This is a genomic window from Avibacterium sp. 20-132 (assembly GCF_023611925.1).
Classification (GTDB): Bacteria; Pseudomonadota; Gammaproteobacteria; order Enterobacterales; family Pasteurellaceae; genus Avibacterium.
This window is the reverse complement of the sequence record NZ_CP091456.1, coordinates 2,049,043-2,164,385: the sequence shown is the minus strand read 5'-3', so window position 1 is coordinate 2,164,385 and position 115,343 is coordinate 2,049,043. Positions and strand designations below refer to the sequence as shown.

The window sequence follows — 115,343 nt, the reverse complement described above, 5'->3', positions numbered from 1 at the left end:
TGATTTTGAACTTTAATTTATAAAAAAGTAAAGCTTATTGGCTTTACTTTTTTTTTCATCTCAAAAACCTGATCCCATACAATATTATGATTATGCGAGAAAATAAAATTCTGCTAACTGATTGCCCTGATGATAAAGGGCTTATTTCAAAAATAACCAATATTTGTTATAAACATCAACTCAACATTATTCATAACAATGAGTTTGTGGATTTTGAAACAAAACATTTCTTTATGCGTACCGAATTGGAAGGTATTTTCAATGATGAAACCTTGCTTGCCGATTTAACCTTTAATCTGCCAGCGGGAACAAATTGTCAATTAATAAGTAAAAAAAGAAAACGTATTGTTATTTTAGTGACCAAAGAAGCCCATTGTCTTGGCGATCTTTTAATGAAAAATTACTACGGTGGTTTAGATGTTGAAATTGCTGCTGTAATTGGCAATCACGATAACTTAAAATGTTTAGTAGAACGTTTTGATATTCCTTTCCATTGTATTAGCCACGAAGGATTAACACGCGTTGAACACGATAAATTATTAGCGGAAAAAATCGATCAATATTCGCCAGATTATATTGTGTTAGCGAAATATATGCGGGTATTAAACCCTGAATTTGTTGCCCGTTATCCAAACCGAGTGATTAATATCCACCACTCTTTCTTGCCAGCATTTATTGGCGCAAGACCTTATCATCAAGCTTATGCGCGTGGCGTAAAAATCATTGGTGCAACCGCGCATTTCATCAATAATGAATTAGATGAAGGTCCAATTATTATGCAAAATGTCATTAACGTGGATCATACATACAGCGCCGAAGCAATGATGCACGCAGGACGTGATGTAGAAAAAACTGTCCTCACCAAAGCCTTAGAGCTTGCCTTACAAGATCGGATTTTTGTTTATAAAAATAAAACAATTATTCTCTAAACATAATGCGGTGAGCCACCAGCACCGCATTGATTTGATTAATTAAAAGGTATAAGTCAAACGTAAATTAAAAGAACGCGGATTACCGGGCATTGCATCGGAACGCCAATAAGCTTTATTAAATAAATTCGACACAGCCAAGGTAATATTGACAGGATTCAAATTATACCCCACCATCGCATCAACACGAGTAAAACTTGGTAGAATAGTTTGTTTATTGTTATTGAAATAATAGCGTTTTCCTAAGTGCGTTATCCCTGTTTCTAAATAGAATTTTTCTGTTGGCACATAACGCACAAATAGGTTACTTGTGAAATTGCCGGTATTATTCAAAGTGCGGTTGTTATTTTGCGGATGTTGTTTATCTTCCTTAATTTTTGCTACCATCCAGCCTACTGAAGAACGGATATACCATTTCGGTGCAAGCTGCCCTAATAGGCTTAATTCCACACCTTTAGATTGATCTTTTCCACGCACAGCCCAAACATCAAGAACATCTTTATTAGGACGATAACGAATATTACGGCGTTCTAATTGATAAGCAGATAAGGTTGTACTTAAGGTTTTATCAAACCAATCGCTCTTAATGCCCACCTCATATTGTTGATTATATTCTGGTGAGGCATTAAATACGTCTTTTTGATCCGTGCTAATCCCTAAATAACCACGCCCTCCATAAGGTGAGAAACTGCGATTAAACGATGCGTAAAGCGTATGTTCTGGTGTAACCTCCCATACAACGCCTACATTCGGGCTGAAAGAATGCCCTTTTGTATCACGGCGTTCTTGCTTAATATTTATAGAGTTAAAACGATAAAAATCGTAACGCCCGCCTAGTAGCACTTTTAAGTTATCGGTTAATAAAATTAAATCCTGTACAAAAATACCTGTACTATACGCTTTATGGCGATTATCTACCGTAGCGTTTGGGTGCTGACGAGCCGGCCATTGATGTCGGCTGAGAAAAGGATCAATTTCTTGATTGCGCAAAACAGCCAAAATAGGGTGGCGTTCTTCCTGACTATAATCTAGCCCAATTGTTAGTTTATGTTTAAGACTAGCCATATCAAATTCACCATTAAAGGTAACATTATTGGTGAATGTTTTATTCCGTGTTTTTTGCCATGCATAGCTTTGCTTTAATTTTTTATCTGTTGCCGAATAAGTTCCTGCAAAATAATGATCAAAATCCTGATCTGCTTGACGATAAGCAAGCTGCCAATTTACTAGCCACTGATCATTAATAAAATATTTGAGATCCGAACGCCAAACTTGCAATTTATCATCGACATAATCCCCATCACGGAAAAAGCTATTTCGATAGCCTATTCCCATTTCATCATAAACAGATTTAGCCGGATTGCGATCTGGAATACGCCATTGATAATCGTAGGTATATTGCCCAACCCATTGCAGACGCCCATCATCACTTTGTAGGCTAATGCTTGGGGAAAACATTCTCCCTTTATTTCTTACCTCATAGCGATAAGCCTCTGCGGCAGACAGCTCACTAGTTAAACGCACTGCAACATTTTCGTTAATTTTTTGGTTCACATCTAAATTTAAACTACGACTATTCCAAGAACCATAGGTTACACCAATATTTCTGCGGGTTGTAAAATTAGCAAATTTACTGACCATATTGATCACGCCACCACCATTACTACGTCCATATAAAATTGACGATGGGCCTTTTAAAATCTCAACCCGTTCAATATTAGCAGTACTACGGCGAACTTGCCCGCTCTCACGAATCCCGTCACGATAAATATCACTCGCATCAGCCTGAAAACCACGCAAGTAAATATTTTCACCACGCATATCATAGGTGGCATCAATCCCTGCATTTCCCTCCAAAATAGAACTCAAATCATTAGTTCCATAATTTTTGTTTTTCTGAATGTTAATCACATCAACGGTCTGTGGCATTTCTTTGATCGTAAGAAGATTGCGTGTTGCCTGTGCTTCTTCATACCCCACATATCCCTTTGTGTTGGCAGTTTCCTGTGTGGTAACAACATCAATCGTTGGTAACACGGCCATATACTCTGTCGATGAAAAGATTTGCTCCGCATATAACACCTTGCTAGAACAAACACTTATAACTAAAAGTGCGGTGGTTTTTAAAGGAAAACTTAGAGGGCAAGCTGATTTCATAAATTAGAGCTCCTTATCTATTGAACAACAGCCACCTATTTTATTGATAATAATTATTAATTCAATAAATAATAATTATTTTCATTTACATAGTGAAGAAAATTTCTATATAATCACCGCATCTTTAACTTCCAGCCAACATACAAATGAGTAAAACAACAGCAAAATGGATGCGGATTTTGCACCGCTATTTTGGATTTTTATTATTAGTGATAATGTCGATTTATGCGTTTACTGGTATCGTTTTAATCTATCGAGATACCAACATTTTCAAACGTTCAGTCTATATAGAAAAAACCATTTCCCCTCAACTCAATGCGCAACAGCTTGGGCAGAAATTACGCATAAAAAATTTATCAATAACTGAAAAAAAAGGTGATGTGTTCTATTTTCAGCAAGGGGAATATCACCTCGAAACGGGTGAGGTAAAATATCACTCAATGGAATATCCAAGCTGGCTTGCTGAGCTTAACCGTCTACACTTAAGCAATTCACAATATCCCTATTCTTGGCTCACTACCCTCTTTGGCATTTCCCTACTTTTTTTCTGTGTGAGTTCTCTGTGGCTTATTCCGGGCTCAAGGAAAATGCTAAAACGTAGCTTATGGTTTATTCTGAGCGGGGCAATAATGGCGCTGGTTGTGATTTTGACTGATTAAAAAAGCAGGAAAACAACGTACGGTGCAAAATAAGGCAATGCTTCGCCTTATTTTTGTTTTGCTTGGATTTCTTGAGAAAATGCTTGTAAGCCTTGCGCGTTGCCTGATTTCACCATTGCTTGCATTGCTTGAGTTGGTGTGTGAATGAGTTTATTCGTGAGTTTATAGCTTAATTCTTGCAAAATTTGCTCCGCACTTTCTCCTTGCTGTAACGCACTCAACGCTTTTTCTAGCATTTCTTGGCGAGTTTGCTCCGCTTCTTCACGGTAGCGACGGATTAAATTAGAAAATTGATGCACCTTGAGCCATTCAAAAAAAGCGTGGTTTTCTTCATCAATAATTTGCTCAGCCTCGGCAGAAGCTTGTTCACGCTGGCTGAGATTGCGCTGAATGATATTTTGCAGATCATCCACCGTATAATGATAAACGCTTTCCACTTCCGCTGCGCTTTCCTCTACATCACGTGGCACGGCAATATCCACAATCAACATTGGATTATAACAACGCTTTTTCTGCGCTTGTTGTACCATTGTTTGGCTGATTAAGATCGTTGGGCTACCCGTTGAGCTAATCACAATATCGGCTTGATCTAATCCTACTTGAAGTTCATCTAACGCTAACACACGGATTTTCTGCGCGGACTCAAGTTTTTCCACCAGTTTTTCGGCACGAGCAAGAGTACGGTTGGCAATGGTTAGGCTTTTCACACCGTGGCGTAATAGATGACGGGCGACCAATTCAATGGTTTCCCCTGCCCCCACAAGCAAAATGTTGAGCTGACGTAGGCTATCAAAAATTTGACGGGCTAACGTACAAGCAGTGTATGCCACAGACACGGCATTTTCACCGATACGCGTTTCCGTACGTACACGCTTTGCCGTGGAAAAGGTTTTTTGGAATAAGCGAGAAAGCTGGCCAGAAATCGCCCCTTGATGTTGCTGATAATAATCCTCACTCAGCTGATAGGCTTGCTTCACTTGCCCTAAAATTTGCGGCTCACCCAATACAAGGGAATCCAATCCGCACGCCACACGCATTAAATGTTGCGTAGCAAACTGGTTTTGTTTGACATAAAGGCTGTGGTTGAGTTCTTCTTTGTCGATCTGATGAATTTCGCTCAGCCAGTCAATACATTGGCGCTGCCATTGGGCATCATCTTGTGGAGAAATGGCTTTATTATGAAAATACACTTCCGTGCGGTTGCAGGTGGACAAAATCACAGCGCTGTCTGCCAAAGCAGCTTGCTCGATTTGTTGCAATGCCTGCTGACGTTTCTCATCAGAAAACGCCACCTTTTCACGCAATGCCACAGAAGCGGTTTTATGGTTAATGCCTAAAACAAGAATTGTCATAAATTAATTGAAATTTGACCGCACTTTCGGTCAAGCCCCCACAAAATAAAAAGAAAGAAAATAAAAACTTGCTCATTCTAAGCAATTATTTGCCATTGAGCAAATAGGATTGCCCTTTCGTAGCGAAAAGCAAAATTTTTGTTCAATTTACTGCTGATCTTTTAATTTTCGCCATTGGGTAAATTGCGCCAAATTTTCTGCTTGTAAGAAAGGATTAATCTGTTTTTCTAGCCCCAAGGTGGTGGGTAAGCTTGGTTGGTGCTGTTGGCGTAAAACGGCAATTTTCGCCACATAATCTGTCAAAAATGCCGATTTTGGCAACACTTTCTCAGCAAATTTTAAATTGCTTAAGGTATATTCGTGCGCAGGGCAAACAATGGTGCTATCAGGCAAGGCTTTGAGCCGTTGGAGCGAATCAAACATTTGTGCGTAATTCCCTGTAAACACGCGTCCGCAACCGCCTGAAAATAAGGTATCACCACAGAATAAATGGCCGTCCACCACAAAACTCACGTGATTTTCCGTGTGGCCGCCCGAGGGCAGCACTTGGATTTGATAATGCGTGGTGCGAATTTCCCCTTCATTAATGATTTGCGTTGCACCCAAGTCTGCAGTTTCTTGTGGGCCAAACACAGGGACATTAGGATAATGCTGTTTAAATTCTGCCAAGCCGCCAACGTGATCTTGATGCTTATGGGTAAGTAGCACCGCTTCCACTTCAAGCTGATGTTGCTGTAAATAAGCAAGCAAAGGCGCGCTTTCTGCGATGTCGATCACAATTACAGGTAAATTTTCTCGTGCATACAGCCAAATATAGTTATCATCAAGGGCAGGAATGGGTACTAACATATTGATCCTTATTAAAAATGAAGTGGAATATTCTAAACAATGCGCAAATAGAAACACCGCTAAGCTGGCAACAGGTGCCACAAGGTGCGCGCTATTGTAGCCTAATTCAGCAATATTTAACAAAGCACTTTGCACAAATTTCGGGAGATTATTGTCTCAAATTGGGTGCGTTAAGTGGCGAAGTGGCGTATTATCCTTGCGATCAACAAATTATTGTGAGCGAAAAAATTCCGCAAAATTTGACCGCACTTTCACAATGCCCACACATCGATTTAGTGCAAGCTCAAGCCACGGCGCTACCTTTTATTGATGAATGTTTCTCTGCCTGCTTGCTTGCGCACGGCTTGCATTTCACCGCTGATCCGCACCAAGTGTTACGCGAAATTACGCGCACGCTCAACCAAGAAGGGATCTTATTTCTTTCCTTATTTAATCCGCTCAGTCTGTTTTCCCTTAAACAACATTTGCCTTTTGGCACAAATAAATTGCCGTTTCACCCTTATTTTGCCACTAGGATTGTGGATTGGCTAAGCCTGCTCAATTTCGATCTGCTTGATCAGCAATGCTTATCCTTGCAAGGGAAACCCCATTATTTTGGCGAAATAATGATCATTGTGGCACAAAAGCGCACGTTTCCAATGACCTTAAATCCCCAAACATCGCCCTTTTCCCCTGTTCTCAACCCTGCCAATGCGTTTCGCCAAGCTGCCAAAGCGGAAAGGCTTATCAAAAACAACTCATTGAAATAACAAGCTGGTTTTGCTTTTTAACAGGATTTCCCCTTGCTGAATAGGTGAAACTTGCCTATTATGCACGGCTCAATATGATTAGCCCCTTAGATAATACAAAATAACGGATAATACGAAATAACGGAGAACACGAAATGACCGAACAAACCTTTATTCCCGGCAAAGACGCCGCACTTGAAGATAGCATTGCAAAATTTCAGCAAAAATTGACCGCACTTGGTTTCGATATTGAAGAAGCCTCGTGGCTCAATCCCGTGCCGAATGTTTGGTCTGTGCATATTCGTGATAAAGATTGTCCGCAATGCTTCACTAACGGTAAAGGGGCGAGCAAAAAAGCGGCGCTGGCTTCTGCCTTAGGGGAATATTTTGAACGTCTTTCCACCAACTATTTCTTTGCCGATTATTACCTTGGGCAAGATCTCGCCAATGCGCCTTTTGTGCATTATCCCAATGAAAAATGGTTTGAAATTGAAGATGAAACCGAACTGCCTGAGGGCATTTTAGATGAGCATTTATTGGCTTATTATGATCCCAATGGCGAATTGACGCCAGATTTATTGATCGATCTCCAATCGGGCAATGCAGAACGTGGCATTGTGGCAATGCCTTATGTACGTCAATCAGATAACCAGACGGTGTATATTCCACAAAGCATTATCGCCAACCTTTATGTTTCCAATGGAATGTCCGCAGGCAACAGCTTGTTTGAAGCGCGTGTGCAAGGGCTTTCAGAAGTGTTTGAGCGTTATGTCAAAAATAAAATCATTGCAGAGGCCATTAGCTTGCCGCTTATTCCACAAGATGTAATGCAGCGCTACCCTGCGGTGCAAGAAGCCATTGCAACCCTTGAGCAAGAAGGCTTTCCAATTCTCGCTTATGATGCGTCCTTAGGGGGGAAATATCCTGTAATCTGTGTGGTGTTGCTCAATCCACAAAATGGCACTTGCTTTGCCTCTTTCGGCGCACACCCTAATTTTGGCGTGGCATTGGAGCGCACGGTAACTGAATTATTACAAGGCCGCAGCTTGAAAGATCTTGATGTATTCACGCCGCCTTCTTTCAATAATGATGATGTGGCAGAACACGCCAATTTGGAAACGCATTTTATTGATTCAAGCGGTTTAATTTCTTGGGATTTATTTAAACAGGAGAGCGATTATCCTTTTGTGGACTGGGATTTTTCTGGCACAACGGAGCAAGAATATCAAAATCTGATGGCAATTTTCCAAGCGCTCAATCAGGAAGTCTATATTATGGATTATCAGCATCTCGGCGTTTACGCTTGCCGCATTATTGTGCCGGGAATGTCGGATATTTATCCAGCGGACGATTTAATCTACGCCAATAACAATATGGGAATGGATTGGCGCGAAATCTTGCTTGATCTGCCCCATTTCCATCACGATCAAGATACTTATCAAGAATTACTTGATGAGCTTGATGAACAAGGCATTGACGATGCTACCCGCGTGCGTGAGTTTATTGGCATCGTGCCACCGCCAAAATCAGGCTGGACAACCCTGCGTATTGGTGAACTCAAAGCAATGCTCTATCTTGCTACACAAGATTTAGAAAATGCCTTAGATTGGGCAAACTGGACGCTGAATATGAATCAATCGGTATTCACACCAGAACGCGTGAATTATTACCGCTGTTTAGTCAATAGCCTAGAATTATTCCTTGATGAAAACCGCGATCCCGCTCAATATCGTGCCGTATTTGAGAAAATGTATGGCAAAAGTGCGGTGGAATTAGCTTGGAATGCCATTCAAGGCGACAATCCGTTCTATGATTTATTGGCTGATGATGAGCATTTACAACAATTCCACGCGCATCAAAAATTACTCAACGCCTATCATAAATTGCAAAAAGCCAAAACAGACTACTGGCAAAGTGCGGTTTAAGATAAAATAGAAAATAAGGCGTGCAACCGCCGCCTTATTTATCCAATGTATTTTTTTGTGATCTGTGCCAAAGAAATAAATTGAAATTAAGGTTATGATACAAAAGGTTCTTTTCTTACCATAAGGAGTTTTTTATGCAAAATTGGACACCCGAAATGTGGCAACCTGCCCTAATTGGTTTAGTAGTAGGTTTTGTCCTCGCTTATTTATTATTACGCTTTACTAAGGATTCAGTGAAAAAACAAGTGAAAACGGAAGCTGAATTACAAAAAGTAAAATCCGAATTGGATCAACAAAAACAACATTTGGAAAAACATTTTTCTGAAAGTGCAGATTTATTGAAAACCCTCGCACAGGATTATCAAAAACTGTATCAACATTTAGCAACCTCTTCTGTTCAGCTATTGCCTCAATTAGAAAATAAATCATTATTTGAAAACCAACTCGAACAGAAAAAGCCAGAAGAAATCACCACAGAAACCGAAAACAGCTCTGAAGAAAATGCCCCAAGAGATTATTCTGAAGGATCTTCAGGTATCTTAAAAGCCGAAAAATAGCCCTTAATGATTTCCTAACCCTTTGAAAAACGGTGAGTTTTAAAACAACTCGCCGTTTTTATTGTTCGCTAATTTCAAGAATATATAAAACCCATTAAACGAATCAGATTTTTAGTGTAAAATACGAGCCATTCTCAATTAAAAAGATGTAAGGATAATTCTATGGCATACACCACTTTCTCACAAACCAAAAACGATCAGCTCAAAGAACCAATGTTCTTCGGACAAAATGTCAACGTTGCACGTTATGATCAACAAAAATACGAAACCTTTGAAAAACTGATTGAAAAACAACTTTCTTTCTTCTGGCGTCCAGAAGAAGTGGACGTGTCTCAAGATCGCATTGACTATGCTGCACTGCCTGAACACGAAAAACATATTTTTATCAGTAACTTAAAATATCAAACCCTGCTTGATTCTATTCAAGGTCGTAGCCCAAATGTGGCGTTATTACCATTGGTGTCTATTCCTGAACTCGAAACCTGGATCGAAACTTGGACATTCTCTGAAACCATTCACAGCCGCTCATATACGCATATTATTCGTAATATCGTCAATGATCCGTCCATCGTTTTTGATGATATTGTAACTAACGAAGAAATCATCAAACGCGCAAAAGATATTTCTGCCTATTACGATGATTTAATCCGCGATAGCCAGCTTTACGGCCTTTATGGTGAAGGTACTTACACAGTAGATGGCAAAGAATGCGTGGTTAGCTTGCGTAATTTGAAAAAACAACTTTACCTTTGCCTAATGAGCGTAAATGCCTTAGAAGCGATCCGTTTCTATGTCTCTTTCGCCTGTTCTTTCGCCTTTGCGGAACGCAAACTGATGGAAGGAAATGCCAAAATCATTAAATTTATCGCACGTGATGAGGCCTTACATTTAACAGGCACACAGCACATTCTAAATATTATGGCAGCAGGACAAGATGATCCCGAAATGGCTGAAATCGCTGAGGAATGTAAACAAGAGGCTTATGAATTATTCCTCGCCGCCGCCGAACAAGAAAAAGAATGGGCTGATTATTTATTTAAAGACGGCTCAATGATCGGCTTAAATAAAGATATTCTAGTACAATATGTGGAATATATTACCAATATTCGTATGCAAGCCGTTGGCTTACCCTTACCTTTTGAGGCGCGTTCCAATCCAATCCCTTGGATCAATGCGTGGTTGGTGTCTGACAATGTACAAGTTGCTCCACAAGAAGTGGAAGTAAGCTCTTATCTCGTGGGTCAAATTGATGCTAAGGTTGATACCAGCGATTTTGGTGATTTTGATTTATAAGGATTTTGCAAAAATCTAGGGCTAATCTAGGGTATGTCGCTATTTGCATAATCTGGCTAAACATAGACAGAATCCCCACAAAACAAGACAAATTATACAGAGAATAGCTGGAATATTCTCAAACCAATTAAAAAAGTTTTGTAAGATTTGGGGATTTTGGCTTATTAAACCGTTAGCAACACACCCTAATATAGCCTTTTCTTATGATCTCATTTTAGTGAGTAAATCTTTAGAAATCGGCACTAATCCCAATTCAAATCCAAAAGGTTTGAATACTTGATTAATGGTTTCAACGCTGTAATTTCCTTTATCATTTTCTATGTTAGAAAGGGTTTGTCGTGAAACCTTCACCATCTTCATATATTGTTGTTGATTCACCCCAAGCATTTCTATGCGTAATTTACGCAACGCTTGCCCTTGTGTCATTTCATCTAATAACAATGCCTTGATAATTTCATTTTTAACATTAAGTCTTTTGGCAAATAAATAAGCAAAAAAAACACCGCACTTTATAACTCTAGCTCTAAATCGCTTTCTACTTGGCAGCAGCAAAGTAATACTTCATCTTCATTCACAAAAGCAAGTGGTGGCTCATTATAATGGACGTTACCCTTTTTTATTTTTGTACGACAAGCCCCGCAATAACCAGAACGGCATTGATATTCAGGATAAATGCCATTGATTTCTAGCTTTTGTAAGAGTGGCATTTCATTATGATGTTCAAGAATGATTTTTTGTTTTAATAGGGTAATTTTCATTTCTTATCAAAGAAGAATATTAGAATCATATTTCAAAATCAGCGTGGGCTTTACTGGACGGTATTTTTAACCATTTTTATCGCCATTTAGATAATGACATCAGGATAAAATAAAGTGCGGTATCTTTTTCAAAAATTTGGAAAATTCTCACCGCACTTTTAAATCAACGAGGATCAAAGTTCATTCAGACTTAACACATCTGTCATATCAAACAAGCCCTGTTCTTTACCAGCAAGCCATTTTGCGGCGCGCACTGCCCCATTAGCAAAAGTCATTCGGCTTGAGGCTTTGTGAGAAATTTCTACACGTTCACCAATATCTGCAAACCACACACTATGTTCACCGACAACATCACTGGCACGAATTGTAGAAAAGCCGATTTCATCACGTTTACGCTCACCTGTAATCCCTTCACGGCAAAATACGCCGTGAGTTTTGAGATCACGCCCCAAGGTTTTCGCAATATGTTCCCCCATTGATAACGCTGTGCCTGATGGTGCGTCCACTTTATGGCGGTGATGGGCTTCAATAATTTCAATATCACAATAATCGCCCATCACTTTGGCGGCTTTTTCAAGTAATTTAAAGACTAAATTAACCCCGACACTATAATTAGAGGCAAAGACAATCGCAATTTGCTCCGCGGCTTTGTTAATAGCCTGTTTCCCTGCATCGTCAAATCCTGTCGTTCCAATCACCATTTTTTTCTGATGAGTAAGGCAAAACGCAAGATGCTCTAAGGTTCCTTCTGGGCGTGTAAAGTCAATCATCACATCAAAATGATCTTTTTCTGCATTTAAATCATCAGATACTTTCACGCCAAGTTGTCCAATTCCCGCCAATTCACCCGCATCTGTTCCGACCAATGATGAACCTTTGCGTTCAAACGCTGCACCTAATTCTACACCTTCTGCGTTATGTACGGCCTGAATTAATTGGCGTCCCATACGGCCACCAGCTCCTACCACGGCAATTTTTAATGTCATTTTCTACTCCTGTTACGAGGTGAGTTCAATAATGGTGGTTAAGCCCGAATAAATCAGTTCACCACCGAAAAAGAGGAAAACAATTCCCGCAAAATTATCAATATAACGATTGTAGCGATTATAAAAATCACGAACGATTTTACGCGAAAAGAAAAATGCAATTAAGATAAAATAAAGCACACTTTCCAAGGCTAATAGGAGAATGATCAACATAATTTCTGTATTATTTGATATGCTTGCCATAAAGCCTGACATCACACTACTAAAAAAAACGATCACTTTAGCATTGCTCAGATTGATCAATAATCCTTTCATAATTTCACGTGAAATAGGGTGATGTATTTCTTGATGTGGTTTTAGCGTAGCTAGCTGTGCATTTTTCGTTACTTGCAACATCTTGATACCACAATAAGCTAAATAACCTCCCCCTAAACACATAATAATATACTGTACGAGGTAATTGGTTCGATTAATTATAGCTAGCCCAAAAATAACTAAAGTCGCCCAAAATAAAATACCGAATCCAATACCTATTGCGCCTGCAATCGCATTACGCTGACTTTCACTGGCCGCTTTGCGACTTACATAAAAGAAATCTGGCCCTGGGCTAAGTAAACCAACAAGATTAACGAATAATACGGTCCACATTAAATAAGACTCCCCATAACAACAGATAAACAAAGATGTATTGCGATAATGCTATAAATTGCTGCCAGTACATCATCAATCATAATGCCAAATCCGCTTTGCAACTTACGATCAAAATAGCGGATAGGATAAGGTTTTAAAATATCGAAAACACGAAATACGGCAAAACCTATTGTACACCATAGCACATTGATTTCTGGTAACACAGCAAGCACCATAAAAATACCAACAAATTCGTCCCATACTATCGCACCGTGATCGTGTACGCCCATATCATCAGCAGTTTTCTGGCAAATAACGCAACCTGCAATAAAACACAGTGCGGTGAAAAAAAGAAAGATTTTTAACGGCATTACCTGCAAAAGTGCCGCACCGATTAATGTGGCGGCTAAACTTCCCCAAGTTCCGGGGGCGGGACGAAGCAAACCTGAACCAAACCCAACGGCAAGCAAGTGAATTGGGTTCGTTAATCGCAGAGAATGACGCGGATCTTGTTGAATTTTTTGCATAATCTTTTATTTAAAATGATCGAAACCTAAGCTCTGTGGCATTGCCACTTCTACGCCATGGCGTAGAAGTTGAATGGATTTTTTGTTAGCCGGACGCAAAGCACGTAATTGTCCAATGCAAGTGTAATTCACGCCAATATGACTTAAGTGTTGATCTAATTTTGCACGCAAATCATCTGGCACAGTAAAACAGAGTTCATAATCTTCCCCCCCAGTTAAGGCAAATTGCTCCGCTTTAGTTAAACCAAACGTATTAATTAATGCTTTGGATAAAGGAAGTTTATCTACATTGATCACCGCGCTACATTGACTACGCGCTAAAATATGCCCAAGATCAGCGATCAAACCGTCGGAAATATCAATGGCTGAACTCGCAAGCGATGATACCGCCAATTCTAATCCAAGTAACACTCTTGGTGTGGGACGAAGATGACGCTTAATTAAATAATCCTGTTCAGAATTAGACAAATTTTGCACCGCACTTTGATTTCTCACCGCATTAGGCGAATTGAGTAATAATGATAACCCACCAGCACTATCACCAAGTGTACCTGATACATAAATCCAATCACCCACATTGGCACTATGGCGACATAATGCTTTCCCTTTGGGAATAATCCCTTGTGCGGTAATGCTAATCACGTGTAAAGCACCTTTGGTGGTATCACCACCGATCAGATCAACATTATAATGATCAAGGATTTCAAAGAAACTTTGGCTAAATGCCTGTAACCACGAATGATTAATATGAGGGAGTGTTAATGCAAGAGAAAACCAAGCTGGTTCAGCGCCCATTGCCGCCAAATCACTCAAATTTGTTGCGACAGCTTTATAAGCAAGATCAGCGGGAGAGATAGAAGGCAGAAAATGGGTATTTTCTACCATCGTATCCGTTGTAATGGCAATACGTTGATTTTGCCGATGTTCAGTAATGGCACAATCATCGCCAATAGCCAGAATGACATCTTTACGAGAAGGGCGCTTAGAGGCTGTAAAATAACGCTTAATTAAGTCAAATTCACCTTCACTCATTACAACCCTTCCATGAAATAATTATTTACGTGATAACGCTGGGGCGACTTTATCCAATACCCCATTCACATAGCGGTGGCTATCATCCGCACCAAAAACTTTTGCTACTTCAATTGCCTCATTAATCACCACTTTATAAGGCACATCTCGTTCAAATTTCAGCTCATACACGGCTAAACGCAAAATAGCACGCTCAATGGGATCTAATTCCTCAAGGCTACGATCCAAATAAGCCGTCATTGCGGCTTCCACCGTATCAATATTTTCGGCTGTTTGACGTAATAATTTGCGGAAATAAGGCATATCCACGCCTTGCATATCCTGTTCGGTAACAAAAGCTAATTCCACTTCATCAATAGGATTTTGTGAAATATCCCAAGAATATAATGCTTGTACGGCACATTCTCTTGCGCGACGACGTTGGCTTGGTTTCTTTACTTTATCATTCATCACAAATTCAGCCATTATGCGTTATCAATTTGAGCCAATAGATTCACCATCTCTAAAGCAACTAAAGCCGCTTCTGCACCTTTATTACCCGCTTTAGTGCCTGCGCGTTCAATGGCTTGTTCAATATTTTCCGTTGTTAAAACACCAAACGCCACAGGGATCTCTGCCTGCATAGCTACTTGTCCTAGCCCACTGCTCGCTTCACCTGCAACATATTCAAAATGTGCTGTACCACCACGAATCACAGTACCTAATGCAACAATCGCATCATATTTTTTGCTTTCTGCTAAGCGACGAGCAACTAAAGGTAATTCATAAGCACCGGGGGCGCGCACTAAAGTGATATTGTCATCTTTGACTTGACCAATACGTTTTAACGCATCTAATGCGCCTTCTAATAAACTTTCGTTAATAAAACTGTTAAAACGTGCAATTACCACCGCAACTTTCGCATTTGGTGCGGCAATCGTGCCTTCTAATACTTTCATAATCTATCCTATTGTTTAATGTTATGGGAAATAGGCGCGGATTTTATCATAAAAAATGGGATGCGGGGGTTTTGTTATGCGATATTTTGAGTTTTTAACTTCTTTAAGCATACAAACTTTATACCCAAGTTTATATTCTTTTATACATAACTAAAAAGATTTCTTATCAATTCCGTTATATGTTTTAACTATTACTTTGCATAAGTTTTACCCCACTAATTGTCTCTTAATTCATTAAAAAATAAGGAAAACAATTAATTCTAAAGCGCTCTATTTAGTAACCTAGTATAGCTTCATTCTCCTCAAATCCCCACATAGCTACTTGTATAAATGCCTTACATTAATCACTAAGTTATCTTCATTTTTATAGCCTAACACAATGATTAATCTAATACAGACCCGAAATATCAATGCGAAAGAAACAACGCTGCCGCACCTCGTACGCCACCTGAATCGCCGTATTTGGCTTTTTTAATAGTAGGAATTTTGGCACTACGCAGTAGGTGTTTAGGTAGGGCTTTAGGTAGCGCTTCGTAGAGATAATCAAAGTTGGATAAACCACCGCCGAGTACGATTAAATGCGGGTCAAGAGCAGTGATGATATTGCCGATAGAAATGGCAGCAAGTTCCACGAACATTTCTACAAATGCTACCGCTCGTTGATCCTTCACGTAAAAACGTTGGATAATTTCTTTGGCGGATAGGCTTTCTCCTTTTAGATCACGGTAGAGCATCTCAAAGCCTCGCCCTGAAAGATAGGTATCTAAGCAAGCGCGGTTGCCACAGCCACACTCATAAATCGGGGCGTTATCCCAGCCAAGCAATTTTAAGGCGTGATAATTGAGTTGCATATGACCAAGTTCACCCGCCATACCAATTTGCCCTGAGTAAATTTTGCCATCAACGACTAATCCACCGCCAAAGCCCGTGCCTAAGATTAACCCTAACACACTTGGGTAATGCTGATTTTCTTCCGCCCACGCTTCTGACAAGGCAAAACAATTGGCATCATTTTCTGCCCGTACTTCACGCTCTAAACGCTGGCTCAAATCACGTAAAATGGGCTTATTATCTGCCACGCGAATGTTGGTGATTTCCGCTAAACCTGTTTCGTGATTTACAAAACCCGGTAAGCCTAGCCCAACCGTGCCTTTTTCACCAAATTTTTCATCGGCTTTTTTCACTAAATTAACAAGGGTATCAAGCCATTGCTCATAACTTTCTTTTGGCGTATCTACCCGTTCGGAGTAGTGTTTTTGCAATTTTTCATCGAATACGGCAAGTTCAATTTTTGTGCCACCAATATCAAATCCGTATAACATTTTTTACCTCAACAAAACAATTAAAAATCTGACCGCACTTTATTATTGCAAAGTGCGGTTGAAAATCGGTTTATTTTTGATCCAATCAAATAATCCGCAATGAAATACCCACGCGAGCAACACGGAAGCCAATAAATCAATGGGATAATGCATTCCTAAACGTAAACGGCTTATCAGCATTAATACTGCCCAAACGGTGATGCCAGCAGTGAGCCATTTCATTCCTTTATTATTCCGCCCTAGCAACTGCCCGAAGCCAACAGCAAGCATTAGCCAAGTGGCAGCAAAAATGCTATGCCCTGATGGGAAGGAGTACCCCGTTTCTTTACTGCGATGATGAACAAGATGGGGATTAATTTGAGGTTTATCTGCGTAATAATCCAATACGATTTGCGCTCGTACATTACGTGGCTGATCATAAAAATATTCTGGGCTGACGCTTGATTTTTCGGCTAATTGCACAATAAAAGGACGAGGCTCAGCAAAAACCGTTTTTAACGCAGATTTCACCCCTTGCGTAACTGCAACAGAAAGTGCCATTACGCTAATTACCGCAAGGGCTTGCTTTTTGTCTTTGATACAGAAAAAATATGCCAACGCAAACAAGGCACAGGTAATGATTGCGTAAGGTATGCTACCTGTTTCGGTTAAAAAATAGAGAAATGTATCAAAAGCGGTGTTATGTTCATCCCCTTGCCAGTGCCAGTTTGTTAGCCACGCAAAAAAAGGCACAAGGCAAAGCAATAAGGTATATAATGAAAGACGTTTTAACATTTTAATGACTCATAATAATAAAAACGTCATTTTAACATTATTCAATAAAAAAAGAATGAAGGATTTTGCTATGACAAAAATTCAACGGGTTACTGAAGCGAATTTACCCACCGAGTTTGGTTTATTCCGCATTGTGGGCTTTGAGTTTCCTGATACAAAAAAAGAACACGTTGCCTTAGTGATGGGCGATATTAGCAATCAAGATGAGCCTGTTTTGGCTCGTATTCACTCTGAATGTTTAACGGGCGATGCCCTACACAGCCTGAAATGTGATTGTGGCTTTCAGCTTGCCACTGCATTGCGTCAAATTAGTGAAGCAGGGCGTGGCGTGCTTATTTATCACCGTGAAGAAGGGCGAGGCATTGGCTTAATTAATAAGATTCGTGCTTATTCTTTACAAGATCAAGGAATGGATACCATTGAAGCGAATCTTGCCTTAGGATTTGCCGCAGACGAGCGTAACTTTGAAGTTTGTGCGGATATTTTTGATCTGCTTGGCGTAAAACAAGTCCGCCTACTCACCAATAATCCAAATAAAATTGATACGATGAAAAAAGCGGGAATCAACGTGGTAGAACGCGTACCGCTTAATGTGGGGGAAAATCGTTACAATACAGAATATCTTGACACTAAAGCCAAAAAAATGGGGCATTTTATTATTCACAACCACGAAAAACACTTAATGACCTGCCCACATTGTCAGGAAGAGGTACCACGTAAGGAATAAAATAATGCATCATCTACAAGAACAACAGATTAAACAGCAAGCCTTACAATTTGCGATTGATAATAATCGGCTTGAAGGGCTATACCTTCCCCCAGAAATACTCCATTATTTTCAAAAATGGGTAATTGGTGAAATCACTATTGCAGAATTAAAAGTGAAAACGAATGAAGTATCGTAGCACTGATCCTATGCTAAATAAAAATGGCGTACTCATTAATAAGCTAAAAATCGAAACGCAAGAGGAACTAGATAAAAAAGAAGCTCAAATTACAGCGATTCAAACTGCGATATTATTGATTACACCTATGCAAGGGCAATTTGATATTACTCACCTAAAAGCCATTCATAAACATTTGTTTAATGAAATCTATTCTTGGGCAGGTGAAATTAGAAATATTGATATTTGCAAAGGTGATACAATGTTTGCAACAAGTTCAAGAATTGTTCCAGAGTTAGAAAAATTGTTTGATCAGCTAAAAAATGAACAATTTTTAAAAAGTACAGCTTCTGAAAAAATCCCAGCAAGATTGGCTTATTATTTAGGGGAAATAAATGCGATACACCCTTTCCGTGAGGGCAATGGTCGAACACAACGATTATTCATTCATCAATTAGCTAAAACCCTAGGCTTTTACTTAAATTTTGAACAAGTAAGTGAAGATGAAATGATTCAAGCGTCTATTTTATCGCATAAATGCGATTACAGTGTTTTAGAAAAAATTATTAAGCAGGGATTAACCCCCATTCCCAAATAATAAAAAAAGATTTTAGCAAGTCGTCTAACCAGCTAACTGCAAAAAACACTACTTTTTTTGCAAAAAACGCATAAAATATTGGGTATATTTGCACGCTAAGTAAAATATTGCTAAAGTGCTTACTAATTTTGCCGAAAAACTAGGAATAACAAATGAGCCAAGAATACTTAGATTTTGAACTCCCGATTGCTGAACTTGAAGCGAAAATTGAATCGTTACGCGCAGTCGCGGGACAAGACAGTGAAATCAATCTTGATGATGAAATTGCTCGCTTACAGAAAAAAAGCGAAGAATTAACCAAAAAAACATTTGCGAATTTAGATGCGTGGCAAGTTTCCCGTATGGCTCGCCACCCGAATCGTCCTTATACATTAGACTATATTGAGCATATTTTCACTGAATTTGAAGAATTAGCAGGCGATCGCGCCTTTGCTGATGATAAAGCAATTGTAGGTGGTTTAGCTCGTCTAGACGGTAAACCGGTTATGGTGATAGGTCATCAGAAAGGTCGTAGCGTAAAAGATAAAGTAAAACGTAATTTTGGTATGCCTGCCCCTGAAGGTTATCGCAAAGCCTTACGTTTAATGGAAATGGCAGAGCGTTTTAAACTCCCTATTATCACGTTTATTGATACACCCGGTGCATACCCCGGCGTAGGTGCAGAAGAACGTGGGCAATCGGAAGCGATTGCTCGCAACTTGCGTGAAATGTCTATGCTAAAAGTGCCGATTATTTGTACTGTCATTGGTGAAGGCGGTTCAGGCGGTGCATTAGCCATTGGTGTGGGGGATAAAGTAAATATGTTGCAGTACAGTACTTATTCTGTGATCTCCCCTGAAGGCTGTGCTTCTATCCTATGGAAAAGTGCCGAAAAAGCCTCTACTGCTGCAGAAGTAATGGGCTTAACCGCGGATCGTCTACAAAAATTATCACTGATTGATAATATTATCCCTGAACCATTGGGCGGTGCGCATCGCAATTATGAGCAAATGGCACAAAATCTGAAACAACGTTTACTTGATGATTTAGCCGACTTAGAAATTCTTGATTCCGACACCTTGCTAGATCGCCGTTACCAACGCTTAATGAGTTACGGTTATTGCTAAAATAAAAAATGTGCGGTTTTTTAACCGCACTTTTACTTTCTCGCATTTTTAGAATTTAGAAAGCACAATAAGGATAGCAAAATGAAACACCTTCTTTCTATTCAATCTCACGTTGTTTATGGCTATGCTGGCAATAAATCTGCCACCTTCCCGATGCAGTTACTCGGTATTGATGTTTGGGCGTTAAACACCGTTCAATTTTCTAATCATACACAATATGGTCAATGGACTGGAATGGTAATGCCACAAGAACAAATTGGTGAAATCGTGCAAGGCATTGATAATATTGGTGAATTACATAAATGTGATGCGGTGATTTCAGGGTATATCGGTGCGGCTGAGCAAGTGGAAGAAATCATTAATGCCGTACAAAAAGTGAAAGCACGCAATCCAAATGCGATTTATTTATGCGATCCCGTGATGGGACATCCTGACAAAGGATGTATCGTGGCAGATGGGGTGAAAGAAAATCTTATCAATCTGGCTATGGCACAAGCGGATATTATCACCCCAAATTTGGTTGAATTGCGTGAGTTGAGTGGTTTACCTGTAGAAAATTTTACCCAAGCCATTAATGCAGTAAACCTGATTTTAACGAAAGGGCCGAAAAAAGTCTTGGTAAAACATTTAAGTAAGGTAGGACAAGATCCAAGCCAATTTGAAATGTTATTCGCGAATGAACAAGGCATTTGGCATATTAGTCGCCCACTTCACCAATTCAAAAAAGAGCCTGTTGGCGTTGGTGATTTAACTGCGGGGCTATTTATGGCGAATTTACTCAACGGCAAAAGCGATGTGGAAGCCTTTGAGCATACGGCGAATGCCGTCAATGATGTAATGACCGTTACGCAACAGCAGGATAATTATGAGCTGCAAATTGTGGCGGCACGTGAACAGATTGTTCACCCAGTAAGCCAATTTAAAGCGGTTAAACTGGCGTAATACGCCTCTCTGCTATGACGCTAATTGAGCAAGTTCAACAGCAATTACAACGCCAGCCTAACACGCATTTTCTTATTGCGTTAAGCGGTGGGCTGGATTCCACCGTCTTGCTTGCTCTGTTAGCAAAATTACGCGAAAACCAACCGCACTTAGCGTTGCGCGCGATCCATATTCATCACGGATTAAGCCCTAATGCCGATGATTGGGTTCGCCACTGCCAGCAGCTTTGCCAACAATTTTCCATTCCACTAATCATAGAAAAAGTGCAACTTGTTCAAGGAATGGGCATTGAAGCGGCTGCCCGCCAAGCACGCTATCAGGCTATTGCGCGTCATATTAAAACACAAGAAATGTTACTCACCGCACATCATCAACAAGATCAAACGGAAACCTTTTTTCTTGCCTTAAAACGTGGCAGTGGCGTAAGTGGTTTATCTGCAATGAAAGCACAAAGTGCGGTATTTAATCTGCGTATTTTTCGCCCTCTACTCGGCTTTTCTCGCCAACAACTTTGGCAATATGCCATAGAAAATCAGTTATCTTGGATCGAAGATGAAAGCAATCAAGATAACCAGTACGAACGCAATTTCTTACGCAATGAAATCTTACCGAAATTGCGTGAACGCTGGGCAAATTTCGATCAAGCGGTGCAACGCAGTGCCACTCATTGTGCGCAGCAGCAACAACTTTTAACAGAATTATTACAGCCTGAACTAGAAAAATATGCCAATAAAACGCACCGCACTTTTGATTTGACGGATTTCTCCCAATGGTCTGTATTGAAACAAAACGCCCTGCTCCGCTTATGGTTGGAAACCTTACAACAGCCTATGCCTTCTACCAAGCAGTTAGAACAACTGATTCAAGATGTGATTCTGGCTCAATCGGATCGTAATCCACAATTTCAACTGGGAAATAAAATGCTCCGCCGTTATCAACAGCGTCTGTATTTAACGGAAATCTTTGCCGATCTGCGCCAAATTCACATTCCAGTGATCTTAAATCAGCCCCTTGCACTGCCCGATCAGTTGGGAACAATTTGTTTTAGCCAAACGGAATCAGCCATTCAAGTTCAGTGGCAAGATCAAATTTATTCCCTCCCACTGACAAATTTACCGATCTCCATTCGTTTTGCTTATTCGGGCAAAGTTCGCAATGCACAAGGCATTCATCAGGACATTAAAAAATTGTGGCAAGCGCATAATGTACCTGTTTGGCAACGCCAACGTACCCCACTCATTTTCTATGGGGAAAATTTCCAAAGTGCGGTAGGATTTTTTCAAAATTTTGTGCCTGCAAGCACATAAAACTTGTACAAGTTTACCCGACACATTTTCCCGCATAAAGATAAGGTTTGACACAACCCCACCTTATTTCTATTATGCCTGTTATATTTATTAAACGCTAAGCTGTAACAAAATGAAACAACATCCTTCTTTTTCTCTTATTTCACAAGCCCTTAAAGATCGCATTCTTATTTTAGATGGTGCGATGGGAACAATGATTCAACAATATAAACTCACCGAAGCAGATTTTCGTGGTGAACGTTTTAAAGATAGCCCGATCGATTTACGCGGAAATAATGATTTACTTACCCTTACCCAACCTTTGGTGATTCAAGCTATTCACGAAAAATATCTTGCCGCTGGTGCAGATATTATTGAAACCAACACCTTTTCCGCCACCACCATTGCACAAGCGGATTATGCCCTTGAAAGTATCGCTTATGAGCTAAATTTTGCCGGCGCGAAATTGGCTCGTTTAGCGGCGGATAAATATAGCACGCCAGAAAAGCCCCGTTTTGTCGCTGGCGTGCTTGGGCCAACTAACCGCACGGCGTCTATTTCACCGAATGTCAATGATCCGGCTTACCGCAATATCACCTTTATGCAATTAGTGGATGCCTATGCAGAAGCAACCAAAGGCTTAATTGAAGGGGGCGCGGATTTGATTATGATCGAAACGATTTTCGACACCCTCAATGCCAAAGCCGCCGCCTTTGCGATTGATCAAGTGTTTGAAGAACTTGAGATCAAATTACCTATTATGATTTCTGGCACGATTACCGATGCCTCAGGACGTACGCTCTCAGGGCAAACCACCGAAGCATTTTATAACTCGCTTCGCCACGTAAAACCGCTTTCTTTCGGCTTAAACTGTGCATTAGGCCCAAAAGAATTGCGTCAATATGTGGAAGTGATGTCTAAAATCTGTGAAACCTATGTGTCTGTTCACCCTAATGCAGGGTTGCCAAATGCCTTTGGGGGTTACGACTTAGGTGCAGAGGAAATGGCTAGCTACATTCAAGAATGGGCAGAAAATGGTTGGCTTAATATTGTCGGAGGCTGTTGTGGAACAACGCCAGAACATATCCTCGCCATTGCCAATGTCGTCAAAAATGTGCCACCAAGAGCCTTGCCTGATTTACCGGTGGCAATGCGTTTATCTGGCTTAGAGCCGCTAAACATTGATGAAAACAGCCTCTTTGTAAACGTAGGCGAACGCAATAATGTGACGGGTTCTGCAAAATTTAAAAAATTAATTAAAGAAGAACGCTATGCTGAAGCCATTGAGATTGCCATTGACCAAGTGGAAAATGGCGCTCAAGTGATCGATGTCAATATGGATGAAGCATTACTCGACAGTGAAAAATGTATGGTGCAATTCCTTAATATTATGGCGACTGAACCCGATGCAGCCAAAGTGCCAGTGATGATCGATTCGTCCAAATGGGAAGTCATTGAAGCCGGTTTGCAATCTATTCAAGGCAAGGGGATTGTCAATTCCATTTCCCTTAAAGAAGGTAAAGAGAAATTTGTCGCACAAGCCAAACTGATTCGTCGTTATGGCGCTGCTGCGGTGGTGATGGCGTTTGATGAAGTCGGACAAGCAGACACAGAAGAACGTAAAGTGGAAATCTGTACCCGTGCTTACCATATTTTGGTTGATGAAGTGGGCTTTCCTCCTGAAGATATTATTTTTGACCCAAATATCTTTGCAATCGGCACAGGGATTGAGGAACACAACAACTATGGCGTCGATTTTATTAACGCCACAGGGCGAATTAAACGCGCACTTCCCCACGCAAAAATTTCTGGGGGCGTATCCAATGTTTCCTTCTCGTTCCGCGGTAACAATCCAATGCGTGAAGCCATTCACGCGGTTTTCCTTTACCACGCGATCAAACAAGGTATGGATATGGGGATCGTCAATGCGGGTCAATTAGCAATTTATGATGATCTTGATCCCGAATTGCGTGAAATTGTGGAAGATGCCGTACTCAATCGCCGAGCTGATGCCACCGATCGCCTACTAGATATTGCCGACAAATACAAAGGGGTCGCCAGTGAAAATAACGATAATGGTGTGGCTGAATGGCGTACTTGGCCTGTGGAAGAACGCCTAAAACACGCCTTAGTAAAAGGGATCACCAGCCATATTATTGAAGACACGGAAGAAGCGCGTTTGCAATTTAGCTCCCCATTGGAAGTGATCGAAGGCCCATTAATGGCAGGAATGGATGTGGTGGGGGATCTATTCGGGGACGGCAAAATGTTCCTACCACAAGTGGTAAAATCCGCACGCGTGATGAAACAATCCGTCGCTTATTTAGAACCTTTTATTAACGCGACCAAACAGCAAGGTGTCTCAAGCGGAAAAGTCGTCATCGCTACGGTAAAAGGGGACGTCCACGACATCGGCAAAAACATTGTGAGTGTCGTATTGCAATGTAATAATTTTGAAGTGATCGATCTCGGCGTAATGGTGCCGGCGGATAAAATCATTGAAACAGCAATCAACGAAAACGCCGATATTATTGGATTGAGTGGGTTAATCACACCGTCTTTAGATGAAATGGAATACTTCTTAGGCGAAATGAACCGCCTAGGTTTCAGCTTACCGGTGATTATCGGTGGTGCAACCACCTCCAAAGAGCATACCGCGATCAAACTCTATCCAAAATACAAGCACGAAGTGATCTACACCACCAACGCGTCCCGCGCAGTAACGGTTTGTGCTGCCTTGATGAACCCAGAAAGCAAAGCGGAACTTTGGCAACGTACCAAACAAGAATACGAAAAAATTCAGCACAGTTTTGCCAACCGCAAACCATTACGCCAACAGCTCCCAATTGAACAGGCACGCGCTAACGCGTTCCCCGCGTTTTCTGGCGAATGGGCGGATTATCAAATACCACAACCAAAACAAACTGGCATTATCGAATACAAAAATGTGCCAATTTCAACCTTACGTCAATTTATTGACTGGTCGCCATTTTTCCGTTTATGGGGATTAATGGGCGGCTATCCTGATGCCTTTGATTATCCTGAAGGCGGCGAGGAAGCACGCAAAGTCTATAATGATGCCCAACAAATGCTCGATGAATTTGAACAAAATGGCAAGCTCAAGCCAAGTGGTATTATGGGGATTTTCCCTGCTTATCGTAAAGGCGATGATATTGAAATTTATCAACATTCTGACCGCACTTCTGTTGCAGGTATTGCGCACCATTTACGACAACAAAGTGAACGCGGAAAAAATAGCAAAAGCCCCTATAATTTTGCTTTAAGTGATTTTATCGCCGATCGCGAAAGTGGACAGCAAGATTGGCTCGGAATGTTCGCCGTCTGTGCTGGCATTGAAGAACACGACTTAGTGGATAGCTTCAAAGCCGCAGGTGATGATTACAATGCGATTTTACTACAAGCAATAGGTGATCGTTTAGCTGAAGCAATGGCAGAATACTTACACTTTGAGCTTCGCACTAAGGTATGGGGCTATTCCAATGAAACCTTCAATAATGAAAATCTCATTGCAGAAAATTATGTCGGCATTCGCCCCGCCCCGGGTTATCCAAGTTGCCCAGAACATACAGAAAAGCAATTGATTTGGGATCTCCTTGAAGTGGAACAACGCATTGGAATGAAGCTCACTGAAAGCTACGCAATGTGGCCTGCTGCCAGTGTCTGTGGTTGGTACTTCACCCACCCAGCCAGCAACTATTTCACCCTAGGTCGCATTGATGAAGATCAAGCGCTAGACTACGCCAAACGCAAAGGTTGGAATGCAAAAGAAATGCACAAATGGCTCGGTGTTTCGATGAAGTAATAAAGGTTTTATTTTTCACATAGCCTTTGACAGCATAGAATAATAAGCTATAATTTATATTATAATTTATAGCTTATGAAAGGTAGGTAAATGACTAAACCACAGCACTGGAACGTTATATTAACGGATAATTTTGTTGCTTGGTTGAAACAGCAAAACAATGCTATTCAAGAAGATGTTACCGCTGCACTTTTACTTTTAAAAACGGTTGGCCCCGAACTTTCTCGTCCTTATGCCGATACGCTGAAAGGTTCGCAATACCCAAATATGAAAGAGCTACGCATTCAACATCAAGGCAAGCCCTTAAGAGCACTTTTTGCTTTTGATCCCTTGCGTCAAGCTATTATTTTATGTGCAGGTGATAAAAGCAACGATAAACAGTTCTATAAGAGAATGATCAAACAAGCTGACGCTGAATTTAGCGCTTATTTAAGAACACTGGAGAAGTGAAATGAAAACTTTAGAACAACTTTTAGATGAGTTTTCTCCTGAAGCTCGCCAAAGAATTGAGCAAAAAGCAGAAGAATTACTGCTTGAGTCAGGATTATCTAGCATTCGTCAAGAAATGGAAATCTCTCAAAAACAGCTGGCCGATGCCCTTGGTATTTCACAACCTGCTGTTGCACAAATCGAACAGCGAGGCAATGAATTACGCCTTTCTACGCTTAAACGCTATGTAGAGACAATGGGCGGAAAACTCAGCCTTGCTATTGATATGCCTATGGGAGAAACTCGGATTTTTAAAATTTAATTTTTTATAACAAAAATGCGGTGAAAAATCACCGCACTTTTTCTATTTATTAACAAACGTTTCTAATTCTTCTAAATGCTTATTAGCTATCTTGATAAAGGGTTCTAATAACTCAAAAATTTGTTTTGCTAGATGACCAGTGATAACGTCTTTCCAAGTTTTTCCATCCCAATTTCTTAAGTTTCCATTGCAATATTGCCATTGTATCCACCATTTAGCTTGTTCAAATCCTTCTAATTTAAACATTTCTTCTAATCTTTGGTAATTTTCCTGTGAGATATTATCTTTATTAGCCCAAAATCCATAATATACATTATGATACTTTTTATTGTCATTTGCGATACCTATACTCCAAGAATACTTTTTATCTTCTTTATCAAGGAAAATACCTTCTTTATGTACATTATAAAAATGCCAGTTATATTTAATCATTCTCGGATATTCTTCTTTAAGCTTATTCTGAAGTTGCTGAACCAAGCTATCTTCTAATTTTTTATAAATATTATCTGATAAATCCAATAACGTTGTTGCTGCTTCAATCCAATCAGGATTTTCCACTAGCTTATCTAATAGTTGGTTATTTTCTTTTGTTTCATTCATAATATCTTCCTTTAAAAATTGTATAAAACTCTGACAAAAAGCCCGAATATTTGGAGCGATTATTGCCGTTTGCTCCAGCCACTTAATCAGATCTTCTACACCAATAACTTTTGCTTGATTATCTTGAATTAATTTATTCCATCTATCTGTATCAATAGATTGTTCACTAGGCGGTTTCTTAAACGGGGATAAATAGATCAAACAACAAAAATTAGGGTTATAACTAGTAATATTTTCCCAATAATCTTCTAATTGGTTATTTTGATCGGCTGCATATCTTAACTTATTTTCAATAGAAATAATCCATTGGCGTTTATTATCTAAAAAACCTTCAATAAAAATATCATGTCGCCCTCGTTCTGAAGTTACTTTTTCACAAGTTACCGATACATTGTTATAAGACAAATATTCTGGCAGGTTTAAATATTTTAATAAACTATTTAAAAATAAGTCTTGTTGTCCGTGATTTTGGCTAGGATCAAGTAAGAACGCAATGATTTCAGATAAACCATTTTCATTAGTTCTTATAAATTGAAAAGGGCTAAAATGGCTCGCATCATATAATTTTTTTTTTAGCATTTTCACGCTGAAAAAAAGCAAGTGTTTCATAAATTTCATCTAAGGATTTAAGTGGTTCACTTGTCATTTTCTTTTCTCATTTTTGATTAAATATAAATAATTAATCATAATTTATGAATAGTTCCAAACATTCTTTTTTCCACATCAATCTCCGCCTTAACGCCAAACGCAATGGCTAAATTTTCTGCGGTTAGGGCATCTTGCGTATTGCCGTGGGCGAGTAAGTTGCCTTGGTGTAGCAAGATAATCTCATCGCAGAAACGGTAAGCCAAATCAAGGTGGTGAATGGCGACAACGCAGGTAGTGCTTGGGGTGAGTGATTTTAATTGTTCTAAAATATCAATTTGATAATAAGGATCAAGGGGGGCAATGGGTTCGTCTGCCAATAAGATTGGTGCGTTTTTTATGCAACAACGGGCAAGCTGAACACGGGCTTTTTCGCCCCCTGAAAGATGTTGGAAAGGTTGTTCTAACAGATGTTGAACCGAAAATTGGCAAGCGATTTGCTGGATCTTTTGCTGCTGCCATTGTTGATGCGATGAATGCAACCAATGAGAAAAAAATTTGCTTTTTTTTGACCGCACTTTTTCACTAAGATTATCCATCGTTTCAGGTAAACCAAGTGCGATGACATCATAGACAGATAAATCCCAATAAATCGCTGTGTTTTGAGCGAAATACGCCAATATTTGGCTTTTTTGAGCTAAACTCATTTCATTGAGCGGTTGTTCATTAAATAAAATCGTGCCTGTTTCAAGGGGTGAAATGCCAGCAATGGCTTTCAACAAGGTAGATTTCCCTGCACCATTACCCCCCATTATGCCCACCAATTTACCTTGCGGAATGTGGCAAGTGATATTCTGAATGCCGTAGGAAAGGCTAACATTATGCAATTTAATCACGGGCTAATCTCCGTTGTTGGGTGAGCAAGATCCAAATTAAGCAAGGTGCGCCAATAATGGCGGTAAGTGTGCCAATATAAATATGCGAGAAAAACGGAATATATTGAATAGCAAGATCAGCAACTAACAACAGTAATGCGCCCATTAAGCCACTTGTCAAATAAAGTTGTGATGGTTGTTTTTTGATCCAAATGCGGGCAAAGTGCGGCGCAATTAAGCCAATAAATCCGATTGTCCCTGTTTGTGGAATGGTTGCGCCCACCAGCAACGCCACGCCAAGAGTGGTGATAAAAAAGCTACGTTTGGGGTCAATGCCCATCGTGCTAGCGGTTTCTTCCCCGAAGGTGAGTAAATCGAGGTAACGGCGTTGGCAATATAAACAAATTGCACCGCCCACCACAATAGGCAATGAAAGCAAGAGCGGTGTTATTTTCGCCCAGATTAATGAACCCTGTAACCAGCGGTATAATTCCGCTAATGCCCAAAGACTTTGCGCATTGGAAAGTAATAATGCAATAGCTGAACCGAGTAACATATTCACTGCAACCCCTGCTAAAATCATCATTGTTGTACCTTTATTTTTAGCGATGAAATAAACCAACAAAAAACTGCCTAACGCTCCTAAAATGCCACCAAACAGTAAAAAAGATAAAGGTAAAGAAAAATAATACAGTAAAAACACGCTTGCAGTGGTTGCCCCATTTGCTGCGCCAAGTAAGCCGGGGCTAGCCAATGGATTTTGAAATAATCCTTGCATTGCATTGCCCGCCACAGCAAGGCTTGCTCCAGTTAAAATAGCCAAACCTAAACGTGGCAAACGAATGTCCCATAACACCAAAGATCGCATATCCGTGGCAATCCCTTGTGCATTGCGTAAATGCGCAAAATCACCAAGCTGATGAAAAATGGCAAAGGCAATTAACAAAAGTAATAAGACAAAAAGGGAAAGGTTTAATCGTTTCATTCTGGTTATTCTTCCTTATTGAGTTGGCGATAAATCATTTCCGCCCCTTGCCAAACACCGTGATCAAAGCAATAGCCATATTTTAATGGCATTGTTGCCATTCGTTGTGCGGGAAACATATTGGCTAACAAAGGGTGATTAAGCACTTCAGCCTGTTCGTTATAACCTTGTTTATCACGGATAGAAATCAGCCAATTCGGTTGCGCACGCAACAGTTTCTCAAGGGAAAAATTTTGTGCGGTTACTGCATTTTCGAGGGGGGTTAAGCCAAGCAATTTTAGCAACACTTGATATTGCGGAAAAATGGGGTCTACCACCCCAGTATCAGAAAGAATTAAGGTGCGGGTGTGAGATTGATTAAGCTGAAAATCACTGTTTTTTAGCTTTGCCACCAGTTGCTGTGCGTGTTTTTCATTACCAAGGCGTTTGCCTAATTGTAGGATTAATGCAAAAAGTTGCTCTGCCGTTTGTGGGCTATCATTAATAGGGAAAATCTTTACGCCAAGTTTTTTGAGATCAGCGACCAGTTGCGGATAAAACTGCTCATTGAGTAAAATGGTTTTATCTAAATAAGGCAACAAATCTGTTAATCGCGCCTCAAGTGCGGGTTTATGTTGATTAACTTTATCCAGCATCATTAAGGGATTGGTTGAATAAATAGATTGTGCGGCAATTTGTTCAGGGCGTGCTAATTCAGCCAAAAGCCTATCACTACACAATGTCAGTGAGACAAATTGCTCTTGTGCCAAAAGTGGGACTGAAAAGAAAAGTGCGGTAAAAAATAAGCGAATTTTTTGCATTAGAAAATGATGTCCAAAACAAAGTGCGGTGAAAATTTTGCTAATTTTACACCGCACTTTTACAAAAGCCTATCTGCTTATCCGTTAGAAGTTGCCTTTTAAGCCCACATATAAAGTGCGACCATATTGACCGTAACCAACGATATTTTCATATTTTTTATTAAACAGGTTATTCAAATTCGCATACACATTTAAGTTTGACGTAATTTGATAAGTCGTTCCAAGGCTAACTAAGGTGTAAGAAGGCATTTTAATTCTTGCAGGATAATTAACAAAACGTTTACCTACATAGTTTACATTCACATTCGCGCCAACGTTTTCTGTGATTTGATAAGCGACGCCAAGGTTTGCCATATGTTTTGGACGACGAACTAATGCTTTACCACGGCTGTCTTTCGTTTGGGTATAAGTATAGTTTGCGTAAGCGGTTAAATCATCGGTGATTTTTCCGTTATAAGCCACTTCAATACCTCTGATTTGAGTTGAACCACTCATATTTACCGCTTGTGAAACGTTATTAGGCAAATAAGCTGTACTAATAAAATTTTTCACATTGCGAGCAAAATAAGTGATATCTAAGCGATGACGTTTATCTGTGGTGTCAAGCAACAAGCCAATATCCCCACCTTTACTTTTTTCTGGTTTAAGATTTGGATTAGGTAAAAATGTGCCATTGTAACCATAAAACTCTGTAATGGTCGGATTTTGGATCGCTGTACCAAAACTTGCGTGTACTTTCAGATTTTGTAATAGGCGATAAGCCCCCGAAATACGTCCAGTAAAGCTGTTATCATAATGATTGCTGTCTGTGTAACGCCCACTCAAACTTAAACTATGATCATTTTCGCTAAATAAACGGTATTCCGCTGCCACGCTTTTTTCTGTTAAATGCTTTTTACTGTTAGCAGAAGAACCGAAATCATAGGTAGAACGTTGATACTCTGTAAGCAAACTCAAGGCTTGTTGCACCTCACCTTCGCGATCAAAATGAATATCTAACTGATAATTTGCATTGAGTTTTTTCGCATCATAACCGCTTGCCCACGAACCTAGCGTATCACTGTCGGTTTTTTGGTGGCTAATGTTTGCTTTATGTTTAAACAAGTCTTTATCCGATCCTACATAGCCACCTAACTTGAAGGTTGTTTCACGGGTTCGGGTATAATCATCAAAGGTCGTTTCTGCCGCATAGCTATTATCAAAACGTGCCGTTTGGCTAAAATGACTGGCTAACAAATCAATACCTTTTTCACCGTCATCATAGCCCATACGCAATGACAATGCATCACGGTGGAATTTATCTCGCTCTTTTGCTCCACCTGTACTAACACTGTTGCCATCTTCCGTGGTATAACGAAAACGATTTGAACTATACGCAGAAATACCTTTAGTGCGATGACTATCACCGTGTACGCTATAATAAAATCCATTTTGCTGACCTGAAAGGGTAAGCGAGCCATCATAAGTGCCTTTTGAGCCTGTGCCTAAATCAAAATCCACGTTAAAGGGTTTGTCTTTATAAAGCCCGCTTTTCGTGGTGATATAAACCACACCACCCATTGCATCACTGCCCCATAATGCAGATTGCTCACCACGCAATACTTCAATACGCTCAATATTGCTTAGGCTTAAGCCGCCGAAATCATAGCCATAGCCTGAAACAGGATTGACTTTCACACCGTCAATAATTACTGCTGTGTGATTTGAATCTGCGCCACGCAAATAAAGATTGGTCAATGTACCGCGTCCCCCTGAAGCACCGATTGCCACACTTGGCACGGTTTTTAATACATCAGAAACATAAGTGGCATCGCGTTCAGCAAAATCTTTTTCAGCTTGAATTTACAATCTAACTGCAACAAATAAAAAAGTGTTCATAAGGAAATCGACGATAATTTGTTTAGCACAAAACAAAATCACTGATGAGAGCTTATGAACACCTACAAACATCTTACACTTTGTGAACGAGAAAAGATAATGGTTTTTCACGCATTAGGCAAAACGATTACACAAATTGCCCAGCAATTACAGCGACATAAATCGACCATTTCACGAGAATTGAAGCGCTGTCAGGGCGAATATGCGGCATTATCAGCTCAAGAACACTATCAACAACAACGGGTAGAATGTAAACCCAAGCGAAAGTTAGCCAACCCGAAATTGTTTGATTTTGTTAAGCAAAAGTTCTTACAAGAGAATTGGTCGCCAGAGCAGATTGCCGCCCGTTTGAAATACGAACAAAGTGCGCTTTCTATTAGCTTTGTCAGTATTTACCGAGGGATTTATGCCGGGTGGTTTGATGAGAAAGGGTTATCGCACGGGGCAAGAGGGGCGATTCGGAAACTCCGTCATCGCGGGAAAAAGCGGCATACCAATGACTATGTGGAAAAACGCGGAAAAATCCCAATTAGTCATCATTTAACCGAACGACCAAGCGAAGCCGAAACTCGAAGCCGTTTAGGTGATTGGGAAGCAGATACCGTGTTGGGCGCAGCAGGCAAAGCCTGTTTATTGACCTTGACGGATAGAAAAAGCCGTTTTTCCCTCGTCAGAAAACTGCCTGCAAAGCGAGCAGAAAGCGTTGCTAAGGCAATGAGTGAAGCCTTGCACAATGAGCCTTTAGAGAGCATTACTCCAGATAGAGGGAAAGAATTTGCAAAACATCAGCAGGTAACGGAAAGACTTCAGGTTGAATTTTACTTTCCATTGCCCCACCAACCTTGGCAAAGAGGAACAAATGAAAACACGAACGGTTTACTAAGGGAGTATTTTCCGAAAGGTCGAGACATTACGCCCTTTTCAGAAGCACAAATACAAACCGTGGTCGATAAATTAAATCACCGACCACGCAAATGTTTAAACTGGAAAACGCCTTATGAAGTTTATTTTGATAAAGTGTTGCAGTTAGTTTGACAATCCAAGAGTTAAAACCGTCACGGATGAGGCAGTTTGATCTTCATTCACGGGGGTGGCATAAGCAGAATACACATAAATAGGTGCAAGTGCTTCGCTTTGTGTTACGTTTTCTGTGGCATAAAGTGCGCTAGAAAACGCAAACAACATTGCTGTGGTAATCATATTTTTTTGCATTGTCTTTCCTTTCTACATAAAAAATGGCGCTATTTTGACACAGCCCCACTTGCTTCGCAAATCCGAATTATTCATTATTACAATGAATATTATTTATTTTTCTGTCTTTGCCCTTATAAAAAATCAGCAAAAACTGACCGCACTTTAGAAATGACTTATTGCGTTAAGATTTCCCTTAACGCTATTCCAATCTCCGCAAGGCTTTTCACGGTGGTTACGCCGGCTTGTTGTAGGGCGTGGATTTTTTCATCGGCAGTGCCTTTGCCTCCACTAATAATCGCACCAGCGTGTCCCATTCGTTTCCCTTTTGGCGCAGTGATGCCAGCAATATATGCCACTACGGGTTTAGTGATGTTATGGCGAATAAATTCTGCGGCGTCTTCTTCCGCACTTCCTCCTATTTCGCCAATCATCACAATGGCTTCAGTTTCGGGATCTTGTTGAAAACGTTGCAGAATATCAATAAAACTTGAGCCGGGAATAGGATCGCCCCCAATCCCAACGCAAGTGGATTGCCCAAAACCTTGATCCGTTGTTTGTTTTACCGCTTCATAAGTTAATGTGCCTGAACGAGAGACAATACCAACGCGCCCTTTTTGGTGGATATTCCCCGGCATAATGCCAATTTTGCATTCATCAGGGGTGATAATTCCCGGGCAGTTTGGTCCTATCATCACTACGCCTGTTTCATTGAGTTTTTGTTTTACTTGGAGCATATCTAAGGTTGGAATGCCTTCCGTAATACAAACAATCAGTGATACTCCTGCATCAATGGCTTCAAAAATGGCATCTTTACAAAAAGGGGCAGGAACATAAATTACTGTTGCCGTTGCGCCAGTTTGGTTTACCGCTTCACGTACGGTGTTAAAAACCGGCAAGCCTAAATGAGTTGTGCCTCCTTTACCGGGAGAAACGCCTCCCACTAATTTTGTGCCATAAGCAAGCGCCTGTTCTGAATGAAATGTGCCTTGTCCTCCGGTGAAACCTTGGCAAATCACTTTGGTGTCTTTATTCACTAAAATTGACATTTTATTCTCCTCTTGCCGCTTTCACGACTTCGCTTGCCGCTTGTTGTAAACTTTGTGCTGAAATAATGTTGGTCTCACTTTCTGCGAGCATTGCTCTGCCCAATTCCGCATTTGTCCCTTCTAAACGTACCACCACAGGGACATTCACGCCCACTTCTTTGCTCGCAGCAATAATGCCTTCGGCAATCAAATCACAACGTACAATGCCACCGAAAATATTGACTAAAATCGCTTTTACCGCCGGATCGGTTAAGATGATTTTAAACGCCTCAGCCACACGTTCTTTGGTTGCCCCTCCCCCTACATCGAGAAAATTAGCTGGCTGTCCACCGTATAATTTAACAATATCCATTGTTCCCATTGCTAATCCAGCCCCATTAACCATACAGCCAATGTTGCCATCTAATGCTACATAATTAAGATTCCATTTTTCTGCTTCGGCTTCACGGGGATCTTCTTGACTGAGATCACGCATTGCAAGTAAATCTGGATGACGATATAACGCATTGCTGTCCACCACGATTTTGGCATCAAGACAAGTGAGATCATCATTATCCAAAATGACCAATGGATTCACTTCTAGTAAGGCGAGATCTTTTTCGATAAATAGGCGACTTAGCTGACAAAATATGTCGGTAAATTGCTTGATTTGTTTGCCTGTTAAGCCGAGTTTGAAAGCCAATTCTCTCCCTTGATATGGCATTCCACCCACGGATAAATCAATCGCGATACGATGTAATAAGTGCGGTGTTTTTTCCGCCACTTCTTCAATATTCACGCCCCCCGCTGTGGAAACCATAAAGACAATTTGTTGCGAACGACGATCTACAATCGCACTCAGATACAATTCTTTTTTCACCGCCACGCAGTTCGTCACATAAATATGATTAATAGGCTGTCCTTTGCTATCTGTTTGAAAAGTAACAAGACGCTTGTCTAAAAATTTGTCAAAAAATGCCCGCACTTGTTGTTCGCTGCTGACCACTTGCACACCGCCAGCCTTGCCACGTCCGCCTGCGTGAACTTGGCATTTTAACACCCATTTTGAGCCACCTAATTTTTGAATGGCCTCCAAGCCTTGCTCTAGCGTTTCGCACGCATAACCTTCACCTACGGGTAATCCGTATTGCGCAAACAGTTGTTTTGCTTGATATTCGTGTAAATTCATCGCGTTGTCTCTCTCCCTTTGTTGTGCTGTGCTTCACAATAAATCCGCTGGTAAATTGATAAAAATAAGGCGATAAGTCTCCTTATCGCCTTAAGTTAAGACTACACTTCTAATAATAAACGTGTTGGATCTTCCAGCATTTCTTTAATAGTTACTAAGAAGCCGACACTTTCACGTCCATCAATTAAACGATGATCGTAAGAAAGCGCTAAATACATCATTGGGCGAATCACGACTTCGCCGTTCACAGCCACTGGACGATCTTTAATGGCGTGCATACCTAAAATGGCACTTTGCGGTGGGTTAATGATCGGCGTGGACATTAATGAGCCAAACACACCGCCATTAGTAATGGTGAAGTTTCCGCCCGTGAGATCTTCCACCGTTAATTTACCATCACGTCCTTTCTCAGCTAATATTTTGATTTGCTTTTCAATTTCCGCCATACTCAGCTTATCACAATTGCGTAATACAGGGGTCACTAAGCCACGTGGTGTGGAAACGGCAATACTAATATCAAAATAGTTGTGATACACAATATCATCACCGTCAATAGAGGCATTCACTTCTGGATAGCGTTTTAGTGCTTCCACCACGGCTTTAACGTAGAAAGACATAAACCCTAAGCGAGTATCGTGTAATTTTTCAAATTTTTCTGCGTATTTTTTACGTAGTTGCATAATCGGTTGCATATCGACTTCATTAAACGTTGTCAGCATTGCGGTGCTATTTTTCGCTTCTAATAAACGCTCTGCCACCCGCTTGCGTAAGCGTGTCATCGGCACACGTTTTTCATCACGCCCTGCCACATTCAATGTGGTTGGCGTTGCTTCTTGCTGTGGCTGAGCTTGGCTTGCTCGCTGGGCAACCGTACGTTCAATATCTTCACGAGTAATACGTCCCCCTACGCCCGTTCCCTGTACTTGATCAGCAGTTAAATCATTTTCTGCTAATAACCGACGTGCTGCTGGACTTAACGCATCGCTATTTGTCGGTTCTGATGTTAAATTTGCTAAATGGCGATCAGCAGGGGTTTGCTCGACTTTTTGCACACTTTCTTTTGTATCATTTCCAACTATCGCTTGAGCAGTTACTTTGCCTAGTACTTGGTTGCTGATTACCGTTGCCCCTTCTGCTTGTAAAATACTTTCAAGCACACCATCACCTTGTGCAGGCACTTCTAACACTACTTTATCTGTTTCAATTTCTACAAGGACGTCATCACGTTTTACTTGATCACCCACTTTTTTATGCCAAGTGGCAACCGTTGCATCTGCCACGGATTCAGGTAGCACGGGAGTTAAAATCTCAAAATCGCTCATTTTTTTATTCCTTCTTAGAGTGTCTTATTTATGTTTGTTTGCATAAAAGTGCGGTATTTTTTGACCGCACTTTTAAGATTAGGCTAATGCCTCATTCACTAAATCACGTTGCTGTTCATTATGTAAAGCTAGATATCCCACTGCTGGCGATGCCGAAGCCGGTCTGCCCACATAGCGTAATTTACCCTGTTCTGGCAATGAACTCACAAAATTATGCTGGCTACAATACCACGCGCCTTGGTTTTGTGGTTCTTCTTGACACCATACATAATCCGTTACGTGGCGATAAGGCGCAAGTATCGCTTTCATTTCTTCGTGCGGATAAGGATAAAGCTGTTCAATACGAATAATCGCCACATCCGTTTGATTATTCTTGCGACGTTGTTCTAATAAATCGTAATACACTTTACCCGAACACATTACCACACGTTTCACTTGCTTTGGATCGAGATGATCAATTTCGCCAATCACATTCTGATAAATGCCATTCACTAATTCTTCTTTACTGGATACAGCAAGTGGGTGGCGAAGTAAGGATTTTGGCGTAATCACAATAAGTGGACGACGCACTTTGCGGATCATTTGACGGCGTAATAAATGATAAATCTGTGCAGGCGTTGAAGGTACACACACTTGCATATTTTGTTGCGCACAAAGTTGTAAATAACGTTCTAAACGTGCCGATGAATGTTCTGGCCCTTGTCCTTCATAACCGTGTGGTAATAACATCACCAAACCACACATTCTGCCCCATTTTTGTTCACCTGAGCTAATAAATTGGTCAATTACCACTTGCGCCACGTTAGCAAAATCACCAAATTGCGCTTCCCATAATGTAAGCGTTCTTGGCATTGTGGTGGCATAACCATATTCATAAGCTAGCACGGCTTCTTCTGAAAGCACAGAATCCCAAACTTCAAAATGCCCTTGTTGGTTATGTAGATGCGCTAATGGCGTATAGACAGTACCATCTTTTTGGCTATGTAATACGGAGTGGCGATGGAAAAATGTGCCACGTCCGGCATCTTCTCCTGATAGGCGGACATTATAACCTTCATCAAGTAACGTGGCATACGCCATTGTTTCCGCCATTCCCCAATCAAATAGTTTTTCGCCTTTTGCCATTAAGTTACGATCATCATAAATTTTTTTCACTCTGGAATGAATTGGGTGATTTTCTGGGTATTCACACACTTTTAAGGCAAGCGCAGTAAAGCGTTGCTCATCAATACTGCCTTCATAATCTGACCATTCTTGGCTAAGGAATTTCATCCAATCAGAGGCTTCAACATCACGTTCACGCCATTCTGGAACAACACAATCGCCATTATCTAACGCATCACGATACTTATTCATTAATTCTAAACTGTAAGCTTCATCAATCACATTTTCTGCAATTAAGCGATCGGCATACACTTTGCGTGGAGTAGGATGACGTTTAATGCGCTCATACATTAACGGTTGCGTGACTGCAGGTTCATCGGCTTCATTATGCCCATGACGGCGGTAAGAAACTAAATCAATAAAAATATCTCGTTTAAATTTATTTCTAAACTCCACCGCCATTCTTGCCGCATAAGCGACAGCTTCTGGATCATCACCATTTACGTGAATAACAGGCGCTTCGATCATTTTAGCAATATCGGTGCTGTATTCCGTTGAACGCGTATCGTGCGGATTAGAGGTGGTAAAGCCAATTTGGTTATTGATGACAACTCGGATCGTTCCACCCACGGAATAACCACGCGTAGCAGACATATTTAGGGTTTCTTGCACCACGCCCTGTCCAGCTACCGCAGAATCGCCGTGTACCGTAATAGGCAACACTTGTGAGCGTTCTGCATCGTTAAGTCGGGTTTGTCGCGCTCGTACTGAACCAAGCACCACAGGATTGACAATTTCCAAGTGAGAAGGATTAAATGCCAGTGCTAAATGCACCACCCCATCATCGGTCATAAAATCTGAAGAAAAACCTTGGTGATATTTCACATCACCCGTTCCGTTACCGTAGTGCTTTCCAGCAAATTCATCAAATAATTCTGCCGGCTTTTTGCCCAGCACATTCACTAATAGGTTGAGTCGCCCACGGTGTGCCATTCCCATTACGATTTCTTTAATGCCTTGTTTCGCCCCTTGACGAATAATTTCTTTCATCAGCAAAATAAACGCATCACTGCCTTCAAGAGAAAAGCGTTTTGCTCCGGGAAATTTGGCTCCAAGATAACGTTCTAGACCATCTGCCGCAGTAAGTTCTTCAAGAAAGGTGAGCTGTTCTTGTTTAGTAAAAAGCGGTTTATTCAGTAAATTTTCAACTTTTCCTTGCAACCAAGTTCTAGCTTCCAAATCATTAACGTGCATAAACTCTAGCCCAATAGTGCCACAGTAAGTGCCTTTCAATGACGAAGTCAATTCACGTAAGCTAATTTGCTCTTTGTTGTAAACATAACCACCAATATCAAAAACTTCATCAAGATCAGCATCACTAAATCCATAAAATTTATAATCTAGTGTTGGCGCATCCATACGTTGCCAAAGTTTTAATGGATCAAGATCCGCGTGTAAATGCCCTCGATTACGGTGCGCATTCACCCATTGCAACACTTTTACCAGTCGTCCGCTAACTTTTGGATCAATGACAGTCACGCCCTCCACCTGAGCATCTCTTGCCAAACGTTTAAAATATTGACGAACAGGCGAATGGGCTTGCTCTACGACGGTGTGTTTGGGTAATTGATCAAAAATTTGCTGCCAGCTTTCATCAACAGAATGGGGATCTTGAAGATAGCTTTCATACAGTTCTTCAATATAAGACTGGTTTGCTCCATTTAACGCACTTGAAGCTAACCATTCACTAATTGGGCTTGTTTGTTTCATTAATACCACCTAGCTTGGTTGGGTAGAATTTACAACCTAAAATTCATTAGGTTTATTATACATAGGATTCAACCAGAAACACGCATTGATTTTTCTTTCAGTGCTAGTCGAATAATTTAAAATCAAATTCCCCTAATTCGCAACCAATTCAATTAACAAAACATTAACATTTTCTTGATTTTTTGATCTGTCTCTCATTTTTGAAAAAATAACATTTCCTTAACAAAATTTTTTTGTAAATATTAAAGACAGCTACGCCATAACAGGTTATAGTGAAAATTCATTAGAAAGTATAATAATTCAACAAATACAACATTATCAACGCCAACAAAAGAGGAAGATCTATGACAGAATTAAATGCAAAACTCACCTTAAATGATGGACGTGAACTTGAACTCCCAATGCGTAAAGGTTCACTCGGCTATGATGTCATTGACGTTCAATCTCTAGTAAAAAATAAACTTTTTACCTTTGACCCCGGTTTTATGTCCACCGCCTCTTGTGTGTCTGAAATTACCTATATCGACGGCGACAACGGCATTCTCCTCCACCGTGGTTATCCGATTGCTGATTTAGCACAAAATGCGGATTATTTAGAAGTCGCACACTTATTATTATTTGGCGAACGCCCAAATGCAGAAGAATACAAAGCGTTCCGCCAATTGGTGCGCAAACATACCCTTGTCCACGAACAAATTTCCCGTTTCTTCCACGGGTTCCGCCGAGATTCTCATCCGATGGCAATTATGTGTGGGGTAAGTGGTGCATTAGCTGCGTTCTATCACGATTCCTTAGATATTAATGACATTGAACACCGTGAACTTACCGCGATTCGCCTACTGGCCAAAATGCCAACACTTGCCGCGATGTGTTACAAATATTCTATCGGGCAGCCTTTTATGTTTCCGCTGAATAAACTCTCTTATTCAGGTAATTTCTTACATATGATGTTCGCAACGCCTTGTGAGCCTTATGAAGTCAATCCCGTACTTGAACGTGCAATGGATCGCATTTTTATCCTACACGCCGATCACGAACAAAACGCCTCGACCTCTACGGTGCGAACTGCTGCTTCCTCAGGGGCGAATCCGTTTGCTTGTATTGCTGCGGGTATTGCCTCCCTTTGGGGGCCTGCACACGGTGGTGCAAACGAAGCCTGTATCAATATGTTAGAGGAAATTGGTCGTATTGAACGCATTCCAGAATATATCGCGCGCGCCAAAGACAAGAACGATCCATTTCGTTTAATGGGTTTTGGACACCGTGTTTATAAAAACTATGATCCTCGTGCGAAAGTGATGCGTCAAACCTGCCACGAAGTGCTTAAAGAATTGAATATTGATAACCCATTATTCGATGTAGCAATGGAACTAGAGCGTATTGCATTAAGCGATCCCTATTTTATCGATCACAAACTCTATCCAAATGTAGATTTCTATTCAGGTATTATCTTAAAAGCCATAGGCATTCCAACCTCAATGTTTACGGTTATCTTCGCGCTTGCAAGAACAGTCGGTTGGATCGCACACTGGAAAGAAATGTTTAAGCCGGGCAATATGAAGATTGTACGTCCTCGCCAACTTTATACAGGACACACAGAACGTCCGTTTACTCCGTTGGAAGGAAAAGAATAACGAAAAAGGACAAAAAAACCACCGCACTTTTAAAGTGCGGTGGTTTTTTAACAAATTTTTAGAAACTTAAATAAGGGGCGATTTTTTCGATCGTTGCTTCGCCAATCCCCGAAATATTAGATAATTCTTCCACAGATTTAATTTTTCCTACTTTATTGCGGTATTCAACAATGGCATTCGCTTTTGCTTCACCGATACCTGAAAGGTTTTGCAATGTTTTAGCATCTGCTTTGTTGATGTTGATTTTTTCACCTGCATAAGTTTTCGCTTTTTCTGTCAGGGATTTAGCTTTATCTGATGCTTTTGTTTTCACTTTTTCAGCGGCGGATTTAGCACTTTCTTTGGCTTTAGTTTCAGCTGAGTTTTTGCTATCAGTCATTTTATCCTTCGCTTTTATTGCCCCCGCTTTCATTGACGTCGCTTTTTCTTCTAGCGATTTTTTCGCTGATTTAGCGCTGCTTTCAACGGTTTTTTTACTTTCTGCCAGTTTATCTTTCGCTTTTGTTGCACTTTCTTTCACTAAAGTCGCTTTATCTTCGCCTAGTTTTTTAGCGGATTTTGCTTTATTTTCTACCGCACTTTTCGCATCAAGAACATTGTCTTTTACTTTACTGGCTTTTTCTGTGGCAAACGTTTTATCTTGTTTCATTGTTTTAACGGTATTTTTTACCGCGTCAGTTGCGCCTACTTTTTCTGTAGAAAAGGCGGTTGATGATACTGCCATTGCTAAACTTAATGCTAATACCGATTTTAATGTTTTCATTTTAACTCCTTAGGTTAATGAAGATTCCCTTGCGGGGGTAAGATGGGAATGCTTTCCCGTGAATTCTCCTATTAGTTTCCTTTTTTATAAAAAAGTTCCTCACATTTCATTTTTATGGACAAAAATTCGTCAAAACCCTACCGCACTCGTGTAAAAAATGATTGCAACAAGAGGCAATCTAGGGTATATCTTGTTCGTCTGTAAATTTTTTGTAAAAGTTTTAGGGCAATACAACATCTCTTAGGCATAAGCTTTTGTTCTAAAGTGATTAAGCCTTCTATAAATTAAACAGTAAAGGAGTAAAAATGAAAAAATTATTAAAACTCTCGCTTATCGCTGGTGTCGTAGCCACGTCTTTTTCTGTGCAAGCGGAAGATCAGTTTGTTACCATTGGTACAGGCGGTCAAACAGGGGTTTACTATGTGGTGGGACAATCCATTTGCCAATTAGTAAATCGTGATACCGCAAAAACTCATATCAAATGTAATGCCCCTTCAACAGGTGCTTCTGTGGCAAATTTAAATGCTATCGCGGCAGATCAAATGGAAATGGGAATTGCACAATCAGACTGGCAATATCACGCTTACCACGGTACAAGCTCCTTTGCGGGTAAGAAAAATGATAAATTGCGTGCTGTGTTCTCAATTCACCCAGAGCCATTCACGTTAATGGCACGTGATGATGCTAATATTAACTCTTTTGATGATTTGAAAGGGAAACGTGTGAATGTCGGCGATCCGGGTTCAGGTACGCGTGCAACAATGAATGTTATTTTAGCGGCTAAAGGTTGGACGGATAAAGAATTTAAAGTCGCTTCCGAGTTAAAACCTGCAGAAATGGCATCAGTGATGTGTGATAACAACTTAGATGCGATTACCTATAACGTAGGTCACCCAAATGGTGCTTTGAAAGAAGCTGCGGCTTCTTGTAATGCCCATCTTGTGCCTGTTACAGGTGAAGCCATTGATCGCTTAGTGGCAGCAAATCCTTACTATGCCAAAGCGACGATTCCGGGTGGATTGTACCGTGGCACAGATAATCCAGTAGAAACATTCGGGGTATATGCCACTTTAGTGACCTCTTCAGATGTACCTGATGACAAAGTTTACGCAGTGGTAAAAGCCGTCTTTGATAACTTCGATCGTTTCAAACGCTTACATCCTGCATTTGCTCACCTAAAAGAAGAAGGGATGATTAAAAACGCCCTTTCTGCGCCATTACACGATGGTGCGGTACGTTACTATAAAGAACGCGGTTGGTTACAATAATTTCATCTTTATTATTTAGGCAGGCTTAGCCCTGCCTTTTTCTGTTTTCATTATTTTAAAATTTTTCGGGAGATTTTATGTCCGAATCCACAAAAAAAATGGATTACGATGATCTGCAAGATATGGTCGCCTCCAATGATTCAGGCGGACGAAATCCTACTGGTGCAAGCAGGAAACTGATTGTTATTACCGCAATTTTATGGTCATTATTTCAATTATATTACACCTCGCCATTTCCATTTTGGCTACAAGAAGTCATACGAAATTTTGGGGTAGATGTTAATGTGGTGATCGATGATACTAAAGCACGTTCGATCCACCTTGCCTTTGCATTGTTCTTAGCCTATTTATCTTTCCCTGCGTTTGCGACTTCGCCAAAACACCGCATTCCGTTGTTAGACTGGTTTTTTGCTACGCTTGGCGCATTTTTAGGGGCATATTACATTTTCTTTTATGAAGGCTTAGTAACACGTTTTGGTGCGCCTAATACGCAAGATATTATCGCAGGCTGCCTTGGTGTATTATTACTGTTAGAGGCTTGTCGCCGTAGCCTTGGTTTACCTTTAGTGATTATTGCTAGCGTCTTTTTAGCTTATAACTATTTTGGTCAGTTTTTGCCAACGGATTGGATCATTAGCCACCGTTCAGGCTCACTTTCGCAAATGGTGAACCAGCAATGGGTAACCACTGAAGGGGTGTTTGGTGTTGCATTGGGGGTTTCTACTAAATATGTCTTCCTCTTTGTTTTATTTGGGGCATTATTAGATAAAGCGGGAGCAGGTAACTATTTTATTAAAACCGCTTTTGCTTATTTAGGTCATCTGCGTGGTGGGCCGGCTAAAGCCGCCGTGGTGTCATCAGGCTTAACTGGACTTATTTCAGGTTCATCAATTGCTAACGTCGTAACCACAGGAACGTTCACTATTCCAATGATGAAACGTGTTGGCTTTTCCGCAGAAAAAGCAGGCGCAGTAGAAGTTGCCTCTTCCGTGAATGGGCAAATTATGCCACCAGTAATGGGCGCAGCTGCTTTCTTGATGATTGAATATGTCAATATGCCTTATAGCCAACTTATCACCTATGCGGCATTACCAGCATTAATTTCTTATATTGCCTTGGTTTATATTGTGCATTTAGAAGCATTAAAAATGAACTTGCACGGTTTACCAAGAACAGATCCACCAAATCCATTCTTAATTACCTTACTAAAATTAGTGAGCACAATTCTAGCCGTCATTGTTTTAGTTATTGGAGTCAAATTTGCCTTAGGTTGGATCAAAACTATCGCACCTGAACATAGCTTTTTGATTGTTGCTATCGCATTAGCTTTAGTGTACTTTGCATTAATTCGCCGTGTTGCACAATTTCCTGATTTAGAAATAGATGATCCTAACTCACCCGTGGTAAAACTGCCTTCAGCAAAACCAACGGTAAATGCTGGGTTACATTATTTGATTCCAGTGGTCGTCCTCATTTGGTGCTTAATGGTTGAAATGCTCTCACCGGGTCTTTCTGCTTTCTGGGGAACTGTTACCTTAATGGTTATTCTCGTTACTCAACATCCGTTGCTTAACTTCTTCCGCAATAAACCGATTAGCAAAGATCAGTTTAAACAAGGTTTTCATTCGCTTGTTGATGGATTAGAAACCGGTGCGCGAAATATGATCGGGATTGGGATCGCTACCGCAACAGCTGGTATTATCGTTGGGGTGGTTTCTCTGACTGGCTTTGGCGTGCAACTTTCAGGCATTATCGAAATGCTCTCAATGGGTAACATCTTGCTTATGCTTATCCTTGTGGCAATCTTCAGCTTAATTCTTGGAATGGGCTTGCCAACCACTGCCAACTATATCGTCGTGTCATCATTAATGGCGCTGGTTATAGTCGAAGTCGGAAAACAAAATGGCTTAATCGTCCCACTGATTGCCGTACATTTATTCGTTTTTTACTTCGGCATTATGGCAGACGTAACCCCGCCAGTAGGCCTTGCTTCTTTTGCAGCCGCTGCGGTATCGGGAGGCAATCCAATAAAAACAGGGTTAGTGGCGTTCTTTTATAGCTTAAGAACCGCAATCTTGCCATTCTTATTTATCTTTAATACAGATCTGCTATTAATTGATGTGGGCTGGGCAAAAGGCATATTGGTTGCCGTGGTCTCTACCATTGCCATACTCGCCTTTACTTCCGCCACAATGAATTATTTCATCACTAAGAACAAGGTGTGGGAAACTATTGCCCTTATTTTTGCGGCATTTATTATTTTCCGCCCTGGTTTCTTTATGGAATATATTTCGCCAACGTCTTATCACATTGAGCCAGTGCATTTGGCACAAGAGTTGGAAAAAGTGCCAGTTGATGAAAAAATTACCGTCAAAGTGGCCGGCACCAATCCTTATGGAAAACAAATTGAGTTCTATTCTGAACTCAGCGTGCCAGAAGGAAAAACCGGTGAAGAGCGCCTAAATAAACTCGGCTTAACCTTGCTCAATACAGGCGAAAGCATTGAAATTGATGGCAAAGCGACACCAAAAGTCATTATTGATATGGTTGAAATTGATTCCCCTGCCGCCAAAGCAGGCTTAAATTGGGATCAAACCCTACTCGATATTTCTTTACCAAAAGTGGCTATCGCCAAAGAATGGATGTTCATTCCGGGCTTATTGATTATTCTCCTTGTTGGATTTAATCAACGCCGTAGATCGAAAAAACAATAAAAAATTGGCCGCACTTTGTTAGGGTCTGTTGATAACTCATTTTGCATTTGAGTTATCGTTTAAAATTAGCGTAATCGCGGTGCAGTTTAAAACCAAGAGTGGTTCTCTTGGTGAGAACTGCAACAAAGAGTACGCAAATTTTAAAGCTAACCCGAAGGGCTGGGGCTATTTTTTGTGATAACTGTGTTGAACGTGGTTCGTTTAGAATGGCTAAACTTCACCCCGTTCGCCTTGTTCTCACAAAAAATAGCCACCAGCTCAAATGCAAAATGAGTTATCAACAGCCCCTAAAGTGCGGTCAAAATTTTATGAAATTAGCAAAATATAAAACGCACAAACCGCAACCCAATCAAAGGATCTTATTATGTACAACAAACTGCTTATTGCCATTGATCTAAGCAATCTAAAAAGCGCAAAATATGTGGTGGACACCGCCCTTCAACTCACCAACCACAATCCTAATGCGATTTACCGTGTTGCTACCATTATCGAACCCATTGATGACAGCTTTATCTCCGCATTTTTACCGAAAAACTTTGACAAATCCGTCATCGAAGAAGCCAACAAAACCCTACACGATTTCACCAAAGCCCACTTTCCTGAAGGCTCAAAAGTACAACATATTGTCGCCCACGGCACAATTTATGAAGAAATCAACCGCATTGCCGATGAAAAAGAAGTGGATCTCATCATTATGCTCGCCAGCAGCAAACCAAACGCCAAAGGCTTAAGCAGCAACACGGTAAAAGTAGCGCGTTACGGCAAAAAACCGATTTTAATTTTGAAATAACCGCTAAAAATAAGGGTGGCACGCCACCCTTTCCGCTCAATTATTCTAAAGTGCGGTGGTTTTTATCGCATTTTTCACAAAGATCCACAAACTCTACCTCCCCCCCCCCCCTCAAAGATCACAAATTTTCTAAAAATTTGAGCTAAGCCCTTGTTTTTTTTTTTTTTTTTTTAAACTAAGAAAGTTTTGCAGTTTTTTAGAAAATCAGTTCAGTTTTTTCCTAAAAATAAACACCAAACTTTTATTTTTTCACGCAAACATAGGAGAGTTCTTATGCAACCTAATCTCAAAACAACAGCATTAGCCTTATTAATTTCTCTTAGTGCCGTGGCTTGCGGCTCATCAGGAAGTGGAAGTTCAAATACAGGCAATACGACAAATTCCACAATCTCAAAAAATACTGAAGAGGTTCGTAAAGCCGAAGAGGCTCGTAAAACTGAAGAAACCCGTAAAGCCGAAGAAGCTAGTAAAGCTGAAGAAACCCGTAAAGCCGAAGAAGCTAGTAAAGCTGAAGAGGATTATTTAGCGAAAGAAACTTATAAGAAAGATACTCTTCCTGATGAATTTAAAGATTTTGAGGATTTTTCTATTGCTAAACCTGATATAAACGAACTTCACAAAGTAAATAATCAAACATATATCCAAAATAGAGCTCAGTTTGTTGGCGAGATGATCTTAAAAGATGCGGATAATACCAAAATCACTAATGAAAATGCCCTATTCTTACCTTTAGATATTTCTGCAAATGGTTATCGTACAGACAAAGTCTATAAAGATGATGGACAATATCAGCTCCAAAAAGTTAAATTAATTGAAAAAGTGAAAGATACGGTAGATGATAGAGGTAAACCATTACAAATCCGCATTTCTCAAAAATCTTATAATTTAGAAGATGCAGGAATAGCAATGAGGCATTGGGCTTATATTGGTTATAGAAAATCAGATGACGAATATATATTAAGTTATGGTGGCGTACCAACCTTAGATAAGACTCTCGAAACAATCTCTGGACAAGCTGAATATACAGGTAGAGCTTTAGGCGGAGGGCAAGATGTTGTTCTCAACGTGAACTTTGATGATAAAACCATTGAGGGGGAAATTGGTTATGATCATTATTCATCATTTGCTCGAACTATAAAATTAGAAAAAGGAACAATTCAAACAGAAAATAATAAAATTACTTTTAGCGGAAAAACTAAAGGTAATTTTGGTGATGAGGCTGGAGAATATAAAGGTGTGTTTATGGGACAAAATGCACACCAATTAGCAGGTGAAGGGAATGTTGCTAATTCAAAATTTGTTTTCGTAGCTGAAAAAGAAGCTAATTAACTAATTATGGCTAAATAGAATAATTTATTTCTATTTAGCCTTTTTAATACTGAGAAATCTATGAAAAAAATTTTCCAATTTTCTTTCTTAATAAGTTTATCTACCTCTATTTATGGTGAATTATTAACCTCTCAAGAAATTATCCAAAATCGTTACAGTCAAAATGTTCAATCTTATCCTAAACAGGAAAATAATAGCTATACTAATAAGACAGAGATAATTTCAGAAAAAGATCTAATAAATAATTATGAATTAACTGAATATATTCTAAAATTAGCTATATCACAAAAACATAAAGAACTCATCGAAGATATTTTACTAATATATAATAAATTCCCGCAAAAGAAGACTATTTTAGTTTTATTCACTCAAGGCGTTTCTGCCAAATTACAGCAACATTATGACGTGGCGATTTCTTATTTTCGTCAAATTCTTGCCATAAATCCTAATTTAAACCCTGTAAGAATTGAACTTGCGACAACCCTATTTGCCGATCAGCAATTAACTGCTGCCAAAGAACAATTTGAGAAAGCCAAAGCTGAACCAAATTTACCAGCGAATATTGCACATTTACTTGACCAGTATTTGAATGCAATTGAACAACATTCTGACTGGCAAAATAACTTGAGCTTCAATTATTTGCGTGATCCTAATGTTAATAATACATCTCACACTCAAGAAATAGAAAATACAGGTTTTATAAAATCAAAAGAAATGTTACCACAATCTGCGCACGGCATCGCTTATCACTTTAATCTTTCTAAAGAATATAATTTATTTTCTAATCATTATATTTATTTTGAAAATACATTATGGGGAAAATATTATTGGGATAATAAAGATTATAACGATATTTTAAACCGCACTTATTTAGGCTATATGAATAAAAGTGCGGTGCAAAATTGGAAAATTTTGCCTTTTTATGGTCGCCGCTGGGTAGGGAAACACCGCTATCAATGGGAACAGGGATTACGCAGTGAACTTTCTCGTTGGCTTTCTCCAAATTGGCAGATTTCTACAGCACTTGAATATAGTAAGCAACGTTATTTTTCACAACCCAGTTCAAATGGTTTTAATCAGCTTGCTTCTATTACGGCATTATGGCTGCGCAATGCTCGCCAATATTTTTATACGGGTATTGATTTTAATCGTGAAAAGACGCGGGTTCGTCAATATAGTTCAGATATAAAAACGCTGCGTTTAGGCTGGGGGCAAGAATGGGGAAAAGGTATCTCTTCGCGCTTATCTTTTTCTTTTGCGAAACGCCAATACAAAGCGGAAGCCAAATTAGGTGGCATATTGCCCTTAGGTAAAATACGCTCTGACAAAATTTACCAAGCCCAATTAATGCTATGGAAGCGAGATTGGCATTTATGGGGAATTACCCCTAAATTACAATTTAGTTGGAAGAAACAAGTAAGTAATATTCCTTCCCTGTATTCCTATCAAAGTAAAAATATTAATTTGTTGTTCGATAAAAGTTTCTGATATTGATACAAAAATTTAGGCATTCTTTAATGCCTAAATTTTTTTGCTTTAATAAAGCTACATTCCCTGCAAAAACGGATTGCTTTTCTTTTCCTTGCCAATAGTCGTGTAATTTCCGTGGCCTGCAATGATGATCATTTCGTCAGGTAACGGATAAAGTTTTTCTTTAATTGAGTTCAGCAAGGTTTGATGATCGCCGCCGGGGAAATCTGTGCGTCCAATGCTGTTTTGAAAAAGCACATCACCAGTAAATGCAATGTTCTTGTTATGTTCAATAAAACCAATATGCCCCGGTGTATGCCCCGGTAAATGCAACACTTCAAAATTGAAGTCCCCCACTTTAATGGTTTCCCCTTCTTCATTTAACCAGCGATCGGGCAAAAAGGCGTTTGTTTCAAATAACATTCCAAAGCGTTCTGCTTGTTGTGGTAAGCCTTCAAACCAATAGCGATCGGCATCGTGAGAACCCCAAATTTCCACATTAAAGTGATTTTTCAGTTTTTCTGCTGCACTGATATGATCTAAATGACCATGAGTAAGCAAAATCAATTGTAGATTTAATCCTAGTTCTTCAATCCGTTTAATGAGCTTTTCGGCTTCGCCACCAGGATCAATAATTGCGGCATTTTTTTCATCGTCCCAAATAATTGAACAATTTTGTTGAAATGCAGTAACTGGGATAATTTCAATATTCATTTTCTTTCCTTTACTAAAACTGTTTAAATTGAAATAAGAAAACCGCAAACTTACTTGCGGTTTTCTATAAAAAATAGTGTAAATCAGCTTCCACGCCAAGTGCGAACAGGCCCTGTATCAATATGCACGAAATTACTTCTAGGATAATACCCTACACCACCATTATTAAGGCTTTCTGCGGCTTTTCTAACCTGCGCTAATGGTACACCATCAATACGAAAATCAATTGCTTGTCCACGAATATGGTAGCTATTACTTGCAACACCACGACTTCTTCTGTGCATTGCAGCATTACTCGCAGGCGAACGATAGCCACAAATGATCTGAATTTCTGTATTGCGCAAACCTAAATGACTTTGAATTTGGTAAAACTTATTAAATAATTTTGGATCCATTCGACGGATCTGATTATTACGTTTATCGCGTAATAAGTAATCCAATTTTTTCAGACTTGCCGTAGAGAACCCTTTTGTCGGACTAAATTCCCCTGTGAAACGATCACCCGTATTAATATTTCTAAAGTTAAGAATGCGTGGTTTCGCTGTTGATACCATTGCTAATACAGAGTTTGGTAATAACGAGATACCTAAAGTAATCCCCCCAAGGGAAAGCCATTTACGGCGTTGCTGATTAATGTCACTCATATTAATAATTCTTTACGCTAAATTTACAATTCTTTACTTTTTGACTATGCACTTTCTAATTAGTTCATAAAAAAGTAAAAAAATTTAATAAAAATCATTTTTCAATGTGCTAGGAATTACATCAAATATTTTTTTACCGCATTCCAGTTTACATAGTTTAGATTTGGTACAACATCATAACCATAAATATCTGGCAAGGTATGTAATTTTCCACCATTCATCCAAGCCGTTACATAATAAAGATAAACAGGATTGTCTGACCCAACATTGGCAGAAGTGGTTTTCTTACTACCCAGTACGTTACGCTTACGCTCATCAGACCAACCGACTTCTTTCAATAAAATACTGGCTAACTGATCAGATTGTTCAACGCGAATACAGCCTGAACTTAAGGCACGATCTTTTTTGTTAAATAAATTATGGTTTGGTGTATCGTGCAAATAAATCGCATCAGCACTTGGCATATTAAATTTATAATTTCCTAATGCACTATCCCCCGGTGCTTGGCGAATACGATAAGGGAATTTGCTGCCCATTGCTTCCCAGTTAATGGAATGCGGATCAATGATACGCCCAGAGCCGTCTGTAATCGTATAACCATTACGAGCCACATAGCCCGGATCGCGTTTGATTTTTGGTACAAGATCTTCATTAATTAAACGCGTTGTGGGTGTCCAAGGTGGATTGACTACAACATTGCTTAACTTGCTGTACATCACAGGGGTTTTACGTGCTTGTTTACCTACGATAACACGTGAATTCATCACCAGTTTACCATTACGATAATAATTAAGCTGATAACTTGGAATATTCACAAAAAGTCCATTATTAAACTCAGGCAAAATTCTTAAACGCTGTGTGTTGATCGCCAATTTATAGCGTTGATTAGGATCTATTTTTCCTGAAGAAATTAACGCTTCTAGCTGGTATAACGTTTGACGATATAAGCTATTTTTCCCCGCAAGCTGCGCAACAAATTCAAAATGTTGATTATTTTTCACCGCACTTAACCAACGATAAATGTCCTGCTCAGTCGGTTCGGCACTTTTATACGCTGTTGGAGAATACAACCATTTCTGTGCAGATTTTAAGACATTTTGTGAATAATAAAGATAATCAAGGAAAGCGTCAGTCAGCAAAATATCATAGATCAAACGATCTTTGCCTTCAGCATTGTAAATACGATCTAAATTCTGTGCAGATTGACGAGAAATGCCACTCGCAACTAATGCCGCATACTCGCGTAAAAACTGTTTCTCCGCTTTTTTATCTTCCCATAGCAAAATATAATCATTTTGTGTATAAATTTTGGCAACGGCAGATTTAAACATTAACGGTTGTGTGCCAATAATATCCGTTAAACGCTGTTCTGAACGCTGTTGCTGTTCTGCATTGAGACGATCTTCTTCTGCTTTACGTTCTGCTGAAATTTTCTCAGCAATTGCTTTTCGTTCAAGTAAAAGCTGTTCATTGGTGAGTTTTACCGTTACAGGCATTGAAGATTGCCCAGCATTCACAACAGGAACCGGGTTTGTTGCAATAGCTGTTCCCACATAAGTACAAGACGTCCATAAAGCCGCGCATGTAGCTAACTTAAATGAAGTCGTTTTTAACATTCTAGAGTCCTTAAATATAAAAATCACAATAAAAAGTACCGCACTTATAAAAGTGCGGTGAGAAATTTAGTTATTTTTCGGCGTAACCTCTTTTTCCGAAAGAGGATGTTTTTCATCAAAATTAATGAGATCCACCGCCATTTTTTCTGCTTCTTTTAAGTAGAAATCAGGTGCTTCATAATCTTTCGGCAAATCATCCAGTTTCTTCAATGGCTTTTTGCCTTCACGTTTAAAGCGTGCATTGAGGTCTTTCAAGCGTTTTGCATCATCTTTATCATTTTCTGCTTTACGTTTTGCAAAATTCAATGATAAATATTTACGCTCACGGCGTGCATCCAATACTTTAAGATCTTCATTAAGGGCTATAAATTCAGGATCTTTTGCCATTCGAGCAATATGCGGGGCTTCTAACGCATTAACGGCTTCTCTTGCATTTCCTGCCTCTGAATAAGGAGCGGGTGGTAATTTATCCCAAGGTAATGCATTGTCCTCTTTTTCTTCACCATATTCCTTCAAATCAATGACTGAAGGGAAAGTAATATCTGGCGCAACCCCTTTCAACTGAGTACTTCCGCCATTGATACGGTAGAATTTTTGAATGGTGTATTGAATAAGCCCCATTGGCGTTTCTTCCGAATCAAACACAAAATTCAATGGACGACTTTGTTGAACCGTGCCTTTACCAAAGGTATTCTGCCCAATAATGATAGCTCGGTTATAATCTTGCATTGCAGCGGCAAAAATTTCTGACGCAGAGGCACTAAAACGATTAATCATCACCAATAATGGCCCTGAATACGCTTGCGTATTATCTGGATCTTCGTGAATACGAATGCGTTGATAAGCATCTCTCACCTGAACCACTGGCCCATCGGTAATAAATAAGCCGGTCAATTCAACCACTTCTTTTAATGAACCGCCACCGTTTTCACGCAAATCAATGATCAATGCTTGTGCATTTTTCTGTTTCATTTCCACAAGCAGTTTTTTCACATCTTCCGCTAAGCCCAGATAAAAACTTGGAATTTTAATAACAGCAATTTGCTTACCTTCCACCTTTTCAACGGTTAATTTGGCAGCTTGGTCTTCTAAACGGATTTTATCTCGAATAAGGGTAACAATACGGGATTTGCCACCTTTTTCTGGCTCAATTTCTAAACGAACTTTGCTACCTTTTTTCCCTTTGATCTTATCAATCACGTCATCTAAACGCCAACCGACAACATCTTCAATTTCCCCTTTCGCCTGCCCAACGCCTACGATTTTATCTCCCGGCTTAATTTTTTTACTGCGATCTGCTGGCGCACCAGCGACCAAGGATTTTATAATCGTGTCGCCATCTTCCGACTGTAATGTTGCCCCAATCCCTTCTAAAGAAAGATTCATACTTTCATTAAAACTTTTTGCCGTTCTTGGTGCAAGATAACTGGTATGTGGATCAATTTCGCGCGCAAAGGCATTCAAATACACTTGAAGAATATCATCAGCTTTCGTTTGTGTTAAACGGCGAATCGCTAAATCATAACGTTTGGTTAAGGTTTTCTTGATTTCACGCCAATTCTTGCCTTTGAGCTTCAAGTTAATAATGTCATTTTTAACGCGTTGCGCCCAAAGTGCATTGGCCTCTTCTTCCGTTTTTGGCCAAGCTGCATCCTTGCGTTCAATCTCAATTTGATCATCTGTGCTGAGATTTGGCTCTTTATCTAAAAGAGATAAGGCATATTTATAACGTTCATAACGGCGTTTCATCATTCGATCGTACATCGCAAACGCCATATCTAGCTTACCTTGGTTAAGCTGATCGTCTAGCTTATCGCCATAGTTAGCGCGCATTTCTGCCACATCTGAAGCCAAGAACGTATTCCGGTTAAAATCTAAATTTTTTAAATAGCGATCAAAAATCTTTTGCGAAAAGTCATCATCTAACTGAAACTTACGATAATGAGATTGGGTTAAACGCGTTGCAACGCGCTTTGTTACCAACTGGTTCGTTTCAGTTGGTTCTGGAATGACAATATCTGCCGCCTTCAATTTAGGGGCAACAGCAACGGCAAGATCCGCATTAACAAATAAGGCACTTAGCAGCAAACCGGCTAAGTAGCCTTTTCTTTTATTAAATTTCATTCAAATGTCCTAATCAAAGTAAATATCACAATGATGACTTCTTTACTTAACTCAATAAATAACGAGAATTATGCAAATAAGCGCTCTGCGGTGACAGAGATTATTAAACCATTTTCAAGTTCAACACGTACATTGTCTTTCACCACTTCTAAAACCACGGCACGCTTTGTGCTATTTCCTGCTTTGACTTTTACTGTCGCCCCTTGCGTTAAAGTAGCAAGATCTACTGCAACTAAATTAGGTCTATTCGTTTTTTTGCCATTCGCTTTGTTACTATTTGGACGCGCTGGCTTTTTATTGGTTTTTGGGTTTGCCGCACGTTCCGCAGCACGTTTTTCCGCCACTTTTGCTTTGCTTTCTGCTAATTTTTGTGCGGCGTGTTCTGCGTGTTCTTTTTCTAATACGCCTGCCGGATTACCTTGCAAATCAACGCGTTCAGCTCCCTCTTTACAAGCATATAAATAACGCCAACCTGCTGTATATAAACGCAATGCTTGACGCAATTGGGTTTTGCTCACTTTTTCATCATCAGCAAGGGCTTCGGCTAAATCTTGGAAAATTCCGATTTTCAACGGTCTTGCCTCACCTTCAAGGAAAAAACAGCGCGGAAACTTTTCCGCAAGGTAAGCAATAATTTCTTTGTTATTTGTTAATTTCTGCACTTCTGTCATTGTGTAATCTCACATACCACTAATTTTGAATAAAAAAATCTGCGCTATTCTAGCTTAAATTAGAAGAAAATGGCAATTTTTTGATCGAGTTTATGCTGAATTGCTAATGCGTGATGCAAAATGTATATGAATAAGCCCACCGTAAGCGGTGGGCTATGATGAACTAGAATGAAAAAGCCTGCGTTGCAGGCTTAAAAAAAATAACGTTTAATGTTTTGTTAGATAAGTTGCCGTTAATGCAACAATCAAACCGATTAATGCAAAAACAACAAGTCCAAATGTCATTTCCATTATTTTCCTCCCTTTGCTTTTTCCCTAAATAAGCGTCCGCCTACTAAAAAGAGATAAATCGCTCCACCAAGTAGAACGGTATTTAAGCATTTTATTGCAATAGAATCTTTCCCATACAGAATAACAGGTATCGCTAAAATTGCAACCTTAGCAATATCATCTGACATTTTTGACCAAGATTCGAAATCACTTTTATTAATTGGTTTCTTGAATAAATTCAGCACACTTTGCCTCCTTTCAATCGTAGCAGCGACAATTCAAGATTAATAAGCATCACAAATTTTGTCAATCAAACAAAGTGCGGTACTTTTTGCCTAAATTTTCCGTAAAAAATCACCGCACTTTGAAAACCATTTAAATCCATATAAAATAGCGATTTTATTTTCACTTATCGTATTTAATGACTAAACCGTTAAACAGCACAGATTACGCCAAACAGCATATTGCACGTTGTTCTCATTGCGATGCCACGGTGTCTGTGCCAACATTGAAAGCAAGCGAATATGCAGAATGTCCTCGCTGTGATGAAGTGCTATATTCGGGCAGCCGTTGGAGTTTACATCGTTGCTCAATGATTGCGCTATCTATGTTGATTTTAATGCCTTTTGCCTTGAACTATCCTTTATTGAGTATTGATTTACTGGGTACACGGGTAGAGGCATCAATATGGCAAGGGGTATGGAAAATGGCAACGGAAGGCTATCCATATACGGCATTTTTAATTTTTCTTTGTGCCGTATTTATGCCCATTTCTTTTGCGATTTTGGTTATTTTACTTCGTCTTTCACAAATATTCGGCATTAAGCCGCGTAATATTTTACTCGCGTTGGGATACATTAAACCTTGGGTGATGTTTGATGTGTATTTGGTTGCCTTAGGGGTAACAATGTTTAAAGTACGAGAATACGCCACGCTTAGCCTTGATATTTATTTAATTGCCTTTATTTTCACCGCACTTTTAACTACTCTGCTCTTTATTAAGCTCAATCTTAATGCATTATGGAATGATTTTTATCCACAAGACAGATTTTTAACTGCAATGCCCAAGAAACCACCTTGCGTGTGTTTGGAATGTCATTATACTTTTACCGAACCTTATCAAGATAGCAAACATCGTAAGCGTTGCCCGCGTTGCCTCACCATCACGGAAGTTTCTGCAAATATTAGGTTGCAACGCACTTGGGCAACCTTAATTGCGGGGATTATTATGCTTTTCCCTGCTAATTTATTGCCTATGTCGGTGGTTTATGTCAATGGCGCACCAAGTGCGGATACCTTGATGTCTGGGGTAATGACGTTTATTGAAATGGGCAGTTACTTTGTGGCGTTCGTTGTCTTTTCAGCCAGTATTTTTATCCCAATCAGTAAAGTTTTTATTTTGCTTTATCTCTTAATTTGTGTACATTTCAATATTCACCAATCTATAAAATGGCAAATGCGTCTGTTTCATCTCGTGCATTTTGTTGGACGTTGGTCGATGTTAGATTTATTCGTACTCGCCTTGATGATGTCCCTTGTTGCTCGTGGACAGATTATTAATTTTTCCGTTGGTCCTGCTGCGTTCTATTTTGGTGCAGCCGTATTTTTAACAATGATTTCAGCTTCACAGTTTGACAGTCGTTTACTTTGGAAGATTTATGACAGAAAAAAACAAAAATAGTATTGAAGAAAATTATCAACAAGTACAAGCCACTATTCATAAAAATAAACGGATTTCACCTTTTTGGTTGTTGCCGTTTATTGCCTTATGTATTGGGGCGATTTTGTTCTTTCAAATAATACAAGAACAAGGGATTAGTATCAAAATTACCTTTGATAATGGCGATGGTTTAGTCGCAGGGAAAACGCAAATTCGCTATCAAGGTTTGCAGATCGGGGTGGTAAAAAAGGTGAATTTCACTGATGATCTGAAAAAAGTCGAAGTCGCTGCAAGTATCTACCCCGAAGCTAAAACGGTCTTACGCCAAAACACCAAATTTTGGTTAGTTCGTCCAAGTGCTTCTTTAGCCGGTATTTCAGGTATTGATGCGCTGGTTTCTGGTAACTACATTACCCTGCAACCCGGTGATGGTGAATCAGAAGATGAATTTGTGGCAGAAGATGAAGGGCCGATAGCTCAAGTTACTGAAGGCGATTTGCTTATTCATTTACTTGCTGATGACTTAGGCTCGATCTCTATTGGCGCCTCTGTCTATTTCAAAAAAATGCCCGTAGGGAAAATTTATGATTACCGTTTCACAAAAGATCAAAAGAAAATTGAAATTGATGTTGTGATCGATAAGCCTTATACGCAATTTGTAAAAAAAGACAGCCATTTCTGGAACATCAGTGGGATTAACGCCAATATTGGTATGTCTGGCATTAATGTCAAGGTAGATAGTTTGAATGCGGTTGTTCAAGGTGCGGTGGCATTTGATTCCCCACAAAATAGCCCTCAAGCGGAAAATAATACCAGTTACCGATTATATGCCAACTTACAAGCAGCCAAACGTGGCATTGAAGTTAATATCACTATGCCAAATATAGCGGGATTAAAAGCAGGTAAAACCGCTGTATATTCACAAGATGCACAAATCGGTTTACTTTCTGAGTTAAGTGCGGTGGAAAATAATGAGAAAATTTTACAGGGCAAATTACTTATTGATCCTAGTGCTGAAAACTTATTCAAAACTAACACCGAAATAGTATTACGAAACACAAAATTTAGCTTAAATGAACTCTCAGATCCGCAAAAATTATTACGGGGCGAATATTTTGATGTCGTCAGTGGTAGCGGTGAAAAACAGACGCAATTTAATGTCATCAAAGAGAATGAGCTTTTACTTAAACAACCTGATACGCTGGTGCTAACCTTAACTGCACCAGAAACCTATAATATAAGTGAAGGGCAACAAATTTATTATAATAATTTTGCCATTGGTGAAATTGTGAGCCAATCTATCGAACAAGATAATGTGCATTTTAACATTGCTATTGCAAGTAAATACCGCCATTTAATCCACCCAGATACGCTGTTTATTGCTGCCTCGAATTTTGAAGTGAGCCTTGGCGCTGATGGGATAAAAATGCAAGCAGCTACACCAGAAAAATGGCTTCAAGGTGGTATTCGTATTGTTGCGGGTCATCAATCTGGAAAATTGCCTGAAAGTTTTCCTTTATATAGTGATCTCAGCAATGCAGAAGCGGGTATTGTGAGCAATGATCTCACCCCAACGATTACCTTAACCACCTCACAACTACCGAGTATTGATAAAGGCTCTCTTGTGCTTTATCGCCAATATGAAGTGGGTAAAATTCTCGCCATTCATCCGAAAAAAGATCATTTTGATGTCGATGTCTTCATTTATCCTAAAAATCGTGATCTACTGACCAATAAAAGCCTATTCTGGGTGGAAAGTGCTGCGCAGGTAGATATTACGCCAAAAGGAATCAGTATCCAAGCAACGCCTATTGCACGCACCCTAAAAGGGGCAATTAGCTTTGATAACAGCGGTTCAGGGAATAAAATTCTTTATCCAAATGAAATGCGTGCCAAATCCGCTGGACAAATCATTAAGCTCACGGCAAGTGATGCCACAAATCTAAGCAAAGGAATGCCATTACGTTATATGGGCTTAACCATTGGTGAAGTGGATCGCATCGAGCTTTCCGCAGATCGCAAAATTATTGCCACCGCATTGATTAATCCTCAATATATGGCAATGATTGCGAAAGAAAACAGTAAATTCCGTCTCATTTCACCACAAATTTCCGCCGGTGGTATTGAAAATTTAGACAGTTTATTACAACCTTATATTGATGTCGAAGCGGGTAGCGGAAAAATACGCAATCAATTTCGTTTAACACAATCCGTGCCAACAACCAATAAATATGGTGATGGTTTCCCATTAATTTTAGAAACCAAAGATGCAATGAATATCACCGTGGGTTCCCCTGTTATGTATCGAGGGGTTGAAGTGGGGACAATTCGCAATTTGGAATTGAATTCCATTGGTGATCGAGTATTGGTGCATATTGTCATTGCCAATAAGCATAAATCTCTCGTGCGTCAAAATTCTGAGTTTTGGATCGCCTCAGGCTATGGTATGGAATTAGGTTTCACTGGGCTATCTATTAATACAGGATCAATGCAACAATTGTTAAAAGGTGGCATTGCATTCTCTACCCCATCAAGCACGGTGGTGCAACCTCAAGCAAAAGCTAACCAACATTTCTTATTACAAGAAAAACGCCCTAAAGAGGCAATAAACTGGAATTTAGGCGTTTTAGGTAACGAATAAAAAAAGCAAAAAAACCAACCGCACTTTTGTATCAGTTGGTTTTTTTGCTAAACTTTTAGCAATTTTTATTATTAAATTACGGAAACCCCAATGACAACGAATTATTCCGCCAATGAAATTACCGTTTTAAAAGATCTCGAACCCGTTCAACTGCGCCCCGGAATGTACACGGATACTACGCGCCCAAACCACTTAGGGCAAGAAGTCATTGATAATAGTGTTGATGAAGCACTTGCTGGCTATGCCACAAAAATCGAAGTGATTTTACATAAAGACCAATCCCTTGAAGTGATTGATAATGGGCGTGGAATGCCGGTGGATATTCACCCTAGCGAAGGGGTTTCTGGCGTTGAAGTAATCCTTACTAAATTGCACGCGGGAGGAAAGTTTTCTAATAAAAACTATACCTTCTCTGGCGGTTTGCACGGCGTGGGAATTTCTGTGGTGAATGCACTTTCTGACCGTGTGGATATTCAAATTAAACGTAATGGACAGGTCTATAAAATCGCCTTTGAAAATGGTGTAAAAGTCCAAGAATTAGAGGTAATTGGCACTTGTGGACGCCGTACAACTGGCACGACTGTGCATTTCAAGCCTAACCCAAAATATTTTGATAGCAGTAACTTCTCTGTTAGCCGTTTACGCCATTTATTACGTGCCAAAGCGGTTCTCTGTTCGGGATTAGAAATTCGCTTTATTGATAAAATAAACGGCACAGAAGATGTTTGGCTATATCAAGACGGTTTATCCGATTACTTAACAGAAAACGTAGAAGGCTATACCACACTCCCCGCCTCGCCTTTTGTTGGAAATTTTGAAACAGAAAAAGAAACCGCAAGTTGGGCATTACTCTGGTTACCTGAAGGCGGTGATTTATTAGGTGAAAGTTATGTAAACTTAATTCCCACCATTCAAGGCGGAACGCACGTTAATGGCTTACGCCAAGGGTTGCTCGATGCAATGCGTGAATTTTGCGAATTTCGCAATTTATTACCAAGAGGGCTTAAACTTACCGCCGATGATATTTGGGATCGCTGTGCTTATGTGCTTTCTATCAAAATGCAAGATCCGCAATTTGCAGGACAAACGAAAGAACGTCTATCTTCCCGTCAAAGTGCCGTTTTCGTCAGCGGTGTGGTAAAAGATGCGTTTAGTTTATGGCTCAACCAAAATGTACAAGAAGCGGAAGAACTGGCCAAAATGGCGATTAGCTCTGCTGAACGGCGGTTACGGGCAGCGAAAAAAGTGGTGCGCAAAAAACAAGTGAGCGGTCCAGCCCTTCCGGGGAAATTAGCAGATTGTAGCTCACAAGATTTAGCCTTAACTGAATTATTCTTAGTTGAAGGAGACTCTGCTGGCGGCTCGGCAAAACAAGCGCGAGATCGTGAATATCAAGCCATTCTACCGCTTAGAGGGAAAATTCTAAATACTTGGGAAGTCTCCGCCGATCAAGTTCTTGGTTCACAAGAAGTCCACGATATTGCTGTGGCATTGGGAATTGATCCGGACAATAGCGATCTTTCTCAGTTACGTTATGGCAAGGTTTGTATTCTAGCCGATGCGGATTCTGACGGCTTGCATATTGCTACCCTACTCTGCGCCCTATTCTTACGCCATTTCCCGAAACTGGTGGCAGAAGGCCACGTTTATGTGGCAATGCCACCGCTTTATCGCATTGACATCGGTAATGAAGTTTATTACGCCCTTGATGAAGGGGAAAAAGAAGGGATTTTAGATCGCCTCAAAAATAAGAAAGGGAAAATCAATGTACAACGTTTTAAAGGGTTAGGGGAAATGAACCCAAGCCAGTTGCGGGAAACCACAATGGATCCCAATACACGTCGCTTAGTACAGCTCACCTTTGATCAAGAGAATGAGCAAAACCAAACAGAAACCTTTGAATTAATGGATATGTTGTTAGCTAAAAAACGCGCAGAAGATCGCAAAAGCTGGCTACAATCCAAAGGTGATCAAGTTGATCTTAGCGTATAAGGAATCGCGATGAAAAAAACTATTTTCGCATTATTATGCACCGCACTTTTTACCAATATTCCGTTTGCATTTGCCGCCAATGAAATCAATACGGCAAGCACATCTTCATCAATCAAGCAAGCACAACAGGCAGAAAAAAATGCAGATGATGCCACAAGCACAGCACAAAACGCACAATTACAGCATTCCCTTACGCAGTTGCAACAGGCAATGCAAGAAGTGGCAAAAAATATGCAAAGTGCGGTAGAAAATTCAGCTGAAAATTTAACCACCACAGTACAAAATGTGGTACAAGAATCTTTGCTTGATTTTACTCAAACTTTAAAGAACAGTATTAAGCAAAATGCCCCTTTATCTGCAGAGCAAAAACAAGATTCCACCTCATTACCTGTAATTGAAGCAGAACTCACTACCGCACCGAATGTCCCCGCCCCAATTACACGCGATTACCCAGCACGGGTGGTAGTAAAACTAGAAGCGTTAGAAAAAATTATGGAAATTATGCCTAAGGTTCAATTTAAATATTGGACCTATAATGGCTCAACCCCCGCTCCTTTTATCCGTGTACGTGAGGGCGATACGGTGGAAGTGCATTTATCCAACCCAATCAATGCCAAATTACCACATAGCATTGATTTTCATTCTTCGGCTGCTCCTGAAGGCACCGCATTAGCAAGCAACACAGCACCGGGACATACCAGCATTTATCAGTTCAAAGTGCTATCGCCCGGGCTTTATCTTTATCACTGCGCAGCAATGCCGGGCGCACCAACACACATTGGTAAAGGAATGTTTGGTTTAATGCTCGTTGAGCCTAAAGCCGGTTTACCCCCTGTCGATAAAGAATTTTATATTGTCCAAAACGAATTTTATACGCAAGGGGAATTTGGCGAAGCGGGCTTACAGGTTTTTAGTATGCAAAAAGCAAGCTATGAACTCCCTGATTATGTGGTCTTTAACGGACATTACGGTTCGATGCTTGGGGATAACGCCTTAAAAGCGAAAGTGGGCGAAAAACTACGTTTTTATGTAGGTAATGCAGGCCCTAATAAGGTTTCTTCCTTTCATTTGATTGGTAAACCTTTTGATACCGTGTATGTGGAAGGCGGTTCATTACAAAATCACAATGTGCAAACCACCTTGATTCCTGCTGGTGGCGCGATGATGGCAGAAACGACGATTCCCGTACCCGGCATCTATCCTTTCGTGGATCATTCCATTTTCCGTACAGAAAAAGGGGCAAAAGGGGTATTAATAGTCAGTGGAGAGGAAAATCCACAAATTTTCAGCGGAAAATTAAAAGACGAACCTTATCACGAGCGTAACCCCGATGCGGATGTTTCCACTGGATTTAAACATTAAAAAATAACCCAAAATTACACCGCACTTTAATTTTAACGAATATAAGAGAAAAACAACGTTATGGCAGAAATTAATTACGAAGGCATTGAGCAAATGCCACTGCAAAACTTCACCGAAAGTGCCTATTTAAATTATTCAATGTATGTGATTATGGATCGTGCATTGCCCTTTATTGGTGATGGATTAAAACCTGTGCAACGCCGTATTGTGTATGCGATGTCAGAATTGGGACTCAATGCCACCGCGAAATATAAAAAATCTGCACGCACTGTCGGGGACGTATTAGGTAAATTCCATCCACACGGCGATACCGCTTGTTATGAAGCAATGGTGCTTATGGCACAACCTTTTTCTTATCGTTACCCACTCGTCGATGGACAAGGAAACTGGGGCGCCCCCGATGATCCGAAATCGTTCGCAGCGATGCGTTATACCGAATCACGTCTGTCTAAAATTTCTGAAATCCTATTAGGTGAACTTGGACAAGGGACAGTGGAATTTCAACCCAATTTTGATGGAACATTAGAAGAACCACAGTATTTACCCGCACGTTTACCACATATTTTGCTCAATGGCACAACAGGAATTGCGGTGGGAATGGCAACCGATATTCCACCACATAATCTTAATGAAGTTGCCGAAGCCGCAATAATGCTACTTGATAATCCCAACGCGGATTTAGATGAAATAATGACCGTATTACAAGGTCCTGATTATCCAACGGAAGCGGAAATTATTTCCAGCAAAGCAGATATCCGAAAAATTTATGAGCAAGGGCGTGGCTCAATTAAAATGCGTGCCGTGTGGAAAAAAGAAGACGGCGAGATTGTCATCACAGCGTTACCACATCAAGCCTCTCCATCGAAAATCATTAGCCAAATTGCCGAGCAAATGACCGCTAAAAAATTGCCTATGGTTGAAGATATTCGTGATGAAGCCGATCATAATAACCCAATTCGAATCGTGCTTGTTCCGCGTTCTAATCGAGTAGATTGTGATGTCTTAATGGATCACCTTTTTGCCACAACCGATTTGGAAAAAAGCTATCGTGTTAATATGAATATGATTGGCTTGGACAACAAACCTGCTGTCAAAAATCTGTTACAAATTCTTACTGAATGGCTTAGTTTCCGTCGTAGCACCGTCACAAAACGCTTACAACATCGTTTAGATAAAGTGCTAAATCGCTTACATATTTTACAAGGTTTGATGATTGCCTTTTTAAATATTGATGAGGTGATTGCCATTATCCGTAATGAAGATAAGCCGAAACAAGAACTGATGGCTCGTTTTGATTTAACTGATGAACAAGCCGAAGCCATTTTAAATTTACGTTTACGCCAATTAGCCAAATTGGAAGAACACGAACTACAAGCTGAACAAGATAAATTAGCGCAAGAGCGGTTAAATTTAGAACAGATTTTAGCTTCAGAACGTCGCTTAAATACATTAATTAAAAAAGAAATTCAACAAGATGCCAAAACCTTTGCCAGCCCTCGCCTTTCACCCATTATAGAGCGTGCTGAAGCCAAAGCCATTGCAGAAAATGAAATGATCCCAGCCGAACCTGTTACGGTAATTTTATCGCAAATGGGTTGGGTGCGTTGTGCAAAAGGACACGATATTGACGCCCAGAACCTCAGTTATAAAGCAGGTGATAGCTACCTTGCTCACGCTTATGGGAAAAGTAATCAGCCTGTTGTATTTCTTGATAGCACAGGACGTAGCTATGCGCTTGATCCGCTGTCTTTACCTTCAGCACGCTCACAAGGCGAACCGCTAACAGGTAAACTGACCTTACCCGCAGGTGCAAGCGTTTGCCAAGTATTAATGGAAAATGAGGATCAAAAACTCTTAATGGCTTCTGATGCGGGTTATGGATTTATTTGTCAATTTAGTGATTTAGTGGCACGAAATAAAGCTGGGAAGGCATTAATTTCACTTCCTGAAAACGCGCAAGTACTGCCACCTTTAACCTTACAGGCACATCAACAACTACTCGTTGCATTAACTTCAGCAGGACGAATGTTGATTTTCCCTGTGCAAGATTTACCTGAATTATCCAAAGGAAAAGGCAACAAAATTATTTCTATTCCTGCGGCGAATGCGAAAGATCGTTCTGAATTATTGGTGCGATTATTACTCATTTCTGAGCAAGCTAGCTTGGTCTTCCACTCAGGCAAACGTAAAATCACCCTTAAAGCGGAAGATTTACAACGTTTCCGTGCTGAACGTGGACGCAAAGGAAGCCAACTTCCAAGAGGATTGCACAGCAATGCAGAAATTGAAGTGCTTGAGCCAAATCAATAAGCTATCATTGTTTATATTTGAGTAACTAACGCACAGCGTACGGCAAATCAAGCCAATGCAATGTTATTTCAACATCGCGCGATCCGCCATTCAGAGCTGAACCTATTTTTTGTTCAGCTCTTTTCTAGTCGTTTAAAATGAAAATAAGACAAGGCAACAGCGACCGCACTGTACAAATGGTACATAAGGGGCTGTCCACACTGTCTTATTTTTATTTGAAATAACGCTATTTTTAACTATCTACATTATTCCTCAAGTCTGTGATCTAAATCACGGTAATGCGTCCTTTCCTTAGGTAGAATGATTGCCAACTCGGCATAAATTTTATACAAGGAGCAACCCATGCAAGCCTCACTACAAGATATTCTCGATGTGGTTAAAGCGAAAAACCTCACTTATCATCAAAAATTAATGAGCTTAGGCAATATTGCTGAGCGATTATTTAACCCCATTGATTTATTAGGTTACACCGAAGAAGAATGGGAATACATTCAAAATCATATGATTTGTGATTTATGTGAGGGTTATGCTATTTATCGTCCACGTTATATTTTGCCTGATTATAATGTGTATATTCAAAAAGGCTGTAAATTCCTTGACTTACCCCCACCCAAAGATCTTGATGAAGTGCTAGATGGATTGCTTATTCTCTATTCCCACGTTCCTTCTATTACCACTTACCCTGTTTATATTGGCCGTTTAGATGCCTTGCTCGAACCATTCATTACTGATGAAAAACAAGATTATATTAAAATTAAACGTTTCTTAAACCATATTGATAAAACCATTGCGGATTCATTCTGTCATGCCAATATTGGTCCTTATGATACTAAAGCGGGGCGTTTAATTTTACAGGCTGTCATTGAGTTAGAAAACACCACGCCAAATATGACGATTCGCTATGACAAACAAAAAACCTCTCGTGAATTTGCAGAACTTGCAGCGAAAGCCTGTTTATTAGTCTCAAAACCATCTTTTGCCAATGACGCTTACTACATTGAAGATCTGGGTGAACAATATGGTATCGCAAGTTGTTATAATGCTCTGCCTGAATGTGGTGGCGCTTATACACTCACTCGCTTGAGATTAGGCACGATCGGGCGTGCTTGTTCAAGTGTAGATGAAATGGTGAACGAATTGTTACCGAAAGTAGCAAAACTCGCCCTTTCCACAATGGATAAACGGCATAAATTCTTGATCGAAGAAAGCAATTTCTTTGAAAGCAGCTTCTTGGCACAAGAAGAATTTATCAAACGTGAAAACTTCACGAGTATGATTGCGATTGTTGGACTAGCCGATGCGGTGAACCATCTTTTACAACAAGAAGGTATCAATGAAACCTTTGGGCAAAGCCAACGTGGTGATGAAATTGCCACATTAATTATGGATAAATTACAAGCAGTGAATAATGCTCATAAAGGGCTTTATGTGGAACGTACTCATCAGCATTATTTACTACACGCACAAGTCGGGGCAAGCAACCACGAAGAAGATAAAATGAATACCCCTGCACACCGTATTCGCGTGGGTGAAGAACCTACTTTGCTTGCGCATTTAAAACAATCAGCCCCATTCCATAAATATTTCCCATCGGGAACAGGTGATCTTTTTGCATTCGATCAAACCTATACCGATCATTTAGATGCGGTTGTCGATATCATCGAGGGAGCATTTGCACTAGGCTATCGTTATATTACGACTTATCTGAAAAATACCGATCTCATTCGCGTAACGGGCTACTTAGTGAAGAAAAGCGAGGTTGAACGCTATCGCAAAGGAGAAGCGGTATTACGTGACACCACTTGGTATGGTGCAGGAACAGACGATTGTGCGAATGTCTTTGATCGCCAATTACGTGATGAAGAAAACGTAACATCGAATTCATAATGGTTACACGTACTACCCTATCAACTATCTATGTGCCTCTACATCGGATCATTCCCTTTTCCAATGTAGAGGGACAAGGTAATCGCACCAGTATTTTTTTACAAGGGTGTAAATTAAATTGCCTTTATTGTCACAACCCTGAAACAATTCCAAGAAAGAACAGTGAAGCGAAATTAGTTAGCTTGCAATATTTGTATGATCAAGTAATGAATGCAGTGCCTTTTATTCGCGGGGTTACCGTTTCTGGCGGGGAACCCACCATTCATCATAAAAAATTGATTCCCTTATTTCAGGCTTTACGCCAACAAGGTCTAACCTGTTATCTTGATAGTAGTGGCTTCTTTGATTATGACAGCACCCAAGCCTTAATTGCCGTAACGGATAAATTTCTCTTTGACCTAAAAGGTGATGGCTTAGGATTGCAAACACTCTGCTTTGAACGGCGAAATCAGCAAGGCAAGGTGCCAAATCAAATTATCCCCACAACGCAACATATCAAAACAGAAAATCTCACCCGAAATTGGCAAAATCTTGCCAAATTATTACCGCACTCAAAAATTGAAGAAGTGCGGTTGGTTTTTATCAAAGATTTTTTTGATGCCTATCGCTTAGTGGAAAAAGCGGCACAGCTATTGCGAGATTATCCCGATGTATTATTCAAAATCATTCGCGTGCATAGCAAAGGCGCAAGAGACGAGGCTGGTTTAACCCCTTTTATTCCTACGATAGAAGAAACCGAGGCACTGGCAGAATTTGCCAAACAATGCGGCATACAAAAAATGACTACGATTATCTAAATTCATTCATCAAGGAGCGTAACTATGGATCTCATTATCAGTATTGTCGGGATTTTCGTCCTGCTTGGCATTGGATTGCTGTTTTCCAACAATCGCAAAGCCATTAATTTTCGCACTATTTTCGGTGCATTAGCCATACAAATCGGCTTTGCCGCACTCATTTTATATGTTCCCGCTGGAAGAAATGCTCTACTTAGCACCGCTGAAGGCGTAAGCAAAGTCATTAATTACGGTAATGAAGGGATTGCATTCCTTTTTGGTAACCTTGCTGATCCAAGCAATATCGGCTTTATTTTCGCCTTCAAAGTGCTACCGATTATTGTTTTCTTCTCTGCATTAATTTCTGTATTGTATTACATCGGTGTGATGCAATGGGTGATCCAAATTATTGGCGGTGGCTTGCAAAAAGCACTCGGCACCTCCAAAGCAGAATCAATGTCTGCGGCAGCCAATATTTTTGTTGGACAAACGGAAGCCCCACTGGTTGTGAAACCATTTATTAGTCGAATGACTGAATCCGAACTCTTTACTGTGATGGTAGGCGGAACGGCTTCCATCGCAGGTTCGGTATTAGCCGGCTATGCAGGAATGGGCGTACCACTTACCTATTTAATCGCCGCCTCATTTATGGCTGCGCCTGCTGGATTATTGTTTGCTAAATTGATGTATCCACAAACAGAAAAATTCAGCGATAGATTAGAAGAAAACGTCAAAACAGACAAACCCAATAATATTGTGGAAGCCCTTGCAAATGGTGCTGCATCAGGGGTAACGCTTGCTATTAATGTAGGGGGAATGTTGATTGCTTTTATTGCCTCCATTGCATTATTAAATGGCTTAATCGGCGGTATCGGTGGCTGGTTTGGCTATGGCGATCTGACCTTACAAAGCCTACTCGGTTATTTATTCCAACCTATTGCTTTTATTATTGGTGTACCTTGGCAAGATGCTGAAATCGCCGGGCAAATGATCGGAATGAAATTAGCTGTCAATGAATTTGTTGGTTATTTAGAATTTGCCCAATATCTACAACCTGATGCTGTCGTTCAGCTTAGTGATAAAACCAAAGCTATTATCACCTTTGCCTTATGTGGTTTTGCTAACTTCAGCGCAATTGCCGTGCTAATTGGTGGCATTGGCAGTATGGCACCAACCCGCCGCTCAGATATTGCACGCCTCGGCTTAAAAGCGGTAATTGCAGGCACACTCGCCAATTTAATGAGCGCAACAATTGCAGGAATATTTATTGATTTAAGTGGTGCGGTGTTGGGGTAAACGTCATATAAAAATTAAGGGCTATATCTCAATAGCCCTTGTTCATGTATTTTTATGGGATTTTAAAGGTTCTTTTCCCCATTTATCTGCCAGTTGTTCAAATTCTTGAAAATAGGTATTTTTATTTTTTCTCCTACGTAATTCCATTATTAGCGGCTTTGCATTTATCCAAACATTCATTACATTAGAATATTGTAATTCTTTGTAAATTCGTTCTTCAAACGCACCATACTTAATCCCTAATGCAATAAACTCATAACGATTTAACAAGGTTCGGATTGCATTTTTTATCACTTTTTTATTTTCATTTTGTTCTTCTTCACTCACATCAAGATAATCTAAAAATGACGCATTTTTTGGTAATTTAGCAATAATCAACATCGCATTCGTCAATTCTTTATCTTGATTTTCTTGTAATAACAGCTCAATTGTTGCTCTTTGCCTTTGCATTTCTTGATTATGATTCAACGTCTCTTTCGCGGATCGCCCATTAGAAAGAATGGCTTTTCTTGCATAATAACCTGTTACAAGAATAGATAAAATTATGGTTCCTGTTTGTATTCAGAAGCCATAACTCTCACAAAAGTGAATTATTACTAAGGTATCCATTAAAAGCCCCCCAGCCTTTCATTAAATTTATTTTACTCATATTTATCCCCTATAATTAGCCCTAAAAGAAATATTTTGACTAGAATGATAGGAATTTCTCCCTATTGTCAAGCTTTTACCCTCACAAGCTTATCCATACCAACATCACAAAAAACAATAATGACACACCCATTTCAACCATTCCTACTTGCTTTACTGAAAGTTTATATTTAGGAAGGATTAAGGCGCGGAGAAATGGTGGAAAAAAGGCGAGTGCTAACCCATATTGCTGACATAAGACAAAACCTAATATACAAAACAAATGAAAAAGAATGGAAATTTGTAAATATCGAGGATTTTTGCGTTCACGCATTACAGATTTAACATAAAGGGTTACGCCCACAAAAAATAGGCTTGGATATAGCGCTACCCAGTAGATTTTATGATCGAATTGCGAGTTAGCGAAATAATAAGCGGCCATTCCAGCGATCGCAAAAATAATAATCCCTGCAAAATCATTAAGTAATGCTCGCTCATTTTTTTGTTTTACATAATAAATATTCACTGCCACAAAAGGTAACATTGCGAGTAAAAAATAGAATATATGCCAGTTATGCAACAAGGCAGGTAAGGCAAAAAGTAAGCTAGCTGTCGCGTAAATTAGCGTCCATTTACGATAAAATTCAAGATTTCTGCCTTTAAATAAATTTAAAAAAGGATAGGTCATCAAATAAAGAGAGAACCACGCTAGCAAAAGAAATAAATGGAGTGTTATCGGCGTGGAGAGCAACATTCCGTATAAAAACGGCATTAATGCCATCACGATAGCACCGTGTTGATTGGAAATAAGCAATTTCATAATAAATTTTCTAAGTGCGGTGAAAAATTACCAAGAATTTTAGCTATTTTTACGCACAATCGCTATAATCTTTGCGAATTATTTTTATTTCATAGAAAGGAAAAAAACGATGACAACTATCCAACGTTTTCACACCAATCAACGCCTTGCTGAAATGTGCATTTACAATGGCGTAGCTTATTTGGCGGGGCAAGTGCCAGAAAATACTCAAGGTAATGCCTATGAGCAAACCAAAGAAGTGCTAGGTTTGATTGATAAATTGCTGGCGGAAGCAGGTTCAAATAAAAGTAACATCTTAAATGCACAGATTTTCTTGGCTGATATGCAAGATTATACGGAAATGAACCGAGCTTGGGATGAGTGGGTGGATCGTCATAATCCACCGAGCCGTGCAACCGTAGAAGCAAAACTCGCACTGCCTGAGTGGAAAGTGGAAATCGTCATTACGGCTGCGGTTTAAGCAAGGTTAATTCCACCAGTAACGGATTATGATCGGAGCTGGTGGTTTGCATCGTGCGTGCAGACTTCACATTAAAACCGCGTACAAATACCCAATCGAGCGGATTCGCTAAAAAACGTAGTCTGTCATCTGGCTGAAATGAGACAGGAACTAAACCATAAAGTGCGGTGAGTTTTTTGATTAAATTTATCCGCCCCCTATTCCACGTATTGAAATCCCCTGCCAGAATAATTGGCCCTTGATGCGATTTAATCAGTTTAAACATTGCTTCTAACTGCTGTTGATAGCGAACTGGGTTAAGCTCAAAATTGACCAAATGTAAATTAATCGTTAATAAAGATTGCCCATTCGCCAACGGAAACCTCATCGCATTCCCCACTTTAGGAATACGAATCCAAGGCTCGACAGAGGAACCCGCACAGAAAGATTGTGGCTGAAAATGGCTCATCAGCATTACCCCAGATTGCTTCCCCAAGTAAGCAAAGCTACTGGCATAAAGTGCGGTAGGAAATTGCTGAGAAAATTGCTGTGCTAAATGTTGCTCGCTAGATACCTCTTGCAAAAAAAGGAAATCGGATGATTTCGCAAAGCGCGAAAGTGCGTTTTGCCAACCTTTATCTTGCCCTTTGTGCATATTCCACACTAACAGACGAAAGTTCTGCTGCGCAATAGGTTTAACAGATTGTTCGGTATAAAAACAGGTCACTGCGCTATCCAGTACTTTATGCTGATAAGCCAATGGGCTTTTGGTATGAAATTGAATTTGCGGAACAGGATAAATTTCTAGGCTATACCACAAATAGCCCAAACCAAGCAAAATCATCCCTAATAGGGCAATAAAAAAGGATTTTAGTTTACTCATTTTGATGTATTTTGAAAATTTGTGCTTTCTAAATAATAGCAGTTTACTTATACTACGCCAATTAATTTGGCTTATTCTCCATCCCTTTCCTTTATCAAGTGGAGCAAAATGAGCCACTTTTCTTAGCAAAATTCTTTATTATTTTGATTAAGGCTCTTCAATGAACGTTTATACCTACATTTGCTTTCTCTCTGCCATTTCTATTTTGATTGGTTTTATTACGCAAAAAATTAATGACAAAATTCAATATACCATTGCCATCACTGCCACCTCAATGGTTGCTTCTCTGGTTTTGTTAATAATGGGGCATTTCAATTTATTGCACATTGATTCACTTGCCAAGGGCGTGATGGAACAAATTGATTTTAAAAGCTTTCTGCTCAACGGGATTTTAGGTTTTCTTCTCTTTGCCGGGGCGCTAGGCATAAAACTCCCCGTAATGAAAAGCCAAAAATGTGAAATCACCATTCTCGCCTTATTTTCTACTTTCGCCTCCACATTCCTTATCGGTTCAAGTTTTCATCTTTTAACTTACGTCCTTGGCTGGGAAGTGGATTTTATCTATTGTATGTTGTTTGGTGCATTAATTTCTCCGACTGACCCTATTGCCGTATTGGCGATTATCAAAAATCTCAAAGCACCAAAAAAACTTTCGATGAAAGTAGAGGGAGAATCCTTATTTAATGACGGGGTCGGCTTAGTGATTTTTACCACTATTTTTGCCGTCGCATTTGGGGGCAAACAGCCGACAATCGCCGATGTCAGCGAACTCTTTTTTATGGAAGCAGGCGGCGGATTATTATTTGGCTTAGTCCTTGGATTAATCGCACACTTTCTTATTTCTGCTACTGATGATGGTAGTTTAGAAATTCTCCTTACGCTTACCATTCCTACGGCGGGTTTTATGATTGCCGATTTACTTGAAGTTTCCGGCGCATTAGCAATGGTGGTGTCGGGCATCATTATCGGTAACTGGACAAGACACACAGGATTTTCCAAACAAAGTCAGCACTATTTAGATCATTTTTGGGAAATGATCGATCATTTCCTCAACTCCCTTTTATTCCTGTTAATTGGCGCGGCAATGTTATTAGTAAATTTCACCTATCAAGGCATTATCCTTAGCTTGATTGCTATTCCATTGTGTTTGTTGTGTCGTTATATTAGTGTATGGACGCCCTTTAAATTTCTCAGTATGAAAACCACATACAATCCATATACCTTACGCATTCTCACTTGGGGCGGTTTACGCGGTGGGCTTTCACTGGCAATGGCACTTTCTCTTCCCGTAGGTAGCCTATATATCCCTAAAATTGGTATGAACGTGCGCGATTTGCTCTTAGTGATGACCTATGCAGTGGTAATGTTCTCCATTCTCGTCCAAGGCACAACCATTGAAACAATGGTTCGTAAATCTAAAGAAGCCACCTTACAAGCCAGAGGCTATGTAGGGTTAAAGCCTGAGCATAAAGAAGAAAAAGACGCATAAAAAAGATAAAAAAGAAAGGCTAACTCAAGTTAGCCTTTTTGATAGGAGAGAAAAAATTCTAAAAAAGCACCGCACTTCTCTTTTCTTTTTATAAAATTAAGCTTTACGCAAAATTCTGCTTGAAACCACGCCCGCGGTCATTGCCCCGTTTACGTTTAACGCGGTACGCCCCATATCAATGAGAGGTTCAATGGAAATGAGTAAACCAACTAATGCTAAGGGTAAGCCCATCGTAGAAAGCACGATAATTGCTGCAAACGTTGCGCCTCCACCAACGCCAGCAATACCGAATGAAGAAAGGGTTACCACTAATACAAGGGTAAGCAAAAATTCTAACGACATTGGATCAATCCCCACGGTTGGCGCAACCATTACGGCGAGCATTGCCGGGTAAATGCCGGCACAGCCGTTTTGCCCGATTGTTGCACCAAAAGATGCGGCAAAATTCGCAATGGCTGACGGCACATTCAATTTTGATACTTGGGTTTCAATATTCATTGGAATTGTTGCAGCACTGGAACGGGAAGTGAAAGCAAAAAGTAACGTTGGGAAAGCCTGTTGATAGTAACGAACTGGATTTACTTTCACCAAAGCAAGTAAAATACCGTGTACCACGAACATTAAGAAAATCGCCAAATAAGATGCAACAATAAAGCCAAGCAAGTTAAGAATATCAGCAAGATTTGAGTTGGCAACCACTTTTGTCATCAAGGCCAAAACGCCATAAGGGGTAAGGCGAATCACCACACGAACAAGGCTCATCACTAATTTATTTAAACTTTCAACACCTTGTGATAATCGTGCCGCTAATTCCTCATCCTCTCGACGAATACGCAGAATCGCCACGCCTAGAAATGCGGCAAAAATCACCACACTGATAATTGAAGTTGGGTTGGCCCCAGTAAGTTCTGCAAAAGGATTTTTCGGAATAAAAGAAAGCAACATTGTCGGCACATTTAAACCTGCCACCTTTTCTGCGCGTCCTAGAACGCGATCTTGTGCAGCAAGCTCACGCTCACCTGCCACCAACCCTTCGGCTGAGAGATCAAATAAATTTGCCATAGTAATCCCTATCACTGCTGCAATTGCGGTGGTGAACAGTAATACAGAAAGAACACTGACACTAATCTTGCCTAAAGAGCTTGCTCCTTGTAAACGTGCAACCGCAGAGAGAATGGAAACAAAGACCAGTGGCATTACGATCATTTGCAATAATCGCACATAACCGCTGCCCACAATGCCAATCCAATTCAGGGTTTCTTTCATCACTGGCACATTACCGTCATAAAATAAATGCAATGCGCCGCCAAATAATCCCCCTAATACTAACCCTAAAAACACGCTACGTGATAAGGTATGATTTTGATTAAAATACCATTTTATGCCGATCAACAAGCCGATAAAAATTGCTAAATTGAGTGCAAGATAGCTCCACATTATTGTAACTCCTTAATTTATATCATCATTAGTATAATATATAAGATAATCTGTGTAGCTCAATGACGTTTTTGGCATATCTTATGCCATTTTGATCTATCAAATTAGCTTACGTAATCAGGATTATTCGTTATAGGCAGGGGCAACCTATTACACGCCGTAAGAAAAGGAATAAAAACAAAAAGTGCGGTATTTTTTACCGCACTTTTTCTTACGCAATAGGCTATCTAGGATAATTGATGCTTTCCACTTTTCCTATTGTGTCTTCACAATGGATGTCCACTTCAACAAGCGTGGCTGGGTAAAAATTGGCAGGATTTCTGCCGCACAATTCACGTACGATATCCCCCACCAAAGGTAAATGAGAAATAATCAGCAAGGTTTTCACACCGTCTTCCAACAGCACATTCAAATAATCTCGCACTAAGCCTGCATCCCCATAGGGTGTGATCCCCTCCCACGTTTCGCACTTAGTTTGCAGCTGATTTTGATACGCCAAATTCACTTGCTCAAAGGTTTGTTGCGCACGCAAATAAGGGCTAACAAGGACTTTATCCAACTGAATATTCATAGAATGTAGCCATTGCCCTTGTTGATATGCTTGCTGTTTACCCTTTTCTGTGAGAGGTCTTGCACTATCTGAAGGGGCGATGGTCTGCGCCTCACCGTGTCGCATTACAAAAATTTTCATACTACTACTCTATTTAATTAGAAGAAAAGAAGCGAAAAACTCGCTTCTTTTACACCGCACTATTAATTGGCGCGCACCGCTTCTGCAATTTCTTCAGCACATTGTTGCGCAAGTGTGCCATCCTCACATTCAACCATTACACGAATTAATGGCTCTGTGCCTGATTTTCTTAATAAAATACGTCCCTTACCTGCTAAGCGTTTTTCCACTTCAGCGGCAACGGCTTTCACTTGTTCGCTTTCTAATGGATTACTGCCACCTGAGAAACGCACATTAATTAATACTTGTGGGAATAATTGCACCGCACTTGCCAATTCATTGAGTGATAAACGATGTTCTACCATGGCGGCTAATACCGCCAGTGAGGCGATTATGCCATCTCCCGTGGTATTTTTATCTGCAATAATGATATGACCTGAGTTTTCACCGCCAAGTAACCAGCCATTTTCTTGCATTTTTTCTAACACATAACGGTCGCCCACATTAGCGCGCACAAATGGGATCGCTAATTCTTTTAAGGCGAGTTCAAGGCGCATATTACTCATTAATGTTCCTACCACACCGCCTTTTAATTTGCCCGCGCGTAAGGCTTCGCGTGCAATAATAAATAGGGCTTGGTCGCCGTCTACTTTATTACCAAGGTGATCCACTAAGATTAAGCGGTCGCCATCACCATCATAGGCTAAACCAATATCGGCTTTGGTTTCTAACACTTTGTCCTGCAAGGCTTTAATATCGGTCGCACCACATTTTTCATTGATGTTCATTCCATTTGGTTGCGTCCCCATTTCGATCACCTCCGCCCCCAATTCACGCATTACATTAGGCGCAATGTGGTAAGTTGCGCCATTGGCACAGTCCACCACAATTTTGTAATTTTCTAGGCTTAAATGCGCAGGAAAGGTGCTTTTACAAAATTCAATGTAACGCCCTGCTGCGTCATTAATACGGCTTGCGCGCCCAAGTTGAGCCGATTCAACGCAATCCATTGGCTGTTCTAGCATTGCCTCAATCGCTTCTTCCACGTCATCAGGTAATTTTGTGCCTTGAGTAGAGAAAAATTTGATCCCGTTATCATAATAAGGATTATGAGAAGCTGAAATCACGATACCCGCTTCAGCTCGGAAAGTGCGCGTTAAATAAGCAATGGCTGGGGTTGGCATTGGACCGGTAAAAGCGGCGGAAAGCCCTGCTGCCGCCAAACCTGCTTCAAGAGCGGATTCCAACATATAGCCTGAAATGCGGGTGTCTTTCCCAATTAATACGGTACCGTAACCCTGCGTTGCTAGCACTTTTCCTGCTGCCCAACCAAGTTTAAGGACAAAATCAGGGGTAATCGGTGAAGTCCCAACTTTTCCACGCACGCCATCAGTACCAAAATATTTGCGTTCTGCCATTTGTATTCCTTTTTATTTTTTATAGTTAAAAATTAGTACATTAATTGTACATTATTATGATTATGCCATTTGCGTTGCTTGCCAAATTTTTAATGCCTCTGAAGTGGGTGCAACATCGTGGACACGCATAATTTTTGCCCCATTTATGACGGCAATTAAGGCGGCGGCAACGCTGCCCACAATACGCTCATCAACTGGCTTCTCTAATACCGCTCCAATCATTGATTTACGCGAAACGCCGGCTAAGACAGGATAATCTTGGGTAAATTTCGCTAACTGTTGCAACAATTGATAATTATGTTGTACGGTTTTCCCAAACCCAAAGCCCAGATCCCAAATAATGTTTTCTTTTTTCATTCCGGCGGCTAAACAAAGTGCGGTGCGATTTTCCAGAAAATTTAATACCTCTTGCACCACATTTTCATAATACGGATTTTGTTGCATTGTTCGAGGCTGCCCTTGCATATGCATTATGCAGGTGGGTAACCCTAATTGTACGGCGGTTTGCAATGCATTGGGTTCAGTTAATGCACGAATATCATTAATTAAATCCATTCCGACTTTCGCACTTTCCGCCATCACTTGCGCCTTCGATGTATCCACAGAAATCCAACAATCAAAGCGTTTTCTCACTGCTTCCACCATAGGCACAACGCGATCTAATTCTTGTTCAAGACTCACTTCTTCTGCCATTGGGCGGGTGGATTCTCCCCCAATATCAATAATGGTCGCCCCTTCATTAAGCATTTTTTCCACTTGAAATAAGGCTTTGTCGCGGTCAAAAAACAGACCGCTATCTGAAAAAGAATCTGGCGTGAAATTTAAAATCCCCATAATTTGGGGCTGTGATAAGGAAAGGGTTTTATTATTAGCTTGTAACTTCATAATTTTTTATATTGCATCGAAATTCGGTCAATTATAACGAAATATTTATGCAAACAAAATATAAACATTTTGTCGCGTAAAACGCATTATTCACTTATACTGACCACAAAACAATCAAGAGGAAACCCCAAATGAACAAAACCATTTTTGCCTTAAGTTTTTGTACGATTTTTTTACTCTCTGCTTGTGATGATAAACAAGTGGCTGAATTACAGCAAAAATTGCAACAAGCGGAAACAGCCCAACAAAGCCAGCAGCAAGAAATCACCCAACTAAAAAATGAACTCAATGCACAAAAATCCTTATTTCCGACATTGCAGGTAGAAATTTCACCGCTCTTCCAAAAAGAGGAAACATTCAATCTCAAAAACACTGAAAGTGAAGCAAATATCAATGTTTCAGTTACGATACCTGAAACCCATATTGAATGGCTTGATGCTTTGCTTCGCCAACAATGGGCGCAATATATCGCAAATGAAGAAAATGAAAATTCGCCACCACTGACTACAATCGACAAAGATCAACTCCGTCAAAAATTTGCACAAATTTATCAAGAATATCGTAAAGAAATGTTAGCCGAAGGCTCAATAGGAAAAGAATTCTCTCTTTCCTCCTACTACCTAGGACAACGCCAAAATTGGCTAGGATTTAGAATAGATAGCTATACTTATGAGGGCGGTGCGCACGGGTTTGGTATGACTCATTATCTCAATTTTGATGTTCAGCAAAAAGCCTTGATCACCCTTGAAAAATTAATTTCTCCAGAAAATCAGCCCAAATTACTCGATGCGCTATGGAAAATTTACATACAGGGGCTTGAGCCGGGGGAAGTCCCTTTTACTTCTTTAGAGGGTTTCTATATTTCACCTGAATTTTATTTCGATCAAGAAGGAATTCATTTCGTTTATCCGCCTTATGCACTTAATTCTTATGCAGAAGGGGAAAGGACGTTAGATTTATACTGGAAACAAAGTGAAATTAACTTACTCAATAGTGAATATGTGAAACCTTGGCTTAAGTAAAATAAGAAATAAAAAAAGTGCCTCATTAGAGGCACACTCGGAAAGCAAAATATGACCATTACAGGCTATTAAAATAGCACTTATTATGGTGCAAATAATATGCAAATCATTTCCAATAAGCAAAGAGTAATATTTAAATTTGTGAAGTAATTCACGGTTTTAATAATAAAAAATTGAGATAAAAAAACCGCACTTGTATAAGTGCGGTATAAATTTTATTAATTTTCTTCTTTATGACGCTCAGCCACTTCAGATAATAAGGTTTGTAATTCGCCTTGTTGGTACATTTCCAGAATAATATCACAGCCCCCAATTAACTCACCTTCTACCCATAATTGCGGGAAAGTTGGCCAATTCGCATAGGCAGGAAGTTCTGCACGAATATCTGGGTTTTGTAAAATATCCACATAACCAAAAGGCACTTTACAATTCATTAAGGCTTCTACCGCTCTTGCTGAAAATCCACAAGATGGGAATTTTGGTGAACCTTTCATATAAATCAGAATTGGGTTCTCGCTAATTTGTTTTTTAATACGTTCTAAGGTTTCCATAATTGTCCTCGTTTTTAATTAAGTGGGCAGATTGTAGCATAAGGGGCTTGAGATACCAATAACCCGAGCAGAATAATCAAGTATTACCAACTTCCGCCAGCACCACCGCCACCAAAACCGCCACCGCCAAAGCCTCCGCCAGAACCGCCACCAAAACCACCAAAGCCGCCTCCTGAGCCAAAACCGCCTCCAACACCACCGCTACGGCGTCTGCCAATAGGTGGTTGGCGGAAAATTTGTCCATTGTGATTATTGGTGGGGCTGATATAAGGCGTTCTACGCCAACTTAGTTCGCCAAACAGCACAAATAAGACAAAAATACTGATCATTATGATTGGAATATATTGTGTCCAATCATCCTCTTCCGTCTCAGCAGTATCATATTCCCCTTTACTTGCGGCAATGATGTAATCCAATCCACGATCAATCCCGAGCATATAATGCCCCTGTTTAAAGGCGGGAGTAATGACATTACGTATGACGCGAGAAAGGAAAGCATCAGGCAACGCTCCTTCTAGTCCTTGTCCTGTGGCAATAAAAATCTTACGATCGTTGATGGCAATCAACATTAATACGCCATTATTTAGCTGTTTACGACCAATGCCCCATTTATCGCCCAATTCAAAGCTATATTGTGCAATATCATAATTCCCCGTACTTGGAATTAACACCACTGCAATTTGTGAACTGGTTTCTTTAGAATAAGCAACTAGCTTATTTTCCAAACGTTGTTTTTCTGATGGAGTAAGGGTTTTAGTACAGTCATTGACATAATGAAAAGGATTAGGCGATGGTGGGAAATTAACCGCATTCGCGGTTAAACTCCAAAAAACAAGCAAAAAAACGACCGCACTTTTCATAAGCTTAATCATTAATAATCACCTCATTATCCAGCTCATTACGATCATTTGGCTGAATAGGAAAATGCTGTGCCAACACTTGAGCAATGTTATTAATCGCATTAACAACGCCTTGAGTATAAACCTTTTGCTTAAAATGCGTTGTCATTTCAGCACATTGTGCTTGCCAAAAGTTTTCTCCTACATACTGATGAATGCCTTCATCACCAATAATGGCACATTGATGATCCTTATAAGCAATATAAATCAACACGCCATTACGCGCTTGTGTGGCTGTCATTTCTAATTTTTGAAAAACAGATAAGGCGTGTTCCATTACCGAGCTTGATGATTTTGCAATGTGGCGTTCAATATAAACACGCAACTCTGCGGAAGTTTGTTGTTCGAGGCGAACAATTGCCGCCTCAATTTGCTTTTTGTTAAAAGGGATTCTTGAAAATAGCGCCATAATAGATCGATCTTAGTTAAAACTGACAACCGGTGCGTTTTCAGATCCCACGGCAGATTTGAAGTAAGGTTTTTCTTTAAAACCAAAAATCATTGCCGCTAATTTCGTTGGGAACTGGCGAATTTTTTGGTTATATTCACGCGCTGCCTCATTAAATTTATCACGAGCAACATTAATGCGGTTTTCTGTCCCTTCTAATTGGGCTTGTAAATTCATAAAGCCTTCGTGAGCTTTAAGATCTGGATATTTCTCTACTGTGACTAATAAACGTGATAATGCCGATCCCACAGAGTTTTGTTGCTGTTGGAATTGCGCTAATTGCTCTTCTGTCATATTACTTGGATCAATTTTAGTTTGGCTCGCTTTTGCACGCGCTTCCATTACTCCCGTTAAGGTTTCTTTCTCAAAGTTAGCCTGACCTTTTACTGTATTCACGATATTGGGAATTAAATCTGCACGGCGTTGATATTGCGATTCAACATTCGCCCATACGGAATCAATTTTTTCTTCTGCTTGCACTAAACCATTGTAGCTGGTCATTAATGTAAAACCGGCGATGACAGCGACAATTAGCACAATAATCCACTTTTTCATTCTCTTTTCCTTAACGATAAAATGATGAGATAACAAAAGACCTAAACTTTCGTTTAGGTCTTTTTTATAAACGTATTAAAGTATTAACGAAAAATTATTCGTTACCTTTAACCGCGATTTCTACACGACGGTCATCAGCTAAACAAGCGATTAATGCTTTACGACCTTTAACTGAATCACATTTAGCACCAGTTACAGGGTTTGCTTCACCGTAACCAGTTGCAGAAATAGCTTGTTGAGAAACACCTTTAGATACTAAGTAGTTTGCAACAGTTTCTGCACGACGTTGTGATAATTTTAAGTTCGCAGCTTCTGAACCGATACGGTCAGTGTAACCCGCTACTGCAACGTTTGCAGATTTTAATTGTGCGATTTCACCGTAGATGCCATCTAATGTGCTTTGTGCTTCTGGACGTAAATTAGATTTACCGAATGCAAACGTTACATCAGAGCTTAATGCGAAAGTTTTAGAAACCACTTTAGGCGCTACAACTGGTGCACTTTGACCGAAACGGTAAGATAAACCTGCTGTTACAGAACCAATGCTTGGTGTGTAATCTACACGTTGACCATCTTGCTCTAAACGACCAACACCATTAACCCATTGATATTCAACGCGTAACGCTAATTCTGGTAATGATGGAAGATTATATTCTAAACCACCAGCGAATACAGGAGATACTTTTAAGCTATGCTCATGGAAAGTTCCTACTGATTTAGGAGTTTTATAATCTGAACGAATTAATGCAGCACCAACACGACCATAAACATCTAAACCTTCTAATACTGGATAGCTCGCTTTTAAGCTTAAGTGCGCACCATGGTTAGTGTGTTTGGCAACTGTTTTACCAGCTTGACGAAGTTTAGCACGACCAAAATCATCGTAACCTAACTCAACAGCGAAGTTGTCAGTAATTTGGTAACCACCAAATACACCGTAAGTTACGGAATTACGTAAAACACCATAATCCGTACCATCTAAACGACCATAACCATCGTGGAAAGATGCCCAACCAGCTTTAGCACCAGCATAGAAAGTATTTGCTTGTGGTGCAGCTTGTGCTACTGATGCAGCAGTTAAACCAGCGATAGCTAATGCGATTGCAGTTTTTTTCATTTGGATGATCCTCTATTTAGTCATCAATAAATTTAAAATGAAAGTTTCATTTAGTATCAGTTGCCAAATGAAACCTAAACACATAATGTGTGTACGTTGATCTTAAACTTTTTTTACAAAAAAACAAACTTTTTTATAAAATAGCCCCATAGTTTATGGCTAAGTTTAATCTTATAAGTATTTAGAGAACGATAGCTTCTCTATTTCTACTTCGCTTATGCGTTCAATCTAATTAAGATCGAACCTATTCAAAGCGGATATATTATCAGCTTGAAAAAATAGAAAATCAAACGATTTTTCTCTTTTTAGCTCAAAATTCATACAAGCACTTACTATTCAAGATGATTTTTTGAGCAAAAATAAGGCAATTTTATCGCTTTACCTTTCAGAAAAAACAAAATTGATCCCTTTCTTTCGATGAAAGGATCATAACAATATGCTAAACTTCATTCATTATGTTAATCATTGTATGAGTAATAAAATGCTACCACGTTTATCTGATGTCCCACAGCTTTCCCCTTTAGTTTCTGATTATTTGGAGGAACTCAAACGCCAACATTTTACTGGCGATATTGCTTCAAGCTATGCAGATCGCTTAAGCCTTGCAACGGATAACAGTGTGTATCAGCAACTGCCACAAGCCATTTTGTTTCCTAAAGATACCGCTGATGTGGTTCGCCTAACCAAATTAGCACAAAAAGAAAAATACCTTTCTCTCACTTTTACGCCACGTGGTGGTGGCACTGGCACGAATGGGCAATCCCTAAATAACAATATTATTGTGGATCTTTCACGCTATATGAGCAAAATTCTTGAACTCAATGTGCAAGAACGCTGGGTGAAAGTGCAAGCCGGCGTGGTAAAAGATCAACTCAATCAATTTTTGAAACCTTATGGCTTATTTTTCTCGCCAGAATTGTCCACCAGCAACCGTGCTACGTTAGGCGGAATGATCAACACTGATGCCTCAGGACAGGGGTCATTGCGTTATGGCAAGACCTCTGATCACGTTTTAGGCTTGCGTGCAGTATTAATAGACGGCGAAGTGATTGATACTCACGCACTCAACACCGCAGATTTTGAGCAATCATTACAGCAACAACCTATTTCTCAGCGTAGTCGCCATCTGCATCAAGAAATTTTTCAGCGCTGTCAGCAAAAGCGTAACGAAATCCTGCGTGATTTACCACAGCTTAATCGCTTTTTAACAGGCTATGATCTCAAGAATGTCTTCAATAATGATGAAACTGAATTTAATTTATCCCGCATTTTAACGGGGTCAGAAGGTTCACTTGCGTTTATTTGTGAAGCCACCTTAGATCTCACCCCTATTCCACAATATCGCACATTAATTAATATTAAGTATCGCTCTTTTGATGCAGCGTTACGTAATGCCCCCTTTATGCTAAAAGCCAACGCACTTTCGGTAGAAACCATAGATAGCAAAGTGCTAAACCTTGCCAAGCAAGACATTATTTGGCATTCAGTGAGCGATCTACTTATCGAAGATCAAGAAAATCCCATTCTTGGTTTGAATATCGTAGAATATGCTGGCAATAGTAAATCATTGATAGAAAAACAAGTGGCACAACTTTGCCTACAACTTGATGAAAAAATCTCGCAAAATCAAGATGATATTATCGGTTATCAAGTTTGTAATGATTTATCCTCTATTGAACGTATCTATGCAATGCGCAAAAAAGCCGTCGGTTTATTAGGCAATGCAAAAGGTCAAGCAAAACCGATTCCGTTCGTTGAAGATACCTGCGTTCCGCCAGAACATTTAGCGGATTATATTTGTGAATTTCGTGCGTTATTAGATCGCCACCAGCTTGAATATGGAATGTTCGGCCACGTTGATGCGGGCGTTTTGCACGTTCGCCCAGCCCTTGATTTATGCGATAAAGAACAAGTGAAACTGTTCAAACAAATTTCCGATCAAGTGGCAGAGCTGACACATAAATATGGTGGATTAATTTGGGGCGAACACGGCAAAGGAATGCGTTCACAATATGGTGAAACCTTCTTCACGCCTGAATTATGGCAAGAATTACGTTATATCAAAACGCTGTTTGATCCGCACAATCGGTTAAATCCGGGCAAAATTTGCACCGCACTTGATAGTACTCAAACACTCTACGCTATCCTATCGCCAATGCGTGCGGATCAAGATCGTCAAATTCCAATACAGATGAAAACGGAATTTGCTGGAGCAATGAATTGCAACGGTAATGGATTATGTTTTAATTTTGATGTACATAGCGCAATGTGTCCTTCAATGAAAGTAAGTAAAAATCGCTTATTTTCGCCGAAAGGACGTGCGGCAATGGTGCGTGAATGGTTACGTTTACTGGCGAACCAAAGCATATCCCCTGAGCAATTAGATTTTCGCAAAAACCAAATAAAACTCACCGATTTTGTAGCCAAAATTCGTCATAGCCTTGGAAAATTACGCGGTGAATATGATTTTTCTCACGAAGTGAAAGCGGCGATGGATACCTGTCTTTCGTGCAAAGCCTGTGCTAGCCAATGTCCGATAAAAATTGACGTGCCAAGTTTCCGTGCGAAATTCTTACATTTTTATCATCAACGTTACACTCGCCCAATTAAAGACTATGTGGTGTCTAATGTAGAGTTCATCGCCCCTTATATGGCAAAAGCACCGACATTTTTTAACTTTTTCACGGCAGCCAAAATCACTCAGCCACTAGCCAAAAAAGCCTTAGGAATGGTGGATTTACCCTTATTAAGCCAACCGAATTTGCAACAGCAACTGGTTGCCCTCAATTATCAAGGGTTAAGTTTAGAACAATTAGAACACTTAAGTGAAATCGAAAAGCAAAATATGCTGCTTATCGTACAAGATCCTTTCACTTCTTATTATGATGCCAAAGTCGTGGCAGATTTTGTGGCACTTACTCAAAAATTGGGCTATCGTCCCATTTTGTTGCCTTTCAAGCCTAATGGCAAAGCCCAGCATATCAAAGGTTTTCTCGCTCGCTTTGCTAAAACAGCCAAAAATCAGGCGGCATTTTTAAATCGAATGGCGCAGTTAAATCTGCCCCTCGTCGGCGTAGATCCCGCCATCGTGCTGTCTTATCGTGATGAATATCGTGAAATTTTAGGTGATGAACGTGGTGATTTCCAAGTGCTTACCGCACATCAATGGCTGAAAAATCAGTTACATTCTGAGCAATTAGCGCAAGGAATAAAAAATTCACAAAAAAACCACCGCACTTTACCTGAAGGGCAACAGTGGCATTTATTCCCCCACTGTACAGAATCCACCGCCTTACCGAATAGCCCGAAAGAATGGCAAGAAATCTTTGCAGCCTTTGGGCAAGCCTTGCAAGTGGAAACGGTTGGCTGCTGCGGAATGGCGGGAACATTTGGGCACGAAACGCAACATTTTGCTATGTCTAAAGCAATTTATGCCAGTTCTTGGAAAGAAAAACTTGCCGATAAAAATCCTGATTATTGCCTTGCCACGGGCTACTCTTGCCGTAGCCAAGTTAAACGTTTTGAAAAATGGCAGCCGAAACACCCTGTACAAGCCTTATTAACCTTACTCAGTTAGAAAACACAATGAAAATTTGGAAAAAATCATTTACTTTAGACCAACTTAATCAATTTAATGCCCATTGTGCCGTGGCACATTTAGGCATTCAATTTCACGCCCAAGGGGACGATTGGTTGGAAGCCACGATGCCTGTTGATCAACGTACCACCCAGCCAATGGGTTTTTTACACGGTGGGATTTCTGCCGCATTAGCCGAAACCGTAGGTTCAATGGCTGGGTTTTGCTGTGTCGAAACAAACCAAGCCGTTGTTGGATTAGAAATTAACGCAAGCCACCTTCGCCCAGTTCGAGAAGGCGTGGTAACCGCCAGAGCAACCCCTATCCGCTTAGGAAAAACCACTCAATTTTGGCAAATTGACATTAAAGATCAAGCCGATAAACTATGCTGCTTCGCAAAACTGACATTAAGCGTGGTCAATCAATGAAAAAACCAAAAATCGGCATTATTCTTGCCAATTTAGGCACTCCAGATGCCCCTCAACCCAAGGCTATTTCAAGTTATTTATGGCAATTTCTGACCGATCCTCGCGTCGTCGATTTGCCCCGTTGGAAATGGTATCCTTTGCTTCGTGGCATCATCTTACCAATACGTGCTAGACGGGTGGCTGAAACTTACCGTAGTGTATGGACGGAGCAAGGCTCTCCCTTATTGGTCATTGCTAAACAGCAGCAACAAAAGTTACAGCAATATTTTACACAACAAGGAATCAATACCATTGTTGAAATAGGAATGACTTATGGCAATCCCTCTATGCAAAGTGCGGTGGAAAATTTACTCAAAAATCAAGTTGATAAAATTATTGTGCTACCGCTTTACCCACAATATAGTAGCACCACAACTGCGGCAGTCTTGGATTGTTTTGCTCACGCATTAAAGTCCATTCGAGGGCTTGTCCCATTTGAATTTATCCATTCTTATCATCTTGATGCGCATTATATTGATGCCTTAGCGCAAGCTATTAAAGCAAAAATGAAATCGGATGAATTTTTACTGTTTTCCTATCACGGTATTCCATTGCGTTATGAACAAGAGGGCGACTATTATCGTGAACACTGTAAACAAACCACCCTCGCTGTGGTCGATCGTCTAGGTTTAACAGAAAATCAATGGCAACTCTGCTTTCAGTCTCGTTTTGGACGTGAAGAATGGTTACAGCCTTATACGGATCATTTCTTACAAAATGCAACTCACCAGCAAGGTATCGAAAAAGTTGCGGTTATTTGCCCCGGTTTTTCTGCAGATTGTTTAGAAACATTGGAAGAAATTGAAGTAGAAAATCGCGAAATTTTTCTTCAGAATGGGGGAAAATCCTTCCAATATATCCCTGCCCTTAACGCAGAACCTGCCCATATCGAAATGATGGCGAAATTAATTAAAGAGAAAATATAAAAAAAATGCCTAGATGAACGTCTAGGCATTTTACTAAATTTTTTTAAAAATTAGACCGCACTTGCATTTCTAACGATCAATTACGCCCAATTTTTCTTTTTAGAGGTTTTACCAATCCTTTGCGTAAAACCTCTACAAGCACAAAAACTGTTATAAGTAATGCTACAGGATCTTTCACTATAAATACCCAGCCGATACACCGTGATTGATTAGCCCTGTAACATACCAATCTTGCTCCGATCTTACACAAAATCTAGAGTTTGTAAAGGCTGGATAGTGATATTTTATAATAAATCTGAGTTCACTTTTTCTCTAAGCATTTCAACATCACTTTCAATATAAGTTAATGTAACTCTCACATCTTTATGTCCAAGTAATTGTTTCGCAACATAAAGATTATCTGGATTTTTCATCAGATTGGTTGCTACAGTATGTCTGAAACGATGAGGAGAAACTTGAAAACCTAACTTATTTGAAATTACTCTAAAAAGGTGACTTATTTGATATTCTGTTGTGGTTTGACCTTTATATCGAGTTTTGCGAAATATATTAATATTGAATAACTGAGAATCAGAAGACTGTTTATATTTTCTTAGTTCAATAACCAATCTTTCAATATAAGGAAATAATCTCTCTGAAATAGGAATGCAATGATATTCATGATTTTTGTTAATCTCTGGAGAAATATGGATAACTTTCTGATATAAATCAATATCACCTATTTTCAAACGAAGTAATTGAGCTCGGCGAATCCCAGTAAAACGAAATGTATTAACTAATGCCTGAATAAACCATTGGGGATTCAATACTGTTGGCAAATTTTCCTCACTACTAAGAAAAAAATCTAATTTTATTAATTGTCGTTCGGTAAGAATTTTTCTTTTTGGCTTCCCTACTCGTAAAAATAATTTATCGCATGGGTTTTCATTATAGTTAAACAAATTCTGTTCAATTCCAAATTTATAAAGACACTTTAAATGCCGTAAATAACTATTCCAAGTGATTGGTTTAATTCCTTCCCCCACGACAGTGTTACGCCAATTAAGTAAATGAGTGCGCGTAATTTCATTGGGGTAAATTACATCACAACGCCGACATAATTGCCGTATTGCTTTTTCATAACTTTTCTTCGTATCTAAGCGTAAATGCTTGTGAAAAAAAATTGCTGTAATAATAGCTCAAATGTTGTGCTGGTATTTTGCATAGCTTTACTCCTCTAGTAATAGATGTCTATTATTGATTAAAATCTTGTCACCAAAAAATAATTGGGTATTTGGAACAAGATAGCCCACTAAGAAGGATTCTTTTTTTGGACCTATCACCTTACAACGCCAAAAGTTTACGGTATCATCTTTGATGATTCGCTTTCTATGCAAGCCGAGTGATTGAAATTCATATTGTAAATTATTTACACTTTCTTCATTATAAGGCTCTCCCCTCTCTTGTAAATAGAGTTCAAAGGAACTTGGGCTGACAATAAACAAACAGTCCTTAACGATATGGACTTTTGCTGTGCGATCATTAAAAGTGAGTTGATTTTTAAGAAGTTTCTCTTTTAACCAATCCACAAATTTCTGCCCTTCGGATTTGAAATGCGAGTCGTTATTTGTTGAAGATGTTGGAGGCTCGGGAATAGCATTTGATTCAACGTCGATATGTGTATTCAAATTCTCTGGCTCAGATTTTAATAACGTTGTTGTTCCAGCTTCAGCGTCAGCAGAGGGGATATTCGCCACTTGTTGCTCATTGCTATTACTGAACATATTGAGTAAAAAATCAACACTGTTATTATCACGATTTTCTACAACTGCCTCAGAATTTTGAGAGAGATTAAGCGATTGAAGTGCGGTATTTTCCTCTTGTAAATTTGAAGTAAGTTCTCTATTTTCTTTTTTGTTTACTGGCACAGTATCCTGTACTTCATTTACTGTATTTGATATTTTTTCCTCTGACTCATTTTCTTTTTCTACAACACAAATTGTTCCCGCAAATAATTCTGGACGATCGTCAATGTTATCCCAAATTACCTCAGGTTTAATGCGTAATAAACTAAACTTATCTTTGGGTTTCCAACCTGCGTCTGCATTTAGCTGACAATACCAGATTGCCGTCCCCTCCGAGGTCCTCTCAATGACTTGATGAGCCTGCATTTCATCGAACAACTTACGATTATCACTCGGTACACTAATCCCCTGTCCCATCAAATAAGCTCGAATTTGATCCGCGGTGGTTTTACTCATTAGCCACAATCCTTCTGCCGTAAGCCAGCCATCTCCAGGACCTTTGGCACTAATTTTGAATTTTTGTGAAACTAAATAACGTAAAGCCAAAATAAGTTGTTTCGCAAAAGAAATAACGGGTTTCTGAACCAATTTAGTAATATCGCCACCTAAAGCCAATGCAACACTATTTTGATCGGCTTTTTGTACAATTTCAGCTAATACGCAGGCTTTATCATAATGTCCTGCCATTGCGTACATCAAAGCAGAAAATACCTCTGGGTAGGTTGCCAACCAATCAAAAGTTTCTTTTGCAATTAATTGATTTGCAATAAATCCCCCTAATACAGGGTGGAGTTCATAATCTCTCTGCTTAATGTATCTAAATTTGTAAGGCAATGTTGGTATGCCATTCCAAGCAAGCCAACGTTTCCCATCTTGTAGCTGTATTTCGATATCTACAACAGATTTACCAACATCGTGGACTAAGGCGAAATAAATCACGGCTGCAGTCCAAGCATCTTTCTGTTTCGCTTGCTCTTCTGGTGCTGCATTTAATGGTAAAACATAGTTTTGACGTAACTTAGCCGCAAACGAAATCACTTCTAAACCGTGATCTAGCATACCGCCTAAATGGGCGTGATGATGCGATTCTGAGGCGGGTAAGAGTTGAACCATTTCGGCATAACGTTCAATGGGCTTTTGATACAAATGCCCAAACATTTCTCTTGTCATTGAGACTTGTTGCCAGAGTAAACCAAGATAACGCTGCCGTAATTCCGTATTAAGTAAAGTTTGTGCAGAATAAGGTGTAATCCACCCCTCTATATCTTGCTTTTCCTGCCTCTGTACTGCATTTTCTTTCTTAATGTTAGACGTATTTGGCTTTGATTTGAAAAGTTGTGTCAGCGATTTGAACATTCAGATATCTCATAAAAAATATAAATAACGCGAGAAAAGGCCATTTAGCCCTTTGGCCTTTTCGGGTAAGACCTTTCCCCTTGGAAAGGTTACCCTTAAATCCCTTAGGGGATTTCCCTTAGGCCTTTTCCCTTTTGGGGTTTTCGTAATATTGTCTGGCTTATTCGTTCAAGTTGTCCCAATATTTCTGTTATTTCAGGCGAGATATAACATAGTACCTGCTTTATCTCATTAAATACGCTGATGAGATCAATTTTATTTTCATCAAAAATTGGCTCATGATGACAAATTCTATTTCTTAAATAACGTACTCGACCCGTTATACTATGTATATCATTGATAATTGAATCTCTCTCATTAGATGTAGAGATACAAGCATTAGGAAACGCTTTATTAAAATGATTTATCCATCTTACCCGATGCGTTCTTGATAACATATTTTCCCAAAATATAAAGTTAAGCTCTGCTACAACTTTTCCTGGCGAAATCTCAGTTGTATCTATCCTTAACGGCTGTAAGCGTCCATTGGTAAAATAAAATTCGTAGGTTTTGTGCGGAGATAACTTATTTACAACACGGAGCAATTCTTCTCTTGCTGCGGGTTTTAATGCACGAATAAAATTGTCATTTAAAATGCTATGTATTCTATAACTAGGTTCTAACGCGTTAATAATGGAATTTCGTAATACCACTTCATATAGACTAATCACTTCCAAAAGTGCGGCACTTATTTGTATGTTCCAAATATAAAGTTCGTATGCCAACCTCTCTTTTACTGCTGAGTCATTCTCATCTTTAAAATAAGATAAATATGTTTCTATTCTTGATTTGGATAAGAGAGAGTACAACTCGCTAATTTTAGACACCATAACGTTAAACCATATTAATTAATACATTGACAACACTGCGATTGAAGTATAGCATATAGGAAGACTTAGGGACTGTGAAGATAGCAATCATTGATTAGCTGGACCCCCCTTTGCAAAAGCGATGACCCCAATTTAATTGATTGGGGTTTATTTTTATTCCTCTGCTTCAGTTTCAATGCTGTCTTCTTCTATAATCACCTCTTCCCATTCATCTTCTGGCAAAAACTGCCAATAATTACAAATCCAGCCATCTTCAAATTTTTCCCATATGCCTGCATAGTTATACGCTGTCACTTCGGGATCAGCGTGGCAAATTTGGCCCGCTTGAATTTGAGCATTGGCCCAACTTGAAAAAAGAAGAGTTATAACGATAATCAAGATTTTCATTTTTAGGTCATCTTATTCCTCCTGTTCCAGTATATTTATCCTAAATGACTTTTCCTCTCCTAAATTCTCTGAAATTTCAAAACAATTAATTCTCCTAAAATCTCCTGATATTTTGCAAAATAGCTACTGTCATTAGGGTATACCTCAATGACACTGGCAAAAAGCCATTAAATGCCTCCGTCATTTAGACCGAAAATGGGGTTCAATAACAGAGTCATAAAAAAATGACCTTAATGAAGGTATATTGAGTATTTTATGTTCGCACGAATTTATATGCGGGTTTCAACCGAAGAGCAAGACCTACAACGCCAAGATAAATTGATTGAGGACGCAAAACAAAAAGGATTTTATGTGGTTGCGGTTTATCGTGAAAAAATTTCAGGTACAACAGAATGGGAAAAACGCCCAGAACTTTCTCGGTTAATTAGTGATTTGCAACAAAACGATATCGTGATTGCTGAAAGTATCGATCGCTTAACACGGTTAGAACCGAAAAAAGCCCTTGAGTTAATTAATGCCATACAATCAAAAGGGGCAAAAATTCAGGTTCCTGAGGTATTTGACTTTGATACCGTGTCACAAAGCCTCGGTACAAGTGCGGAGGTTTTTGACCCTAAATTTTTAATGTCGGATCTCTTTTCTGCAATGCAGAATATGTTTTTAAAACTTGCCGTCAGTGTGGCACACAATGATTTCCAAAAACGAAAAGAACGACAATATCAGGGAATTGCACTAGCACGCAAACAAAAGAAATATCAAGGACGGCAACCTAATACCGCATTACACCACGCCATTATTGAACAGCGAAAAAATGGGACATCCATTAAAGAGACCGCTGCAATCCTTAATACAAGTGAAAGTACGGTATTACGGGTTTGGCGAAAATATAATACTTAATATAATTAAAAACGGTAATGAGGAATATCATGAACCATAACATTTTAAAACTGAATGCGGCATTTACTCAAAATAGTCCTATTAAATGAAGATGCACATAAGGAAAAACAAAATGAACGAAAAACAAGAATTAATAAAGTATCTATTTGAGTTTACTGAATTTTCTAACTACTTAAGGAAATTCTTAAAACAAAGAGAACGGAAAATTATACAGAATATTAATATCCTAATTTATATATTTTCTGGCCTTCTTATGTGCAGTTTATTTTTTTCTTTATATTGTGCTTTTACAGAGGAAGCATTTATAAATTTATTATTCTGTTTTCTATGCATGACATTAGAACTTTATTGTAGAGATAAAGTTATAGAATTTACTTTTAAATTTAGAAATGAGATCAAAACGGCAACGATAACAACAGCTCCAAATTTTGGATTGTTAATGCATAATTCAACCTACTTCAACAGATGTATATCTAAATTACTACAAAAGAAATCAGACAACAAAGTACTTGTAACAGTGCTATTGGACACATTGGATAATATTGAATACATGCTTAGAAAGCAGTAAGTCTATATACCTATCTAATGTATTTGACATCGTCGTAATAGTAAAAAGCACTCATTATTGAGTGCTTTTGTTCTATCAGTAAAAAATCACTTCATCTTCATCAAGTACTTCTTCCTCTCCCACAATGGCAGGGAAAAACGATGGTTTTAATGTCGATTCAGTTTCAATCCATTCTTCAGCATCGACAATTTCAGCCTCTGCTTTATTTTGAATATCACTGAGAGCCCATTTTGATGACCAATCCCCCATAACATACGCTAACGTATATATACAAATACGTTGTTCATCGCATAAGGTATCCCCTACAACGATACAAGCGGGAATGTGCAAAAGTGATAATTGTATATAACACATCATCGCAGCTGTGAAATCAACATCTTGGCAATGCACGCAAAACTGTTTTTGAGGGTTAAATCCATATTCATACAGTGTATTAACACAACCGATCACCATAACACCTGATCCACAGCAAGGCTCCGAAAGGGTAATATATCCTTTGCGATTTATCGTACTATCACAATCTTGTAATACGACTTTAGCCATTAAATCACCAATATAAGAGGGGGTGAAATACTGCCCCTTATAATTGTCGCCGAGTTCCAGTGCCATAAAAACTGTCCCGAGAAAATCGTATGGTTTCTCAGTGAGTGCATTGATCACGATTGATAAAAGTTGAGCCAATTTTAAAAACTCTTCATTATCATAACGTGCCCTTGAATGCTTAAATCGTGCTATTAAATCTGCATCAGCATTTGCACCGTAAGTGGCTTGATAAAATTCTATCGCAGAAAGTGTGATAAAATCTAAAAATACGGAAGAACGTCGGTATTGAGGCGCTATCTTATTAAATAATTGGATAAATTCTTTCTCATAATTACGCATAATTATCTCCATGAAAAACTAGAGATAATCCCCCTAGGGAATTACCCCTAGGGTTAACGTATTGTCTAAACCTTACTGTTAAGAAAACTTAAAATCCTCTTCAGAATAACCAAATTCTTCCGCGATTTTTAAGGCTTGCTTGGTTGAGTCAGGATATTGGTAATAACAGGTTTCTGCTTCATCAGAACTTTCAACACCACCAAAAAATATTCCTGGTTCAAAATAAGTCAATTTTATTTTGGCCTCAGGAAATGTCTGAATAAGCGTATTTACCCATTCATTAGGTGGGTTCCAAGGCGTATCAAAGCAAACATAAAAACAGGTATTACCTTCATTAAACTCATCACAATATTGGGTATTTGCGTTCCACTTGACCCCCCAATTGTTATAAGCCCAGTCGTACCATGTTCTAGCACCATATTTTAATTGATTATCAATATAAGCCTGTCCCAATGCTAAGTCATAGCCAAAATAATTTTGTTCATCTGGATTATTTCTCAAAAAATAAACAAAATTGCCAATAGTCCAATTATTTTGTCGAGATAATAAAGAGAGCCTTAACCCCTTTCTCTCATTTCCAGTAATATAATCCGCAATAAGGTTATCCGTTAGTGTCTGAGACTGATCCAAACGAAGCAATGTTTCTGAGAAATCACCCAAACTACCACAAGTGATATTTAACTCTTTAGGCATAGGGATCAGTAAATTGAAATCAACGATTCGTTCTTTCTCTTTTGGATCAAATCGAAAGACTTTTTCAGCAATCGCTTTTGCTAACGTTGCATTGGTCGTATCTACTTCAAGGGTATTTTCACACCAATTTGGCATTGTGTATCTCCTTATTTAAGTTAAATGATAAAAGGGATACACTACCCCAAAGGGATAAATGTATCCCCATTGGGAAAAGTGCGGTTAAATTTCACCGCACTTTTAAAGGTTGAAAGGAAGAGGTGCATCATTAAATGATGCCACTCCGTATGGTTTACGCTGCTTCAGGATAGTAATGTTCATATTGTTTTTGAACATCAAGCGTCTCAAGCATATATTCACAGGCTTTGCGGGCAAACCCTGAGGCTTTGAGAATGGCACGATTATCCTCTTTCAAAATCTTGAGCCAACTTTGAATATAGGCGGCATTTTGTGGAACTTGGTTAAACCCAAGATGTGCACATAAAAATGCCCCGCCCATTTCAGCAATTAGCTCTTCAAACGCATAGACTTTGTTGCCAAATTTGGCTTTACCTGAGGCAATGCCTTCTCGATTTAAACGCGAGGCGTGCCCTGTGGCATGCGTCATTTCGTGCAAAAGTACACTGTAAAAATCCTGCTCTGAATGGAATTGCTTCATTTCAGGCATCACAATTTTATCGGCACTCGGTCGATAAAAAGCGTTAGGACTTGGTCCGATATTCACTGTCAGCGACATACCATCGATAATTTTGCGAATATCTGCGTAAATCTGGTATTGGGTCAGCTCAGCATCTACTGTACGTTCTTGAACGTGATCAAACATTACTTTCGGCAAACCGTCACATTGTTCGATGTTGAAAACAGGATAACGTTTTAAAATGGCAAACTGCTCCATTTCAGGGTTTCCTTCTTCATCACAAATCGGGTTACCCTCATCGTCGCATTTTTCACGTTCAATCGGACAATAGCTCGCCACAATCGTCGCGTTCTCACCTTTACGCACATAGCCACCTAATTTGTTGGCCGCGCGAGCGGTGATCCATTTACATTGTCGATAGCCATTTTCTGCACCCGCAAGCCATAAAAGTAATATATTTATTCCTTGATAGTATCGTCCTGATACCGCATTACGAGGGATACCTAAATTACCCTCAGGGTTATTCCAAGGTTTTAGCCAAGGAACCGTGCCCGCTTCAAGTGCGCTAATAATGCGATCGGTAATTTCTTGGTAAATATCTGTTTTCTGTGTTGAATTGTTCATTACTGTTCTCCTAAATAGAAAAAGGGAACAGCCCCACAATCGGGAATGTTCCCCGATTGGGTTGAAAAGTCAGTCAATTTATTGAGGCTGACGTAATTGCGTTAAGCCCGCCAACTTGTGTGCAAAGGTTCTTGCTTCACGAATAGCATCAAGGATTAAATAACGTTGACTGCCGCCGTAAGTAGTATCCTCACTCAAGCAAGTACACCAACTTAAAGAACTCTCACCCATTTGAATGCCGAGTGCTTTGTGATATACCGTGGCACTTAAATCAACGATTTTCATACCACTCAAGATGGCTTCGCAAAATTGATTGGTATCCTCGTAGCCAAAATCTTCTGAGCTAAAATAGCCATAATGAAAAGGCACAGGTTCAACCGTAAATTCAATGCGATACTGCTTGGTGTTAATGGTGCGACGTTTTTCTTCTGGTTCAATATACATCGACTCCAGTAAACGATAACCGAGACGTTCCAGCATTGTTGAGATGGCTTTAATATATTCACCTAAATCCGCAATAAAGCTATCCCAGATTTCTCTGAACATTTCTTTATCTTTGTTGCGAATATCTCGAAAGCAAAACGCTTCTTCCGCTGGACGAGCATCAAGACTCATCGTATTACAATGTGAATAACGATACCCGAAATGATTACGCGTAATGTCAAGTACATTGAAATACTCATTCGCCCCGATATATTCGGCAATAAATGCAAATCGGCGATAGGCTTTCTCTGTTTGATCAGGATAAATGTGTTTATACAAATTTATCCAATCATCAGAATAAAGTCGCCCATAAAAAGCAACGCCATCGCCTTGGCTATAAGAAAGCGAACTTTCAATAGTTAATTCACTTGGAAAGCCTGCTTCAACCAATTTATTGTCAAAATAAGTGTGTAAAATATTCATTGTGTTTCTCCAAAATAAAAAAGGGGAAACACATTTCCTCAAGGGAAAGGTTTTCCCCTAAGGATAGGAATATCTTATCGTGATACGATTAAGATAGGTGTTGAAGGGTTAAACCCCCTTCAAGAACAGAAACGTTGTCTGAAAATAAAACCGTTCCTACAAGTCCCATCAGGTAAGCCCCTTTGCGTAAATCATCACTTAAGCGCAATAACGTTACTGTCTGTAAATGATGGAATAATGCTTTTAGCTTGGCTTTCATCTTGTTCGCCCTCCTGAGACCAACAAGGTATTTTCATCTTTTTGAGTCACCTCCAAAAAACGAAAATGTGAACCATGTTGTGCTGGCATTTTTTGTAAAAATCGCACCGCACTTTCTTGTGGTTGGCGAGCTGCCCAAACAGCCTTAGCTCGCTGAATAATTTCATCAATCAAGGCTTGCTGGGGTTTAGTATCAAGATGCTGATATTTCGGCATATAATCTCCAACTGCTGAGAATAAAATTTGCACTCTCATTGTGTTTCTCCTTAAAAATAGTGGGGAAACACAACCTCCTTGTGGGAAGCAATATGTTTCCCCAAAGGACGTAGCAAGGTTAACTAAATGTCAGTTTAGTAATACCAAAATAAGATAGCCGCAGACACCGCCCCCATCAGTAAGCCAATTAAGCTCATTGAGAGAACGACTTTTAAATGACGCCGCTTAAGTTTTTCGATTTCTTCACAATACGAAATTTCCTGTTGCTGTTGCAACATTTCGTGAAAGGCTTCTTGCTCAGCCAAACGTCGCTGAACATCGTCTTCAATACTGTGATGAACTGCTTGGCTCACGCCTGATAGTTTGTTGCGTGCAAAAACCACGGCTTTGCCTAAACCCCGACCTAAAACATAGGAAAAAGATTTTTTGGCTTTTTCGGGTTGTTGAGATGATCCAAAGGGATCGAAAGGAAGTGAATTGCTCATAATGCATTCTCCATTGAAGTTAAACATAGGTTCAAGGAGAAACGCCCTGCAGGGACATTTTTCCCTGAACAGGTGAGATAAAAGACACATTCACAGTGTAATCACTGAAACCTCTTTCAGAATGCTGAGGTTATTTCGGCAATGAACACAACTACCACAGCGGGCTAGTCCGTTGCTATTTCAGGTGTTCTGCAACGTTTTAAGGGCTACCAAAGTAGCTGACTTAATGCCCTTATCATACAAAATTCACTCCCATAAAAAAATCCTTTTTTGCTGTTTCTTTGCACAATAATTGTTTCTATTTCAAAGAGAATTAATTATTCAGTTCATTTTGGAAGTTCGCTAAGGTTGGGCTATTTCTCTTTTAGTTGGTAAAAGGTCATGATAAAGCGAACGCTCCTTGTATGTTTAAGTATCAGTATAGCTGCTTGGGCTGAACTTCCACGCGAAGTCAATATCACGGTTTTCAGCACACAAGCCTATCCCATTCAAAATGTCCAATTAGCTCAGCATCTTTACCATCTCGACCGCGTCGAACAATGGGAAGACCAGCTTAGCCAAGGCTTAAGTACCAATCCTACACAAGCGGAATATCAAGCTAAAGCGTTTTTTCAACGTCCTGATAGCCAAACCCAAATCCGCGAATTACAGCAGGCTTATCAAGGCGTGATCATGGGCTGGCAAATGGGCATTCGCAAAGTGCCCGCGATGTTATTTGACAGCCCACAATTTGGTCAAGGTGTTATTTATGGTGTCACTGATGTTCAGTATGCCATTCAACTTTGGAAACAATGGATAAATCAAAAAGAGGGAAAATAACGTGACAATAAAAATCCCGCAAAAACTGACCGCACTTTGTACCGCACTTGCTTTTACTACAACAGCACAAGGCGAAATCAATACCGCAACCATTATGGCATCGAGCGCCTCAACTAGCTGCTTAGAATACAAGGTGGTTGGCACCTGTTTCTGGCTCTTCTGCACTTATTTTGGTTGCAAAGTTCGCACTTCAACAAAAGTACGCCACTTTTTGCCTGAAATGGTGGTTTCAGCCTATAACCACGATGGACAAAATCCGTGGTCAGAAATGAATGTGATGTCTCAAGGGGTTAAAGGCGGGGAATATCGCTCACCACAAAAAAATTACAGCCAGCTTAATTTTAAAAATGCTACTGCACTTGGCCACCCTCAAGGGGCGATTGGTAATTTGTTAAAAAGTACAGGTTATTATTGCCAAACCCAAACAACACCATTTATGCCGTATTTTTTAAGTAGTCTTGATTACTTTGCTTGGCGACAAAATTTGCCCGAGATGTTTTACCCTGAAGCCCTCACGCCAGGAATGCGTGAAGTGCGTTCAGGGGCGGAGATGTGGGGAAATATTTTTCCTCGCGGTGGTGCGGTAACCCAAGTGGATGATTATAAGGCATCAGCCGTCATTGCACAGCGTGTTGCCGACATTGTTACCCGCACAGGACAACTCCATATTTATCAGCCTGCTGCGAGAACAGGCGGTGCAGGCACTTGGTATCCTAAACCCGTTAAAGAAGGCAATGCCAATAATCATAAATGGCAACAACTCTCCCCTGAGATGCAACAATCTTGCAGTGCATTCCCTGATACCCCGCCAACAATGTTATCTGAAAAAGGCAATTATGCCTGGGCGTTATGGCGTCCTTATAAATGCTGTAAGCGTCGTGGACAAACCTTTTTATACAGTATTGATTGGTATAACGACAACGAATAAAAGGAAACAAAATGAAACGACTCAATAAAGTCAGTGTTGCGGTACTTTTCGCACTCAGTACATCTCCCATTTATGCAGAGAGTTCCCTGTTAGACAACATTCAATTCAATAAATCCGACTCTGTTTTATCCGATCAAATTTACTATCAAATCGGCGGCGGTTCAGGCTATATGACACCACCGACACGAGCAAAATCCCTAAAAGCCATTGAATTTGGGATCGGCTGGAAAGCCAATTTAATGTGCGGTAATTTTGACATTAAAACCACCGTAAAAAACCAATTAAATGGCATCACGGAGGGATTTAAGGATTTAATGGGAAACGTGATGGAGTCGGCAAAAGGGGCGGTAGCCAGTCTTCCTGCGATGGTTATTCAGCGTGCCAATCCGCAGCTTTATGACATTCTGACTAATGGCGTTTATCAAGGACGGCTTGATTTTAATCGTCTAAAAACCAGTTGTGAAGCGATGTCCAAGCAACTTGCTGACTATACCCTAAATGGGCGTTGGGCAAAATCGGCGGATTTGGAAAATTATAAAGACATTGTGGCCACCGAACCCGATGCACAAAAAGCACAGAAAAAATCGGAAGACAATAAAGGGAAAAATGGTAAAGAATGGATTGGGGGACAAAAACGCGGCGGCGAAAATCAAAAACAAATCAAATTGATTGAAGATGTCTCTAAAGCAGGTTACAACCTCTTACATAACCGCAATGCCTTAGATGAAAGTCCACTTACAGGACAATCTTGTACAGGGGCGACTTGCCAAACCTTTGACTCACCACAAAAACTCTCTGATTTTTTAACCCGAACCATTGGTGAACAATCCATCTCGACCTGTACTGAAGATTGTGGTCCGAAAACCAGCTCAAAAGCGGGTGTTGGGCTGGCGCCTGCGATTGAAGAAGAAAATGTGCAAACCGTAGAGAAACTTGAACAAGTGCTGAATATGGATACACCAAGTAAAGAAATGCTAGCTGAACTGAGTTCCAATACCATTCCTGTTACACGGGGACTCATTGAAGCCTTACGCGAAGATCCCGACGTGGAAGTGCTTAGCCAACGTTTGAGTGCCGAAATCGCGACAGCCAAAGTGATGGAAAAAATGTTGCTAGCACGTCGAGCAATACTCGCAGGAATGCGAGAGCCTTATGTTGCCGCTGATAAGAATGCACAAGAAGAGTTGGAAAAAACCTTAAATAAAATTGACTTAGAAATTTCTCAAGTCAAACTTGAAATGGATATGCAAAAAATGATCACCAGTAACACCGCATCTGTTGTGATCCAAAACAAACTCAACCGCGAAGCCAATGTTGGCAATCATGGAGAGGGCTATGACAACGTGGATAAACGTGTCAATGACTTAGCTTACGGCACGCCAAATGCAGAAGATCATATGGAAGCAGGCGATATTGCCTTACCTCGCCGAAATATTGCCCTAGATGTTCCGATTGTGAACAACGTTGTGCCTTATAGACCGCCTTATAACGCAAGCGGAAACTATTCTGGCAATTATAAACCGATTGCCCCCATCAACGGTTCCTCTCTTGATCAAGCGACAAATCTATTGAGAAAGTTTGAAGGATTTATTGGTACAGCAAAATGGGATATGAATGCACAGCGTTTAGGCTACGGCTCAGATACCATTACCAAAGCGGATGGTACGGTGATCAAAGTACAAGCTGGAATGACCGTAACCAGAGAAGATGCGGAGCGAGATTTAGCCCGAAGAACGAAAGAATTTGCAAATATTGCAAGAAGAAACGTTTCTGCCGAGACTTGGGATAAATTACCCCCAAATGCACAAGCTGTTTTAACCTCAATGGCTTACAATTATGGTTCTCTGAGTAAATTGGAGTCTGTGGTAAAAGCAGCAAACGTCTCAGCTAATACAGGTGATATGACTGCATTAGCCAATGCAATCAGAAGACGACAAGTTGATAACGGCGGAATGAATGCTCGACGTCGGAATCAAGAGGCTGATTATATCCTGAATAAAACAAGCTAAAAAATAGTCGCATTTTTAATCATTCATTGATACATTATTTATGTCTCAAATAACAGGAGCTTCTTATGCGTAAATCTCTTTTTTTAAGCATTATTTTAACCGCACTTTTTTCTACTAATGCCCTTGCTGCAAATAATAGCAGTATTATTTTTTCTTGCACGGCAACAGATGGTAAACCCATTATGGTGAAAAAAGTTGGCAGTGATTATGAATACACTTATGGTCAATTTAGTTTTAAAAATCCAATCAAACAAGTCATCGCCAATGAAAACTCTGAAATTTCAGTAGGTTCAGGGTTTATTACGAATGTAATGGAACTTAAAAATAACGGGATTTCTTACCGTGTTGGCTTTCTTCAAGGTAGAGGAACTAATACAATTGATAACCCTAGCGTTGACATTTACAAGAATGGGCAATATGACGACTCTATCGAATGTAATGTAAAAAAAGCGATTAAACAAAACTTCGCTTCAACACAGATTCGGCGAACTGGTCTTTAAAAGTAGAACTTAGAAAATAACAACACTAAATAATAAAGCACATAATTAATTTTGTCTAAATTATGTGCTTTTTACTTTACAATACATTACATATCGCATAGTATATACAAAAATCATATACAAGCAGGAAATTAGCATGAGTATAGTAACCGCAACTATTTTTATGAACAATAAAAGTCAGGCAATTAGAATCCCTAAAACTGCAGAATTGCCCGAAAAAATAAAAAATGTAAATATTATTGTTCAGGGCAATACTCGTATTATCACTCCAATCAATACAGTTTGGGATAGTTGGTTCAATGATGTGCATACCGTATCAGATGATTTTATGCTTGATAGAGAGCAACCACAGATGCAAGAAAGGGAATCGTTCTAATGCTAAAATATATGCTAGATACTAATATAGCCATTTTTACGATAAAAAATAAACCTGTGCATATGTTACCTCTATTTAATGAGAATCAGGCTATGATTTGTATGAGTTCAATTGCCCTAATGGAACTCATTTATGGTGCAGAAAAGAGTGCTAAAGTAGCTCATAATTTATCTATTATTGAGTCTTTTTGCTCAAGATTGACTATTCTAAATTATGATGAAAGGGCGGCATACCATAGTGGGCAAATAAGAGCAGAATTAGCTAAGCAAGGGCAACCTATAGGTCCATACGATGCTATGATTGCAGGTCATGCAAGAAGTTTAGGCTTAACTATTGTAACAAATAATATTAAAGAGTTTTCAAAAGTAGAAGGGTTAAAAGTTGTTGATTGGAGTAAAGGAATATAAAAATTACAAAATTTTTGTATACCACAAATAAATTAATATCTAACACTTATAACCTATCAACTCAACCGCTTATTAATCAAGCAAGGAGGAAGAAATGGTTTTCTTGGAAAAAAAATTAGTTTTATTAGTTATCGCAACCTTTTTATTCATACCCCTTTCAACTTTTGCAGCAGTAAAAAAATTTAATTATGACAATATATTGATTGAATCATTGCGTTTAAATAATATCACAGATTTTAAACCGCTTGCTGAAGAGTGGCTGCTATATAGTGATAAACAAACTTACCATAAGTATAAGAATGATGAGTTTGAATTCCAAGATAAAGTGGAAGAAGCTGGGAAAAAACTGAAAACCTTGGTAGAAAAAGCACCGCCCTCCCCTGAGTTTACGATTTTAGTTGATACTCAATTTGGAGAGTATGATTTTGAAAAAAATCAGTTTACTTATCAACCGTTAATGAATGGTCATTTATATATAGATGGGAAGCTAATTACTCAATATACCAAAACCTTACCAAGACGAATCAATCTCTATGTATCTAACCCAGAAGTAATTGACGGTATTCAAATGCCTAAAGCAGAAGCTAAAAAGTTTATACAACACAGAAAAGACCAATTTGGTAATATCAATAGAAACGTAGTATTATCTGTAAACATTCAGTTTAATTCTGCCGATGGGCTAGACAATTTAACAGGAACGGTTCTCAGTTATACTCTTAAAGATAAAGATAATAAAATTATTTATTCAAAAAAATTAATGGATAACGCCCAATAACAGGAGGCAAAAATGAAAATGACAGGTTTTGCGAAATTCGTTGATAAGACAGAAAATGTGATTAACAAATTTAAATACTGGCAGGTGTCTAAATGGCTTAAGGCGGTTATTGTTCTCGGCATTTCTGTCTTGCTCTTTACATTATTCTACTACTTAACTACACTCATAGTTGTCTTCGCTTTAATTATTGCCTTCGTGTTTCTCCCAAAAGAAGTGAGAAAATTCTTAGGTGAAATACTATCAAATAATGATAACAGCAATAAATATGAGTTTGATTACAGTCTAGATGAAGGATATAGAGTGGGACACTCTGGTTACGGTTACTACGATAGTAACGACATAAAACTCCATGATTGATATCTGTAAATTTATCTTATTAGGTTCTAAAAAAGAGCTAATTCGCTCTTTTTTAGATTATTTAGTCTTAGGTTTTAGTAGTTTTGTCCCCTCAGAACCACTAGCTTGAACCTGTTTCGATGAATTAGCAAAATGACTCGCCAAATTTCCTAGCCCTACTCCAGCCCAAGACATTGCCGCAACCCAAACACCGGGCAAAACCAAGAACATCATTCCCAACACAAAGCTCATAATCACATCATCACGGCTATTTTGGAGAAACGCCCAACTTATTTCTGATTGATGACCAGGGGAATTGTACAAAATGCTAATCAGAAACGAATCCAACCAACGTGCCAATTCCCACCAAAATGACACGGTCACTAAAGCAAATTGTACAAATATTAGCGTTACAATCGCTTTTAAGGAATAGCCACTAAATATAATGACCATCGGCGTTAAAATAATCACTGCCATAATCAGCAAGGCTTGGATCATAGGCAACGCATTACGCATTGCATCAAAACCAGGGTAAGCGGCAAGGCTGCCCGCCGTAATCCCCAATGCGGATACCACTGAAGAGACATTATTGGTTAGCGTAGAATCTAAACTACCACCGTACCCCTCATAGGCTTTCCCCCTTGAAATATTAATATTTTCAGGGCGTAATAAGGTGCGAAGTAACGCCTCATCTTGAATATTCGCATCAGTAAACAGCTCGCCTAATTTCACCGATAAATTTTGTCGCATATCCGAAAGTAGCATATCTTTTAACCCTACTTGGCTATCTGCCCACCATTCATCGCAATGAGGAAAACCGCCCTCACCCGTATTGGGTAATCCCTGATCACGGTTAGGTTCATAAGCCCAACGTTGCATCGGTTGCATCGCTCGATAACGAGGGTAAAGTTCACTATTGTTCACTAAAATTTTCCCACCAAGCCAGCTTACTTCTCGGGCTTGTGCGGCATTCATTGCTACTTGGCTATCCAACACTTTACGACGAGCAGGCAAATAACATTGCTGCACAAATTGACGGACTTCGGTCAGCAGTGCGGGGTTGTTAATTTTTTCGTGTTGCACCTCAAAGCGAATTTGACGTAAGTCAGGTTTACAAGGAATGGTTGAAACCGCCCCATGCAAAATCCCCTTATTAATGGCGTGTACTAATCCCCACAACAAGGGTACTTTGGCTTGTTTATCGGCGAACTCACTCACCATACTGGCATAACCTGTTTTTTCAGGTGCTAACGGCACTTTATAGCCACAATGCTTCGATTGCTCCACATTGTAAGCCATATTATTCAGCGAAATCGGCAACATCGGGGCAAGGGTAATCACAATCACCAGCATTGCAGGAAAAAATTGTATGCCTAGCCAATCAATCAGTAATTCGCCTTTGTTCCCTTCATCTGCCCCTTGCTTTTTCACCTCTAACCACGTTTTAATCAGTACGCCAATTAAAGGCGCAATAAATAAGCCTGTACTGGCAAGCAATCCAAATAAACCATTGTTGATTATCCAACCCAATAACGTGAGAAAATATTCAAGATAGCTATCCACATTAAACGTCATCTTATTCTCCCATTTATAATCGATACAGAAAATTCAGCCCTTCAACGGTGAAGAATACCGCTATCACTAATCCCCAAAGTTTAACGGAGAATGGACGAACACGATAAATGCGATACATTAATCCTATCACCACTGCATACAAGAAAAGCCGCCAAGCAAACCAGCCATTGGCGGTTTCCTGCAGCCACTGTGTTAAATTAAGTCCTGGCATATAGGTAACCAATACCACGCCAAGCAAAAGCACACTAAAAAAGAGCAATACGCCGATTAAAAGTGCGGCCAATATTTTGCGTGTTTTTGAACGGGGTTTCATTGTGTGTATCCTCCAAATAGCCCAGTCGGAATCGTTGGAGGAACAGCAAGCCTTTCGCTCAAGGCATAGGCAAACCAAAAGGCATCAATGTCATCAGCAACACTTAAAGAAAGCCGTGTGGCATTCATCTCGCTAACAAATTGATAATACCCGCCAATATTGAGTAAAAGGTAGGTGATCCCTTTCTCGCCAATCACCTTAATATGCCACGCACGTTGTTTGAACACGCGATGAGGATACAAAATAAACTGTTGTACATCCCCCACTCTTGCCAAAATCTGCTTACAAAGCCTCTCTAAATCTTGCAAAACTGGGGCAAGATTAAAGGGTCGAATAATTGGGTCAGCTCGAAATAAGAGACCCGTATAAGATGACTTAATGCTTGTATTCGACATTCTCAATTCCTCTTGCTTTATCAATCTGTGTCGCCATAATTAGTGCCGCATCTAGTTCACTGCATTGATGTTCTGCCATAATGGCACGTCGTTGCGCTTTTTCGTGTTTTTCAGTCATTCCTAAAGCGAGATAAATACTCGGTGGCACAACACGGAATAAGGCTTCCATATTCGTTGCCAGCACCACACCTTCGGTATATTTTTTATCGGCTTTTTTCGCTGACAATAACATCAGTTTTTGAGCCTCCGACAATCGACGAAAACGGTTTACTTCTTCGATTTCATCATTGGTGAGATTCAGCAACTCCCACCATTCAATCATACTAAGCAATTTCGCGGCCTCTTTCGGAAAATCTTCCATATTTTGTGTGGCCAGCCACAACCAAATGCCTAGTTTTCGCCACATTTTTGACCCTTTTACCAAAAACTTGGCGAGTAAGGGATTAACGGTGATAATATGGGATTCATCGGTAATATTAACGATAGGACGAAAACTATGTTGATATTTTTCCCCAAGACTGTTGATATGGTTGATCAAGGAAATGTAAGCTATGGCAAGTTCTGCTTCATAGCCTTCTCGCGCAAACATCGCTAAGTCCACAAGCGTAATATCAGCCTCTGGCCAAATCTCCCCTTCACGGTTAAAAAACTTCCCATTGATTCCCGTACAAAACATATCCATTGCCTCAGCCATTTCAGCCAATCTTGCACGCCGTTCTTCTCGGGTATCGGGGTGTTGACTCAACGCCTCTAACGCATCTCTTACATCACCCGCGAGGGTTTGTCTCCCCTCGGCATAGGTTTTTTCTGCGGCCATCATAATGGCGCGACGGATTTGGGCACGGTCGGCACGACTCATTTTGTCATCTTCTTTCATCTCACCGCCCGTGATCATTAAGCGCGTAGTCAATTCCATTTCAGCTAATAAATCACGTTGCTCACTGCCCTCTTCGTCCTCTTCTTCCTCATCAATAACTGCCTCAACATCGACGTTCATTTCGAGGAGTTTATGCGCTTCGGAAAAAAGCGGTAAGGCAATATCACTGCTCGGTTCAAGGGAGATACGGTTGACCGTTAAGCCATAACGTTGGGCGTAATCGGCAAATAAGCCAAAGGAGTTTCCTGCTTCAACCACAAAGAGACGTGGTCGATGTACCGCCATCAGTTGTGCCATTTGGGCATTCAATGTGGCTGATTTTCCCGACCCTGTTGGTCCTAACAGCAATTTATGGGCATTTTTGGCTCTGTCTTTCGGATTAATGGGGTCAAAATCCAAAGGTGAACCACCGCGATTAAAATAGGTAATGCCAGGGTGTCCAGTGCCTGTTTCACGCCCAAAGACAGGCAACATATTAGCGAGGTGCTGCACAAAATAATACTTGGTATAGTAATGCGTTTTCATATCCAACTGTGGATTGAAATTCATTGGCAACCAACGGAGATAACTGTTCAACGGCGCAATTTCAGCATTTTCTTTGACGGGAACAAGATTGTTACTCAATAAAATGGTTCTAAGCTCACGAGAACGTCGCTTGAGTTCTTTTTCATCTTTACCACGAAGATAAAAAGCCAGACTGGCTTGATAGAGCTTGTGACCATCTTTGAGGTATTCCATCACGGTTTTAACATCTTGTTTCAGGTAAATCGATTCATAATTTTCGCCTACCGCACGGCTGCTAATTCGTTCAAGATGGGCTTCTAATTTGTCTTGCGGATACACCACAATGGTTGTAACCATAATGGTCGATTCAGGCAACAAGTCGAATAAAGCATTAATATTCTTACCACGTCGTACCTCACCGGTAAAATGCCCAATGGCGGGGGTATTTCTTAGGTTATCTACAACCACCACTTCGTGTGGCAATCCATCAAAATACCAATAGTCATCTTTACTTTCAGGTTGGTTATAAAAGAGATTTTCAGAAAAATCTTGCCCAACAAACGGCAAGTCATCGCTTGTTGGTTGATGCAGTTTGTCATAACAGCTACCATTATCAAGATCAAAAGCCATCGCAGGATTGGGATTAAACCAACGTAGAAGCCATTGATGGATCTGCTCGCCTGTTTGGCGTGTTAAGTGAAGCCCCGCGGTCGTTAATGCACCAACTACTCGCTCACAGGCATTATTTAAACTTTCTACCGCGCTTTGTTCTTCATTTTTCCCCACATAACGATAGATGACCATTCTGGTACGACGAATGCGTCCAGACCAAATGGTGTTAGTAATACGATCATCAACAAATAAGCCCCCAGGTTTGCTAATATCGTTTAAATGCTTTGCCGTATTTTTCAGCCATTCTTGCGTAAACGCAGTTTGCAAAATATCAGGGGCAATATAGTCTTTCAGACTTTCCACATAAGGACGTAAATCTTGTTCATCTTGACAATAAAACTGCACAACGTACGGGTAATTATCTAATTCATCAAAACTGTCTTGCAGTGCGTCTTTAACAAGGCTTCGTACACGACTTAAATAGTCTTCGCCACGCCCTTCCGTACCAATAGGTTTAACATCAAATACCACGCCAACACTGCGAACATCATCTAATAACATCACGCCTTCTTGTTCTAAAAATTCGCCCCACGGCAGATAATCTACAAAAGAGGGTTGTTTGCTATAGAGTCTCTGATGATGTGCTGCTTGGGTTAATTTTCCACTCCGCCTCACGGTATGAGGCACTGAAAACCCAGATGAATGCTCAGAGGAATGCATTTCCTTCTCAACGTTTTTCTCTACGTCCTCGCTTTTTTCTGGACGAGAAGCCACCGTCTTATCAGGAAAAAAGGACGTCAATACGTCTGAAAATACGCCCATTATAACCCCCTTGTTCGTTCACCTGGTTGAGCATACTGTACGCGACTATAAAAGGGGATCACCGTGGAATACCCTGGGATCGGCATTGGCTCACCTGATGCCGATAAATGAGGATACACATACATAATTAAATCTGGATTAGGGAGCTTGGGAAAAAGGTTTTTAATTTCATTTTCCGCTGTGCGGGTATAATCCTGTTGTTCTTTAAACCCGATATAATTGACAGGATCAAGCTGACGGTTGTTACTATCACGATAAACCTGTAACTGTGCGCCACTGCCGCCTTTATTCCAAATCGCCTGCATTGTTTCCTCCCCTGTTGGCAATAAGGCTTTTTGTGAAGTTGAGCAAGCGGACAATACACAAAACGTGATAAGTGCGGTAAAAATTTGTCTTCTTTTCATAGCAAATTCCTTAATTGAAGTCTTAATCAAGCTGAGAGGAACGAGAAAATTGGGCATATTTCACTTTACGTCCGTTGAGGTCGTAATCAATATCAATGGCTTTATCAATGTGGATCGCAATAGGGTGTCCAGGTGGTACATAAATGGCATCAAAATTCTGCCCATAACGCTCTTTAAACCAATTTGCGGTTTCTTGAATGCCTTGCCCAAGTGCTTGGCCTACCACATATTTGCCTTGCTGTCCCGTTACCGCACCGACAACCGTATTGCCATCAACCACCGTTGTAGTTTGAGCTTGCGAGTAACCTTGTGCGGCTGCGCCCGCGGCAGCCAATAAGAAATGCGTGCCTAAATATTCAGGAGCATTAGTTTTCCGCTCACCAGGAATGCAAGGGATACCGTGCGGGTCGGATAACCAGCCAATTTTTTCATCCCCTTTGCCCTGGTTGCCATGGGTAACAATCCGTCCATCACTAAATACAAAGGTCAAACTTTTGACCTTGCCGCGCACGCAAGATAAGGTCCAATCCCCTGTTGTCGTCCCTGACACAATGGCTTGTTCGATGTCTGGCAGTTCAATGCCATTAGCAATTAAATTATCTCGCCCAATAATGGCTTTAAAAGGGTAAGGATCGTTCACCGCATTACCAATTGGGATACGCCCTAACAAGGCGGTCATTGACGTTGATCCCATCAACGTTGAATTTTCAGGGATCGTGTAAACCGCAATTTTACTTTTTTGTTTCCCACTTGATGAATTTGAAGAGGTTGTGCCACGATCATTCTCATCACTGCCTGAAATAAAAGGTAATCCTTTCTTACCCGATGTGCTATTGAATGCATTAAGGTTTGGGAAGCCAATTTTAGCGGGGTTACGTTCATCTTCGATTTGATCATCAGGATTAACCCATTCCACGCGCTGTCCGTTTTCCTCTGTCCCTGTTCCCACTTGACCATTTCCGATAGGCAACGCCGTATCCTCCTCAACGCCAATCCCATTGGTTGTATTACCTTGATACGTGGTTGACTCATTAGACGACGTGCGACCTTGTACTAACTGCGACATCTCTTCGCGAAGCATCGCGACCATATTTTGTAGCTCTTGCGTTTTGCTTTGTACCGCCTCATCGACTTGTTGCTGGACATCTTGCTCACGTTTACGCAAGGTTTCATTTTCTTTGAGGATTTTTTCATTTTGCGAGATCACTTTCTCATAACGACGGTTACTTTCTTTCGCCGCCCCAATTAACGTGCGAACCGTATCATTTTTGGTATCTCCCTCTAAACCAAGTTGGCGGATTTCTTCAGGCGTGAGATCTTTAAGTGCGGTATCCAACACACTGGGTTTTGTGCTTGAAGGCGATGATGAACCACTAAATAAGAGATAGGACACACCGCCGACCATAAGAAAAATAATCGCACCAATGACAATAAACAGCTTATTGGCTTTCATTTTGTGCCTCCTTCACCGTTGCAGAACGGGTTTGCTCAATCACTTTTTTCACCACAATTTTGGTGCGTTTAACTTTTTTCGGTGGTACGTATTTTTTTGATTCAGGAATGATGGCTTGATTTGGTCGCCCTTCCGTGACCAAATAAAGGGTTGTGGTATCTTCCGTTGAACCAACGCCCCCCAACCAATGATGTTGAAAGGTCGCCGCATAAAAACGCCCTTGCAGCTCACGTGGGTCGAGGTCAAGGCGTGAGGCGCCTTTATTTTGTAGGCGAATGGCGGTGACCACATAATCACCCAGTTGCCAGCTCATCAGTGGCGTGGCTGTAATAGGATAAGCAGGTAACAAGGTCGTGATTTTTGACGGCAGACCGTGTGCAATCTGGCGAATACCTGGAACGGGCTCAACCGTTCGCAATGGGGCATAAAACATCTGTGCGGCATAACGGGTCAGGGCGGCAGGTACCGGTAATTGAAGAGAGGTAGAAGTTTGCTCTTCTGCCTCTTCATCTTGATTTAGACTGCCTGATTGATTTTCTAATTTTCCCTCATAAAGCAAGCGAACGGTTTCTTGAGGATTGACCACCTTTTCTTTTGCGGTAATATCTAGCAAAATAATTTCATTGGTCAGCATATCTTTGAGCTGCAACCGTGCGGTAGGAAAAGGTGCTAAGGCTTTAAGATAGACCGCCCCACCTGTGGATTGTAAACGGATTTTCCCCTCCAAGGCTTTTGGATAGCCCACTTTGACGTTTTTATCGACCAAAATGACCCGTTCTTTCTCCACCTGCAAATCAATCGGCAAAGGGAGGCGTTGCCACTTCATTAAGATTTCGGCTTGAGCATTCCACGCAATGACAGCACAACAGAGTGCGGTCAAATTTCGTAAGGTTTTTCGCTTCATTTATTTTTTCTCCTCACTCTCGCTTGCCTCTAAACGTAAGGGTATTGAGGCATAACAGTTAAAACCTAACCCCCAAGGATTACGCTGCGAATCAATATCCATTCGCACAATACTGATCGGGAAACGGGTTAAGACACGTTTGACAGGTTCGTCTTTGTAATACTCATCGACACTTAAATCCAAATTCACCGTCCAGCTATCTCGGCTATGGACAATCACGCGATCATCACTAAATCCTCGTCCTGGGATTTCATACACACCACGCACACGATCTCGCAATTCACTATGACGTTGGCGATCCTCATAATCTTGTTGCAAAAAGGCTTCACATGAAGGCGTCAAAAAAGGCTTTAATGCCTCAATGTTTTTTTCGTAATCTTGAGTCCCATCAAGTGTCCAACGATTAAGCTGCTGAAAGGTTTGATAGGCAAAGGCATACACGGTTGATGTAGGCACTTCCCACCAAGGTCGCTGGCTGCCAGCCCTTAAATCAGGGGGAAGTAAGATTTTTAAGGTGCTTGGGAAGGTGTAAATAATAAACATCAAGGCAAAACAAATAATGGTGATGCAAACGATCGCAATTTTAGCGACGGTTAATTGGCGATCTTTATGGTTCAATTCACTTTTCAATCTACTCATTTAGAACAGTCCTCTTGAAGAACGACGAGTGGCCCAAAAGCCGACACGCCGAATAAATTTATTGCCGCCTAAAAGCGAATCCATGCGTTCTTCAATCAGACGGTTTAAATAGGCTTCAGGCTTGCCCCGCTTTAAGCGTGCGAACACCACTTTGCCAATCAGTACAAAAATAATGCACATCAACATCGCAAAAGCAGGGGCAAGAATCCAAGACAGCCCAATTGCCCACAGCACAAGCCCCAAAAACAACCCAATCCCAAATCCGATCGCTGCTGCAATACCAAATTCAGGTACCGTCATCCCACCGTACACAGTAGCTTCTCGATTAAGTCGGGTGGGTAAAAATTGAATATCCTCTTGATTTGACATGGTATATCCCTATCCTGTGAGCAAAAGGTAAGCAAAATAAGATTAAAAAAGTCCAACGGCCATCTTCACTAACCAGAGCGAGAAGAAAATCAGAATAAAACCAATAATCAAAGCGGTAATAAAGGGACCCCAACCTTTTTTATCGTTTTCATCTGTTGCTTGCGTATAAGTTTTAATTAAGGCTCTAACGACGGCATAGATACACCAAGCTGAAAATAATACTGCTGCAAGGGTGACTAATGATTTGAGCACAATAAAAACAATTTCCATCGGATCGGTCGTATTACTATCCACGCCAGGAATTTTAAAATCAGGAATTTTGGATGCGTCAGGTCCTGCGGCTAAGGCGTTTTGCACAGCCCCAAAACACAGAACAGAAAAAGCCAAATAACGCTGTGTTCCCCATTGCCAAGAGCGTTTTACTTGTTGAAAAAAAGAATGAAAAAGAGTCATAATTACCTCTCAGAAACGAAAAATAGCACGACAACAATTAACACTGCTGCCCCTTTCAGAATCAATTTTAAGTAGTCAAAGATGTCCCCCTTAAACCCACTGAATAACCCGCTGTAACCTTTTTTCATTGCCCATACATAAGCAAATAGCAACAATGCCACGAAAATAATCGCAAAGAAGGCACGAAGCTCAGTAGCATTCAAGCCACTGGCAATTTCAAAAGCCTTAAGCGGGGTATAATCACTTGCCATACTATCCTCCTTAATGTCTTAATTTGGTGTAATCTTCTTGCAAGCGACGAGAGGCGTTGGGATCGCGAGGAATGGCACGTGTTGGATTAATATATTGATTAATGCCACTTTTAATCGCATTAATATCTCGACGTGCAGCCTGATAATCAAAATATTCACGGTTTTTCTCCGAGGTCTGAGCGAGTACCTCGGCACGCGTAAGTGAAAGCTGAGCAGCCTCAAGCTGCTTGATAGCCTGAGCTAACTGTGCAGTTTCAGAAGCCTGCACAGTTAATGTCATCATTGACATTGATACGGCAAATAAAACCTTTTTTCCTAACGGATTCATCGACAACTCCTTAACTTAAATTGATTCGGGTTAAGGTTGCCAAAAACACAATGGGAATTTAATGAGAAATTCTATTCAGAATTGAGAGAGTTTTTAGGGAAAAAATAGATACAGCGTCAAAGGTATTGTTGAGGCTCACGAAAAAGATAAATAATCTGATACTCAGATTAAACGACATAATAATATTGAAGGAAATAATTCCTATTTCCTTCAAATTTCATTCTATGCAGTGCGACGTTATAAATATTTTTTAAAGCTCGCTGCCGTAATACAAATAGATAAACCAAATAAAAATGCGGCAGGAATTAAAATAATATTCGGGTAAACAGAAACAGGAATGGACAAATAAAGTACCCAAGAGCCTATCATCACAGGCTTAATGTAGCGTCTTGCATGGTGATACAAAAAACTTGATTCTCGTCCTGAGCCAAATTTACGCAA

At 40.0% G+C, this 115,343-nt stretch carries 111 protein-coding genes and 2 pseudogenes (2 of these 113 only partly in view); 47 read left to right on the top strand and 66 right to left on the bottom strand.

The window, feature by feature from the left end; translation table 11 throughout:
• Both L4F93_RS10375 and purU read left to right on the top strand, forming a co-directional pair.
• Positions 1-16, top strand: partial view of an H-NS family histone-like protein gene (locus L4F93_RS10375; protein WP_250350174.1) — the end only. It extends 389 nt beyond the left edge of the window; only the last 16 of its 405 coding nucleotides appear in the window; the start codon falls outside the window, past its left edge; the stop codon is at positions 14-16.
• Between the two features lie 76 nt (positions 17-92).
• On the top strand, positions 93-929 hold the full coding sequence (gene purU, locus L4F93_RS10370) for a formyltetrahydrofolate deformylase (RefSeq protein WP_250350173.1): 837 nt from the start codon (positions 93-95) through the stop codon (positions 927-929).
• Between the two features lie 42 nt (positions 930-971).
• Here purU and L4F93_RS10365 read toward each other — a convergent pair whose 3' ends face one another.
• Complete coding sequence (locus L4F93_RS10365) at positions 972-3,086, bottom strand: TonB-dependent receptor (RefSeq protein WP_250350172.1); 2,115 nt, start codon at positions 3,084-3,086, stop codon at positions 972-974.
• A 146-nt stretch (positions 3,087-3,232) separates the two neighbouring features.
• On the opposite strand from L4F93_RS10365, the gene L4F93_RS10360 reads away from it, so the two are divergent.
• Positions 3,233-3,745 carry a PepSY-associated TM helix domain-containing protein gene (locus L4F93_RS10360; RefSeq protein WP_250350171.1) on the top strand — a complete coding sequence of 171 codons (513 nt, stop codon included), beginning with the start codon at positions 3,233-3,235 and terminating at the stop codon, positions 3,743-3,745.
• Positions 3,746-3,792: 47 nt separating this feature from the next.
• Here L4F93_RS10360 and hemA read toward each other — a convergent pair whose 3' ends face one another.
• Together hemA and gloB are read right to left on the bottom strand one after the other, a co-directional pair.
• Positions 3,793-5,097 (bottom strand): glutamyl-tRNA reductase, encoded by a 1,305-nt coding sequence (hemA, locus tag L4F93_RS10355; protein ID WP_250350170.1) that lies wholly within the window; start codon positions 5,095-5,097, stop codon positions 3,793-3,795.
• A gap of 147 nt (positions 5,098-5,244) precedes the next feature.
• Positions 5,245-5,946 (bottom strand): hydroxyacylglutathione hydrolase, encoded by a 702-nt coding sequence (gene gloB, locus L4F93_RS10350; protein WP_250350169.1) that lies wholly within the window; start codon positions 5,944-5,946, stop codon positions 5,245-5,247.
• A 17-nt stretch (positions 5,947-5,963) separates the two neighbouring features.
• On the opposite strand from gloB, the gene L4F93_RS10345 reads away from it, so the two are divergent.
• From L4F93_RS10345 to nrdB, 4 genes are all read left to right on the top strand, one after another.
• A complete protein-coding gene (locus L4F93_RS10345) occupies positions 5,964-6,695 on the top strand; it encodes a class I SAM-dependent methyltransferase (protein WP_250350168.1) in 732 nt (243 codons plus the stop codon).
• Positions 6,696-6,829: 134 nt separating this feature from the next.
• Positions 6,830-8,599 (top strand): 30S ribosomal protein S12 methylthiotransferase accessory factor YcaO, encoded by a 1,770-nt coding sequence (gene ycaO, locus L4F93_RS10340; RefSeq protein ID WP_250350167.1) that lies wholly within the window; start codon positions 6,830-6,832, stop codon positions 8,597-8,599.
• Between the two features lie 134 nt (positions 8,600-8,733).
• On the top strand, positions 8,734-9,156 hold the full coding sequence (locus L4F93_RS10335; protein ID WP_250350166.1) for a YhcB family protein: 423 nt from the start codon (positions 8,734-8,736) through the stop codon (positions 9,154-9,156).
• Between the two features lie 162 nt (positions 9,157-9,318).
• Positions 9,319-10,449: a class Ia ribonucleoside-diphosphate reductase subunit beta gene (gene nrdB, locus L4F93_RS10330; protein WP_250350165.1), complete on the top strand. Its 1,131-nt coding sequence runs from the start codon at positions 9,319-9,321 to the stop codon at positions 10,447-10,449.
• 201 nt (positions 10,450-10,650) lie between these two features.
• Here nrdB and L4F93_RS10325 read toward each other — a convergent pair whose 3' ends face one another.
• The 10 genes from L4F93_RS10325 to L4F93_RS10280 all read right to left on the bottom strand — a co-directional run bounded on the left by L4F93_RS10325 (position 10,651) and on the right by L4F93_RS10280 (position 17,416).
• Positions 10,651-10,890, bottom strand: coding sequence for a helix-turn-helix domain-containing protein (locus L4F93_RS10325; protein ID WP_250350164.1), 240 nt, complete (start codon positions 10,888-10,890; stop codon positions 10,651-10,653).
• A 68-nt stretch (positions 10,891-10,958) separates the two neighbouring features.
• Positions 10,959-11,207, bottom strand: coding sequence for a class I ribonucleotide reductase maintenance protein YfaE (gene yfaE / locus L4F93_RS10320; protein ID WP_250350163.1), 249 nt, complete (start codon positions 11,205-11,207; stop codon positions 10,959-10,961).
• A 173-nt stretch (positions 11,208-11,380) separates the two neighbouring features.
• A complete protein-coding gene (gene dapB / locus L4F93_RS10315; protein ID WP_250350162.1) occupies positions 11,381-12,193 on the bottom strand; it encodes a 4-hydroxy-tetrahydrodipicolinate reductase in 813 nt (270 codons plus the stop codon).
• Between the two features lie 12 nt (positions 12,194-12,205).
• A complete protein-coding gene (locus L4F93_RS10310) occupies positions 12,206-12,841 on the bottom strand; it encodes a LysE family transporter (protein ID WP_250350161.1) in 636 nt (211 codons plus the stop codon).
• Complete coding sequence (locus L4F93_RS10305) at positions 12,841-13,350, bottom strand: phosphatidylglycerophosphatase A family protein (RefSeq protein WP_250350160.1); 510 nt, start codon at positions 13,348-13,350, stop codon at positions 12,841-12,843. The genes L4F93_RS10310 and L4F93_RS10305 overlap by 1 nt, the downstream gene beginning before the upstream one ends.
• 6 nt (positions 13,351-13,356) lie before the next feature.
• Positions 13,357-14,382, bottom strand: coding sequence for a thiamine-phosphate kinase (thiL, locus tag L4F93_RS10300; RefSeq protein ID WP_250350159.1), 1,026 nt, complete (start codon positions 14,380-14,382; stop codon positions 13,357-13,359).
• A gap of 21 nt (positions 14,383-14,403) precedes the next feature.
• On the bottom strand, positions 14,404-14,832 hold the full coding sequence (nusB, locus tag L4F93_RS10295; RefSeq protein ID WP_250351684.1) for a transcription antitermination factor NusB: 429 nt from the start codon (positions 14,830-14,832) through the stop codon (positions 14,404-14,406).
• A 14-nt stretch (positions 14,833-14,846) separates the two neighbouring features.
• Complete coding sequence (gene ribH, locus L4F93_RS10290) at positions 14,847-15,320, bottom strand: 6,7-dimethyl-8-ribityllumazine synthase (RefSeq protein WP_250350158.1); 474 nt, start codon at positions 15,318-15,320, stop codon at positions 14,847-14,849.
• 407 nt (positions 15,321-15,727) lie between these two features.
• On the bottom strand, positions 15,728-16,642 hold the full coding sequence (gene nagK / locus L4F93_RS10285) for an N-acetylglucosamine kinase (protein ID WP_250350157.1): 915 nt from the start codon (positions 16,640-16,642) through the stop codon (positions 15,728-15,730).
• Between the two features lie 42 nt (positions 16,643-16,684).
• Complete coding sequence (locus tag L4F93_RS10280; RefSeq protein WP_250350156.1) at positions 16,685-17,416, bottom strand: phosphatase PAP2 family protein; 732 nt, start codon at positions 17,414-17,416, stop codon at positions 16,685-16,687.
• Between the two features lie 70 nt (positions 17,417-17,486).
• On the opposite strand from L4F93_RS10280, the gene ribA reads away from it, so the two are divergent.
• The 9 genes from ribA to L4F93_RS10235 all read left to right on the top strand — a co-directional run bounded on the left by ribA (position 17,487) and on the right by L4F93_RS10235 (position 26,806).
• A complete protein-coding gene (gene ribA / locus L4F93_RS10275; protein ID WP_250350155.1) occupies positions 17,487-18,143 on the top strand; it encodes a GTP cyclohydrolase II in 657 nt (218 codons plus the stop codon).
• Between the two features lie 4 nt (positions 18,144-18,147).
• Positions 18,148-18,321 (top strand): antitoxin VbhA family protein, encoded by a 174-nt coding sequence (locus L4F93_RS10270; protein WP_250350154.1) that lies wholly within the window; start codon positions 18,148-18,150, stop codon positions 18,319-18,321.
• Positions 18,308-18,898 (top strand): Fic/DOC family protein, encoded by a 591-nt coding sequence (locus L4F93_RS10265; protein WP_250350153.1) that lies wholly within the window; start codon positions 18,308-18,310, stop codon positions 18,896-18,898. Before L4F93_RS10270 ends, L4F93_RS10265 begins: the two co-directional genes overlap by 14 nt.
• Before the next feature lie 152 nt (positions 18,899-19,050).
• The gene (gene accA, locus L4F93_RS10260) at positions 19,051-20,004 is read left to right on the top strand and encodes an acetyl-CoA carboxylase carboxyl transferase subunit alpha (RefSeq protein WP_250350152.1); all 954 of its coding nucleotides are present in this window, start codon (positions 19,051-19,053) and stop codon (positions 20,002-20,004) included.
• A gap of 81 nt (positions 20,005-20,085) precedes the next feature.
• Positions 20,086-20,946 (top strand): pyridoxal kinase PdxY, encoded by an 861-nt coding sequence (gene pdxY / locus L4F93_RS10255; RefSeq protein WP_250350151.1) that lies wholly within the window; start codon positions 20,086-20,088, stop codon positions 20,944-20,946.
• Between the two features lie 14 nt (positions 20,947-20,960).
• Positions 20,961-22,253: a tRNA lysidine(34) synthetase TilS gene (gene tilS, locus L4F93_RS10250; RefSeq protein ID WP_250350150.1), complete on the top strand. Its 1,293-nt coding sequence runs from the start codon at positions 20,961-20,963 to the stop codon at positions 22,251-22,253.
• Positions 22,254-22,365: 112 nt separating this feature from the next.
• Positions 22,366-26,055, top strand: coding sequence for a methionine synthase (metH, locus tag L4F93_RS10245; protein WP_250350149.1), 3,690 nt, complete (start codon positions 22,366-22,368; stop codon positions 26,053-26,055).
• Between the two features lie 90 nt (positions 26,056-26,145).
• The gene (locus L4F93_RS10240; protein WP_250350148.1) at positions 26,146-26,505 is read left to right on the top strand and encodes a type II toxin-antitoxin system RelE/ParE family toxin; all 360 of its coding nucleotides are present in this window, start codon (positions 26,146-26,148) and stop codon (positions 26,503-26,505) included.
• Between the two features lies 1 nt (position 26,506).
• A complete protein-coding gene (locus L4F93_RS10235; RefSeq protein ID WP_250350147.1) occupies positions 26,507-26,806 on the top strand; it encodes a helix-turn-helix domain-containing protein in 300 nt (99 codons plus the stop codon).
• A gap of 42 nt (positions 26,807-26,848) precedes the next feature.
• On the opposite strand, the gene L4F93_RS10230 is transcribed toward L4F93_RS10235, so the two are convergent.
• From L4F93_RS10230 to L4F93_RS10210, 5 genes and pseudogenes are all read right to left on the bottom strand, one after another.
• Positions 26,849-28,015, bottom strand: coding sequence for a PD-(D/E)XK nuclease family protein (locus L4F93_RS10230; protein WP_250350146.1), 1,167 nt, complete (start codon positions 28,013-28,015; stop codon positions 26,849-26,851).
• A 74-nt stretch (positions 28,016-28,089) separates the two neighbouring features.
• Positions 28,090-28,887, bottom strand: coding sequence for an ABC transporter ATP-binding protein (locus L4F93_RS10225; protein ID WP_250350145.1), 798 nt, complete (start codon positions 28,885-28,887; stop codon positions 28,090-28,092).
• Positions 28,880-29,851: an iron ABC transporter permease gene (locus L4F93_RS10220; protein WP_268741076.1), complete on the bottom strand. Its 972-nt coding sequence runs from the start codon at positions 29,849-29,851 to the stop codon at positions 28,880-28,882. Before L4F93_RS10220 ends, L4F93_RS10225 begins: the two co-directional genes overlap by 8 nt.
• Positions 29,852-29,856: 5 nt before the next feature.
• Positions 29,857-30,651 (bottom strand): helical backbone metal receptor, encoded by a 795-nt coding sequence (locus L4F93_RS10215; protein WP_250350144.1) that lies wholly within the window; start codon positions 30,649-30,651, stop codon positions 29,857-29,859.
• Between the two features lie 84 nt (positions 30,652-30,735).
• Positions 30,736-32,493, bottom strand: a pseudogene (locus L4F93_RS10210) (TonB-dependent receptor plug domain-containing protein); the annotation flags it as partial.
• Positions 32,494-32,583: 90 nt separating this feature from the next.
• Between L4F93_RS10210 and L4F93_RS10205 the strand changes: the two are divergent.
• Positions 32,584-33,564 carry an IS30 family transposase gene (locus L4F93_RS10205; RefSeq protein ID WP_250350143.1) on the top strand — a complete coding sequence of 327 codons (981 nt, stop codon included), beginning with the start codon at positions 32,584-32,586 and terminating at the stop codon, positions 33,562-33,564.
• Between the two features lie 9 nt (positions 33,565-33,573).
• Here the strand turns inward: L4F93_RS10205 and L4F93_RS10200 are convergent.
• The 5 genes and pseudogenes from L4F93_RS10200 to sucA all read right to left on the bottom strand — a co-directional run.
• Positions 33,574-33,741 (bottom strand): annotated as a pseudogene (locus L4F93_RS10200) (TonB-dependent receptor); the annotation flags it as partial.
• 155 nt (positions 33,742-33,896) lie between these two features.
• Positions 33,897-34,769 carry a succinate--CoA ligase subunit alpha gene (sucD, locus tag L4F93_RS10195; RefSeq protein ID WP_250350141.1) on the bottom strand — a complete coding sequence of 291 codons (873 nt, stop codon included), beginning with the start codon at positions 34,767-34,769 and terminating at the stop codon, positions 33,897-33,899.
• Between the two features lies 1 nt (position 34,770).
• Positions 34,771-35,937 carry an ADP-forming succinate--CoA ligase subunit beta gene (sucC, locus tag L4F93_RS10190; protein ID WP_250350140.1) on the bottom strand — a complete coding sequence of 389 codons (1,167 nt, stop codon included), beginning with the start codon at positions 35,935-35,937 and terminating at the stop codon, positions 34,771-34,773.
• A gap of 101 nt (positions 35,938-36,038) precedes the next feature.
• On the bottom strand, positions 36,039-37,259 hold the full coding sequence (gene odhB / locus L4F93_RS10185) for a 2-oxoglutarate dehydrogenase complex dihydrolipoyllysine-residue succinyltransferase (RefSeq protein WP_250350139.1): 1,221 nt from the start codon (positions 37,257-37,259) through the stop codon (positions 36,039-36,041).
• A 78-nt stretch (positions 37,260-37,337) separates the two neighbouring features.
• The gene (sucA, locus tag L4F93_RS10180) at positions 37,338-40,133 is read right to left on the bottom strand and encodes a 2-oxoglutarate dehydrogenase E1 component (RefSeq protein ID WP_250350138.1); all 2,796 of its coding nucleotides are present in this window, start codon (positions 40,131-40,133) and stop codon (positions 37,338-37,340) included.
• Between the two features lie 344 nt (positions 40,134-40,477).
• Between sucA and L4F93_RS10175 the strand changes: the two genes are divergently transcribed.
• Positions 40,478-41,767 carry a citrate synthase gene (locus L4F93_RS10175; RefSeq protein WP_250350137.1) on the top strand — a complete coding sequence of 430 codons (1,290 nt, stop codon included), beginning with the start codon at positions 40,478-40,480 and terminating at the stop codon, positions 41,765-41,767.
• A 58-nt stretch (positions 41,768-41,825) separates the two neighbouring features.
• Here the strand turns inward: L4F93_RS10175 and L4F93_RS10170 are convergent, their stop codons facing one another.
• Positions 41,826-42,530, bottom strand: a complete 705-nt coding sequence (locus L4F93_RS10170) for a ComEA family DNA-binding protein (protein ID WP_250350136.1) — start codon at positions 42,528-42,530, stop codon at positions 41,826-41,828.
• A 305-nt stretch (positions 42,531-42,835) separates the two neighbouring features.
• On the opposite strand from L4F93_RS10170, the gene L4F93_RS10165 reads away from it, so the two are divergent.
• From L4F93_RS10165 to L4F93_RS10145, 5 genes are all read left to right on the top strand, one after another.
• Entirely contained in the window at positions 42,836-43,798 is a 963-nt protein-coding gene (locus tag L4F93_RS10165) for a TAXI family TRAP transporter solute-binding subunit (protein WP_250350135.1), read from the top strand.
• A 77-nt stretch (positions 43,799-43,875) separates the two neighbouring features.
• Positions 43,876-46,512, top strand: coding sequence for a TRAP transporter permease (locus L4F93_RS10160; protein ID WP_250350134.1), 2,637 nt, complete (start codon positions 43,876-43,878; stop codon positions 46,510-46,512).
• 364 nt (positions 46,513-46,876) lie between these two features.
• Positions 46,877-47,302 (top strand): universal stress protein, encoded by a 426-nt coding sequence (locus L4F93_RS10155; protein WP_250350133.1) that lies wholly within the window; start codon positions 46,877-46,879, stop codon positions 47,300-47,302.
• A 273-nt stretch (positions 47,303-47,575) separates the two neighbouring features.
• Positions 47,576-48,631 (top strand): factor H binding protein domain-containing protein, encoded by a 1,056-nt coding sequence (locus L4F93_RS10150; protein ID WP_250350132.1) that lies wholly within the window; start codon positions 47,576-47,578, stop codon positions 48,629-48,631.
• Between the two features lie 60 nt (positions 48,632-48,691).
• Complete coding sequence (locus L4F93_RS10145) at positions 48,692-50,119, top strand: surface lipoprotein assembly modifier (RefSeq protein ID WP_250350131.1); 1,428 nt, start codon at positions 48,692-48,694, stop codon at positions 50,117-50,119.
• Between the two features lie 57 nt (positions 50,120-50,176).
• Here L4F93_RS10145 and L4F93_RS10140 read toward each other — a convergent pair whose 3' ends face one another.
• The 6 genes from L4F93_RS10140 to L4F93_RS10115 form a co-directional block, all read right to left on the bottom strand.
• A complete protein-coding gene (locus L4F93_RS10140; RefSeq protein ID WP_250350130.1) occupies positions 50,177-50,815 on the bottom strand; it encodes an MBL fold metallo-hydrolase in 639 nt (212 codons plus the stop codon).
• 83 nt (positions 50,816-50,898) lie between these two features.
• A complete protein-coding gene (locus tag L4F93_RS10135; protein WP_250350129.1) occupies positions 50,899-51,459 on the bottom strand; it encodes a YcbK family protein in 561 nt (186 codons plus the stop codon).
• Positions 51,460-51,575: 116 nt separating this feature from the next.
• Positions 51,576-53,075 (bottom strand): L,D-transpeptidase family protein, encoded by a 1,500-nt coding sequence (locus tag L4F93_RS10130; RefSeq protein WP_250350128.1) that lies wholly within the window; start codon positions 53,073-53,075, stop codon positions 51,576-51,578.
• Between the two features lie 66 nt (positions 53,076-53,141).
• Positions 53,142-55,199: a carboxy terminal-processing peptidase gene (prc, locus tag L4F93_RS10125; RefSeq protein WP_250350127.1), complete on the bottom strand. Its 2,058-nt coding sequence runs from the start codon at positions 55,197-55,199 to the stop codon at positions 53,142-53,144.
• 68 nt (positions 55,200-55,267) lie between these two features.
• Entirely contained in the window at positions 55,268-55,870 is a 603-nt protein-coding gene (proQ, locus tag L4F93_RS10120; protein WP_250350126.1) for an RNA chaperone ProQ, read from the bottom strand.
• Between the two features lie 290 nt (positions 55,871-56,160).
• A complete protein-coding gene (locus tag L4F93_RS10115) occupies positions 56,161-56,385 on the bottom strand; it encodes a hypothetical protein (protein ID WP_250350125.1) in 225 nt (74 codons plus the stop codon).
• 176 nt (positions 56,386-56,561) lie between these two features.
• On the opposite strand from L4F93_RS10115, the gene L4F93_RS10110 reads away from it, so the two are divergent.
• The 8 genes from L4F93_RS10110 to L4F93_RS10075 all read left to right on the top strand — a co-directional run bounded on the left by L4F93_RS10110 (position 56,562) and on the right by L4F93_RS10075 (position 70,064).
• Positions 56,562-57,821 (top strand): paraquat-inducible protein A, encoded by a 1,260-nt coding sequence (locus L4F93_RS10110; protein ID WP_250350124.1) that lies wholly within the window; start codon positions 56,562-56,564, stop codon positions 57,819-57,821.
• Positions 57,799-60,441, top strand: a complete 2,643-nt coding sequence (locus L4F93_RS10105; RefSeq protein WP_250350123.1) for a PqiB family protein — start codon at positions 57,799-57,801, stop codon at positions 60,439-60,441. The genes L4F93_RS10110 and L4F93_RS10105 overlap by 23 nt, the downstream gene beginning before the upstream one ends.
• A 90-nt stretch (positions 60,442-60,531) precedes the next feature.
• Positions 60,532-62,433, top strand: coding sequence for a DNA topoisomerase IV subunit B (gene parE, locus L4F93_RS10100; protein WP_250350122.1), 1,902 nt, complete (start codon positions 60,532-60,534; stop codon positions 62,431-62,433).
• A gap of 333 nt (positions 62,434-62,766) precedes the next feature.
• Positions 62,767-63,795 carry a copper-containing nitrite reductase gene (gene nirK, locus L4F93_RS10095; protein ID WP_250351681.1) on the top strand — a complete coding sequence of 343 codons (1,029 nt, stop codon included), beginning with the start codon at positions 62,767-62,769 and terminating at the stop codon, positions 63,793-63,795.
• Between the two features lie 60 nt (positions 63,796-63,855).
• Complete coding sequence (gene parC, locus L4F93_RS10090; protein WP_250350121.1) at positions 63,856-66,105, top strand: DNA topoisomerase IV subunit A; 2,250 nt, start codon at positions 63,856-63,858, stop codon at positions 66,103-66,105.
• 342 nt (positions 66,106-66,447) lie between these two features.
• The gene (locus L4F93_RS10085) at positions 66,448-67,992 is read left to right on the top strand and encodes a YjjI family glycine radical enzyme (RefSeq protein ID WP_250350120.1); all 1,545 of its coding nucleotides are present in this window, start codon (positions 66,448-66,450) and stop codon (positions 67,990-67,992) included.
• A complete protein-coding gene (locus tag L4F93_RS10080; RefSeq protein WP_250350119.1) occupies positions 67,992-68,789 on the top strand; it encodes a 4Fe-4S cluster-binding domain-containing protein in 798 nt (265 codons plus the stop codon). The genes L4F93_RS10085 and L4F93_RS10080 overlap by 1 nt, the downstream gene beginning before the upstream one ends.
• A 24-nt stretch (positions 68,790-68,813) precedes the next feature.
• Positions 68,814-70,064 carry a NupC/NupG family nucleoside CNT transporter gene (locus L4F93_RS10075; RefSeq protein WP_250350118.1) on the top strand — a complete coding sequence of 417 codons (1,251 nt, stop codon included), beginning with the start codon at positions 68,814-68,816 and terminating at the stop codon, positions 70,062-70,064.
• Positions 70,065-70,106: 42 nt separating this feature from the next.
• Here the strand turns inward: L4F93_RS10075 and L4F93_RS10070 are convergent, their stop codons facing one another.
• Positions 70,107-70,565 (bottom strand): DUF4760 domain-containing protein, encoded by a 459-nt coding sequence (locus L4F93_RS10070; protein ID WP_442780717.1) that lies wholly within the window; start codon positions 70,563-70,565, stop codon positions 70,107-70,109.
• A gap of 229 nt (positions 70,566-70,794) precedes the next feature.
• Complete coding sequence (locus L4F93_RS10065; protein WP_250350116.1) at positions 70,795-71,511, bottom strand: YwiC-like family protein; 717 nt, start codon at positions 71,509-71,511, stop codon at positions 70,795-70,797.
• Positions 71,512-71,620: 109 nt separating this feature from the next.
• Between L4F93_RS10065 and L4F93_RS10060 the strand changes: the two genes are divergently transcribed.
• Positions 71,621-71,971 (top strand): RidA family protein, encoded by a 351-nt coding sequence (locus L4F93_RS10060; RefSeq protein WP_250350115.1) that lies wholly within the window; start codon positions 71,621-71,623, stop codon positions 71,969-71,971.
• On the opposite strand, the gene L4F93_RS10055 is transcribed toward L4F93_RS10060, so the two are convergent.
• Positions 71,955-72,833, bottom strand: coding sequence for an endonuclease/exonuclease/phosphatase family protein (locus L4F93_RS10055; RefSeq protein WP_250350114.1), 879 nt, complete (start codon positions 72,831-72,833; stop codon positions 71,955-71,957). The two genes, L4F93_RS10060 and L4F93_RS10055, sit on opposite strands and share 17 nt — an antisense overlap.
• A gap of 160 nt (positions 72,834-72,993) precedes the next feature.
• Here L4F93_RS10055 and L4F93_RS10050 point away from each other — a divergent pair, with 160 nt between their 5' ends.
• Positions 72,994-74,322 carry a cation:proton antiporter gene (locus L4F93_RS10050; protein WP_250350113.1) on the top strand — a complete coding sequence of 443 codons (1,329 nt, stop codon included), beginning with the start codon at positions 72,994-72,996 and terminating at the stop codon, positions 74,320-74,322.
• Positions 74,323-74,418: 96 nt separating this feature from the next.
• On the opposite strand, the gene L4F93_RS10045 is transcribed toward L4F93_RS10050, so the two are convergent.
• From L4F93_RS10045 to folP, 4 genes are all read right to left on the bottom strand, one after another.
• The gene (locus L4F93_RS10045; RefSeq protein ID WP_250350112.1) at positions 74,419-75,759 is read right to left on the bottom strand and encodes an L-cystine transporter; all 1,341 of its coding nucleotides are present in this window, start codon (positions 75,757-75,759) and stop codon (positions 74,419-74,421) included.
• A 223-nt stretch (positions 75,760-75,982) separates the two neighbouring features.
• Positions 75,983-76,450, bottom strand: a complete 468-nt coding sequence (gene sixA / locus L4F93_RS10040) for a phosphohistidine phosphatase SixA (RefSeq protein WP_250350111.1) — start codon at positions 76,448-76,450, stop codon at positions 75,983-75,985.
• Between the two features lie 62 nt (positions 76,451-76,512).
• Positions 76,513-77,847: a phosphoglucosamine mutase gene (gene glmM, locus L4F93_RS10035; protein ID WP_250350110.1), complete on the bottom strand. Its 1,335-nt coding sequence runs from the start codon at positions 77,845-77,847 to the stop codon at positions 76,513-76,515.
• Between the two features lie 60 nt (positions 77,848-77,907).
• On the bottom strand, positions 77,908-78,732 hold the full coding sequence (gene folP, locus L4F93_RS10030) for a dihydropteroate synthase (RefSeq protein WP_250350109.1): 825 nt from the start codon (positions 78,730-78,732) through the stop codon (positions 77,908-77,910).
• A 131-nt stretch (positions 78,733-78,863) separates the two neighbouring features.
• Here folP and L4F93_RS10025 point away from each other — a divergent pair, with 131 nt between their 5' ends.
• Positions 78,864-79,754, top strand: a complete 891-nt coding sequence (locus tag L4F93_RS10025; RefSeq protein ID WP_250350108.1) for a DUF3298 and DUF4163 domain-containing protein — start codon at positions 78,864-78,866, stop codon at positions 79,752-79,754.
• A gap of 218 nt (positions 79,755-79,972) precedes the next feature.
• On the opposite strand, the gene grxD is transcribed toward L4F93_RS10025, so the two are convergent.
• The 5 genes from grxD to ompA form a co-directional block, all read right to left on the bottom strand.
• Positions 79,973-80,305 carry a Grx4 family monothiol glutaredoxin gene (grxD, locus tag L4F93_RS10020; RefSeq protein WP_250350107.1) on the bottom strand — a complete coding sequence of 111 codons (333 nt, stop codon included), beginning with the start codon at positions 80,303-80,305 and terminating at the stop codon, positions 79,973-79,975.
• 83 nt (positions 80,306-80,388) lie between these two features.
• Positions 80,389-81,177: a TPM domain-containing protein gene (locus L4F93_RS10015; RefSeq protein ID WP_250350106.1), complete on the bottom strand. Its 789-nt coding sequence runs from the start codon at positions 81,175-81,177 to the stop codon at positions 80,389-80,391.
• Positions 81,170-81,613, bottom strand: a complete 444-nt coding sequence (locus tag L4F93_RS10010) for a TPM domain-containing protein (RefSeq protein WP_250350105.1) — start codon at positions 81,611-81,613, stop codon at positions 81,170-81,172. Before L4F93_RS10010 ends, L4F93_RS10015 begins: the two co-directional genes overlap by 8 nt.
• Positions 81,614-81,625: 12 nt before the next feature.
• Positions 81,626-82,207: a LemA family protein gene (locus L4F93_RS10005; RefSeq protein ID WP_103853020.1), complete on the bottom strand. Its 582-nt coding sequence runs from the start codon at positions 82,205-82,207 to the stop codon at positions 81,626-81,628.
• A 94-nt stretch (positions 82,208-82,301) separates the two neighbouring features.
• Positions 82,302-83,324 (bottom strand): porin OmpA, encoded by a 1,023-nt coding sequence (ompA, locus tag L4F93_RS10000; RefSeq protein WP_250350104.1) that lies wholly within the window; start codon positions 83,322-83,324, stop codon positions 82,302-82,304.
• A 481-nt stretch (positions 83,325-83,805) separates the two neighbouring features.
• On the opposite strand from ompA, the gene ydiJ reads away from it, so the two are divergent.
• Genes ydiJ through hemH form a run of 3 tightly spaced genes read left to right on the top strand, consistent with a single transcriptional unit; the run spans position 83,806 to position 88,294 of the window.
• Positions 83,806-86,901 (top strand): D-2-hydroxyglutarate dehydrogenase YdiJ, encoded by a 3,096-nt coding sequence (ydiJ, locus tag L4F93_RS09995; RefSeq protein ID WP_250351680.1) that lies wholly within the window; start codon positions 83,806-83,808, stop codon positions 86,899-86,901.
• A gap of 8 nt (positions 86,902-86,909) precedes the next feature.
• Positions 86,910-87,329, top strand: a complete 420-nt coding sequence (locus L4F93_RS09990) for a hotdog fold thioesterase (protein WP_250350103.1) — start codon at positions 86,910-86,912, stop codon at positions 87,327-87,329.
• Positions 87,326-88,294: a ferrochelatase gene (gene hemH / locus L4F93_RS09985; RefSeq protein ID WP_250350102.1), complete on the top strand. Its 969-nt coding sequence runs from the start codon at positions 87,326-87,328 to the stop codon at positions 88,292-88,294. Before L4F93_RS09990 ends, hemH begins: the two co-directional genes overlap by 4 nt.
• Positions 88,295-88,578: 284 nt before the next feature.
• Here hemH and L4F93_RS09980 read toward each other — a convergent pair whose 3' ends face one another.
• The 4 genes from L4F93_RS09980 to L4F93_RS09965 all read right to left on the bottom strand — a co-directional run bounded on the left by L4F93_RS09980 (position 88,579) and on the right by L4F93_RS09965 (position 92,690).
• Positions 88,579-89,403: a tyrosine-type recombinase/integrase gene (locus tag L4F93_RS09980; RefSeq protein WP_046097284.1), complete on the bottom strand. Its 825-nt coding sequence runs from the start codon at positions 89,401-89,403 to the stop codon at positions 88,579-88,581.
• A gap of 99 nt (positions 89,404-89,502) precedes the next feature.
• Positions 89,503-91,434, bottom strand: a complete 1,932-nt coding sequence (gene mobH / locus L4F93_RS09975) for a MobH family relaxase (RefSeq protein ID WP_250350101.1) — start codon at positions 91,432-91,434, stop codon at positions 89,503-89,505.
• A gap of 104 nt (positions 91,435-91,538) precedes the next feature.
• The gene (locus L4F93_RS09970; RefSeq protein ID WP_250350100.1) at positions 91,539-92,303 is read right to left on the bottom strand and encodes an Abi family protein; all 765 of its coding nucleotides are present in this window, start codon (positions 92,301-92,303) and stop codon (positions 91,539-91,541) included.
• Between the two features lie 153 nt (positions 92,304-92,456).
• On the bottom strand, positions 92,457-92,690 hold the full coding sequence (locus L4F93_RS09965; RefSeq protein WP_250350099.1) for a hypothetical protein: 234 nt from the start codon (positions 92,688-92,690) through the stop codon (positions 92,457-92,459).
• Between the two features lie 255 nt (positions 92,691-92,945).
• Between L4F93_RS09965 and L4F93_RS09960 the strand changes: the two genes are divergently transcribed.
• Entirely contained in the window at positions 92,946-93,587 is a 642-nt protein-coding gene (locus L4F93_RS09960) for a recombinase family protein (RefSeq protein WP_250349937.1), read from the top strand.
• Between the two features lie 112 nt (positions 93,588-93,699).
• Complete coding sequence (locus tag L4F93_RS09955) at positions 93,700-94,155, top strand: hypothetical protein (protein WP_250349936.1); 456 nt, start codon at positions 93,700-93,702, stop codon at positions 94,153-94,155.
• 75 nt (positions 94,156-94,230) lie between these two features.
• Here L4F93_RS09955 and L4F93_RS09950 read toward each other — a convergent pair whose 3' ends face one another.
• The 7 genes from L4F93_RS09950 to L4F93_RS09920 form a co-directional block, all read right to left on the bottom strand.
• A complete protein-coding gene (locus tag L4F93_RS09950; RefSeq protein ID WP_250349935.1) occupies positions 94,231-95,037 on the bottom strand; it encodes an N-6 DNA methylase in 807 nt (268 codons plus the stop codon).
• 78 nt (positions 95,038-95,115) lie between these two features.
• A complete protein-coding gene (locus L4F93_RS09945; RefSeq protein WP_250349934.1) occupies positions 95,116-95,865 on the bottom strand; it encodes a hypothetical protein in 750 nt (249 codons plus the stop codon).
• Positions 95,866-96,019: 154 nt separating this feature from the next.
• Positions 96,020-96,988, bottom strand: a complete 969-nt coding sequence (locus L4F93_RS09940) for an ArdC family protein (RefSeq protein ID WP_250349933.1) — start codon at positions 96,986-96,988, stop codon at positions 96,020-96,022.
• A gap of 78 nt (positions 96,989-97,066) precedes the next feature.
• Entirely contained in the window at positions 97,067-97,894 is an 828-nt protein-coding gene (locus tag L4F93_RS09935) for a hypothetical protein (RefSeq protein WP_250349932.1), read from the bottom strand.
• Between the two features lie 88 nt (positions 97,895-97,982).
• Positions 97,983-98,153 (bottom strand): hypothetical protein, encoded by a 171-nt coding sequence (locus L4F93_RS09930; RefSeq protein ID WP_250349931.1) that lies wholly within the window; start codon positions 98,151-98,153, stop codon positions 97,983-97,985.
• A complete protein-coding gene (locus L4F93_RS09925; protein ID WP_250349930.1) occupies positions 98,150-98,407 on the bottom strand; it encodes a hypothetical protein in 258 nt (85 codons plus the stop codon). The genes L4F93_RS09930 and L4F93_RS09925 overlap by 4 nt, the downstream gene beginning before the upstream one ends.
• A gap of 95 nt (positions 98,408-98,502) precedes the next feature.
• Positions 98,503-98,853, bottom strand: coding sequence for a hypothetical protein (locus L4F93_RS09920; protein ID WP_035686545.1), 351 nt, complete (start codon positions 98,851-98,853; stop codon positions 98,503-98,505).
• Between the two features lie 381 nt (positions 98,854-99,234).
• On the opposite strand from L4F93_RS09920, the gene L4F93_RS09915 reads away from it, so the two are divergent.
• The 8 genes from L4F93_RS09915 to L4F93_RS09880 all read left to right on the top strand — a co-directional run bounded on the left by L4F93_RS09915 (position 99,235) and on the right by L4F93_RS09880 (position 105,024).
• Positions 99,235-99,672 carry a TIGR03757 family integrating conjugative element protein gene (locus tag L4F93_RS09915; RefSeq protein ID WP_250349929.1) on the top strand — a complete coding sequence of 146 codons (438 nt, stop codon included), beginning with the start codon at positions 99,235-99,237 and terminating at the stop codon, positions 99,670-99,672.
• A gap of 1 nt (position 99,673) precedes the next feature.
• Entirely contained in the window at positions 99,674-100,600 is a 927-nt protein-coding gene (locus L4F93_RS09910; RefSeq protein ID WP_395895764.1) for a TIGR03756 family integrating conjugative element protein, read from the top strand.
• An 11-nt stretch (positions 100,601-100,611) separates the two neighbouring features.
• Complete coding sequence (locus tag L4F93_RS09905; protein ID WP_250350098.1) at positions 100,612-102,609, top strand: integrating conjugative element protein; 1,998 nt, start codon at positions 100,612-100,614, stop codon at positions 102,607-102,609.
• A 65-nt stretch (positions 102,610-102,674) separates the two neighbouring features.
• Complete coding sequence (locus L4F93_RS09900; protein WP_250350097.1) at positions 102,675-103,109, top strand: hypothetical protein; 435 nt, start codon at positions 102,675-102,677, stop codon at positions 103,107-103,109.
• 136 nt (positions 103,110-103,245) lie between these two features.
• Positions 103,246-103,485 (top strand): type II toxin-antitoxin system VapB family antitoxin, encoded by a 240-nt coding sequence (vapB, locus tag L4F93_RS09895; protein ID WP_250350096.1) that lies wholly within the window; start codon positions 103,246-103,248, stop codon positions 103,483-103,485.
• Positions 103,485-103,892, top strand: coding sequence for a type II toxin-antitoxin system tRNA(fMet)-specific endonuclease VapC (vapC, locus tag L4F93_RS09890; protein ID WP_250350095.1), 408 nt, complete (start codon positions 103,485-103,487; stop codon positions 103,890-103,892). Before vapB ends, vapC begins: the two co-directional genes overlap by 1 nt.
• Positions 103,893-103,986: 94 nt before the next feature.
• Positions 103,987-104,667, top strand: coding sequence for a DUF4852 domain-containing protein (locus L4F93_RS09885; protein WP_250350094.1), 681 nt, complete (start codon positions 103,987-103,989; stop codon positions 104,665-104,667).
• 12 nt (positions 104,668-104,679) lie between these two features.
• Positions 104,680-105,024: a DUF3742 family protein gene (locus tag L4F93_RS09880; RefSeq protein ID WP_250350093.1), complete on the top strand. Its 345-nt coding sequence runs from the start codon at positions 104,680-104,682 to the stop codon at positions 105,022-105,024.
• Between the two features lie 57 nt (positions 105,025-105,081).
• Here the strand turns inward: L4F93_RS09880 and L4F93_RS09875 are convergent, their stop codons facing one another.
• The 13 genes from L4F93_RS09875 to L4F93_RS09815 form a co-directional block, all read right to left on the bottom strand.
• A complete protein-coding gene (locus L4F93_RS09875; protein WP_250350092.1) occupies positions 105,082-106,578 on the bottom strand; it encodes a conjugal transfer protein TraG N-terminal domain-containing protein in 1,497 nt (498 codons plus the stop codon).
• Positions 106,579-106,591: 13 nt separating this feature from the next.
• Positions 106,592-106,891 (bottom strand): hypothetical protein, encoded by a 300-nt coding sequence (locus tag L4F93_RS09870; RefSeq protein WP_250349921.1) that lies wholly within the window; start codon positions 106,889-106,891, stop codon positions 106,592-106,594.
• Positions 106,888-107,286, bottom strand: coding sequence for a hypothetical protein (locus L4F93_RS09865; RefSeq protein WP_250349920.1), 399 nt, complete (start codon positions 107,284-107,286; stop codon positions 106,888-106,890). The genes L4F93_RS09870 and L4F93_RS09865 overlap by 4 nt, the downstream gene beginning before the upstream one ends.
• Positions 107,267-110,101: a conjugative transfer ATPase gene (locus L4F93_RS09860; protein WP_250349919.1), complete on the bottom strand. Its 2,835-nt coding sequence runs from the start codon at positions 110,099-110,101 to the stop codon at positions 107,267-107,269. Before L4F93_RS09860 ends, L4F93_RS09865 begins: the two co-directional genes overlap by 20 nt.
• Positions 110,101-110,505, bottom strand: coding sequence for a TIGR03751 family conjugal transfer lipoprotein (locus tag L4F93_RS09855; RefSeq protein WP_110478407.1), 405 nt, complete (start codon positions 110,503-110,505; stop codon positions 110,101-110,103). Before L4F93_RS09855 ends, L4F93_RS09860 begins: the two co-directional genes overlap by 1 nt.
• A gap of 22 nt (positions 110,506-110,527) precedes the next feature.
• Positions 110,528-111,958 (bottom strand): TIGR03752 family integrating conjugative element protein, encoded by a 1,431-nt coding sequence (locus L4F93_RS09850; protein ID WP_250349918.1) that lies wholly within the window; start codon positions 111,956-111,958, stop codon positions 110,528-110,530.
• Positions 111,945-112,862 (bottom strand): TIGR03749 family integrating conjugative element protein, encoded by a 918-nt coding sequence (locus tag L4F93_RS09845; protein WP_250349917.1) that lies wholly within the window; start codon positions 112,860-112,862, stop codon positions 111,945-111,947. The genes L4F93_RS09850 and L4F93_RS09845 overlap by 14 nt, the downstream gene beginning before the upstream one ends.
• Positions 112,863-113,501, bottom strand: a complete 639-nt coding sequence (locus L4F93_RS09840) for a PFL_4703 family integrating conjugative element protein (protein ID WP_250349916.1) — start codon at positions 113,499-113,501, stop codon at positions 112,863-112,865.
• A complete protein-coding gene (locus L4F93_RS09835; protein ID WP_250349915.1) occupies positions 113,502-113,870 on the bottom strand; it encodes a TIGR03750 family conjugal transfer protein in 369 nt (122 codons plus the stop codon). It lies immediately after the preceding gene.
• Positions 113,871-113,912: 42 nt separating this feature from the next.
• Positions 113,913-114,323 (bottom strand): DUF2976 domain-containing protein, encoded by a 411-nt coding sequence (locus tag L4F93_RS09830; protein ID WP_250349914.1) that lies wholly within the window; start codon positions 114,321-114,323, stop codon positions 113,913-113,915.
• Between the two features lie 2 nt (positions 114,324-114,325).
• Positions 114,326-114,574: a DUF3262 family protein gene (locus tag L4F93_RS09825; RefSeq protein WP_250349913.1), complete on the bottom strand. Its 249-nt coding sequence runs from the start codon at positions 114,572-114,574 to the stop codon at positions 114,326-114,328.
• A 10-nt stretch (positions 114,575-114,584) separates the two neighbouring features.
• The gene (locus tag L4F93_RS09820) at positions 114,585-114,863 is read right to left on the bottom strand and encodes an integrative conjugative element protein, RAQPRD family (protein WP_442778838.1); all 279 of its coding nucleotides are present in this window, start codon (positions 114,861-114,863) and stop codon (positions 114,585-114,587) included.
• Positions 114,864-115,139: 276 nt separating this feature from the next.
• A protein-coding gene (locus L4F93_RS09815) for a TIGR03747 family integrating conjugative element membrane protein (RefSeq protein ID WP_250349911.1) crosses the window boundary here: on the bottom strand, positions 115,140-115,343 show its final stretch. The gene runs 486 nt beyond the window's last position; 204 of the gene's 690 nt are visible here — the last part of the coding sequence; its start codon lies off the right edge, out of view; it ends in the stop codon at positions 115,140-115,142.

What these genes read in the sequence shown, in the direction of transcription:
- purU (WP_250350173.1), top strand. Translation starts at nt 93, where the DNA reads ATGCGAGAAAATAAAATTCTGCTAACTGATTGCCCTGATGATAAAGGG.
- L4F93_RS10365 (WP_250350172.1), bottom strand. Translation starts at nt 3,086, where the DNA reads ATGAAATCAGCTTGCCCTCTAAGTTTTCCTTTAAAAACCACCGCACTT.
- L4F93_RS10360 (WP_250350171.1), top strand. Translation starts at nt 3,233, where the DNA reads ATGAGTAAAACAACAGCAAAATGGATGCGGATTTTGCACCGCTATTTT.
- hemA (WP_250350170.1), bottom strand. Translation starts at nt 5,097, where the DNA reads ATGACAATTCTTGTTTTAGGCATTAACCATAAAACCGCTTCTGTGGCA.
- gloB (WP_250350169.1), bottom strand. Translation starts at nt 5,946, where the DNA reads ATGTTAGTACCCATTCCTGCCCTTGATGATAACTATATTTGGCTGTAT.
- L4F93_RS10345 (WP_250350168.1), top strand. Translation starts at nt 5,964, where the DNA reads ATGAAGTGGAATATTCTAAACAATGCGCAAATAGAAACACCGCTAAGC.
- ycaO (WP_250350167.1), top strand. Translation starts at nt 6,830, where the DNA reads ATGACCGAACAAACCTTTATTCCCGGCAAAGACGCCGCACTTGAAGAT.
- L4F93_RS10335 (WP_250350166.1), top strand. Translation starts at nt 8,734, where the DNA reads ATGCAAAATTGGACACCCGAAATGTGGCAACCTGCCCTAATTGGTTTA.
- nrdB (WP_250350165.1), top strand. Translation starts at nt 9,319, where the DNA reads ATGGCATACACCACTTTCTCACAAACCAAAAACGATCAGCTCAAAGAA.
- yfaE (WP_250350163.1), bottom strand. Translation starts at nt 11,207, where the DNA reads ATGAAAATTACCCTATTAAAACAAAAAATCATTCTTGAACATCATAAT.
- dapB (WP_250350162.1), bottom strand. Translation starts at nt 12,193, where the DNA reads ATGACATTAAAAATTGCCGTGGTAGGAGCTGGTGGCCGTATGGGACGC.
- L4F93_RS10310 (WP_250350161.1), bottom strand. Translation starts at nt 12,841, where the DNA reads ATGTGGACCGTATTATTCGTTAATCTTGTTGGTTTACTTAGCCCAGGG.
- L4F93_RS10305 (WP_250350160.1), bottom strand. Translation starts at nt 13,350, where the DNA reads ATGCAAAAAATTCAACAAGATCCGCGTCATTCTCTGCGATTAACGAAC.
- thiL (WP_250350159.1), bottom strand. Translation starts at nt 14,382, where the DNA reads ATGAGTGAAGGTGAATTTGACTTAATTAAGCGTTATTTTACAGCCTCT.
- nusB (WP_250351684.1), bottom strand. Translation starts at nt 14,832, where the DNA reads ATGAATGATAAAGTAAAGAAACCAAGCCAACGTCGTCGCGCAAGAGAA.
- ribH (WP_250350158.1), bottom strand. Translation starts at nt 15,320, where the DNA reads ATGAAAGTATTAGAAGGCACGATTGCCGCACCAAATGCGAAAGTTGCG.
- nagK (WP_250350157.1), bottom strand. Translation starts at nt 16,642, where the DNA reads ATGTTATACGGATTTGATATTGGTGGCACAAAAATTGAACTTGCCGTA.
- L4F93_RS10280 (WP_250350156.1), bottom strand. Translation starts at nt 17,416, where the DNA reads ATGTTAAAACGTCTTTCATTATATACCTTATTGCTTTGCCTTGTGCCT.
- ribA (WP_250350155.1), top strand. Translation starts at nt 17,487, where the DNA reads ATGACAAAAATTCAACGGGTTACTGAAGCGAATTTACCCACCGAGTTT.
- L4F93_RS10270 (WP_250350154.1), top strand. Translation starts at nt 18,148, where the DNA reads ATGCATCATCTACAAGAACAACAGATTAAACAGCAAGCCTTACAATTT.
- L4F93_RS10265 (WP_250350153.1), top strand. Translation starts at nt 18,308, where the DNA reads ATGAAGTATCGTAGCACTGATCCTATGCTAAATAAAAATGGCGTACTC.
- accA (WP_250350152.1), top strand. Translation starts at nt 19,051, where the DNA reads ATGAGCCAAGAATACTTAGATTTTGAACTCCCGATTGCTGAACTTGAA.
- pdxY (WP_250350151.1), top strand. Translation starts at nt 20,086, where the DNA reads ATGAAACACCTTCTTTCTATTCAATCTCACGTTGTTTATGGCTATGCT.
- tilS (WP_250350150.1), top strand. Translation starts at nt 20,961, where the DNA reads ATGACGCTAATTGAGCAAGTTCAACAGCAATTACAACGCCAGCCTAAC.
- metH (WP_250350149.1), top strand. Translation starts at nt 22,366, where the DNA reads ATGAAACAACATCCTTCTTTTTCTCTTATTTCACAAGCCCTTAAAGAT.
- L4F93_RS10240 (WP_250350148.1), top strand. Translation starts at nt 26,146, where the DNA reads ATGACTAAACCACAGCACTGGAACGTTATATTAACGGATAATTTTGTT.
- L4F93_RS10235 (WP_250350147.1), top strand. Translation starts at nt 26,507, where the DNA reads ATGAAAACTTTAGAACAACTTTTAGATGAGTTTTCTCCTGAAGCTCGC.
- L4F93_RS10230 (WP_250350146.1), bottom strand. Translation starts at nt 28,015, where the DNA reads ATGAAACACTTGCTTTTTTTCAGCGTGAAAATGCTAAAAAAAAAATTA.
- L4F93_RS10220 (WP_268741076.1), bottom strand. Translation starts at nt 29,851, where the DNA reads ATGAAACGATTAAACCTTTCCCTTTTTGTCTTATTACTTTTGTTAATT.
- L4F93_RS10215 (WP_250350144.1), bottom strand. Translation starts at nt 30,651, where the DNA reads ATGCAAAAAATTCGCTTATTTTTTACCGCACTTTTCTTTTCAGTCCCA.
- L4F93_RS10205 (WP_250350143.1), top strand. Translation starts at nt 32,584, where the DNA reads ATGAACACCTACAAACATCTTACACTTTGTGAACGAGAAAAGATAATG.
- sucD (WP_250350141.1), bottom strand. Translation starts at nt 34,769, where the DNA reads ATGTCAATTTTAGTGAATAAAGACACCAAAGTGATTTGCCAAGGTTTC.
- sucC (WP_250350140.1), bottom strand. Translation starts at nt 35,937, where the DNA reads ATGAATTTACACGAATATCAAGCAAAACAACTGTTTGCGCAATACGGA.
- odhB (WP_250350139.1), bottom strand. Translation starts at nt 37,259, where the DNA reads ATGAGCGATTTTGAGATTTTAACTCCCGTGCTACCTGAATCCGTGGCA.
- sucA (WP_250350138.1), bottom strand. Translation starts at nt 40,133, where the DNA reads ATGAAACAAACAAGCCCAATTAGTGAATGGTTAGCTTCAAGTGCGTTA.
- L4F93_RS10175 (WP_250350137.1), top strand. Translation starts at nt 40,478, where the DNA reads ATGACAGAATTAAATGCAAAACTCACCTTAAATGATGGACGTGAACTT.
- L4F93_RS10170 (WP_250350136.1), bottom strand. Translation starts at nt 42,530, where the DNA reads ATGAAAACATTAAAATCGGTATTAGCATTAAGTTTAGCAATGGCAGTA.
- L4F93_RS10165 (WP_250350135.1), top strand. Translation starts at nt 42,836, where the DNA reads ATGAAAAAATTATTAAAACTCTCGCTTATCGCTGGTGTCGTAGCCACG.
- L4F93_RS10160 (WP_250350134.1), top strand. Translation starts at nt 43,876, where the DNA reads ATGTCCGAATCCACAAAAAAAATGGATTACGATGATCTGCAAGATATG.
- L4F93_RS10155 (WP_250350133.1), top strand. Translation starts at nt 46,877, where the DNA reads ATGTACAACAAACTGCTTATTGCCATTGATCTAAGCAATCTAAAAAGC.
- L4F93_RS10150 (WP_250350132.1), top strand. Translation starts at nt 47,576, where the DNA reads ATGCAACCTAATCTCAAAACAACAGCATTAGCCTTATTAATTTCTCTT.
- L4F93_RS10145 (WP_250350131.1), top strand. Translation starts at nt 48,692, where the DNA reads ATGAAAAAAATTTTCCAATTTTCTTTCTTAATAAGTTTATCTACCTCT.
- L4F93_RS10140 (WP_250350130.1), bottom strand. Translation starts at nt 50,815, where the DNA reads ATGAATATTGAAATTATCCCAGTTACTGCATTTCAACAAAATTGTTCA.
- L4F93_RS10135 (WP_250350129.1), bottom strand. Translation starts at nt 51,459, where the DNA reads ATGAGTGACATTAATCAGCAACGCCGTAAATGGCTTTCCCTTGGGGGG.
- L4F93_RS10130 (WP_250350128.1), bottom strand. Translation starts at nt 53,075, where the DNA reads ATGTTAAAAACGACTTCATTTAAGTTAGCTACATGCGCGGCTTTATGG.
- prc (WP_250350127.1), bottom strand. Translation starts at nt 55,199, where the DNA reads ATGAAATTTAATAAAAGAAAAGGCTACTTAGCCGGTTTGCTGCTAAGT.
- proQ (WP_250350126.1), bottom strand. Translation starts at nt 55,870, where the DNA reads ATGACAGAAGTGCAGAAATTAACAAATAACAAAGAAATTATTGCTTAC.
- L4F93_RS10110 (WP_250350124.1), top strand. Translation starts at nt 56,562, where the DNA reads ATGACTAAACCGTTAAACAGCACAGATTACGCCAAACAGCATATTGCA.
- L4F93_RS10105 (WP_250350123.1), top strand. Translation starts at nt 57,799, where the DNA reads ATGACAGAAAAAAACAAAAATAGTATTGAAGAAAATTATCAACAAGTA.
- parE (WP_250350122.1), top strand. Translation starts at nt 60,532, where the DNA reads ATGACAACGAATTATTCCGCCAATGAAATTACCGTTTTAAAAGATCTC.
- parC (WP_250350121.1), top strand. Translation starts at nt 63,856, where the DNA reads ATGGCAGAAATTAATTACGAAGGCATTGAGCAAATGCCACTGCAAAAC.
- L4F93_RS10085 (WP_250350120.1), top strand. Translation starts at nt 66,448, where the DNA reads ATGCAAGCCTCACTACAAGATATTCTCGATGTGGTTAAAGCGAAAAAC.
- L4F93_RS10080 (WP_250350119.1), top strand. Translation starts at nt 67,992, where the DNA reads ATGGTTACACGTACTACCCTATCAACTATCTATGTGCCTCTACATCGG.
- L4F93_RS10075 (WP_250350118.1), top strand. Translation starts at nt 68,814, where the DNA reads ATGGATCTCATTATCAGTATTGTCGGGATTTTCGTCCTGCTTGGCATT.
- L4F93_RS10065 (WP_250350116.1), bottom strand. Translation starts at nt 71,511, where the DNA reads ATGAAATTGCTTATTTCCAATCAACACGGTGCTATCGTGATGGCATTA.
- L4F93_RS10060 (WP_250350115.1), top strand. Translation starts at nt 71,621, where the DNA reads ATGACAACTATCCAACGTTTTCACACCAATCAACGCCTTGCTGAAATG.
- L4F93_RS10055 (WP_250350114.1), bottom strand. Translation starts at nt 72,833, where the DNA reads ATGAGTAAACTAAAATCCTTTTTTATTGCCCTATTAGGGATGATTTTG.
- L4F93_RS10050 (WP_250350113.1), top strand. Translation starts at nt 72,994, where the DNA reads ATGAACGTTTATACCTACATTTGCTTTCTCTCTGCCATTTCTATTTTG.
- L4F93_RS10045 (WP_250350112.1), bottom strand. Translation starts at nt 75,759, where the DNA reads ATGTGGAGCTATCTTGCACTCAATTTAGCAATTTTTATCGGCTTGTTG.
- sixA (WP_250350111.1), bottom strand. Translation starts at nt 76,450, where the DNA reads ATGAAAATTTTTGTAATGCGACACGGTGAGGCGCAGACCATCGCCCCT.
- glmM (WP_250350110.1), bottom strand. Translation starts at nt 77,847, where the DNA reads ATGGCAGAACGCAAATATTTTGGTACTGATGGCGTGCGTGGAAAAGTT.
- folP (WP_250350109.1), bottom strand. Translation starts at nt 78,732, where the DNA reads ATGAAGTTACAAGCTAATAATAAAACCCTTTCCTTATCACAGCCCCAA.
- L4F93_RS10025 (WP_250350108.1), top strand. Translation starts at nt 78,864, where the DNA reads ATGAACAAAACCATTTTTGCCTTAAGTTTTTGTACGATTTTTTTACTC.
- grxD (WP_250350107.1), bottom strand. Translation starts at nt 80,305, where the DNA reads ATGGAAACCTTAGAACGTATTAAAAAACAAATTAGCGAGAACCCAATT.
- L4F93_RS10015 (WP_250350106.1), bottom strand. Translation starts at nt 81,177, where the DNA reads ATGATTAAGCTTATGAAAAGTGCGGTCGTTTTTTTGCTTGTTTTTTGG.
- L4F93_RS10010 (WP_250350105.1), bottom strand. Translation starts at nt 81,613, where the DNA reads ATGGCGCTATTTTCAAGAATCCCTTTTAACAAAAAGCAAATTGAGGCG.
- L4F93_RS10005 (WP_103853020.1), bottom strand. Translation starts at nt 82,207, where the DNA reads ATGAAAAAGTGGATTATTGTGCTAATTGTCGCTGTCATCGCCGGTTTT.
- ompA (WP_250350104.1), bottom strand. Translation starts at nt 83,324, where the DNA reads ATGAAAAAAACTGCAATCGCATTAGCTATCGCTGGTTTAACTGCTGCA.
- ydiJ (WP_250351680.1), top strand. Translation starts at nt 83,806, where the DNA reads ATGCTACCACGTTTATCTGATGTCCCACAGCTTTCCCCTTTAGTTTCT.
- L4F93_RS09990 (WP_250350103.1), top strand. Translation starts at nt 86,910, where the DNA reads ATGAAAATTTGGAAAAAATCATTTACTTTAGACCAACTTAATCAATTT.
- hemH (WP_250350102.1), top strand. Translation starts at nt 87,326, where the DNA reads ATGAAAAAACCAAAAATCGGCATTATTCTTGCCAATTTAGGCACTCCA.
- mobH (WP_250350101.1), bottom strand. Translation starts at nt 91,434, where the DNA reads ATGTTCAAATCGCTGACACAACTTTTCAAATCAAAGCCAAATACGTCT.
- L4F93_RS09970 (WP_250350100.1), bottom strand. Translation starts at nt 92,303, where the DNA reads ATGGTGTCTAAAATTAGCGAGTTGTACTCTCTCTTATCCAAATCAAGA.
- L4F93_RS09965 (WP_250350099.1), bottom strand. Translation starts at nt 92,690, where the DNA reads ATGAAAATCTTGATTATCGTTATAACTCTTCTTTTTTCAAGTTGGGCC.
- L4F93_RS09960 (WP_250349937.1), top strand. Translation starts at nt 92,946, where the DNA reads ATGTTCGCACGAATTTATATGCGGGTTTCAACCGAAGAGCAAGACCTA.
- L4F93_RS09955 (WP_250349936.1), top strand. Translation starts at nt 93,700, where the DNA reads ATGAACGAAAAACAAGAATTAATAAAGTATCTATTTGAGTTTACTGAA.
- L4F93_RS09950 (WP_250349935.1), bottom strand. Translation starts at nt 95,037, where the DNA reads ATGCGTAATTATGAGAAAGAATTTATCCAATTATTTAATAAGATAGCG.
- L4F93_RS09945 (WP_250349934.1), bottom strand. Translation starts at nt 95,865, where the DNA reads ATGCCAAATTGGTGTGAAAATACCCTTGAAGTAGATACGACCAATGCA.
- L4F93_RS09940 (WP_250349933.1), bottom strand. Translation starts at nt 96,988, where the DNA reads ATGAACAATTCAACACAGAAAACAGATATTTACCAAGAAATTACCGAT.
- L4F93_RS09935 (WP_250349932.1), bottom strand. Translation starts at nt 97,894, where the DNA reads ATGAATATTTTACACACTTATTTTGACAATAAATTGGTTGAAGCAGGC.
- L4F93_RS09930 (WP_250349931.1), bottom strand. Translation starts at nt 98,153, where the DNA reads ATGAAAGCCAAGCTAAAAGCATTATTCCATCATTTACAGACAGTAACG.
- L4F93_RS09925 (WP_250349930.1), bottom strand. Translation starts at nt 98,407, where the DNA reads ATGAGAGTGCAAATTTTATTCTCAGCAGTTGGAGATTATATGCCGAAA.
- L4F93_RS09920 (WP_035686545.1), bottom strand. Translation starts at nt 98,853, where the DNA reads ATGAGCAATTCACTTCCTTTCGATCCCTTTGGATCATCTCAACAACCC.
- L4F93_RS09915 (WP_250349929.1), top strand. Translation starts at nt 99,235, where the DNA reads ATGATAAAGCGAACGCTCCTTGTATGTTTAAGTATCAGTATAGCTGCT.
- L4F93_RS09905 (WP_250350098.1), top strand. Translation starts at nt 100,612, where the DNA reads ATGAAACGACTCAATAAAGTCAGTGTTGCGGTACTTTTCGCACTCAGT.
- L4F93_RS09900 (WP_250350097.1), top strand. Translation starts at nt 102,675, where the DNA reads ATGCGTAAATCTCTTTTTTTAAGCATTATTTTAACCGCACTTTTTTCT.
- vapB (WP_250350096.1), top strand. Translation starts at nt 103,246, where the DNA reads ATGAGTATAGTAACCGCAACTATTTTTATGAACAATAAAAGTCAGGCA.
- vapC (WP_250350095.1), top strand. Translation starts at nt 103,485, where the DNA reads ATGCTAAAATATATGCTAGATACTAATATAGCCATTTTTACGATAAAA.
- L4F93_RS09885 (WP_250350094.1), top strand. Translation starts at nt 103,987, where the DNA reads ATGGTTTTCTTGGAAAAAAAATTAGTTTTATTAGTTATCGCAACCTTT.
- L4F93_RS09880 (WP_250350093.1), top strand. Translation starts at nt 104,680, where the DNA reads ATGAAAATGACAGGTTTTGCGAAATTCGTTGATAAGACAGAAAATGTG.
- L4F93_RS09875 (WP_250350092.1), bottom strand. Translation starts at nt 106,578, where the DNA reads ATGACGTTTAATGTGGATAGCTATCTTGAATATTTTCTCACGTTATTG.
- L4F93_RS09870 (WP_250349921.1), bottom strand. Translation starts at nt 106,891, where the DNA reads ATGAAACCCCGTTCAAAAACACGCAAAATATTGGCCGCACTTTTAATC.
- L4F93_RS09865 (WP_250349920.1), bottom strand. Translation starts at nt 107,286, where the DNA reads ATGTCGAATACAAGCATTAAGTCATCTTATACGGGTCTCTTATTTCGA.
- L4F93_RS09860 (WP_250349919.1), bottom strand. Translation starts at nt 110,101, where the DNA reads ATGGGCGTATTTTCAGACGTATTGACGTCCTTTTTTCCTGATAAGACG.
- L4F93_RS09855 (WP_110478407.1), bottom strand. Translation starts at nt 110,505, where the DNA reads ATGAAAAGAAGACAAATTTTTACCGCACTTATCACGTTTTGTGTATTG.
- L4F93_RS09850 (WP_250349918.1), bottom strand. Translation starts at nt 111,958, where the DNA reads ATGAAAGCCAATAAGCTGTTTATTGTCATTGGTGCGATTATTTTTCTT.
- L4F93_RS09845 (WP_250349917.1), bottom strand. Translation starts at nt 112,862, where the DNA reads ATGAAGCGAAAAACCTTACGAAATTTGACCGCACTCTGTTGTGCTGTC.
- L4F93_RS09840 (WP_250349916.1), bottom strand. Translation starts at nt 113,501, where the DNA reads ATGAGTAGATTGAAAAGTGAATTGAACCATAAAGATCGCCAATTAACC.
- L4F93_RS09835 (WP_250349915.1), bottom strand. Translation starts at nt 113,870, where the DNA reads ATGTCAAATCAAGAGGATATTCAATTTTTACCCACCCGACTTAATCGA.
- L4F93_RS09830 (WP_250349914.1), bottom strand. Translation starts at nt 114,323, where the DNA reads ATGACTCTTTTTCATTCTTTTTTTCAACAAGTAAAACGCTCTTGGCAA.
- L4F93_RS09825 (WP_250349913.1), bottom strand. Translation starts at nt 114,574, where the DNA reads ATGGCAAGTGATTATACCCCGCTTAAGGCTTTTGAAATTGCCAGTGGC.
- L4F93_RS09820 (WP_442778838.1), bottom strand. Translation starts at nt 114,863, where the DNA reads ATGTCAATGATGACATTAACTGTGCAGGCTTCTGAAACTGCACAGTTA.